Source organism: Burkholderia sp. D-99 (assembly GCF_011605345.1).
In the GTDB taxonomy this organism is placed as follows: Bacteria; Pseudomonadota; Gammaproteobacteria; order Burkholderiales; family Burkholderiaceae; genus Burkholderia.
In genome coordinates this window covers 1-112,730 of record NZ_JAAOXM010000012.1, presented here as the reverse complement: position 1 = coordinate 112,730, position 112,730 = coordinate 1, and the positions used below count along the sequence as shown (strand labels likewise).

The window sequence follows — 112,730 nt, the reverse complement described above, 5'->3', positions numbered from 1 at the left end:
ATCGCGGCAACTTCCAGGCGCGCATCTTCGAGCAGGTGCTGCGGCGCGAGCGGATTCCCTATGTGCTGTCGGGCGGCCAGTCGTTCTTCGACAAGGCCGAGATCAAGGACCTGTGCGCCTACCTGCGGCTGATCGCGAACGCCGACGACGATCCCGCGTTCATCCGCGCGGTCACGACGCCGCGTCGCGGGATCGGCAACACGACGCTCGAGGCGCTCGGCTCGTTCGCGGGCCAGGCGAAGGTGTCGCTGTTCGAGGCCGTGTACATGGGCGGGATCGAGGCGCGGCTGTCCGCGCGGCAGGTTGAGCCGCTCAGGATGTTCTGCGACTTCATCCAGCGCCTGACCGACCGCGCGGACAAGGAACCCGCGACCGTCGTGCTCGACGACATGATGGAAGCGATCCACTACGAGGCGTACCTGTACGACGCGTTCGACGAGCGCCAGGCGCAGTCGAAGTGGCAGAACGTGCTCGAATTCCTCGAATGGCTGAAGCGCAAGGGCACGAAGCCCGAGACGGCGGCTGTCGATGGTGAGGCCGAGGGCTTCCACAACGCGGACGGGCTCGCCGATACCGGCAAGAACCTGCTCGGCCTGATCCAGACCGTCGCGCTGATGTCGATGCTCGAGGGCAAGGACGAGGATCCGGACGCCGTGCGGCTGTCGACCGTCCATGCGTCGAAGGGGCTCGAGTATCCGCATGTGTTCCTGGTCGGCGTTGAGGAGGGCATCATGCCGCACCGCGGCGGCAGCGAGGACGACGGCCCGATCGACAACGAGCGGATCGAGGAGGAGCGCCGGCTGATGTACGTCGCGATCACGCGCGCGCAGCGCAGCCTGCACCTGAACTGGTGCAAGAAGCGCAAGCGGGCGCGCGAGACGGTCGTATGCGAGCCGTCGCGCTTCATCCCGGAGATGGGGCTCGACGACGCGCCGCCGCCCACGCCGGAAGAGGCGCCGATGTCGCCGAAAGACCGGCTCGCGAGCCTGAAGGCGCTGCTGCAGAAGTGAGGCGGTGGCGCCGTCGGGCGCGCGGTGTTCCGACGGTCCGACGATCAGGTGGTAAGGCGGTAAGGCGGCCGGGCAAAAACAAACCCCCGCGGTGCGCGTGCGCCGCGGGGGTTTTTTCTGGTCGGCGGAAGTATTACTTCGCCGAGTTGACCATGTAGTCGACGGCGGCCTTCACGTCGGCGTCCGACGCGCTCGATCCGCCCTTCGGCGGCATTGCGCCCTTGCCGTGCAGCGCGTAGTTGTAGACCGTGTCCATCGAGTCCTTCAGGCGCGGCGCCCAGTCTTCCTTGCTGCCGAACTTCGGCGCGCCGAGCACGCCTGCTCCGTGGCAGGCCACGCAGGTCGACGAGTACAGCGCCTTGCCGGCCGTTGCCGCATCGGCGCTGGCCGGGGCGGCTGCGGGTGCTTCGCCGGCCTTCGGGATCGCGGCGATCGCGGCCTGTGCGGCGGCGATCTGCGCGCTCGCGGCGTCGGCCGGGCCCGATGCGCCTGCCGCGCCGCTGGCGGGCTGCGCTGCATTGGCGGCCGGTGCTGCCGGTTCGGGGAAGTTCGCGCCGTCGTTGTTCGCCATGTAGACGATCGCGCGGGCGATTTCATAGTCGCTGACGTCGTCGGGGTTCGTGCCGCCGCGCGGCGGCATCGCGCCCTTGCCGGCCAGGGCCGTCTTCAGCAGCGTGTCGAAGCCTTGCGAAATGCGCGGCGCCCAGTCGTCCTTGTTGCCGAACTTCGGCGCGCCGGCGGCGCCCGTGCCGTGGCAGGTTACGCACACGGCCTTGTAGACTTCCTCGCCGGTCTTGTACGTGCGGGGCGCGTTGGCGTCCTTCACTTCGACCTGCGCGAGCGGGGCGACACGCGCGGCGACCTGCTCGTCGGATAGTGCATCCGTACCGGCGCCGGCGCGGAATGCATGGTTCGCATAATTGGCGAACAGGACGATCAGGATGATCGGAATCGCGAACGACGCGATGATGACGGCAATCAGCTGCCCGGGAGTTTTGACGGGAGATTCGTGGGGTGCTTCGCTCATGCTTGCCTCGTCTCCGTGAATAGGAATTGTGAGCGCGGTGCAACGGCAAAATGGCAGTCCAATGAAGCCCGGTCGATTATAGACGGAACGTTTACATCACGGCGAGCGGCGCGATGGCGCGTGTTTACCCGCACGCAGCGCGGTGCGGCGGCGATTCTGTGGGCAAGGTGGACGCGTCATGGGAAACCGGGTATCCTTGCCGTCTTGCCAATTGTGGGCGGCCTGTATATTGGGGTCGCTTCACTGTCACACGCGCCCGTAGCTCAATGGATAGAGTACTGCCCTCCGAAGGCAGGGGTTGCTGGTTCGATCCCAGCCGGGCGCGCCAAAACATGCCTGTTCAGGCTTTCGGCGATTCCGCCGCACCACTCGCATCACCCTTTCCCCGCTTGCAGTAATATTCCGGCCGGCTATCAGCGTGGCGGTTTCCGATCGCGTGCACATCCGACCCGGCGAAACCATGCGCCTGTGCGGTTCGACGCGCTCGAAGCCCGCTTGAAACGCCGATTGAACCTGTCGACCGAAACGAGGAACAGCCGCACCGAAGCGGGAGCGGCGATCACCGCATGAGCAAATCCCTCCCTGTTCAGTTCATCAACGGCCCGGACGGCACGCCGGCCTTCGCCGTGATTCCGTACGCCGACTATGTCGCGCAGCAGTCCGGCACACGCGACCCGATTCCGCACGCGCTCGTGACGCGCGCCGTGTTCGACGGAAGCTCGCCAGCGCGCGCGTGGCGCGAGTATCTCGGCCTGACGCGGGCCGAGGTCGCGCGGCGGATCGGCATCAGCCGATCCGACTATGCGAAACAGGAAAAGCGCGAGAAGCTGCGCAAGTCGATGCGCAAGAAAGTCGCGGCCGCGCTCGACATCACGCTTGCGCAGCTCGATTTCTGACCCGCGATGCAGCACGGCGAGCGGCCCGGGATGCAGCCGGCCGGCCGCCGTCACGCCGCGTCGCCGTTGTGCGAGAATCCCCCGCAACGACAACTCCAAGCGTCGATCGCGGCGGCCGTCCGCGCATCGCGCCGACTCCCGATGGCTGCCATCCCGTCTACCTCGACCGCAGTCGATGCCCGCGCGCTCACCGAGGCGCAGCAGGCGCTGCTCGCGCGTTTGCATACGTATTCCCCTGACGACCCGAACGCGCCGCTGCCGTACAGCCGGCGCCTTGCCGAAGCCGAAGGCTGGTCGCATGCGCACGCGCTGGCGGTGATCGACGAATACAAGCGCTTCGCGTTTCTCGCGCAGGCGGCCGGACACCCGGTCACGCCGCCGGTCGCGGTCGATGCCGCGTGGCATTTCCACCTGCAATACACGCTCGAATACTGGGACGTCTTCTGCGCCGGCGTGCTGCGCGCGCGGCTGCATCACATGCCCGGCACGGGCGTGCCGGACGAGGCCGCCGTGTACGCACAGCGTTACCGCGACACGCTGGACAGCTATCGCCGGCTGTTCGGCTGCGAGCCGCCCGAGTCGATCTGGCCGCGACCGCCCGGCTTGCGCGGCGCATCCGGATCGCCGCGGCCGGAACCGTCGGCCGTGAACGCGGCGGGACGCGCGGATGCGCCGGCCGCTCCATCGGCAGGCAGGCGTTGGCGCGACCGGCTGCCGAAACTCGCATGGCCGGCTGCCGCCGCGAGCGTCGCCGCGACCTGTGCATCGGCGCAGGACTTCAACGTGCTGAACTACGCGGGGCCGCAGTTTCTCGCGTTCTATGTGCCGGTATGCGTGGTCGCGTTGTTGCTGATCATGGTGCTTCAGGCGATCGAATTCCGCCGCCGCCGCTGGGGTGGGCGCACGCGCAAGGCGTCGGCCGACCTGAGCACCGACGAAGTCGCCTATCTCACCGGCGGCGAAGCACGGGTCGCCCAAGTCGTGACGATGTCGCTCGCGCAGGCGGGCGCGGTCGACCTGTGGACCGTTCCCGGGCAGGGTGGCTACGTGCAGATCGCCGACGTAGACCGCGCGGGTCGCCATGACGACCACTGCGCGTGGCTCAAGGAGCAGCCGTCCGGCACCGTGCGCTACGACGTGTTTCGCGAGCGGCTCGCGGGGTATGCGCAGGAGGTCGTCGACGGGATGCGCGCGCAAGGCTGGCTGTGGGCGCCCGGCGAGATGCGTGCGTCGCGCCTGGCTGCGCGCGCGATCGTGCTGCTCGTGCTGGGCACGGGTGCCGCGAAACTCGCGGTCGGCCTGAGCCGCGGGCGGCCCGTGCTGCTGCTCGCCGTGTGCATGGCGGTGTTCGCGGTCGCGTACCGGCTCGTCGCGCGGCGGCTGACCGGCTTCGGGCGGGGCGGGGCGACGGCTGCCGGGCGGGCCGCGCTGCTCGCGCGCCGGATCTCGCACGATCCGCGGGCCGCGCGAAATTCGCGACCGCCGCAACTGCTGCAACCCGATACGCACGCAACGCAGCAGGCGCAGGATCGCGAACGCGACGATCCGGACCCACTGTTGTGGACTGCCGCGCTGTTCGGCGCGGGTGCGCTGGCCGGCACCGCATGGTCGATGTATTCGCAAACCGTGCAGGCCGCGTCGCGGATGTCGTCGCTCGCCGCTGTGAAAGCGGGCAGTGGCAATTCGTTCGACGCATCGGACAGCAGTTGCTCGTCGTCGAGTTGCAGTTCGTCGAGTTCGTGCAGTTCCAGCTCGTGCAGTTCGAGCAGTTGCGGCGGGTGTTCGTCGAGTAACTGAGCGCGGGGCGCGGCGCCCGGGAATGAGGGGCGCGCGTCGTTGGTGAAGGCTGCGGCAACACATCGCCACGGCGGCCGGCTTCCGTGCGGAACGGGCCGGCCGGGTCGACGCGACGATTCTGCCGACGCCCGGGCATCACGAAGGAAAATCGGACGCCAACGCTCGAGCGCCGAATGATTCGCGCACCCGCCAGCGGCCCTGACGGCAATGCCAAAGCGCCGCGCGGCGCATCCAGGCAGCGAACGCGGCACCGCACCAGGGCCCCATCGCCGGAACAGAAGCCAGAACGCCGTTCTTCTCCGTGATCGGCTGCCGTCGCTGGCTTTCTATACTGCATCGTCCATGCTCGTGGCCGAAATGCCGCGACGTTTTCCACCGCCGTATCGAGCGGCCCGGCATCGAGCCGCCGCACCGGCACACTTGCGACTGCGAATGAACGTTACGACCTCCGACGATTGTATTGGCGTGCTGCCTGACCATCCGTGGGCGAAGCATTTCATCGTGCTCGGCTACCGGGATGGCGCCTTTTCGGCGATTCCGAACAATTTTTTCCGCAACTGGGTCGATGAAGAGGCGCCGATGGGTACGTTTCAGATCGGCCGGTGCTCGTCGATCGGTGTAGGCTCGATCGCAAAGTACGATCGGGACGTTCAGAAACTCGTGATCGGCAAGCACGTGGCTGGCGGAATGCGTCTGCGATTCCTGTTGAATGGCCAGCACGAGACCCGGACCATTTCCATGAGCCTGTTCGCCATCTACGGTAACGGCCTCACCAATGCGCCGATGCCGCAATACGAGGACACCGTGATCCACAACGATGTCTGGATCGGCGACGAAGCGCTGTTTCTCGGCGGCAGCCAGATCGAGAGTGGATGCGTGATCGGCGCGCGGGCCGTCGTCCCGCCCAATTTCCGCACCGAGGCGTACGGCATCTATGCCGGTTCGCCGGCCCGCCTGGTGCGCTTCCGTTTCACGGAGAAAGTGCGCGAACGGCTGCTGCAGCTCGCGTGGTGGGACATGCCGCTCGACTGGATCAAGCAGCACAACGACGCATTCATGGTCGATCTCACCGCCGACGAAGGGCGTGCGCTCGACACGCTCGCGGCGCTCCAGGAAGCCAAGGACCGTGCGGTCAGTCAGTCCGGCCAGCCGGCCGCCGCAGCGACGTCCGTCTGACCGTCCGTTGGCGCTGCGCGCCGTCCAGCGCCGTATGACATGACACCTGCTTTCGACGAATCCGTACCGGTTCAACACGCCGCGACCCTGTGCCAGAACGGGCGGTTCGCCGATGCACTGTCGCTCGTCGCGCCGCTGCTCGACCGGCCGGCACCGGCCATCGTTGCGCTGCACATCGCGGCCGTCTGCGCGCTCGGCCTGAACCGGCCGGCCGACGCGGAAGCATGGTGGCGGCGCGCGATCGATGCGATGCCGACGTTCGAGGCGCCGTACGACGGCCTCGGCGCGCTGCTTGTATCGCAAGGTCGCCTGCCCGACGCCGAGGCGCTCCTGCGCCGGCAGCTCACGTCCGTCACGCCGTTGCGGGCATCGCACCATCACCGGTTCGGCAAGGTGCTCGAAGCGCTCGGCCGGCTCGACGAAGCCGAACAGGCGCTCGGGCAAGCGCTGCTGCTCGAGCCGCAGTCGGCCGACGTGCTGACCGATCTCGGCAACCTGCTGCGTGTCCTCGGCCGGCAGGCCGAAGCGGAACTCGCGTACCGGCTCGCGATTGCCGTGCGCGCCGACTACGTGCTCGCGCACGCCAATCTCGGCGCGATCCTCGTCGACATGCAACGGCTGCCGGAAGCGGAAACGGCCAGCCGCCAGGCGCTCGCGCTGTGCCCGGATCACCCGGAGGCGCACTACAACCTCGGCGTCGCGTTGCAGAATCTCGATCGACTGCCGGAAGCGGAAGCCGCCTATCGCGACGCGATCCGTTGCCGCCCGGGTTTGCCGCAGCCGCACAACAATCTCGGCTGCGTCCTGCGCGCGCAAGGCCGCCACGACGAAGCGATGACGGTTTTCGCCGATGCGTTGACGCTCGCGCCGGACATGGCCGAAGTGCACTACAACCTCGGCACCACGTTCGCGCATGCCGGCCGCTACGACGACGCCGAACGCGCGTACCGCCGAGCGCTCGAATTGCGCGCGGACTATGGCGATGCGCGTTTCGGCCTGGCCACGCTGCTGCTGGGCCTGGGCCGGTTCGACGAAGGCTGGCGGCGCTACGAGTCGCGCTACGAGCAATCGGCATTCGTGCACCGCCGGACCCGCGAGGTGCTGCCGTGTGCGCAATGGCAAGGCGAGCCGCTCACCGGCAAGACGCTACTCGTCTGGCAGGAAGACGGCCTCGGCGACATGCTGCAGTTCAGCCGCTATTTCGCGGCGTTTCGTGCGCGGCACGCGGCGCGCGTGGTGTTCGCGTGCCAGCCCGCGCTGCATCGGCTGATGGAGACAGTCGACGGCGTCGACGCGGTGCTCGATCACGAGACGACGTCGGCGCAGGCGGCGCAGTTCGATTACTGGACGAGCCTGCTGAGCGCGCCGATGCACGCGGGCACGACGCTTGACACGATTCCTCCGCCGGTGCGGCTCGTGCCCGATCCGGCCCGCGTCGCGCGCTGGCGTGCGCGCCTCGACGCGCTACCGGCCGGCCCACGCGTCGGCCTCGTGTGGAAGGGCAACCCGAAGCATCACAACGATGCGCACCGCTCGCTGCCGTCGCTCGCGTTGCTGACGCCGCTGTGGAGCGTGCCAGGCGTGCAGTTTGTGAGCTTGCAGAAAGGGCAGGGCGAGGACGAGGCGCGCCAGCCGCCGGGCGGCCTGCCGTTGCTGCACCTGGGTTCGGAGATCGACGATTTCGCGGATACGGCCGCGATCGTCGCGCAACTCGATCTCGTGGTGTGTGTCGACACCTCCACCGCGCACCTGGCTGCCTCGCTCGGCAAGCCTTGCTGGGTGCTGCTGCCGAATCAGGACGTGGACTGGCGCTGGATGCACGACCGCGACGATTCGCCGTGGTATCCGGGCACGGTACGGTTGTTTCGCCGAGGGCGCGACCACACCTGGATCCAGATGGCCGAGCGCTTGCGCGAGGCGTTTGCCGCGCATTTCGCGGCGGGTCGCGTGACGGCGGACGAACCGGCGCGTACTGTCTGACGTGACGGCGCGCGCCGCGCGGGTGCGGCGACACGGCATACTGCGGGGAACGCGGCAAGGCCGCCCCTGCTTTCAGATCAATCGAGGCCCTGGTGGAAAACATCGTCATCGTCGGCTCGTCCGGTCACGCCAAGGTCGTGATCGACATCGTCGAACAGGCCGGCCAGTACCGGATCGCCGGGCTGATCGATTCGTTCCGGCCCCGCGGCGAGGAGACGCTCGGCTACGCGGTGCTGGGCGCCGAACGCGATTTGCCGGATCTGGTCGATGCGCACGGAATTGCCGGGCTGCTGGTCGCCATCGGCGACAACCACGCGCGCGAGAACGTGACGGCCGCGCTCGCGGCGCTCGTGCCGGGCCTGCCGTGTGTGTCGGCGGTGCATCCGGCAGCACGCATCGGCAAGGCGTCGACGATCGGCGCGGGCACGGTCGTGATGGCCGGCGCGGTGATCAATCCGTGCTGCACGATCGGCAGCGGGTGCATCGTCAACACGAATGCGTCGCTCGATCACGACGGCGCGATGGAGGATTTCTCGAGCCTCGCCCCAGGCGTCGTCACGGGCGGCAACTGCCGGATCGGCCACGGCGCGGCGATCGGCCTCGGCTCCATGCTGCGGCACCGGATCGCGGTGGGCGAGCACGGCGTCGTCGGGGCGGGCTCGGTCGTATTGCACGACGTCGAGCCGTACACGGTCGCGTACGGCAATCCGGCCCGCCGGGTCCGCGCGCGCACGGCTGGCGAGCGTTACCTGTAGGCGCCGCGCGTCAGCGCGCGATCAGCTCGACGATACGGCGGACCATGTCGTCGGTGAGCGACGGGTAGATCGGCAGGCACAGCACCTTGCGCGAAGCCTCGGTGGCGACGGGCAAGTTGTCGCGGTTGGCGGACGGCAGCCCGCGATACATCGGGAATTCCGAAATCAGCGGATGGAAGTAGCGGCGCGCGTACACGTCGTAGTCGCGCAGCTTGTGGTACAGCGCATCGCGGTCGAGCGGATAGTCTTCGTCGACGAGGATCGCGAAATACGCGTGGTTCGCGACGGTCTGGTCGCCGTGCGGCACGCAGCGGATGCCGCGCACGTCGGCGAGCAGCGTGCGGTACAGCGTATCGATTTCGCGGCGGCGCGCGAGTGCGCCGTCGATGTGCTGCAGCTGGAGCATCCCGAAGGCGGCGTTGATCTCGCTCATCTTGCCGTTGATGCCGGGCGCGACGACCGTGACTTCGTCGACGAAACCGAAGTTCTTCAGGTGGTCGATCCGCTGCTTGGTCTTCGCGTCGGGGCAGATGATCGCGCCGCCTTCGAAGGTGTTGAACACCTTCGTCGCGTGGAAGCTCAGCACCGACAGGTCGCCGTGGGTGAGCACGCTGCCGGAGGCGTTCTGCACGCCGAACGCATGCGCGGCGTCATAGATCACGCGCAGGTTGTAGTTGTCGGCAATCTTCTGGATGGCTTCGACGTCGCACGGATTGCCGTAGCAGTGGACGGGCATGATCGCGGTGGTCTGCGGCGTGATCGCCGCCTCGATGCGCGCGGGGTCCAGGTTGAGCGTGCCGGGCGTGACGTCGACGAACACCGGCTTGATGCCGTTCCACAGCAGCGAATGCGCGGTGGCGACGAACGAATACGGCGTCGTGATCACCTCGCCGTTGATGCGCAGCGCCTGCAGCGCGGTGACGAGCGCGAGGGTGCCGTTCGCGAACAGCGACAGGTACGGCACGCCGAGATACTCGCACAGCGCGCGCTCGAATTGCTGGTGGAACGGGCCGCCGTTGGTCAGCGTGCGGCTTTCCCAGATCTTCTCGAGGTACGGCAGGAATTCGTCGAGCGGCGGCAGGTGCGGCTGCGTGACGTAGATGCGTTCGTGCGGCAGTTGCGCGACGGACGACGCGGGCAGGCTGGCGGTCATGATGGTCTCTCTCGATCTTGACGTGAGGTTCAGGCCTTGGCCGCGGCCTGTACGGTCGCCGTGTCGTCGAACAGCGGCGTGTCGAATGCGGTGACGGGCTCGTTTGCGCACCAGCGGGTCCACATCGTGCGCAGCGCCGACGACAGCCCGGCCGCGACGACAGCCGGCCGGAACGCGGCGGATTCCCCGCAGCGCGCGCGAAGGTCCGTGCGCAGTGCCTGCAGTGCCGCGGTGTCGCGGCTGAGTGCCACGGCCTTCGCGACGAAATCGTCCTCGTCCGTCGCGATGTACGCGTCGAGCCCGACGTGCTGCAGCCAGCCCGCGCTGCCGCGCCCGGCCAGCGTCGCGCCGGGGATCGTCACGGTCGGCACGCCCATCCACAGCGCATTCAGCGTCGTCGTCGAACCGGTGTACGGGAACGCGTCGAGACACAGGTCGACGCCGTGATGCTGCTGCATGTAGACCGGGATGTTCGAGCGCCGGTGGAACGACAGGCGGCCGGTATCGATGCCGGAGGCGGCGAACCATTCGGTCAGCGTTTGCTGATCGCCGTCGCTGCCGATCGCGCCGAGCGCCATGCGCGCGGTCGGGTCCGCGTGCAGCACGCGCGCCCAGACCTCGATCACGTGCCGGCTCAGCTTGTTCAGGCGGTTGAAGCTGCCGTAGGTCGTATAGCCGTTGTGCAGTGCCGGCAGCACGTTGACGGGCGGGCAGTTCGGCGGCGGCATGAACGGTGCGATCGCGGGCAGCCGCACCATTTTCTCGACGAACTGGTCTTCGAATGCGCCGGGCGGTGCGACGAAGCGGTCCGTCAGGTAGTAGTCGATCGTGGTGATGCCGGTCGTGGCCGGGTAGCCGATCCACGACGCCTGCACCGGCGCCGCGCGCTGCGCGAACGCGACGAGACGGTTGCGGCCGGTGTGGCCCGACAGGTCGATCGCGATGTCGATCCCGTCGTTGCGCACGCGCTCGAGGAACGCATCGTCGCTCATGCCGGCCACGTTGCGCCAGCTGGCCCCGTGGGCCTTGAAGCGTTCCGAAGTCGCGTCCTCGTCGACGTGATTGTGATAGAAGTGCATCGCGATGCCGGGGTCGGTCGCGAGCTGCTCGATCACCGGCAATGCATAGGATGCGACTGCGTGGCCGAACAGGTCGCCCGACACGAAACCGACGCGCAGCTTGCGTGCCGGGTTGCGCGGGTTCGCGAATACGGCCGCCGTGCGCTTGCGCTTGCGGCTGTCGTAGCGCTGGCCGAACTTGCGGTGTTCGGCGACGAGCGTCTGCGGATCGAAGTCGCTGCTGTGGGCGATGCAGAACAGCATGCTGCTGTGGGTCACGCTGTCGTTCGGGTCGATTTCGATCGAGCGTCGCAGCCACCCGAGCGCTTCCTGAGTCGCACCCAGTTCGAGGAGCACGAACCCGAGCGTGCCGCATGGCGCGGCGACGCCGGGCGCGAGCTCGACCGCGCGTCGGCAGGCCGCGATCGCTTCATCCGTGCGGCGCAGCGCCAACAGCACGAGACCGCGGATCCGCATCGCCTCCGGGTGATCGGGCTGAAGCTCGAGCAGGCGCGTGCATTGCTCGTCGGCTTCCGCGAGACGATTCATCACCCGCAGCGTATCGGCGAGCAGGATGCGCACGAGCACTTCATTCGGCCGCAGCGCGACCGTGCGCAGCCCGGCATCGATCAGCTCCGCGAAGCGGCCGCCCTTGTGCAGCGAGGCGGACAGCGCGCGCCAGCAGGCGCCGTCGTCCGGGTACTCGGCGACGAGTCGCTGCGCATGCGCCGTGGCTTCCGCATACTTGCCTTTGGCGTACAGGGCCGCGTGCCGCTGCAGCAGGCTGTGGCTGGCACGACGGACGGGCTTGCCAGTGTCGTCGCTCGCGGCTGCGTCGGCGACGGTTTCCGCGATGATCGTCGCAGCGGTCCCCCCCGGGGCAGCGGCGGCCACCGCTGCGGTCCCGAGTACCGTGTCGGGCATGGCCAGTTGCGAAATCAGCCCGTCGAGCGCGGGGCCGCGCACGCCTCGCTGCTGCGCGATCTCGACCGCGATCCACGCGGCGGCCGACTGGTCGCTGCGATACAGCGCATGGATGTAGCTGACCCAGAAATGGCCGTTGGTCGGTTCCGCGCCGAGCGCGGCTTCGAAATGCGGGACCGCGTCGGCCGGCCGGCCCGTATCGACCAGCAGGACCGCGAGGTTGTAGTGCGCATCCCCGTGCGTGGGCACCGCGTCGAGGATCGCTTCGTACAGCGCCCGCGCGTCGTCGAAAGCGCCGGCGCGCTGGCGCTCGAGCGCGTTGTCCAGGACGAGCGCGATGTCCTGCGCAAGCTGCTGTTCGGGCGTAAGCGGGGCGGAGGCGGGCAGTTCGAACGAGAGCATGATGAAATCTGCGGAAGGTCGGTCGATACCATTATGGGTAGCGTGCCGCCGCGCCGATGCCGCGAGATGACGGGAAAAGCCGGGTTAGTTTGGCCGATTGAACGGTCGGCCGAAGCAGGGGCGGCGCGGTGGGTGGCGCCCCAAAAAAAACGCCCGCACGAGGCGGGCGGAGGCGAACGAGCACGCCCTCACATCAGCGTGTAGTTCTTGTTGTCAGGTTGGTGCGCCGGCGGTGGCGCGGCGCCAGGCGCGCGTCAGCGGCTCGCGACGCTCTGGTACTGGCCGACGGCCTGCACGCGGCTCATCGCCGCCCGGTATTCGTCGGTCAGCTCCTGCTGCGCGCGTTGCGCGTCGGCAAAGATGCGTTCGTTGCTGGCCTGCATCCGGCGGATCGCGGCGATGCCGGCCGGCGGTTGATCGGCCGCGAGCGACGCGACGAGCGGATCGCGCACGTCGACGAGGCGCGTCGCCTCGATCCAGTCGGCCATCGCGGCTGCATGTTCGATCGCGTCGGTGAGTGCGTCGAGTTGGGCGATCAGTTCGGTCTGTTCCATCGTGGCTCTCCGGTCCGGCGGGCGGTCAGCTCTTGTTGCTCGACAGCGCGCCGGCACTGTTCGTGCCGCCGAACAGCTGCGTCAGGTACTGCGAGTTGCTGTTCATCGTCGCCATCAGCGTATTGAGCGCGGTGAACTGCGCCTGGTACTGGCTCGTCAGCTGTGCCGTGTAGTTCGACAGGTTCGTCTGCTGCGTGGAGACACTGGTCAGGTCGTTGTTGAGCGCCGTCGTGCGAGTGGCGATCATCCCGCCCGTCTGCGTGTAGTTCGTGATGTCGGTCGTCAGCTGCTGGCCGATCCCGTTCGTCGAGTTGAACAGTGATGCGACACCCGTCGGGTTGCTCTGCAGCGCGGTGTTGAGCGCCGAGTTGTCGACCTGCAGCGTGCCGTCGGCCTGCAGCGTGACGCCGATCGACGCGAGGTTGACCGTCGAGCCGTTGCTGCTGACGCCGCTCGCGACGACCGACGCGAGCGCGTTGCGGATCGTGTTCAGCGTCGAGTCGCCGAGCAGCGGGCCTTGCGACGACGCGCCGGACGAGAAGCTCGACAGCGTGTTCATCGTCGTGACGAGCGTGTTGTAGAGCGTCACGAAGTTGTTGATCGTGGACGCCTGCGATTGCGTGTTGGTGGCGATCGTCAGCGTCTGCGTCGATCCGGCGGCGGCCGAGGTCAGGTTCACCGTGACGCCGGTGATCGCGCTCGTCACGGTGTTGCTTGCGCTCGTCGCGGCGATGCCGTTGATCGTGAACGTGGCATCCTGCGCGGCCGTGCTCTGCTTCCAGGCGGCGCTGCTGTTCGCGGACGTGAAGCTCGACTGGCCGCCCGTCGTGCTGGCCGTCGACGTGACGCCGAGGCTGGACAGGCCGTTGTCGCCGGTCACGTTGCTGACCGCGACGCTGATCGTGTTCGCCGCGCCGGTCGGCGTCGAGCTGAGCACGAGGTGGGCGCCGTCGCTGCCGTTGACGACCGATGCGACGATGCCCGGGTTGCCGGTCGCGGTGTTGATCGCGGCGGCGATGCCCGACAGCGTGTTGTTCGTGCCACCCACGTTGACCGAGAACGACTGGCTGCCGAGCGACAGCGTCATCGTGCCGGTGCCGAGCGCCGTCGACGCACCGAACGCGGCCGACGACAGCGACTGCGACGTCGCGATCTGCGTGGTGTTGATCGAATAGCTGCCGGGGACGGCGCCCGCGCCAGCGGTCGCGGTAATGCCGGTACCGCTCATGGTCGCGCTGAAGGTGTTCTGCAGCGAGCCGTTCGACAGCGTCGTGACGCCGGCCTGGAGCGCACTCAGCGCCGCCGAAAGGGCGCCGTACGCGGAAATCTGGGTGTTGTCGCTGGTCTGCTGCGCGGTGAGTGCGGCGGCCTGACCGGCGGTCTTTGCATTGACGAGTGCCGTCACGAGCGAGTTGACGTCCATCGACGAGTTGCCGGTCGACCCGCTGATGATCGATTGGGCAGCCTGCTGCAGCTGGCTGTTGGCCGAGCTGTTGGCGGCGGTGACGGCGGAATTGATCGTCGACATCGTAATGCTCCGTGCGGCGGATGATGCGTGAAATTCTGGCTGAAGACCTGGCGGCGGGGCAAGGCCCCGCGCGCCAAGTAACTGCGGCCGGGCCGCGCGTCAAGCGGGGCCCGGCCGTGGGTTGCTACTCGATTACTGCAGGAGCTTCAGGACCTGCTGCGGCAGCGAGTTTGCCTGTGCGAGCACCGAGATGCCAGCTTGCTGCAGCACCTGGTTCTTCGACATGTTCGCCGTTTCCTGCGCGAAGTTCGCGTCGGTGATCTGCGACTGTGCCGACGACAGGTCGGTCGATTCAGCCTGCTGCGACGTTGCAATTGCCGTGAAGCGGTTTTGCGCCGCGCCCAGCTGTGCCTGCAGGTTGTTCACCGTTTGCAGCGCGTTCTCGATCGACACCATCGCGACGTTTGCACCGCTGACCGAGCTGATGTCGAGATTCGACACGGTCGCCGGCTTGTTGACGGCGTCGATCTGCGCGACGGCGTTCGTGATCGCGGTGAGCGATGCTGCCGACATGCTGGAGCTGGTTGCGCCCGAGCTGATCGAGATCTGCGTAACGGTCGCGCCGTTGGTTGCGGTGGCGGTCGACGTCGAGAAGATCGCCGCTGCCGTTGCACCCGTGATCGCCGTGCCGTTCTGGTCGGTGAACGTGAAGCCGCCCTTGCCGTCCGACGACACGTTGACTGCCGTGATTGCCGCGCCCGACGACGTGTACTTGCCGGTGGAGTCGAGGCTCAGGCCCGTGACCGAACCGACCGATGCGCCAGCCTGAACGAGGCCGCCGCCGATCTGCGCAGCCGACATGCTTTGGCTCAGGTCCAGCGTGATCGTCTGGCCGACGTTAGCGCCAACCTGGAACGACATGATGCCAGCGTTGCCGTTCAGGATGTTCGTGCCGTTGTACGTCGTTTGCGACGCGATACGGTTCACTTCCTGGATCTGTTGCGCAACTTCCTGTTGCAGTGCTGCCTGGTCGGGTGCGGACATCGTGCCCGTCGACGCCTGGACGGCCAGCTGGCGGATACGTTGCAGGCTGTTCGTCAGCGACGACAGTGCGCTCGATGCCGTTTGAATCATCGACACGCCGTCGTTCGCGTTCGACACGCCCTGGTTCAGACCGTTGATCTGGGTCTGCATCCGGGTCGAGATCGCGAGGCCTGCTGCATCGTCTGCCGCGCTGTTGATGCGCTTGCCCGACGACAGGCGGGTGATTGCCTGCGACAGGGCGTTTTGCGAGCCGTTGAGGTTCTGCTGTGCAACCAGCGAGTTGATGTTGCTGTTAATTCCGAGCATGGAAAATCTCCTGTTTAAGCCGAAAGCCCTGGAAAGCCGTTTTTGGCGTCGGCGGAAGCACTCGTTCATTGCTGGCCGCCTCAGAGCAGGATTTCGGCGCACCAAAACAAAACTTGAGGGGTGCGTTGAGATTCGGCCCGATTTTTTATCCTTCTTTGTCATTTCGGACGGGCTCGGCGTGATGTCGAATGGGTGGGGCCAGAGAGCGGCCTCGCCACGCAGTCGTTCGCCTGTGCACACGCGACCGACAAAAGGGTGGTTTTGTCTGTGATTCCCTGCTATGATGGCGGGCTGAATTGAGATTTCTGTCACGCCTCTGCCGTTTTCGGCATGTCTGCTGGCAGTCAAACGCGGCGCTGCACGCGGCTTGTGAAGCGTACCCGCGGTGCTTTCCGCCTCTCTTTTCCGGCCTCCGAGGCCGTATTTCCGCTCGTTTCGCCTGTTTGTGGGGACGCTCGGATGGCCGGTGCGTGGCGCTTGGCCGCTACGTTTTTGACCGTTTAAGCAATTTAGGAACGACATGACGACGATTCTTCTGAAAGAAAACGAGCCGTTCGAAGTGGCGATTCGCCGCTTTCGCCGTGCTATCGAAAAAAATGGCCTGATCGCTGAGCTGCGCGAACGCCAGTCCTACGAAAAGCCGACCGCAGTCCGCAAGCGCAAGAAGGCAGCAGCCGTCAAGCGCCTGCACAAGCGCCTGCGCAGCCAGATGCTGCCGAAGAAGCTCCACTAAGAGCGTCTTACGGTTCGCCGCGAAACGGCGGAGCGTGCTTCGAAAGAAGCCGCTCCGCCGTTTTGCTTTTGTGGTCCGGGAAAATCCCGAGGCCGTTGCGGTGCGGCCACGCCGGCCGACGGCGGGCGGCTTGCAGCCGCCGGCGCGGCGTTCAGAAGTCGATCTTCGCGCTCAGGCTCATCGTGCGCGGGTCGCCTGGCTTCACGTAGTCCGCGTACTGGTATTCCCAGTAACGGCGGTTCAGTACGTTGTCGATCGATGCGCGCAGCGTCACGTCGTGGCGGCCGATCCGCGTCAGGTAACGCGCCCCCGCATTGACGACGAGAAAGCCCGGGGCGTCGAGGCCGCCGGCCGCGCGCAGCGGCGTCGCGCCGGTGAATTTCGCATCGACGCCGAGCGTCAGCCCCGGCACGCCGGGCACCGCATAGCCGATGTCGCCGGCGAGCACGAAACGTGGCGCGCCCGCGACACGGTTGCCGTTGTTGCCGATCCCGTTCGCATACCACGCGTCGAGCAGCATTGCGTCGACGCCCGCGTTCCAGCGCGCGCCGAATTTCGCGCGCGCACCGAACTCGATCCCCTGAATGATCGATTCGCCATCCTGTACGTAGACGTTCGCCGCGTTCGCATATTCGGCGCTGCGCTCGATGCGGAACAGCGCGGCCGTCGCGCTCCAGCGCGCGTGCTCGCTCTTGATCCCCAGTTCGTACTGCTTGCTGCGCAGCGGCTTGAGCACCTGGCCGGCGTTCGCGTAGACGTCGTTCACGCGGCTGCCGGGCTCGAGCGATTCGGCGTAGCTCGCGTACGCGGTGGTCGCCGGCGCGAGCTTGAACATCACCGCGAACGTCGGCGTCACTACGCCGTTCTGGCGATAGCCGGGATCCTCGGCGCCGCTGGCCTGGAACGAGCGCTGCTCGTAGTTCATGTAGCGCACGCCGGCGAGCACCGACCAGCGCTCGGTGAGCTGCACGGTGTCGCTCGCGAACAGCGATTTCTGCGCGATCTCGCTCGTGCGGTACTGGATGAAGCCGTGCGGGCTGTCGTAGCGGTACGGGTTCGGCGCATAGAGGTTGCCGGTGCCGAGCGGCACGAACACGCTGTTCGCCGAATAGTCGTTCGCCTGCTTCTGCCACGACGCGCCGATCACGATCTGGTGGCTGAGCGCTCCCGTGCGCACCTTGCCCTCGACCATCGCGCGCCACTGGCTGAAGCGGTGATCCTCCATGCCGACGTAGCGGCTGTCGGTGTAGTTGCCTGCCTGATCCTGCAGGTACAGCGTGCTTTCGTTGCGGCGGCGCGTCGCCTTGCTGTAGCTGTAGGCGACGTCGAGCTGCCAGTCGGGCGCGAGCTGGTATTGCAGCCCGGCCGTATATAGCTGCAGGTTCGTGTTCAGGTACTGGTCCTTGCCGCCGAGGTTCGTCGTGCCGCCACTGATCGTCGCGGGCAGCGCGCCGCCTGGATAGCTGCCGGTGAAGATCGATGGCGTCTGGCCCGTCGTGCGGCGATCCTGGTACAGCGCGCCGAAATTCACCGACAGGTCGCGCGTCAGGTTCGCCTGCAGTGCGAGCGATACGCTGTCGCGGCGGATGTTGCCGTCGTTGTAGGTCTTGCCTTCCTCGTGCGTCGCGTTCAGCCGCGCGCCGAACATGCCGTTCGGGCCGAAGCGCTGGCCGAGATCGACGTGCTCGGTCCACACATTGGTGCTCCGGTAGCCGACGTCGGCGCTGCGCACGGGCTCGGTGCCAGGCTGCTTCGTCACGTAGTTGACGACACCGCCGGGTGTCACGAAGCCGTACAGGAAACCGCCGAGCCCCTTCAGCAATTCGACGCGATCGAGCTGTTCGTACGGCATCGTGATCCCGTACGTGACGAACGGCAGCCCGTCGATCTTGTAGCCGTTCTGCCAGTCGAGCTGCATGCCGCGCACGGTCATGTAGCTGGCCCACGCGCTGTACGCGCCGCTGTTGTCGGACACCGATGCGTCGTTCGCGAACACGTCGCCGAGCTTGTATGGCTGGCGCGCCTCCAGTTCTTCCGACGTGACGATCGTCGTCGAGAACGGCGTGTCGAGCTGGCGGCGCGTGCCGAGCGCGCCGGTGGAGATCGTGTCGGTCAGGTGCTGAGGCGAATCGTGTGCGGCCGTGACGTTGACGGCCGGCAGCTCCGTGGCGCCGCCAGGAGAATCGTCCGCGTGCGCGAGCGACGCGGCAACGCAGGCGAGGGCGGCGGCCACGCGACGTGGACGGAAGGGAGGGTGGGCGAGGCTGGCGGTCATGGCGGGTAAGTAAAAATGCAAGTAAGAATCATTCGCATTGCGATAAAATGTCGCGCATCGTATCAAAACCCGTCGAACCCGCAACAATTCCATGCCGTGTGAAAGGGCATCCGGCCTCGCCAGCGGCGGCCGGCTTGCTCGTACGCGGCGCCCGACCTCAAATGACCTGCATCCCGTTGAACCGGGGCCGCTCTTGCCGGCTCGCTTTCCCTTTGCCGGGTGCGCGATGAATGCGTTCCTGCGACCGTTTCTCGTCCGCCTGCATCGCTGGTTCGGCCTCGCGATCGCGCTGTTCCTGTTCGTCGCGGGCCTCACCGGCGCGCTGATTGCATGGGATCACGAGCTCGACGCGGCACTGAACCCGGGCTTCTACACCGCACGCAGCGATGCGGCGCCGCTTGATCCGCTCGCGCTCGCGGCGCGCATCGAGGCTGCCGACCCGCGCGTGCAGGTGACCTATCTGCCGCTCGCGATCGAACCGGGGCACACGCTGCAGGCGGGCGTGATGCCGCGCACCGATCCGGCAACCGGCCAGCCGTACGCGCTCGACTTCAGCCAGATTGCCGTCGATCCCGCAACCGGCGCGGTGCAGGGCCGCCGCGAATGGGGCGCGCTGTCGCTCGCGCGGCTCGACCTGATGCCGTTCATCTACCGGCTGCACTACTCGCTGTTCCTGCCCGAGTACGGTGGGATCAACTTCGGGTTCTGGGTGATGGGCGTCGTCGGCATCGTGTGGGCGATCGACAGCCTGATCGCGCTCGTGCTCGCATTTCCGAACCTGAAAAGCTGGCGCAAGTCGTTCGCGTTCCGCGTGCGGCGCGGCGGCTATCCGCTGGTGTTCGACCTGCACCGCTCGGGCGGCGTGTGGGTGTGGGGGCTGCTGCTGGTCGTCGCGATCACGTCGATCTCGATGAATCTCGCCGTGCCCGTCGTGCGGCCGCTGGTAGCGCTGGTGTCGCCGCTCGCCGAGACGCCGTACACGAATCCCGAACACTTCCCGCCTGCGCCGCCGGGCAGCAAGATGCTGCCGCGCGAGCGGATCGTCGAGATCGCGCGAACGGCCGGGCGCGACGCGGGGATCGCCGCGCCGCCCGGCGCGCTGCTGTTCGCGCCTGCAATGAATGCCTATGCGGTCGGGTTCTTCACGCCCGGCAACGATCACGGCGACGTCGGGCTCGGCAACGCATGGCTCTACTGGGACGCCGTGACCGGCAAGCCCGTCGCCGCCCAGGTGCCGGGCCGCGGCTCGGCCGGCGACCTGTTCATGCAGGCGCAGTTTCCGCTGCACTCGGGGCGGATTGCCGGCGTCGCGGGCCGCGCTGCGGTGAGCGTGCTCGGTATCGTCATCGCGATGCTGAGCGTGACGGGCATCTGCATCTGGGTGAAGAAGCGCAGCGCGCGCATGCGGGCCTCACGCAGCGCGCGGGCGGTTGCGCCGGTGTCGTCGCGCGCCGCCAGGTGAGCGGTTGCGCGTCGCGTATCGTTTCGTGAGCGGCGAGCGGCGAGCGGCGAGCGGCGAGCGGTGAGCGGTGAGCGGCGAGCGGGCAACGGGCAACGGGCACCGAGCACCGAGCACCGAGCACCGAGCGGCGGTCAGCGTAACCGGCGCAGGGCCGCGGCGAACGATGGGCGGGCGGCGGATGCCCGCGCCGTCAGCCCGCCTTGCGCCGGCGTGCCGGCTGTTTGCCGCCGAGCGCCGCGCATTGCGCGTGGCACGGGCAGCCGACCTCGTGATCGTTGACCATGCCGGTGGCCTGCATCAGCGCATAGCAGATCGTCGAGCCGACGAACTTGCAGCCGTACGCCTTCAGCGCCTTGCTGAGCGCGTCGGACTGTTCGGTCGACGCGGGCGCGTCGCGATACGATTCCCAAGCGTTCTGGACCGGCGTGCCGCCGACGAACGACCACAGGAACGCGGCGAGCGACCCGTGCTCGTCGCGGATGCGCTGAACGGCGCGCGCATTGGTGACCGCCGATTCGACCTTGGCGCGATTGCGCACGATGCCGGGATTCTCCAGCAACTTCTCGATGCGCTTCGGCGTGAAGCGCGCGACGGCATCGACGTCGAAATCCGCAAAGGCGTCGCGATAGCCCGCGCGCTTGTTCAGGATCGTCGACCACGACAGCCCGGCCTGCGCCCCTTCCAGGATCAGCATTTCGAACAGGTGGCGATCGTCGTGCGACGGCACGCCCCACTCGGTATCGTGATAGTGAGCATCCGCTTCAGTCTTCACCCAGTTGCACCGCTGCGACATCGTCTGCCTCGTTTTCAGCGTCGATTCGATCGCGTCAGCATAGCGGAAGCCCTTTCCACGGAACAGCAGGCCGAACGGCAGATGGGCGTGCGGCGCCGATCCGGTTAAGCTTGGCGCCTGTTCGAATCAGCGGGATGAAGGCATGGCGGCATTACTTTTTGCGATCGGCATCGACGGTGGCGGCACGGGCACACGCGCGGTGCTGGCCGACCGGCACGGGCGCGAGCTCGCGCAGGGGCGCGGCGGCCCGTCGGGGCTCGGGCTCGGCATCGAGCGCGCGTGGGCATCGATCGGCGCGGCCTGCGCGGACGCGTTCAACCAGGCAGGTCTTGCATTCGACTGGCCGCAGTGCGCGCTCGGCTGCGGGCTCGCTGGCGTCAACAATGCGGCGTGGCTCGCCGCGTTCCGCGCGCAGGCCCCGCTCGGCGCGCTCGCGGTCGAGAGCGACGCCTATACGACCGTCGTCGGCGCGCACGGCGGCGCGCCGGGGCTCATCGTCGCGCTCGGCACCGGCAGCATCGCGGCGGCGCTCGATGCGGCCGGCGCCTGCCGGATCGCGGGCGGCTTCGGCTTTCCGTCCGGCGACGAGGCGAGCGGTGCATGGCTCGGCGTGCGCGCGCTCGCGTATGCACAGCAGGCGCTCGACGGTCGCGTACCGCGCGATGCGTTCGCCAACGCGTTGCTCGCGGAGACGGGCGCACAGGATCGCGACGCGCTCGTCCAGTGGTCGTGCGATGCGAACCAGACGATCTATGCGCGACTTGCGCCGATCGTGTTCGCGCACCGTTCGCATCCGGTCGCGGGCGCGCTGATTGCGCAGGCGGGCGACGAGATCGGCAAGATGATCGACGCGCTCGATCCGCAGCAGGCGCTGCCGGTCGCGCTGTGCGGCGGATTGGCGGACGCCCTTGCTCCGGCCGTGCCGGCGTGCCATGCCGCCCGGCTGCGCGCGCCGCTCGACGATTCGGCGCACGGCGCGCTGCGGCTCGCGCTGCAGGCGCTGCGCGCGGCGGAAGGCAACTGAAGGCAACTGAAGGCAGCTGAAGGCGCTTGAGGGTGTTTGAGGGTGCTTGAAGGCGCTTGAGGGTGGTCGAAGGCGCAGCGAAACCGGGCCGACGGCGGCGATCGACCGGGAACCGTCCGGCGGGCAATCGGGCACGACGTTAAAATGGCCGTTCCACAGAGCCCTGAGCGCCCTTCTTCCGCCCCATGTACAAAGTCATCGCCACCGATCTCGACGGTACCTTGCTGAACAGCGACCACCAGCTCGACCCGTACACGATCGACACCGTCCGCCGGCTCGACCGCGACGGCCTGCAGTTCGTGATCGCCACCGGGCGCCATTACGCGGACGTCGCCGGCATTCGCGACGTGCTCGGCATCCGGCCGTATCTGATCACGTCGAACGGCGCACGCGTGCATGCACCGGACGACACGACGATCCACGCGCAGGACATCGATCCGGCAATCGTCCGCGGCCTCGTGCAGCCGGACATCGTCGGCGCGCACGGCCGCGTGATCGTCAACCTGTTCACCGACCAGGGCTGGCTGATCGACCGCGATGCGCCGCACCTGCTCGAATTCCACCAGGATTCGGGCTTCCGTTACGACGTGATCGACATGGCCGCGCACGACGGCACGGATATCGCGAAGGTGCTGTACATCGGCGATCCGGCCGATCTGGCGGTCGTCGCCGAGCAGATGCGCGTACGTTTCGGCGATGCACTGTACGTCACGTACTCGTTGCCCGACTGCCTCGAAGTGATGACCGCGAACGTGTCGAAGGGCCGCGCGCTGCGCTCGGTGCTCGCGCGGCTCGGCGTCGACACCGGCCACTGCATCGCGTTCGGCGACAACATGAACGATATCGACCTGCTCGAAACCGCCGGCCACGCGTTCATGATGAACAACGCGAACCCCGATCTGGTCGCGCGGTTGCCGCACATCCCGCGGATCGGCAACAACTTCGACGCGGGCGTCGCCCGCCACCTGCGCACGCTGTTCTCGCTCGAAGGCAGCGCCGCCGCATCCTGAGCGTCCAGCCCGGACGGAAATGAAAAACGGGCGCCAGTGGCGCCCGTCGAAATTGCCTGCCTCGATCTTCTTGGACAGCGTGAGGCTCGCTGCTCTGCTCGCTTGACCCCGTAGTGATTTATTCGCTTGTGCGAGCGGATGCCGGCAGCAGGTCGACGGCGTTGTCACGCCCCGCGACCAGCGGGTAGATGATCCCGGCGAGTACCGCGCCGATGATCGGCGCCACCCAGAACAGCCAGAGCTGACCGATCGCTTCGCCGCCCACGAACAGGGCGGGGCCGGTCGAGCGGGCCGGATTCACCGACGTGTTGGTGACCGGAATCGAGACCAGGTGAATCAGCGTCAGGCAAAGGCCGATCGCGATCGGCGCAAAGCCGGCCGGTGCGCGCTTGTCGGTGGCGCCCAGGATCACGAACAGGAAGAAACCCGTCATCACGACTTCGCAAATGAACGCCGCGCCGAGTGCGTAATGGCCGGGCGAGCGCTCGCCGAAACCGTTCGTCGCGAAGCCGCTGCCGACGACGTCGAAGCCAGGCTTGCCGGTCGCGATCAGGTACAGCACGAATGCGCCGAGCGTCGCGCCGACAACCTGCGCGACGATGTACGGCACGAGATCGCGGGCGGGGAAGCGGCCGGCGACCGTCAGGCCGACGCTCACCGCGGGGTTCAGGTGGCAGCCCGAAATGTGGCCAATTGCGAATGCCATCGTCAGCACAGTCAGGCCGAAGGCAAGTGCGACGCCGGCAAAGCCGATGCCGAGGCCCGGAAAGGCGGCAGCCAGCACGGCGCTTCCGCACCCGCCGAGCACCAGCCAGAACGTGCCGAATGCCTCTGCAGCGAGACGCTGAGAAAGATTCATGTAAGGACCTCGTTCAAGTTCAAGTGGAATGGAGACGACCGGACGACACGACGGATTTAAACCGTCACCGGGATTTGGTCTGGATTATAGGAAATGAATCGGGTGGGGGAGGGTCAACGATTGTTAAATTTGAATGGCTGACGAATGCCTTTTATTAGAATAAGTCCGCATTCTCGATATAGCCGAATCGGTTAAAGATGACAGCATTAATTTCGAAGGGCAGGGCGGCAGTGCGGATGGCGTAACGGATGTTGGTGTCCCGGCCGGATTCGCCGGGGCCGCATCATCAAAAGGGGAGTCGAAAAATGTCTCAATACGCGAAACTCAAGGCGCAGATCGCAGATCTGCAGGCCCAGGCGGATGATGTGCGCCGCCAGGAAGTGGCGGCGGTGATCGCCGAAGTCCAGCAAAAGATTGCCGAATATGGACTGACTGCCCAGGATCTGGGCTTCGCGGAGCGAGCGAAGCGCGGGCGCCCGCCGAAGAAGGCGCCGCTGCCGCCGAAATACCGCGACCCGAAGTCGGGCGCGACGTGGAGCGGGCGTGGCAAGCCGCCGAATTGGATCGTCGGTAAAAACCGCGATCGTTTCCAGATCGAATGACCGAAAACCCAAACAAAAGAGCCGCATCTCGATGCGGCTCTTTTGTTTGGTGCGCCGATTTCGGCGCGGATTTGATTACGGAATATTTCCTCGCGGATTTCCGTGTCAGGCGCCGGCGACCCGGCGCAATGCCGGTTGCCGGGTTCCGGTGCAAAGCGATTCGTAAGTTTCGACATAACGCTGCGCCATTGCCTTCGAGCTGAAGCGCGTGTCGAAACGTTCGCGGATGGCGGTGCGCGACAGGCTGTCGATCCGGTGCAGCGCGCCGACCGCACCCTGCACGTCCTCGACGATGAAGCCCGTTACGCCGTCCTCGATCACTTCCGGCACCGAGCCCCGGTTGAATGCGACGACCGGCGTGCCGCAGGCCATCGCCTCGATCATCACGAGGCCGAACGGCTCCGGCCAGTCGATCGGGAACAGCAGCGCTTTCGCGCCGGACAGGAACGCGGGCTTCTGCGCCTCGTTGATCTCGCCGATGAACTCGACGTGCGCCTCGCCGAGCAGCGGCTCGATCACTTCCTTGAAATAGTCGGCGTCGGCCTTGTCGACCTTCGCGGCGATCTTCAGCGGCAGCCCGCTTTGCGCGGCGATCCGGATGGCGGTGTCGACGCGCTTTTCCGGGCAGATCCGGCCGAGGAACGCGAGGTATTCGGGCTTCACGCCCGGCTGCGGCGTGAGCAGCGTGTCGGGCAGCCCGTGGTACACGGTGCCGGCCCACGCGGCCTGCGGCAGCGGCTTGCGCTGGTTGTTCGAGATCGACACGACCGGCGCGTCGGGGAACGCGTCGAACACCGGCTGCAGTTCCGGCAGGTCGAGGCGGCCGTGCAACGTCGTCACGTACGGCGTATCGAGGCGCGACATCAGCGAGAACGGCAGGTAGTCGAGGTGGAAGTGCAGCACGTCGAATTCGTGCGCGACCCGGGCGACCTGCTCGAGGAGCCGCATATGGGGTGCCATCGAATCGCGGATCGACGGATCGAGCCGCAGCGCGCGCGGCCACGCCGCCTCGAGACGCGCCGACGTGACGGAGTCGCCGCTGGCGAACAGCGTCACGTCGTGGCCGAGTTCGACGAGCGCCTCGGTGAGGTAGGACACGACACGCTCGGTGCCGCCGTAGAGTTTCGGCGGAACGGCTTCGTAAAGCGGCGCGATCTGGGCAATTCGCATGGGTGTTCTCCTGTTTGATCCGGGGGCACGGTGGTGCCGATGCGGATCCCGTGCAAGGTTGCGGAACTCGCCGACGTACGCGGTTGGCGGTACGTGGCCGTGCCCTGGGCGGGGTGCGCGGGGCGCCGGACGGCAAGCTGCGGGGCGGGCCGGCACGGCTCGCGCCGCCGCCCATTGCAGTCCATTATCGATATCGCCATGAGGGGTTCGAGTGTTTTTTCAAACACTTAAGGCTTGTTACACGATGAAATACGCGAATACCCCGAGAAAAAGGGCATGGAAACAGGAATGGTGATAGACGCAACTATTGTTGCGTCATTGTGAAAAAGCACTATAATTTTTACCGATCCGATTGTCGGCAGCCTTGCCGGCGAGCTTTTTGCCAGTGTGCAATGGCGATTGGCTTCATTGCAGCGGATCCGCGCTGTACTCCCCGCTTTCCCGCTCTCCCTTTCAATTCGCCTTGTCGGAAAAATTCCTACACGGTTTACAGATAAATCCTGCGCGGCATACGCCACTTCGCTGATACCGGCATAAATGCCGTTTGGCCAAAATTCGCCCTGTAAGACTATAAACGAGCCGACTGAGCGCCAAGAGCGCCCTGAGCGAGCAAACGTTTTCATAACACGAATGGCCAAAGCAAAGCTCTTTAACGGGGGAATCATGAGCGCTACCAGCGAAATGCTCAGTGAGATCAAAGAGGTCAACCTGTCGTACCTCCTCCTCGCGCAACGCCTGCTGCGGGAAGACAAGGCGATGGGCATGTTCCGCATGGGAATTTCCCAGGAACTGGCCGATGTGCTGGGGAACCTCACGCTCGCACAGACCGTGAAACTCGCCGCGTCGAACCAGATGCTGTGCCGCTTCCGCTTCGATGATCACGCGCTGCTGTCGTCGCTTGCCGACAAGGGCCGCAGCGACGTCGTCGCGCACGCCCACTCGGCCATCCTGATGGCCGGGCAGCAAGTCGAAGGCGTCCGCTAATCCATCATCCGCCTTGCGTTGAGTCCCGGCGTACCGCGCCGGTGGGCAGCGTATTGGCCATCCATCCGAATAACGTCAAGCGGACGGTTATCACCATGGCAAGCAAAAGCGTCGTGATCGAGGTGAAGGAAATCACCCTCGCCATCGAACTGATCGAACTGGGCGCCCGGCTGCAGTTGCTGGAAGCGGAGACGAGCCTGTCGCGGGACCGTCTGATCAAGCTGTACAAGGAACTGAAGGGCGTGTCGCCGCCGAAGGGGATGCTGCCGTTCTCGACCGACTGGTTCATGACGTGGCAGCCGAACATCCACTCGTCGCTGTTCTACAACATCTACCGGTTCATGCAGGACCACGGCCGTTGCGAGCCGATCCAGTCGATCGTGAAGGCGTACCGGCTCTACCAGGAGCACGTGAACCTGTCCGGCGACGAGGCCGCGCTGAGCCTCACGCGCGCGTGGACGCTCGTGCGCTTCTTCGATTCGGGGATGCTGCAGATGACCCCGTGCACGCGCTGCGGCGGCCATTTCGTCGCGCATGCGCATGATCCGCATCAAGGTTTCGTCTGCGGCCTCTGCCAGCCGCCGTCGCGTGCGGGCAAGACTCGCAAGGCCGCCGCTGCGCGCGCCGAACTGGCCGCCGCCGCGGCCTGAGCGCCGGGCCGGGCTGGGCGGGGCGCGGGCGTCCGCGCCGGGCGGCGCGAATCGTCGATGAATTGCTGGTAAACACCGTCGGGCCGCCGCCGGGCGGCCGCGAAAGTTTTCCTGCCGACTGCCGTAAACCTGTTTAACGGCGGTCTCCCCGCCGGTCATTCGTGAGGGACAGGCAGTGCTGATTATCGTGGGAACTCTCGTGACGCTGTTGTCCGTCTTCGGCGGTTATGCGCTGGCAGGCGGGCATCTGGGCGCCTTGATCCAGCCCGTCGAGATCCTGATGATCGTGGGCGCCGGCGTCGGTGCGTTCATCCTCGGCAACGGCGGCAAGACCATCAAGGCCACGCTGCGCGTGCTGCCGACGCTCTTCAAGGGCTCGAAATACACGAAGGATGTCTACATGGAGCTGATGGCGCTTCTTTACGTGCTGCTCGCGAAGGCACGCAAGGAAGGCACGCTCACGCTCGAGGCCGACATCGACGATCCGGAAAAGAGCCCGATCTTCACGCAATACCCGAAGATCCTCGCCGATCACCACATCGTCGAATTCCTGACCGACTACCTGCGCCTGATGGTGGGCGGCAACATGAACGCGTTCGAGATCGAGAGCCTGATGGACGAGGAGATCGAGACGCACCACGCGGAAGGCGAAGGCCCCGCGCACGCATTGATGCGCGTCGGCGACGCGATGCCGGCGTTCGGCATCGTCGCGGCCGTGATGGGCGTCGTGCACACGATGGCGTCCGCCGACAAGCCGCCCGCGGTGCTCGGCGCGATGATCGCGCAGGCGCTGGTCGGCACGTTCCTCGGGATCCTGCTGTCGTACGGGCTGATCGGGCCGCTCGCGAGCCTCGCGGAGCAGCGCGTCGCCGAGTCGACCAAGATGTTCCAGTGCATCAAGGTGACGATCCTCGCGACGCTGAACGGCTATGCGCCGGCGATTGCGGTCGAGTTCGGCCGCAAGGTGCTGTTCTCGACCGAGCGTCCGTCGTTTTCGGAGCTCGAAGAGCACGTGCGCCGCGTGAAGGCGAAGTGACGCGGAGCGCCCGATGAGCAAGAGCAAGGATCGCGCAATCGTCGTCAAGCGGGTGGCCCCGGCGAAGAAGGGCCACCACGGCGGCGCATGGAAACTCGCGTACGCGGACTTCATGACCGCGATGATGGCGTTCTTCCTGCTGATGTGGCTGCTGAGCTCGGTCACGCCGGTGCAGCTGAAGGGGATCGCCGAATACTTCAACACGCCGCTGAAGGCCGCGCTGTTCGGCAGCGGCGACCGCAGCTCGCAGGATTCCAGCATCATCAACGGCGGCGGCCGCGACCTGTCGAGCGTCGACGCCGGCACGCTGCGCCGCACCGACGGCACGACGCAGCTCGCCGAACGCCTCGCGAAAATGGGCGACGAGAATTCCCGGTCGCAGGCGCAGGGCGCGCAGGACCGGCTCGAGCAGGCGCGCCTGCACGACCTGCAGATCAAGCTGATGGCCGCGATCGAGGCCAACCCGACGCTGCGCCAGTTCAAGCAGCAGATCCGCATCGATTCCACGCTGATGGGGCTGCGCATCGAGATCGTCGATACGCAGAAGCGGCCGATGTTCGCGATGTCGAGCGACAACGTCGAGCCGTACATGCGCGACATCCTGCGCGAGATCGGCAAGACGCTGAACGACGTGCCGAACCGGATCATCGTCCAGGGCCACACCGACGCCGTGCCGTACGCGGGCGGCGAGGGCGGCTACAGCAACTGGGAACTGTCGGCCGACCGCGCGAACGCGTCGCGCCGCGAGCTGATCTCCGGCGGCATGGACGAGGCGAAAGTGCTGCGCGTGCTCGGCCTCGCGTCGACGCAGAACCTGAACAAGGCCGACCCGCTCGATCCGGAAAACCGCCGGATCAGCGTGATCGTGCTGAACCGCAAATCCGAAGAGGCGCTGATGCGCGACGATGCGACGACCACGACGCTGTCGGCCGATGCGGCCGGCTCGCAGCAGCTCGCGCAGCAGCTGGCCGGCCCGGCGCCGGCCGCGCGTCCGGCGCTCGCGGCGTCCGCCGTCGCCGTGCCGAAACCCTGACGTTTACAAGATTCCGAGACAGACATGATCCGAACCATTCTCGCCATCGACGACTCCGCGACCATGCGTGCGCTGCTCCAGGCAACGCTGGTGCAGGCCGGCTACGACGTGACGGTGGCGCCGGACGGCGAGGCCGGCTTCGACCTGGCGGCCACCGTGCCGTACGACCTGGTGCTGACCGACCAGAACATGCCGCGCAAGAGCGGGCTCGAAGTGATCGCCGCGCTGCGCAAGCTGACCGCCTATACCGAAACGCCGATCCTCGTGCTGACGACGGAAGGCAGCGACGCGTTCAAGGACGCCGCGCGCGACGCGGGTGCGACCGGCTGGATCGAGAAGCCGATCGACCCCGCCGTGCTGGTCGACCTGGTCGCGACGCTGTCCGAGCCGGCCGCCTCCTGACATTCACGCGACGCATTCAACCCGGGACCGGGCATGACTCTCGACATCACTCAGTTCTACCAGACATTTTTCGACGAAGCGGACGAGCTGCTCGCGCAGATGGAGCAGTTGCTGCTGAACCTCGACGTCGGCTCGCCCGACCCCGAGGATCTGGCCGCGATCTTCCGCGCCGCGCATTCGATCAAGGGCGGCGCCGCGACGTTCGGCTTTTCCGCGCTGACCGATACGACGCACATCCTCGAATCGCTGCTCGACCGCGCGCGCAACCATGAGCTGACGCTGACCAAGGAAATGGTCGACGCGTTCCTCGAGACCAAGGACGTGTTGTCCGACCAGCTCGTCGACTACCGCGCCAGCGCCGAACCGGACGCGGCAGCCGCCGCGACGATCTGCGCGAAGCTCGAACGGCTGAAGGCCGAGAGCGGCGCGGGTGCGCCGGCAGCGGCTGCGCCTGCGGCGCCGGTCGCGGCAGCCGCCGCTCCGGCCGCGGAACCGGCCGCCGGCGACGATCGTGCGCCCGACCACGTGATCGAGCAGGCCGTCGCGGCTGCGCATCCGGCGGGCGATGCCGGCGCGGACGAAGGCGGCCCGCACCTGAAGATCACGCTCGTGGGCGTCGACGCGAAGGACCAGGAACTGCTGACCGAAGAACTCGGCAACCTCGGCCGGATCGTGGGCCGCGAGCAAGCGGGCGCGGACCTGACGCTGTGGGTCGAATCGGACGTGCCGTCCGACGACATCGTCGCCGTGTGCTGCTTCGTGATCGACGAAAGCCAGATCCGCGTCGCGCACGGCACGGCGCCGGCCGCCCCGGCTGCCGCGCAGGAAGCCGCGGCACCGGCTGCAGAACCGGCCGCCGCCGCGCAACCGGCGCGCGTCGAGGTATTCGCGCCGCAGGCTGCGGCACCGCAACCGGCCGCACCGGCATCGACACCGACGCCCGCACCCGCCGAGCCGGCCGTCGCGCAAGCGCAGCAGCCGCCCCAGCCAGCGCACGCCGACCACGCACCGCAGGCCGCCGCGCATCATGACGACAAGCGTGCGCGCCCGGCCGCCGCGGCCGCATCGGGCGCCGAAGGCAGCTCGATCCGCGTGGGCGTCGAGAAGGTCGATCAGCTGATCAACCTGGTCGGCGAACTCGTGATCACGCAGGCGATGCTCGCGGAAACGGCGAGCGCGTTCGATCCGGCGCTGCACGACCGCCTGTTCAACGGGATGGCGCAGCTCGAGCGCAACGCGCGCGACCTGCAGGAAGCGGTGATGTCGATCCGCATGATGCCGATGGACTACGTGTTCAGCCGCTTCCCGCGGCTCGTGCGCGACCTCGCCGGCAAGCTCGGCAAACAGGTCGAGCTCGTCACGTTCGGCCAGGCGACCGAGCTCGACAAGAGCCTGATCGAACGGATCATCGATCCGCTCACCCACCTCGTGCGCAACAGCCTCGACCACGGGATCGAGACCGTCGACAAGCGCGTCGCCGCCGGCAAGGACGCGGTCGGCCAGCTCGTGCTGTCGGCCGCGCATCACGGCGGCAACATCGTGATCGAGGTGAGCGACGACGGCGCGGGCCTGAACCGCGAACGCATTCTCGCGAAGGCCGCGAAACAGGGCATGCAGGTGTCCGACAACATCAGCGACGACGAAGTCTGGCAGCTGATCTTCGCGCCGGGCTTCTCGACCGCCGAGACGGTGACCGACGTGTCGGGCCGCGGTGTCGGGATGGACGTCGTGAAGCGCAACATCCAGTCGATGGGCGGCCACGTCGAGATCTCGTCGCAGGCCGGCCGCGGCACGACCACGCGGATCGTGCTGCCGCTCACGCTCGCGATCCTCGACGGGATGTCGGTGAAGGTCGGCAACGAGATCTTTATCCTGCCGCTGAACTTCGTGATGGAGTCGCTGCAGCCGTCGAACGACGATATCTACACGGTCGGCAACGGCGAGCGCGTGGTGCGCGTGCGCGGCGAATACCTGCCGCTCGTCGCGCTGCACGAGGTGTTCTCGGTCGACGACGCGCGCACCGACCCGACGCAGGGGATCGTCACGATCATGGAAACCGAGGGGCGCCGCTTCGCGATGCTGATCGACGAACTGGTCGGCCAGCAGCAGGTGGTCGTGAAGAACCTCGAAACCAATTACCGCAAGGTCCACGGCATCTCGGCAGCGACCATCCTCGGCGACGGCAGCGTCGCGCTGATCGTCGACGTCGCGGCGCTGAACCGTGAAACCCGTGCGACGCACGGCGCCCGTGCCGGCGCCGAGCTCGCGATGTTCTGATGACTCTCGCCATTCAACTGATTGGGGGCAAACGTGTCTGCTGAAGTCCAAATGATCAATCCGGCCGCGGCGAACGCGGCAACGAGCCGCCGCGACGCGGCGCAGGGCGACGCGACGGGCCAGGAATTCCTCGTGTTCACGCTCGGCGACGAGGAATACGGGATCGACATCCTGAAGGTGCAGGAAATCCGCGGCTACGACAGCGTCACGCGCATCGCGAACGCGCCGGAGTTCATCAAGGGCGTGATCAACCTGCGCGGGATCATCGTGCCGATCGTCGACATGCGGATCAAGTTCCATCTCGGCCGCGTCGAGTACGACCACCAGACGGTCGTGATCATCCTGAACGTCGCGCATCGCGTGGTCGGGATGGTGGTCGACGGCGTGTCGGACGTGCTGACGCTGCAGACCGACCAGATCATGCCGGCGCCGGAATTCGGCGCGACGCTGACGACCGAGTACCTGACGGGCCTCGGCACGGTCGACGGCCGGATGCTGATCCTGATGGACATCGAGAAGCTGATGTCGAGCCGTGAAATGGCGCTGATCGAGTCGCTCGGCGGGTAAGTGCGCCGCGTGCGCAGGAATTTCGGGAGAATCTGCAATGTTGCATAACTGGTCGATCCGCACGACCCTCACGGCGGTCGGACTCATCCTCGTGGCGCTGGCCGCAGCCGTCGGCGGGCTCGGCCTGTACGCGCTGAATCACGCGAGCCGCTCGCTCGACGAGATCGCGCACGTCGACCTGCCGGCGATCCATACGCTCGACGACACGTCGTCGTACCTGCTGCGCGCGCGCGTGTCGCTCGACCGCTTCCGTTCGCTGACGGAAGCCGGCAACACGGCCGACGCGGCAAAGGTGCTCGACCGCGCGCAGGAGCTGTACGCGAAGTCGAACCAGAACTGGCAGGCGTTCCAGTCGACGCCGAAGCTCGGCGTCGAGCAGGCGCTCGTCGACGACCTGACCGCGCGCTACACGACGATCGTGAAGGAAGGCGTCGAGCCCGAGTTCGCGGCCGCGCGCGCGGGCGACATGGCCGCGTACCACGCGATCGCCGATACCAAGATCAGCCCGATGTTCGTCGCGTACGACCAGGCCGCGTCGGCCGTGGTCGCGTCGCTGCAGAAGCGCGCGGAAGATCGCCAGGCCACGACGCAATCGCAGATCTCGCTGATGATCGGGCTGATCGCGGCCGGCATCGCGATCGCATTCGTCGTCGTGATCGCGATCCGCTTCGTGCTGCGCGGGCTGATCGTGCAGCCGCTCGAGGACGCGATCGCGCACTTCGAGCGCATCGCCGGCGGCGACCTCACGCAGCCGGTGAACGTGTTCAGCACGAACGAAATCGGCCGCCTGTTCGGCGGCATCAAGCGGATGCAGGACGCCGTCACGACGATGGTGCAGGCCGTGCATCGCGGCACCGAATCGATCGACGTCGGCGCGCGCGAGATCGCGACCGGCAACATCGACCTGTCGCAGCGTACCGAGGAGCAGGCCGCGTCGCTGCAGGAAACCGCGTCGAGCATGGAGCAGCTGACGGGCACTGTGCGGCAGAACGCGGAGAACGCGCGGCAGGCCAGCCAGCTCGCGGTGAACGCGTCGGACATCGCGACGCAGGGCGGCGACGTGGTCGGCCAGGTCGTGTCGACGATGCATGACATCGCGGCGAGCTCGGGCAAGGTCGTCGACATCATCGGCACGATCGAAGGCATCGCGTTCCAGACCAACATCCTTGCGCTGAACGCGGCGGTCGAAGCCGCGCGCGCAGGCGAACAGGGCCGCGGCTTCGCGGTGGTCGCGGGCGAGGTGCGCTCGCTCGCGCAGCGCAGCGCGAGCGCCGCGAAGGAAATCAAGCAGCTGATCGGCGATTCGTCCGAAAAGGTCGAGAGCGGGTCGGCGCTCGTCGCACGCGCGGGCTCGACGATGGACGAGATCGTGCAGGCCGTGCGCCGCGTGACCGACATCATGGGCGAGATCAGCGCCGCGTCGGACGAACAATCGACCGGCATCGAGCAGGTCAACCGCGCGGTCGGCCAGATGGATTCGGTCACGCAGCAGAACGCGGCGCTCGTCGAGCAGGCGGCCGCCGCGGCTGCGTCGCTCGAGGAGCAGACGCGCCAGATGAAGACGGTCGTGTCGGCCTGGCGCGTGTCGGGCGGCATCGTGCTCGCGCCGTCGCGCGGGGTTGCGCGGCCGGTCGCGCATGAATCGGCGGCCGTGCCGGCGCTGACGTCGGAGCCGCGTTTCGACGCGTCGCCGGTCGCCGCGCTGCCGGCCCCGCAGGCCGCTGCCCAACCGGCACGGCGCGCGGCGCCGGCGCCGCGTGCCGCGGCTGCAGCCGTGTCGGGCGCGGGTCACGAACCGAAGCGCGCGGCCAATGCCGGTGCGCAAGCGCACAAGGACGCGCCGGCTTCCCGCGGCACCGCCGCGGGCGGCTACGGGCCGCGTCTCGCGAAAACCGCCGCACCGGCCGACAAGCCGGCCGCGAAGCCCGCACTCGTGCGCCCGGCGCTGAACGGCGAGAAGCCGGCGCCGGCCACGGCCGGCACGTCCGATGACGACTGGGAGACCTTCTAAACCATGCCGCACGCGCGCGCGCCGTTTCGACCCGATGCACCGGATGCCTCGCCTCGCGCGGGCGAGCCGGGGCGCGACTTCGCGTTCACGGGCGCGGATTTCGCACGCATTCGCGCGCTGATCCATCAACGCGCGGGGATCTCGCTGTCCGAGCACAAGCGCGACATGGCGTACAGCCGTCTCGCGCGCCGCTTGCGGGCGCGTGGCCTCGACACGTTTCGCGACTACCTCGACCTGCTCGAGCAGGAAGACGATCCGCTCGAGTGGGAAGCGTTCACCAATGCGCTGACGACGAACCTGACCGCGTTCTTCCGCGAGTCGCACCATTTCCCGATCCTGTCGGATTTCGTGAAGGGGCGCCCGGCGCCGGTATCGGTCTGGTGTTCGGCGGCGTCGACCGGCGAGGAGCCTTACTCGATCGCGATCACGCTGATCGAGGCGCTCGGCGAATCGGCCGCGCGCGGCGCGTCGATCCTCGCGACCGACCTCGACACGCAGGTGCTCGCGAAGGCGGAGGCCGGCATCTACACGTATGACCAGGTCAAGCACCTGGCACCGGAGCGGCTGAAGCGCTTCTTCCTGAAGGGCACGGGTGCGCAGGCCGGCCGCGTGAAGGTGCGCCCCGAGCTGCGCGCGATGATCCGCTTCGAGCAGCTGAACCTGACCGATGCGGATTACGGGATCGCGAAGCCGTTCGACGCGATCTTCTGCCGCAACGTGATGATCTATTTCGACAAGCCGACGCAGGGGCAGGTGCTGTCGCGCTTCGAGCCGCTCGTGAAGCCGGGCGGGCTGCTGTTCGCCGGCCATTCGGAGAACTTCACGTACGTCACGCAGGCGTTCCGGCTGCGCGGGCAGACGGTGTACGAACTGACCCGCGACGCCGCACAGGGCACGCGGCCGCGTGGCGCGCAGGCGCCTGCGGCGGCCGCGATGCCGTCGCCGGTGCGTGCGCGGGCTGCGGGCGCTGCGCCCGCCATTGGAGAGCGCGGATGAGCGCACTGCCGATCGCGACCAATCGCTACTTCGACAACCACTTCGGCCTTCCCGGCGTGAAGCTGCTGCCGAACGAGTTCTACACGACGTCCGAGGACATGGTGCTGATGACCGTGCTCGGCTCGTGCGTCGCCGCGTGCATTCACGATCCGTACGCGGGCATTGGCGGGATGAACCACTTCATGCTGCCCGACGACGGCGCCGATGCGGGCGCAGCCGCGTCCGACTCGATGCGCTACGGCGCGTACGCGATGGAAGTGCTGATCAACGAGCTGATCAAGGCCGGCGGGCGCCGCGAGCGCTTCGAGGCGAAGGTGTTCGGCGGCGCGGCCGTGCTGGCCGGGATGACGACGATCAACATCGGCGATCGCAACGCCGATTTCGTGCGCCGCTATCTGGCGCTCGAACGCATTCGCATTACCGCGGAAGACTTGCAGGACGTTCATCCGCGCAAGGTCGCGTTCATGCCGCGCACGGGCCGCGCGATGGTGAAGAAGCTGCGGCTGCAGGTGCCGGGCGTGACCGAGCGCGAAGCCGCGCTCGCGCGCGAGGCCGACCGCCTGCGCGCAGCTCGTCCGCGCCCGCACGTCGAGCTGTTCGCGGCGAAACGGCCGGCCGCGCCGCAGCCGGCACGCCCGCGCATCGAGCTGTTCGGCGCGCGCGGCGCGACGCCGGGCGGCGCCGGTGGCGTACGGGCAGCGAACCCGCAGGCCGGCAGCCCGTATGCGGCGAACCTATCAAGAAAGCAGGAGGCATGACCGCAGTGCAGAAGATCAAAGTATTGTGCGTCGACGATTCGGCGCTGATCCGCAGCCTGATGACCGAGATCATCAACAGCCAGCCCGACATGACGGTGTGCGCGACCGCGCCCGATCCGCTCGTCGCGCGCGAGCTCATCAAGCAGCACAACCCCGACGTGCTCACGCTCGACGTCGAAATGCCGCGTATGGACGGGCTCGACTTCCTCGAGAAGCTGATGCGCCTGCGACCGATGCCGGTCGTGATGGTGTCGTCGCTGACCGAGCGCGGCTCGGAAATCACGCTGCGCGCGCTCGAACTCGGTGCGGTCGACTTCGTCACCAAGCCGCGCGTCGGGATTCGCGACGGGATGCTCGACTACGCGGAAAAGCTCGCCGACAAGATCCGCGCGGCGTCGCGTGCACGCGTGCGCCAGGCGCCGCAGCCGCAGGCCGTCGCACGCGCGGCGGACAGCCAGCCGGCCGCGCCGATGCTCAACAACCCGCTCGTCAGTACCGAGAAGCTGATCATCATCGGCGCATCGACGGGCGGCACCGAGGCGATCCGCGAAGTGCTGACGCCGCTGCCGCCGGATGCGCCGGCCGTGCTGATCGCGCAGCACATGCCGCCGGGCTTCACGAAATCGTTCGCGCAACGGCTGAACGGCCTGTGCCGGATCGCGGTGAAGGAAGCCGAGCACGGCGAGCGCGTGCTGCCGGGCCACGCCTATATCGCGCCGGGCCATGCGCACCTGTTGCTTGCGAGAAGCGGAGCGAACTATATTGCGCAACTGTCGGACGAGCCGCCGGTCAACCGGCACCGTCCGTCGGTCGACGTGCTGTTCCGCTCGGCGGCGACGCACGCGGGCAAGAACGCGATCGGGGTGATCCTGACCGGGATGGGCCGCGACGGCGCGGCCGGCCTGCTGGAAATGAAACGCGCGGGCGCCCACACGTTCGCGCAGGATGAAGCAAGCTGCATCGTGTTCGGGATGCCGCGCGAGGCGATCGCGCTCGGCGGCGCGGACGAGATCGTGCCGCTCGCCGAGATGAGCCGCCGCGTGATGGCGCGCCTGGCGACGATGGGCGACCGCGTGCAGCGCGTTTGAATGGAATGTCACGGGGCGCGTGCCACGATACGCGTCCCGACGGAAACGAATCTGGAAAGGAACGACGATGGACAAGAGCATGAAAATCCTGGTGGTGGACGATTTCCCGACGATGCGCCGGATCGTCCGCAACCTGCTCAAGGAACTGGGCTACTCGAACGTCGACGAGGCCGAGGACGGCCTGGCCGGCCTCGCACGTCTGCGCGGCGGCGGCTACGACTTCGTGATCTCGGACTGGAACATGCCGAACCTCGACGGCCTCGCGATGCTGAAGGAAATCCGCGCGGATGCGACGCTCACGCACCTGCCGGTGCTGATGGTCACGGCCGAGTCGAAGAAGGAGAACATCATCGCGGCGGCGCAGGCCGGTGCGAGCGGCTATGTCGTGAAACCGTTCACGGCGGCGACGCTCGACGAGAAGCTGAACAAGATCATCGACAAGATGGCGAAGGCCGGGAGCTGACGTGAACGAGCCGATCCATGCGGCGCTCGCCGGCGCGGGGTTCAGCGCCGACAGCCATCCAGAAGGCGCTGATTTCGCGAGCGACCGCATCCTCGCGCGCATCGGCCATGTCACGCGCACGCTGCGCGATTCGATGCGCGAGCTCGGGCTCGACAAGCATGTCGAGCAGGCGGCCGAAGCCGTGCCCGATGCGCGCGACCGGCTGCGCTACGTCGCGACGATGACCGAGCAGGCCGCCGTGCGCGTGCTGAACGCGATCGAGCTCGCGAAGCCGATGCAGGAGCGCATGCAGAACGAGGCCGAGGCGCTCGATGCGCGCTGGGCAAAATGGTATGCGGCGCCGATCGAGCACACGGAAGTGCGCGAGCTGATGGACGACACGCGCACGTTCCTGCGCACGCTGCCCGAATCGACGTCGGCGACCAGCGCACAACTGCTCGAGATCATGCTCGCGCAGGATTTCCAGGACCTGACCGGGCAGGTGATCAAGAAGATCATGGACATGGTCTACCTGATCGAGCAGCAGCTCCTCACGGTGCTCGTCGAGAACATCGCGCCCGAGCGGCGCGAGCAGTTCGCGGCCACCGCGGCCGCGCTCGCCGCCGAGCAGATGAGCTCGACCGGCAGCCCCGTGTCGCTGCTGAACGGCCCGCAGATCGCGCCGGAAGGCAAATCCGACGTGGTCCAGGATCAGGGGCAGGTCGACGACCTGCTCGCCAGCCTGGGCTTCTGACCCTGCCGCATGCATCGGCGCGCCCCCGTTTCGCGGGGCTGCGCGGTGCATGCGTCGCGCCGTTTCCACAACGTTTACCCGTGCCCGCCGCCTACGCGCGGCCGGGTCGGGCTGCGGCGAATTGACACGTCGACACAGGCAGCAGGCATACTACGCGTCAGCAGCAACGAAGCGCCATTCATACGACTCATATGTTGGCAGGCGGCGCGGGCACGATGGCCGCACACCCTGCCACGAAGCCAGTCCCGTGGGAGGGAATGTGAAGCTGAAACGCTTGGGCTGGGCCGTCGCGCACGCGACGGCTGCAACGGGTGTGCTGTGGGCCGTCCACGCGCACGCCGAACTGGGCGGTGCGCCGATGTCGCCGCCGGCGGACGATCAGGCCGCAACCGTGCGCGCATTGCAGCGCGCGATGCGTTCGGCCGACGGCGTGCAGGCGAGTACCGCCGCCTATACCGTCCGCGAAATCACGCTCGGATCGGGCACCGTCATCCACGAATACACGTCGGCTGCAGGCAGCGTGTTCGGCCTCGCATGGCGCGGGCCGACGATGCCGGATCTCGCGTCGCTGCTCGGCAGCTATTTCCCGCAGTACACCGCAGGCGTTCAGGCGGCCCACCAGGCGCGCGGCTGGCGCGCGCCGGTATCCGTCGACACGAGCGCCCTCGTGATCCGGACGGGCGGCCACATGGGCGCCTTCTCGGGCCAGGCGTGGCTGCCGAGCGCACTGCCCGCCGGCCTGACCGGCAACGACATCCAGTGACAGCGGGAGAGCGATCTTGAGCATTCATCGTACATTCAAGCGCTGGCTCGGCGTGCTGGGCCTCGCGGCCGCGACGGCCGTGCTCGTGACGGCATGCGGCGGCGGCGACGGCGGCGGCGGCAACAACGCCGGTAACGGCAATGGTTCGGGTGGATCGGGCGGCGGTGGCGGTAACAGCGGGAACACGGCCACCATCACGGTCGGCACCGGCGTCGCGAACGTGATCAACATCCCGACCGTCAGCGTGCAGGTCTGCGCGCCGGGCACGTCGAACTGCCAGGTGGTCAACAACGTGCTCGTCGATACCGCGTCCTACGGGCTGCGGCTCGTCGGCAGCGCCGTGTCGGGCGTGCTCGGCAGCCTGCCGCAGGTGACGAGCGGCGGCGCGCCCGTCGCCGAGTGCGGCAAGTTCGTATCGAGCTACACGTGGGGCTCGGTGCGCACGGTCGACCTGTCGATCGGCTCCGAGCAGGCGAGTTCGCTGCCCGTGCAGATCATCGGCGACCTCGGCACGACGAACGTGCCGAGTTCGTGCACGAACGGCGGTGCATCGGCCAACTCGGCGAGCGCGCTCGGCGCGAACGGGATTCTCGGCATCGGGCCGGCGCCGGTCGACTGCGGCACGACCTGCGCGACGTCGACCTCGACGAGCAACAACTACTACGCGTGCCCGAACGGCAACAACGCGAACTGCACGGTCGCGCTCGTGCCGGTGGCGCAGCAGGTGGCCAACCCGGTTCATCATTTCGCCGACAGCAGCGGCGTGAGCGTGACGATGCAGAGCATCTCGAGCAACGGGCAGGCGAGCGCAACCGGGACGCTGACGTTCGGCCTGCCCGACCTGACCGGGAAGACCGTGATGACGTCGACCACGACGGGCGACGTCAACGCGACGTTCCTCGGGAGCAACGTGACCGCGTTCTTCGATACGGGTTCGAACGCGTATTTCTTCAACGATTCGTCGAAGAACGGAACGCAGTGCACGCGGAACACGCAGTTCTACTGCCCGCCGGCCACGGTCAATTACACGGCGACACTGACCGGCCAGAACGGTGCGTCCGGCACCGTGCCGATCACGTTCATGAACGCCGATTCGCTGTTCTCGAACTCGTCGACGTTCGCGTTCAACGACATCGCGGGCCCGTTCGGCTCGTCCGCATGGCTCGACCTCGGCATGCCGCAGTTCTACGGCCGGACGATCTACTTCGGGATGGACAAGACTGCGAGCGGCGGCGCAGCGCCGTTCGTCGCGTTCTGACGCTGCACGGCCGTACGCTGAACCGAGAGGGGGCGAGAGATCGCCCCCTTTTTTATTGGACGGCCGCGTGTGGCACGACCGGGCGGACCGGAGCGCCGCCGCGCGCGGGCACAGCGCCTACGATGTAATACCGGTACCCGTGCCGGCACGACATCGAGGAGGCAGCGCCATGAATCCGCGCATCCAACGCATCACGCCTTTCCTGTGGTTCGACCGCGACGCCGAGGCGGCCGCCAACTTCTACGTGTCGGTGTTCGACGATGCCCGCATCGTGCACGTCGCGCGCTACGGCAAGGCCGGCGCACACGCATCCGGCAGCGCGGAGGGCGCGGTGATGACGGTCGCGTTCGAACTCGACGGGCAGGCGTTTCTGGCGCTGAACGGCGGCCCCGTGTTCCAGATCACGCCGGCCGTGTCGTTCGTCGTCAACTGCCGGGACCAGGACGAAATCGACCGCTACTGGTCGCGCCTGTCCGAAGGCGGCGACGAACGCGCGCAGCAATGCGGCTGGTTGCGCGACCGCTTCGGCGTGTCGTGGCAGGTCGTGCCCGTGCAGATGTCCACGCTGATGACGGGCGATCCGGCGCGCGCCGAGCGCGTGATGGCGCAGGTGATGACGATGAAGAAGCTCGATCTCGCCGCGCTGCAGCGGGCGGCGGCGGGCTAGGCACGTTCGCCGGCCCGTTATTGGCAGCGAACAAGGCTACGGGCCGGCAGGGGGGCGTGAAGGCCCGTGATCGGCGCGTACGGGCGCTAGAACGGCGGATGGCCGTCGCGCATCAGGCGCGTATGGTCGAGGAAGAGGTGGCCGGGCCCGTACGTGGTGCTTTCGATCCGGACGGCGTCGGCCGGCGCGACCAGGTGCCCGGCGGCATCGGCCGACACCGATTCGATCTCGACGACCGGCACGCACCAGGCCGCGCGGGCGCGTTCCGACGGTTCGCCGCGCGCGTCGACGCAGCGGAAAATGAAGCGCGCGGGGAGATCCTGCGCGCGCAGGGTTTGCGTCGACCCGTTCCACACGTGGTGCAGCGCGATCGTGCCGGGGTGCGCCGCGTCAGGCGCTTGCGCGCCGGGCGGCAGGGCCGGCGTGCCCGCGCAGCCGGCTGCGAGTGCGCAGGCGAGCGACAGTGACGGAACGAACGGATGACGGAGCATGGTGCGGTTCACCGGATTCGGGAATGGCGAAGGGTAGCGCGCTTTGCACGCCTGCGTAATGACGGCCGGTTAATCGAGTGCGGCACACGTGCGCCGATTATCGATCGCACCCGATTTCATTCGGGTGTAATCAAGTGCTGGATTATCTCAGGCTGTAGATTCTGTCAGGTCTTCAAGATTATTTAAATGACGCGGCATGCAAGCCTGCGGCCCGCGTTACGCTGCTGCAGCCATTCCCGTGCCGTACGGGCGGGCGATGCGGCCGGGTGCGCGCACCACCCGGCATGTGAAAAATTGATGGAGCCCGTCGAAATTCAAACATATAATTCCGGCGTTGTTTCCGGGGTCGTCAATATAAAACAGGAGGGTAATAAGATGAATTTTTCAGAAGCCGTTCGTGCCGTACTCAATAAATACGCGACATTCGAAGGCCGTGCGCGCCGTGCCGAATACTGGTATTTCGCGCTGCTGACCTGTGCGCTGTCGATCGTCGCGCAGGTCATCGGCGCGGCGGGCCGCGACGCGGGCCTGATCACGCTGCTGCTGCTCGTCGTGCTCGGCCTGATTTCGCTGGCGCTGATCATTCCGAGCATCGCGGTCAGCGTGCGCCGGCTGCACGATACGGGCCGTTCGGGCTGGTTCCTGCTGATCGCGCTGATTCCGATCGTCGGCGGCATCCTGCTGCTCGTGTGGATGTGCTCGCGCGGCACCGAAGGCCCGAACCGCTTCGGCGCGGACCCGATCGTGGCGGCCTGACCGGCGCCTGCCCCGACGCGCGACGCCGTCGCGTCGGGGCCTGATTCTTCGACGCACCCGCTACGCCGTTTCACCGCTTCATCATTTTCACGCTTCACGCCGTCGCCGCTCCGTCCGGGGCCGACACCCGACACCCGCCATCGCACCGGCCGGCACGTTTTTTCCGCCGCGTCGCACACCGTTCCGTCCCCCCGTCCGGCGCCGTCCGGCCCCGTTTGCACCGGCTCGCCCGATTCCCTGAAATACCCCCCTTTCCCGGCTTTGCTCGACCGATCGGCGTTTGACGCCACCATGAATAATCGGTGTCACTGGAAAGCGGCATTCCGCCGTACCCGACTGGAGGCCCCGTGGCAGACGAGAGCGATCTCGACAAGACCGAAGCCGCCACTCCCAGGCGCCGCGAGAAGGCGCGCGAGGAGGGGCAGGTCGCGCGTTCGCGCGAACTGGCTTCGTTCGCGCTGCTCGCGGCCGGGTTCTACGGCGCGTGGCTGCTTGCGGGCCCGTCGGGCGGGCATCTGCAGGCGATGCTGCGCGGCGCGTTCACGTTCGATCGCGCGACCGCGTTCGACACGAACCGGATGCTGTCGGCGGCCGGCAGTGCGAGCCTCGAAGGCTTCGCCGCGCTGCTGCCGCTCCTCGCGCTCACCGGCGTCGCCGCGCTGCTCGCGCCGATGGCGCTCGGCGGCTGGCTGATCTCGCAGAAGACGTTCGAGCTGAAGTTCGACCGCCTGAACCCGATCTCGGGCCTCGGCCGGATCTTCTCGATCCAGGGGCCGATCCAGCTCGGGATGTCGCTCGCGAAGACGCTGGTCGTCGGCGGAATCGGCGGCGTCGCGATCTGGCGCAGCAAGGATGAGTTGCTCGGCCTCGCGACGCAGCCGCTCGGCGTGGCACTGCCCGATGCGCTGCACCTCGTCGCCGTGTGCTGCGGCACGACGGTCGCCGGCATGCTGGTGGTCGCCGCGCTCGATGTGCCTTACCAAATCTGGCAGTACAACAAGAAGTTGCGCATGACGAAGGAAGAAGTGAAGCGCGAGCATCGCGAGAACGAAGGCGATCCGCACGTGAAGGGGCGGATCCGCCAGCAGCAGCGCGCGATCGCGCGCCGCCGGATGATGGCTGCCGTGCCGAAGGCCGACGTGGTCGTGACGAACCCGACGCACTTCGCCGTCGCGCTGCAATACACGGACGGCGAGATGCGCGCGCCGAAGGTCGTCGCGAAGGGCGTGAACCTCGTCGCCGCACGTATCCGCGAACTCGCGGCGGAACACAACGTGCCGCTGCTCGAAGCGCCGCCGCTCGCACGTGCGCTGTATCACAACGTCGAACTCGAACGCGAGATTCCCGGCTCGCTGTACTCGGCCGTCGCCGAGGTGCTCGCGTGGGTCTACCAGCTCAAGCGCTTCCGTTCGGAAGGCGGTGCGTTCCCGGCGATGCCGGTCGATCTGGCGGTGCCGGCCGACCTCGACAAGGGCGCGTCGGTCTCCGCCGACGACGAACGCGAGGAAGCCGACGACACGCTCGGTAACGGAGGGGCGGCATGAGCACCCCGACCGGCCTGTTCGCGAAGCGCCAGAATCCGTTCGCGGGCACCAACCTGCGCGCGCTCGCGGGCCCGATCCTCATCTGCATGATCCTGGGGATGATGATCCTGCCGCTGCCTCCGCTGCTGCTGGATCTGCTGTTCACGTTCAACATCGCGCTGTCGGTGATGGTGCTGCTCGTCAGCATGTACACGATGAAGCCGCTCGACTTCGCGGCGTTCCCGAGCGTGCTGCTGTTCTCGACGCTCCTGCGCCTGTCGCTGAACGTCGCATCGACGCGCGTCGTGCTGCTCGAGGGCCACACCGGGCCGGACGCGGCCGGGCAGGTGATCGAGGCGTTCGGCCACTTCCTCGTCGGCGGCAACTTCGCGGTCGGCATCGTCGTGTTCGTGATCCTGATGATCATCAACTTCATGGTGATCACGAAGGGCGCGGGGCGGATCGCGGAAGTGTCCGCGCGCTTCACGCTCGACGCGATGCCCGGCAAGCAGATGGCGATCGACGCCGACCTGAACGCGGGCCTCATCAACGAAGAGCAGGCGCGCAAGCGCCGCCTGGCCGTCTCGCAGGAAGCCGAGTTCTACGGGTCGATGGACGGCGCGTCGAAGTTCGTGCGCGGCGACGCGATCGCCGGCCTGATCATCATGGCGATCAACGTGATCGGCGGGCTGATCGTCGGGATGGTCCAGCACGACATGAGCTTCGCGGCGGCCGGCACGAACTACACGCTGCTGACGATCGGCGACGGCCTCGTCGCGCAGATCCCGTCGCTCGTGATCTCGACCGCGGCCGGCGTGATCGTGTCGCGCGTCGCGACCGACGAGGACATCGGCACGCAGATCACCGGCCAGCTGTTCACGAACCCGCGCGTGCTGACGATCACCGGCGTGATCATCGTGATCATGGGGCTGATCCCCGGCATGCCGCACTTCGCGTTCCTCGGGCTCGGCGGCGGCGCGATCTGGCTGGCCCGCACGCAGACCAAGCGCGCGGCGGCCCGCAAGGCGGCCGGCGACGTGACCGACATCGCGCCGCCCGCCGTGCTGCCGTCCGACAGCCACGAGGCGACCTGGGACGACGTGCAGCTGATCGACCCGCTCGGCCTCGAAGTCGGCTACCGCCTGATTCCGCTCGTCGACAAGAACAGCGACGGCGAACTGCTCAAGCGCATCAAGAGCATCCGCAAGAAATTCGCGCAGGAAATCGGCTTCCTGCCGCCCGTGATCCATATCCGCGACAACCTCGAACTGCGGCCGAACGCCTACCGGATCGCGCTGAAGGGCGTCGAGATCGGCGTCGGCGAAGTGTTCCCGGGCCAGTGGCTCGCGATCAACCCCGGCCAGGTGACGGCCGCGCTGCCGGGCGCCGTCACGCAGGATCCCGCGTTCGGGCTGCCGGCCGTGTGGATCGACGTCGCGCTGCGCGAACAGGCGCAGGTGTACGGCTACACGGTGGTCGACGCGAGCACGGTCGTCGCGACGCACCTGAACCATCTGGTCGTCCAGCACGCGGCCGAGCTGCTCGGCCGCCAGGAAGTGCAGGCGCTCGTCGAGCGCACCGGCAAGGATGCGCCGTCGCTCGTCGAGGACCTCGTGCCGAAGACGATCTCGCTGACGACGCTGCAGAAGGTGCTGCAGAACCTGCTCGAGGAAGGCGTGCCGATCCGCGACATGCGCACGATCCTCGAGGCCGTGTCCGAACACGCGGGCCGCGGCGACGCGTTCGAGATCACGGCCGCGGTGCGGCTCGCGCTCGGCCGCGCGATCACGCAGCAGTGGTATCCGGGCGCGGGCGAGATGCAGGTGATGGGCCTCGACTCGAATCTCGAGCGCGTGCTGTCGCAGGCGCTCGCCACCGGCGCGAACCCGGGCCTCGAGCCCGGCCTCGCACACAACCTTCTGACCGGCACGCAGCAAGCGATGCTGCGTCAACAGAATCTCGGGCTGCCGCCCGTGCTGCTCGTGCAGCACGCGCTGCGCGCGATGCTCGCGCGTTTCCTGCGCCGCAGCCTGCCGCAATTGAAAGTGCTGTCGTACGCCGAAGTGCCGGACACACGCACGATCAAAGTCGTTAACGTCATCGGGGGTTCCGCTTGAACATTCGCAAATTCACCGGCGCAACGAGCCGCGACGCACTTCGTCTCGTGCGCGAGGCGCTCGGCGCCGACGCGGTCGTGCTGTCGAACCGCACGCTCGATGACGGCAGCGTGGAAATCGTCGCACTCGCCGATTCGGACCTGGCCGCCGTGACGCCGCCGGCCGCGGCGCGCGCGCGCATTGCCGCACCGCGCGCGCTGGAATCCGTACCGGCCGCCGCGGTGCCCGGTATCGTGTCGCGCCCGGGCCCGGTGCTCGCCCGCCCGGCCGTCAATCCGTATGCCGCAGGCGAAGGCGGGTTGCCGGACGTGTTCTCGTCGGTGTTCGGCGCCAGCGCCGAAGCGGACGACACGGCGGCGCAAGGTTCGACGATCGATGCGGACGCGCCGGCCGGCATTCCGGCGGCAGCGCCGTCGGCCGCCGCGCACGCCACCGGTACGCCGGCCGCCGGTACGCCGGCCGCCGGAGTGCCGGCCACGGCTTCCGAACCCGCACCGTGGCTGGTCGAGCACGCGAAGCGCCTGACACAGCAGCGCGATGCGCTGATGGCGCGCACGCAGGCGCCGCCCGCCGCGCCGCAGGCGAGCGCGCCGGCTCCGCAGGCCGCCGCGAGCGCGACGCCGCCCGACTGGGCGCGCGACATCGTGCGCGACGCCGAACGCCGGATGCCGGCCGCCGCCCCCCGCGTGCCCGACACGAGCGCGGCGCATGCGGCGAAGGCGGCCGAGCGCACGCGCCTGTCCGCCGACGCCGCTGCCGCGGTGGCCGATGCGGTGAAGTCGCGCATCGAGCGGATCGTCAACGATACGGTGATGCAGGAGCTCGGCGAGCTGCGCGGGATGATGGAAGAGCAGTTCGACAGCCTGATGTGGCACGACCGCCAGCGTCGCAGCGCCGTGCATGGCGCGCTGACGAAGCACCTGTTCGCGGCCGGTTTCTCCGCGCAGCTCGTGCGGATGCTGGTCGACAACATGCCGTCCGGCGACGGCGCGCAGACCTTCGAACAGGCCGCCGAATGGGCGCAGTCGGTGCTCGCGGCGAACCTGCCGGTGCTCGACAGCGAGGACGCGCTGATGGAGCGCGGCGGCGTGTTCGCGCTGATGGGGCCGACGGGCGTCGGCAAGACGACCACCACCGCGAAGCTGGCCGCGCGCTGCGTGATGCGCTTCGGCGCGAGCAAGGTCGCGCTGCTGACCACCGACAGCTACCGGATCGGCGGCCACGAGCAGCTGCGCATCTTCGGCAAGATCCTCGGCGTGCCCGTGCACGCGGTGAAGGATGCCGGCGACCTCGCGCTCGCGCTGTCCGAACTGCGCAACAAGCACATCGTGCTGATCGACACGATCGGCATGAGCCAGCGCGACCGCGCGGTGTCCGACCAGATCGCGATGCTGCACGGCGCGAACGCGCCGGTGCAGCGCCTGCTGCTGCTCAACGCGACGAGCCACGGCGACACGCTCAACGAAGTCGTGCAGGCGTACCGCAGCGCGGGCGAGCATCCGGACCTGGCCGGCTGCATCCTCACGAAGCTCGACGAGGCGACCCACCTCGGCGGCGTGCTCGACACGGTGATCCGCTACAAGCTGCCGATCCATTACGTGTCGACCGGCCAGAAGGTGCCGGAGAACCTGTACGTCGCCTCGACCAAATTCCTGCTGAAGAGCGCGTTCTGTGTACCGCGCGACGGCTCGCCCTTCGTGCCGCAAGACGAGGACATGCCGACGCTGCTTTCCGCACTGACCGCACGTTCCACCGCCGAGCTGCACGAGGTGCGATTTGGATAAACGGATCATCGACCAGGCCGAAGGGCTGCGGCGCCTGCTGGCCGGGCGCGCGTCGCGCATCGTCGCGGTGGCGGGCGGGCCGGCGGGTGTCGGCTGCACGTCCACCGTCGTGAACCTGGCGGCGGCGCTCGCGTCGCTCGGCAAGGATGTGCTCGTCGTCGACGAGCGCGCCGACGTGCATTCGGCCAGCGCGACGCTCGCGGGTGCGTGGCTGCGCGACGGCGAGCGCACGCGGGTCGCGGCCGGCTTCGGCCTGTGCGGCGCCGCGCGGCTCGCGCGCGCCGGCTACACCGACGCGCAGCTGAGCGATTTCATCGACGGGCCGGCCGACATCGTCCTCGTCGACGCGCAGCTCGGCGCCGACGGTTCGTTTTCGGCGCTCGCACGTGAAGCGCACGACGTGCTGGTCGTGACGCGGGTCGCCGCGCAGGCGATCACCGAAGCGTACGCGTGCATGAAGCGGCTGCATTTCGCGCATGCGTTCGCGCAGTTCCGCGTGCTGACCAATCACGTCGGCAGCCACGCGGACGCGAAGGTCGCGTTCGACAACCTCGCGGGCGTCGCGAGCCGCTACCTGACGGTGTCGATCGCCGACGCGGGGTGCGTGAGCGCCGATCCGCTCGTCGAGCATGCGCGCGAGCTGATGCGCGCGGCGGTCGACGCGTTCCCGTCGTCGGCCGCCGCGCGCGACTACCGGCAGATTGCCGCCGACCTGCTGTACTGGCCGATGCGCCCGCGAACGGGCGCGGGCCGCGCCGTGCACGCGGGCGGCAAGCCGTCGTATGAGGCGGGCGCGGCACACGCCGCGTGAGTGCCACCGGAAGGAGGGGGCCATGATGTACAACGCTCAAGGAAAGATGTCCCAGGCTGACGTGCTCGCGCAATATGCGCCGCTCGTGCGCCGCCTCGGGCTGCAGCTCGTCGCGAAGATGCCGGCGAGCGTCGACCTCGACGACCTGATCCAGGCCGGCATGATCGGCCTGATGGACGCGGCCGGCCGCTACAAGGAAGACCAGGGCGCGCAGTTCGAGACCTACGCGACGCAGCGCATTCGCGGCGCGATGCTCGACGAGCTGCGCAGCAACGACTGGCTGCCGCGCAGCCTGCGCAAGACGTCGCGCGAGGTCGAGCACGCGGTGCACCAGGTCGAGCAGCATCTCGGCCGCTCGGCGAGCGAGACCGAGATCGCGGAGCACCTGAAGATGCCGCTCGACGAATACCAGGGGATGTTGCAGGACCTGCACGGCAGCCAGCTGATCTACTACGAGGATTTCGACCGCGCGGCCGACGACGAGCCGTTCCTCGACCGCTATCGCGTCGATCACGCCGATCCGCTGTCGGCGCTGCTCGACGAGCACCTGCGCGAAGCGCTCGTCGAGGCGATCGAGCGGCTGCCGGAGCGCGAGAAGCTGCTGATGTCGCTGTACTACGAACGGGGTCTGAATCTGCGCGAGATCGGCGCGGTGCTCGAAGTGAGCGAGTCGCGCGTATGCCAGTTGCACAGCCAGGCCGTCGCGCGCCTGCGCGCACGGCTGCGCGAACAGGCGTGGGTCGGCGCGGAATCCTGACCCTTTCCTGACGGCCACGCGCGCCGACGCCGCGCGCCTGGCATCGGTGTGCGCATTTTGCGCGCCGATTTGCTACAATCCTTCCCGTTTTCCGAGGAGCGTTGCGACGGGCCAGTCTGGGCCCGCCAGGCTCGGAAGGCTTCACCAAGCAGCCGTGCGGCGCGCGTTTAGCGTGTTGTCGCGCCGGCCCCGCTTCCTGAACGGCGCTCACGTCACCAATCTAGAAACTTTTTAGAAAGGAGGGCGTGATGAACGCCATTATCGATTCCAAAGCTTCCAACGATTTCGTCGTCGCCGACATGGCGCTGGCCGGCTGGGGCCGCAAGGAACTGAACATTGCCGAGACCGAAATGCCGGGCCTCGTGCAGATCCGCGACGAATACAAGGCACAGCAGCCGCTGAAGGGCGCGCGCATCGCCGGTTCGCTGCACATGACGATCCAGACGGGCGTGCTGATCGAGACGCTGAAGGCGCTCGGCGCGGACGTCCGCTGGGCGTCGTGCAACATCTTCTCGACCCAGGACCACGCGGCTGCCGCGATCGTCGAAGCCGGCACGCCGGTGTTCGCGTTCAAGGGCGAATCGCTCGACGAATACTGGGAGTTCTCGCACCGCATCTTCGAATGGCCGAACGGCGAATTCGCGAACATGATCCTGGACGACGGCGGCGACGCAACGCTGCTGCTGATCCTCGGCTCGAAGGCCGAGAAGGACCGTTCGGTGATCGCGAAGCCGACCAACGAGGAAGAAGTCGCGCTGTACAAGTCGATCGCGGCGCACCTCGACATCGACCCGACCTGGTACTCGAAGCGCCTCGCGCACATCAAGGGCGTGACCGAAGAAACCACGACCGGCGTGCACCGCCTGTACCAGATGGAAAAGGACGGCCGCCTGCCGTTCCCGGCGTTCAACGTGAACGATTCGGTCACGAAGTCGAAGTTCGACAACCTGTACGGCTGCCGTGAATCGCTGGTCGACGGCATCAAGCGCGCGACCGACGTGATGATCGCGGGCAAGGTCGCGGTCGTTGCGGGCTACGGCGATGTGGGCAAGGGCTGCGCGCAATCGCTGCGCGGCCTGGGCGCGACCGTGTGGGTCACCGAAATCGATCCGATCTGCGCACTGCAGGCGGCGATGGAAGGCTACCGCGTCGTGACGATGGAATACGCGGCCGACAAGGCGGACATCTTCGTGACGGCCACCGGCAACTTCCACGTGATCGGCCATGACCACATGAAGGCGATGCGCCACAACGCGATCGTCTGCAACATCGGCCACTTCGACTCGGAAATCGACGTCGCGTCGACCCGCCAGTACCAGTGGGAAAACATCAAGCCGCAGGTCGACCACATCATCTTCCCGGACGGCAAGCGCGTGATCCTGCTGGCGGAAGGCCGCCTGGTGAACCTCGGCTGCGCGACCGGCCACCCGTCGTTCGTGATGTCGAACTCGTTCGCGAACCAGACGCTCGCGCAGATCGAGCTGTTCGTGCGCGGCAACGAGTACGAGAACAAGGTGTACGTGCTGCCGAAGCATCTCGATGAAAAGGTCGCGCGCCTGCACCTCGCGCGCATCGGCGCGAACCTGTCCGTGCTGTCGGACGAGCAGGCTTCGTACATCGGCGTGCAGAAGGACGGCCCGTTCAAGCCGAACCACTACCGCTACTGATCCGATGCGCCGCCGCCGCGGTGCCGTGCTCGCGTCGCCGACGCGCACACGGTACGGCGGCACGGCGCGGATCGCCGGCTGCCGCGGCGCGCCTTCGGGCACCCGCGGCGGCCGGCGGCGGCCACTGATCGTACCGATCGACAACCGAACCGGAGCACTCCATGAGCGTCATTCTCACCTGGGTCATCAATGCGCTCGCGCTGCTGATCATCACGTACCTCGTGCCGTCGATCCACATCAAGAGCTTCGGCACGGCGCTGATCATCGCGGTCGTGCTCGGCCTGATCAACACGGTGATCCGCCCGGTGCTGATCCTGCTGACGCTGCCCGTCACGATCGTCACGCTCGGGGTGTTCATCCTCGTCGTGAACGCGTTGTGCTTCTGGTTCGCGTCGTCGCTGCTGAAGGGCTTCGAGGTGTCGGGGTTCTGGTCCGCGTTCTTCGGTTCGATCCTGTACAGCATCGTGTCGTGGCTGCTGTCCGCACTGATCTTCGGTCAGCGCGACATCGGCTGAGGCCTGAGCCTGTTCCCACCGAATCATGAAACCGATCGAACTCTCGTTTGAATTCTTCCCGCCGAAGACGGCGGAAGGCGTCGAGAAGCTGCGTGCCACGCGTGCGCAACTGATGCCGCTGAAGCCGAAATTCGTCTCCGTGACGTTCGGCGCCGGCGGCTCGACGCAGCAGGGCACGCTCGATACCGTGCTCGACATGCAGAAGGACGGCCTCGAGGCCGCGCCGCACCTGTCGTGCATCGGCTCGTCGCGCGACAGCCTGCGCGCGATCCTCGACCAGTACCGCTCGTACGGCATTCGCCATATCGTCGCGCTGCGCGGCGACCTGCCGTCCGGGATGGGCGCGGTCGGCGAGCTGCGCTATGCGTCCGAGCTCGTGAGCTTCATCCGCGCCGAGCATGGCGACTGGTTCCACATCGAGGTCGCAGGCTACCCGGAGTACCACCCGCAGTCGCGCTCGCCGAAGGCCGATCTCGAGAATTTCGCGCGCAAGGTGAAAGCCGGCGCGAATTCCGCGATCACGCAGTACTTCTTCAACGCCGACGCGTATTTCCGTTTCGTCGACGATGCGCGCAAGCTGGGTGTGGACGTGCCGATCGTGCCGGGCATCATGCCGATCACGAACTTCTCGCAGCTGATGCGCTTCTCCGAGATGTGCGGCGCCGAAGTGCCGCGCTGGGTGGCGCGCCGGCTCGAGAGCTTCGGCGACGATCGCGAGTCGATCCGCGCGTTCGGCGCGGACGTCGTCACGGGCCTGTGCCAGCGTCTGGTCGACGCGGGCGTGCCCGGGCTGCACTTCTATACGCTGAACACGGCGGCCGCGACGCGGACGATCTGTGAACGGCTCGACGTGTAAGCGCGTCACGCGATTGCATGTGTAAAAGCCCCGCCGGTTTTGCCGGCGGGGCTTTTTTTCGATGCCTGCGGAGCGGGGCCGCGTGCGTCAGCGCTGCGCCTGCATCAGCGGCGGGCGGCGGTCGAACCATGGCCGCGCCTGTTCGAGCTGGCGGGCGAGCCTGAGCAGCAGCCCGTCGTCGGTGTGACGCGCGGCGAACTGCACGCCGATCGGCAGCCCGCGCGCGTTCCAGTAGAGCGGCACCGACATCGCCGGCTGGCCGGTCAGGTTGAACAGCTCGGTGCAGCCGGCCCACGTGAACGCCTTTTCCGACGACTTCGCCAGCATTTCCTTCAGCAGCGGCTTGATCGGCAGCGCGGCGAGCACTTTCATCTGCGCCGATTCGAACGGCGTCGGCTGCAATTCGCCGATCTTCACCGGCGGCCCCGCGAGCGATGCGCACAGGATCGCGTCGTAGCGCGACACGAGACCGGCCACCTGCACGGTGAGCTGGCGCTGCCATTCGAGCACGTCCGGCAGGCGCGTGCGTGCGAGGCGCCGGCCGACCACGGCCATCGCCCACGTCGCGGCTTCGAATTCGCCGCGCTTGGGCGTGCGACCGGTCAGCGCGCGTGCGCCGAGCACCATTTCCTCGGCGATCGTCGCCCACAGCGTGAGGAAGGTTTCGGCCGCGCGCGCGTAGTTGATGTGCAGCGTCGCCGGCTCGACATGGTGGCCGAGCGATTCGAGCAGCGCGGCAGCGTCGTCGAGCGCCGCGCGCGTGTCGTCGGCGAGGGCCGGTGCGAGCATCGGGTCGAGCACGAGGCCGATCCGCAGCGGGCCGGGCGGCGTGTCGAGCTCGCCGAGGAATGTGCCGGGCGCACCGGCCGGCAAGGTCTGGCCGGTCGTCACGTCGAGCAGCAGCGCGCTGTCGCGCACGCTGCGCGTGACCGCATGCTGGACGACCAGCTCGCCGTTCGACGGCAGGTCGACGAGTACCGGGTTGCGGCTCGGCTTCAGGCCGAACAGCCCACAGCACGACGCCGGAATGCGGATCGAGCCGCCGCCGTCGGACGCATGCGCGAGCGGCACGATGCCGGCCGCGACGGCCGCGGCCGCGCCGCCGCTCGAGCCGCCGGGCGTGTGGTCGAGATTCCACGGATTGCGGCACGCGCCGAACAGTTCGGGTTCCGTGTACGGCATCTGGCCGATTTCCGACGTGTTGGTCTTGCCGAACACGTTGAGACCGGCCGCGCGGCTTCGCGCGATCACCGGCGAATCGTCGTCGGGCACGAAATACCGGTAGTGCCGGCTGCCCATCGACAGTGGCAGCCCGGCGACGGCCGCACCGAGATCCTTGACGAGATACGGCACGCCGGCGAACGGCGCGTCGGTGCCGCCGTCGGGTGTGGCGGCCGCACGCTGGCGTGCGGCTTCGTAGTCCTGCAGCACGATCGCGTTGATCGCGCTGTTGACCGCTTCGGCCTGGCCGATCGCGGCGTCGAGCAGTTCGCGCGGGCTCACCTTGCGTTCGCGCACCAGTGCGGCGAGGCCGATCGCGTCGTGCGCGAGATAGTCCGAGTGCATCGCAGTCACCCCCGTTGTGACTCGTGGCGATGTCAGGAGCATAACGCGGGCCCGGCGAGAGGGGCCCGCGGCCGGCCGTTTTTAGAGGTGCTCGGCGAGGAAGGTCAGCGTGCGGCCGTGCGCGAGCGCCGATGCGCGCTGGTTGTACGACGCGCGGTCCGTGCAGTTGAAGCCGTGCTCGGCGCCCGGATACACGTGAAACGACGCATCGCCGTGGCCGGCGAATGCGGCCTTCACCTGGTCGACGGCCGTGAGCGGGATCCCGTGGTCGTTTTCCGCGTAGTGGAACAGGATCGGCTGCGTGACCTGGCCGGCGAGGTCGAGCGCGTTCTGGATGCCGCCGCCGTAGTACGCCACTGCCGCGTCGATCTTGCCGGTCGCGGCCGCGCGGTACGCGAGCTGGCCGCCGAAGCAGTAGCCGATCGCGGCGATCTTGCCGGCCACTTCGGGGCGTGCGCGCAATGCATCGGCTGCCGCGCCGATGTCCGCGACCGCGAGACCCACGTCGGTCTTTTTCATCAGCTCGATGCCCTTGTCGCGATCCGCGCCTTCATAGGTCAGCTCGACGCGCGGCTGCGTGCGCCAGAACACGTCCGGCGCGAGCGCGACGAAGCCGTCGGACGCGTACTGGTCGGCGACCGCGCGGATGTGCGAGTTCACGCCGAAGATCTCCTGGATGATGATGACGGCGGGGCCTGTGCCGCGCTTGGGCAGCGCGAGATAGCCGCCGAAGCTGTCGTTACCGGTCGGGATGTCGATCCATTGGGCAGTCACGTTCTGAACTCCTGGCGAACGGGGTGCGCGATGCGCGCCCCGGGGTGAAAGAGGGCGGCCTAGGGCCTGTTCCCGCTAATAACGGACTTGCGAACGTGCCTTTCCGCCCGCAGGGCAAGGAGAGAGGAGGCGCAATAGCCGTAGCTATTGCAACGACGAACGACGCGGCAATGCGGGCGGAAAGGCACATTCCCCTGTTTGGGAAAATTCATTCGTGGGGCTGGCCCCCAGAAGGGCCGATCGCGGCGTCATGCTCCTTGCGAATACGTCGAGTATTCGCTTCGTCGCATTCCTTGCGCTCGGCCCTTCTGGGGGCCAGCGCAAGCCCGTTATTAGCGGGAACAGGCCCTAGTGTGCCACCGATCGTGTGTCGTTGCAGGGCACGCGCCCGCTTCTCGCGCAGCGATCGTTTCGATCTCGATTATTCATTTTTCGGCGCCGTGCCGCTTCGATAGAGTCGATGTGCCAGCCTTTACAAAGCGCTTTCGCGCATCGTCATCGAAGGATTCGCCATGTCTGCCCGCCTGTTTTCCACCCCCTTTTCCGAACGCTTCGGCCTGCGCCTGCCGCTCGTGCAAGCGCCGATGGTCGGCGCGACCACGACCGCGATGGTCGCTGCCGCATCGAATGCCGGCGCGCTCGGCAGTCTCGGCGCCGCCGCGTTCGCGCCCGAGCGCCTCGCGACCGAAGTCGAAGCCATCCGCGCGGCGACCGACCGCCCGTTCGCGATCAACCTGTTCGTGCTGCCGGACGCGGCACCCGACGCGGCGACCGTCGCGCGCGCGCTGGCCGCGATCGACCCGCTGAATGCGGCGCTCGGATTGCCGCCGGGCACCGCGCCCGCGCGCTACGCGCCTGATTTCCGTGCGCAACTCGATGCGCTCGTGGCGCTGCGCGTGCCCGTTGCAAGCTTCACGTTCGGCGTGCTCGATGCGGCCGACGTCGCGCGCCTGAAGGCCGCCGGCACCTACGTGATCGGCACGGCGACGCACGTGGCCGAGGGGCTCGCCTGGCAGGCGGCCGGCGCCGATGCGCTGTCCGCGCAGGGCGCCGAGGCGGGCGGCCACCGCGGCACGTTCATCGGTTCCGCCGATGACGCACTGATCGGCACGTTTGCGCTCGTACCGCAACTGGTCGACGCGACGGGCCTGCCCGTGCTCGCCGCGGGCGGCATCATGGACGGCCGCGGGATCGCGGCCGCGCTTGCGCTCGGCGCACAGGGCGCGCAGCTCGGCACGGCGTTCCTCACCTGCACGGAAAGCGCGATTGCGGCGGACTGGAAGGCGCGCCTGCTCGCGAGCACCGACACGTCGACGCAGGTCACGCGCGCGATTACCGGCCGCCACGCGCGCGGGCTGCGCAATACGCTGATGGCCCGGCTCGGCGAACGCGTGGCCGACGCCGCGCCGTACCCGGTGCAGAACGCGCTGACGCAGCCGCTGCGCCAGGCCGCCGCGCGCGCGAACGACGGCGACTACCTGTCGCTGTGGGCCGGGCAGGGCGCGCCGCTCGCGCGGCGGCGCGGCGATGCGCTGACGACGTCGCAGCTCGTTGCCGCGCTCGATGCCGAATGGCATGCGGCGGCTGCCTGAATCGTTCATATCGGACGACGAAACGCGCGTTGTCACGCGCGTTTCATTCAACGATCCCGGGCACAAAATACCGAATCGAAATGCCCCGGGAAGGCTTTAAAACGACCTTTCAGCAAGTCGCCAGGAATTAGCGGAAACCCTTATCCAGTGGGGCTTGCGGCGATATTCGAGTAACGATTCCAAAGTGCGCATATCAGTAGTGATACCACTACCCCAAAAAAGTCCCACAAATTAATTTGATCACCTACACTTGCGCGCAAGTACGGGCAGGCGGCTGCTAAAAGCGGTTGTTTTCGCGTGCTTGAGGCCAAGTGCATGAACGATGCAACCGGCGAATCGTCCAGTGATTGCAAACACAAGGATGGCAGCGGGGCACCGGGCGATGGCGTTTATTGGGACCGAAACTGGAGACTTACATGAATATCAAAATGCAGAAGCTGTTGCCGATCACCGCTGCGGCGATGCTGTGCGTTGCAGCTGCAAGCAACGCGGCCGCCGATCAAGTCGTCAAGATCGGCCACGTCGCGCCCTTGACGGGCGGCATCGCACACCTGGGCAAGGACAACGAAAACGGTGCGCGTCTCGCAGTCGAGGAGATCAACGCCAAGGGTCTCACGGTCGGCGGCCAGAAAATCACGCTGCAACTCGATCCGCAGGATGACGCGGCCGACCCGCGGCAGGCCACGCAGGTTGCGCAGAAGCTCGTCGACGACAAGGTCGTCGCGGTGGTCGGCCACCTGAACTCGGGCACGTCGATCCCGGCCTCGAAGATCTACAGCGATGCGGGCATCGTGCAGATCTCGCCGTCGGCGACCAACCCGGCCTACACGCAGCAAGGCTTCAAGACCACGTACCGAGTGGTGGCCACCGATGCGCAGCAGGGCCCGGCACTCGCGAACTACGCGCACTCGAAGGGCATCAAGAGCGTGGCCGTGGTCGACGATTCGACCGCCTACGGCCAGGGTCTCGCGAACGAGTTCGAGAAGAAGGCCAAGGCGCTCGGCCTGAAGGTGGTGTCGCATGACGCGACGAACGACAAGGCGGTCGACTTCCGCGCGATTCTGACCAAGATCAAGGGCGAGAATCCGGACGCGATCATGTACGGCGGCATGGACGCCACTGGCGGCCCGTTCGCGAAACAGGCGAAGCAGCTCGGCCTGCGCGCGAAGATCTTCGCGGGCGACGGCGTGTGCACGGAAAAGCTGGCCGACCTGGCCGGCGACGCGACCGACAACGTGGTGTGCTCGGAAGCCGGTGCTTCGCTCGAGAAGATGGCGGGCGGCGCAGCGTTCAAGGCGAAGTACGAGAAGCGCTTCGGCCAGCCGATCCAGATCTACGCACCGTTCACGTATGACGCCGTGTACATCATCGCCGATGCGATGAAGCGCGCGAACTCGACGGATCCGGCGAAGATCCTCGCGGCGATGCCGTCGACGAACTACTCGGGCGTGATCGGTACGACGACCTTCGACTCGAAGGGCGACCTGCAGCACGGCGTGATCTCGCTGTACAACTACAAGAACGGCAAGAAGTCGCTGCTCGACGAAGTGAAGATGTAACGCAACAAGCGGTCAACAGAAGGGGTGAAAGCGCGCATGCGGCAACGCATGCGCGCTTTCTTTTGGGCCGGCGCCTGACGCGCCGTCAGATCTTCAGCCGCGCGAGTACCTTCGGCGCAACGGCCGCGACGAGCGCCGCGCACAGCGCGACCACGGACAGGCCGATCGTCAGGTTCGCGGCCTGCGCGACCGCGCCGATCACGACCGGACCGAACAACATGCCGAAATACGCGAGCCCCGCCACATGCGCGAGCCCTTCGGCCGCGTGGATGCCTTTCACGCGCGCGGCGGCCGCGAACAGCACCGGCATCATGTTCGCGAGGCCGAGGCCCATCAGCGTGAAGCCGGTCAGCACCGCGGCCGGATACGGCAGCAGCAGCGCGCCGATCATCCCTGCACAGGCGAGCGACGCACTCGCGAACACGAGCTGCGGCGCGCCGAAGCGGGCACGCACGGCGTCGCCCGCGAAGCGCGCGACGGCCATCCCGCCCGAGAACGCGGCATAGGCGGCGCTCGCGAGCGCGGGGCTCGCCACGACGACGTCGCGCATGTAGACCGTCGCCCAGTCGTACATCGCGCCTTCGGCGATCAGCGCGACGAGCGCGATGCCGCCGAGCATCCACAGGGCGGGCGAGCGCCAGCGGTTGCCGCCGCCGTGCGCGTGTTCGTGGTGCGGCACATGCGGCAGCACGGCCGGGCTTGCGATCATGAGCACCGTCGCGCTCGTCGCCGCCGCGAGCGCGAGATGCACGGCCGGCGCCATGCCGGCCGACAGCAGCGCGCCGCCGGCGGCCGCGCCTGCCATCCCGCCGATGCTGAACATGCCGTGCAGCGACGACATGATCGGTCTGCCGATGGCGATCTCGACCGCGCTGGCCTCGGCGTTCATCGCGACATCGAGCGTCGCCATCGAGAAGCCGAACAGCGCGAGCACGGCGAGCAGCATCGCGTAGTCGGGCACGACGAGGATCAGTGCCGCACAGGCCGACATCACGAGCCCGCCCGCCAGGCACGCGGTGCGCGAGCCGACGCGCGCGATCCAGCGCGCGATGGTCAGCATCGCGGCGATCGAGCCGACGGCGACCGCGAACAGCGCGATCGACAGCAGCCCGGGGCTCAGCGCGAACTTGTCGCGCACGGTCGGCACATGCACGCCCCACGATGCGAACATCATGCCGGCGACGAAGAACAGCGCCATCGACGCCGCGCGCGCGCGCTGGCGGGCCGGCAGTGACAGCACGCGATGCGCGTCGGGCGGCGCGGCGAACGGGGACGACGATTCGGGGGAGGAGGATTCGGACACGGAAAGGCTCGTCAAAAGAAATGCGCGGACGCACGCGGCGCCCGTCGGACCTGTCCGATTCTATCGAACCGCTTACGATCCTGCCGGGCGATGGCCGTTTGGCCGATGATCCGGCGATTGTGCGACCCGGTGCCCCGGGTTCGGCCGCATTGGCCGTTCGACCGATGCGCGGCGCACCGCGCCCGCGGGTAACATCGAAGCGCATGGCGTGCCCGGCGCGCCGCCCTTCGACCGCAGGAGTCCTCTTGAACATCGATCCCGCTCTCGCCCTGCATCTGCTGCACCGCTGCGCGCTCGGTACGCTCGCCACCCATGCACGCGATCCGCAGGGCTTCCCGTATCCGACGGTCGTCCCGTTTGCACCCGATGCAAGCCATCGTCCCGTGATCCTCGTGAGCGGCCTCGCGGAGCACACGCGCAATCTGGCCGCCGATCCGCGCGCGGGCTTCCTCGTCGTCGACGCGCCCGGCGGCGACGTGCTGAACGCCGAGCGCGCGACGCTGCTCGGCCGGTTCGCGCCGCTCGGCGACGATCCGCACATCACCGCGCGCTACCGGCGCTACGAGCCGGACGCCGCGCGCTATCTCGCGCTCGGCGATTTCACGTTCTGGGCGCTCGACGTCGAGCGGCTGCGCTATATCGGCGGTTTCGGGCGCATGGGCTGGGTCGACGGCACGCATCTCGATGCGCTGCCGCCGCTCGCCTTCGATGAGGAACAAGCGTTGTGGGACGCCTACGATGGCGGCGCTGCGCGCCGCGACGGGCTCGAATTGCTCGGTGTCGATCGCCACGGCGCCGACTGGCGATATGACGGCCGTCGCGTGCGCACGCCGTTTGATACGCCATTGACCGATGCGCGCGCAATGCAAGAACGCCTGATTGCGTGCGCGCGGGATGTGACGTGACGTCGCGGTGCCGGCTTGTCCGCGGTTTGTCCGTTTAGCGTGCCGCGCTGTCCGATTTTCGTGAAGTTGTCGTCCGATGAAAGCTTCTATTTTTGAGAATGCAGGGTAATTGCGTATGTTGATAGACCTAATAGGAAATGGCTAATGTCCTAATCTCTGTGTAGGAACGTAAAAATTTGAGAAAAGGCCGCAGCCGGTCAAAATGACACGAGTGAATTTCAATTGATCTCGGGATTTTCATGAATCTCGCTTCTATCAAATCTTTTTTGTGCTAATCTCTGCCTTCGAAAATCCGAGGCACATATATTTCATGAATGGTGAGCTGGCTACAGACTGGCGCCATTGGTCAGATAGAAAGGGAAACTATGTCTTCTTACAAGGACCTGCTGGCCCAGCGGGAGAAGCTGGAGAAGCAAATCGAAGAAGCGAAGTCGCGTGAATACGCTGAAGTGCTGAATGACGTGAAGCAGAAAATTGCCGACTACGGCTTTTCGCTCGCCGAACTCGGTCTCAGCCGCGCGAAGGCAGGTAAGGTTGGCCGTCCGCGCGCAGGCGTTGCCGCGAAATATCGCGATCCGGAAACGGGCGCGACGTGGTCGGGCCGCGGCAAGCCGCCGCGCTGGATCGCGGGCAAGAACCGCGAACAGTTTGCGATTTAAACGTTTGTTTAAGTCGCCTGCTCTTCAAAAGAGCCGCGTGTCCGTTAAGGAGCGCGGCTTTTTTGTTTTCAGCGGTCGCCACGCGCATGGCGCCGTCATGAAAATGTAATAAAAGGGTGTGAATCGAAATACGACCTGTTCGCATAAGCGATTGATTTAAATAAGAAATTTGTGGGTATTGGCAGGGTTCACGGGGCGCTCTTGATAGAATCGGGTATCACACACCGATATCCCATATTTCATGTCCACGTTTTCCGGCGACGCGCAGAGCGCAGATAAGCACGCGGTTGCACGCAAGAGCACGTTCGTCAGTATTGTGCTGAATGTCGTGCTCGCGACATTTCAGATCGCCGTCGGCGTGATTGCGCATTCGCAAGCATTGATTGCTGACGGGGTGCATTCGATTTCCGATTTGATCTCGGATTTTGTCGTGCTGGTTGCGAATCGGCATAGCGGCGCATCGCCTGACGCCGACCACAATTACGGACACAGCCGCTACGAAACCGTCGCATCGCTGTTTCTCGGCGCGATCCTGATTGCAGTCGGCGTCGGTATGCTCTGGCGGGCCGGCGACCGTCTCGTTAATCTCGAAAACATCCCGGCGGTACATTTTTCCGCGCTGATCGTCGCGCTGACGGTGCTCGTGTCGAAAGAGGCGCTGTTTCGCTACATGCTGCGCGAAGCGCGGCGCGTCCGCTCGGCGATGCTCGTCGCGAACGCATGGCATGCGCGTTCGGATGCCGCTTCGTCGCTCGTCGTCGCGATCGGCATCGTCGGCAGCCTGGCCGGCGTGCGGCTGCTCGATCCGATCGCGGCGGCGATCGTCGGTTTCATGGTTGCGCGCATGGGCTGGACGTTCGGTTATGACGCGTTGCAGGACCTCTCCGACCGCGCGCTCGATACGACCGATACGGCCGAGATCCGCGCGCTGCTCGCGGCAACGCCCGGCGTGCGCGACGTGCACGACCTGCGCACGCGCAAGATGGGTGATGCGGCGCTCGTCGACGCACACATCCTCGTCGATCCGAAAATCTCCGTCTCCGAAGGGCACTACATCGCGGAGACCGCGCGTGCACGCGTACTGACCGACCCGCGCGTGCTCGATGCGCTGATCCACGTCGACCCCGAGAACGACGCGGCGCGCCGTCCGGCGCTCGCGCTGCCGCCGCGCGGCGAGATCGCGGCGCGGCTCGAGGCCGCGCTCGCGCAGCGCGGGCTGCGTGCGGCGGCGATCAACCTGCATTACCTGAGTACGGGGCTCGAGATCGACGTGACGCTTGCGTGCGATCCGCACGATACCGATGCGACGCTGGCCGGCCGGCTCGACGCCGACGCACTGAAGCGCGAGTTCGGCGCGCGCCGGATCGGCTTCACGCGCACGATGCCCGCGCAGGCGTGAGCCGGCGGCGGCGGGCCGTGCGTGCGTGGCTGCGCGTCGTTACAGCGGCAGTTGCGTGTCGAACTTGATCTCGCGCAGCACGACACTCGTGCGCACTTGCGACACGGCGGGGATCTTGAAGATGCGTTCGTGCAGGAACACGTCGTAGGCCTTGATGTCCGGCGCGACGATCTTGAGGATGTAGTCGGCTTCGCCGGTCGTGCTGTAGCACTCGGTGACTTCCGGGCAGGTCGCGATCTCGCGCTCGAACTGCTCGACGCCGCCTTCGTTGTGGCGGGTCAGGTGCACGTGCGCGAGCGCGCAGACGTGCAGGCCGAGCTTCTCGCGATCGAGCAGCGCCGTGTAGCGCTGGATCACGCCCGACTGTTCCATGTCCTTGATGCGGCGCCAGCACGGCGTGCTCGACAGGCCGACCTGGTCGGAGATTTCCTGAACGGAACGGCGCGCGTCGAGCTGCAACAGGCGAAGGATTTTTTGCGAAAAGGAATCGAGCGTCACCTGCGCCTCCATGCGGCAGCAACAACATGCTGAATGTTAGAGGGCCGGGAAAGGAAAGGCAATCTGGCGTCGCGTTGCTGAGCGAGATTCGCTAATTTGCGCGCGGATCCGTGGGGTTTTGTCCCGCCCCCGCGTTCTCCGACCGATCGGTGTCCGCCACGGCGAGGCCCGCGAGCGCGGCCTGCTGGCGGCGCAGGTCGGCCAGCATGTTGCAGAACAGTGCGCCTTGCTCGATCGCGTCGTCGAGCGCGACGTGCGTGTGCGGATGGTCGTCGAACCAGTGCTTCGGAAAGCGCGGCTTGATCGCCTTGCGGTACGGCAGGCCCGTCATCGCGAACGCGAGCGTCTTGATGTCGAGCGCGGACCACGAGAACGGGCAGCGCCCGGCGAAGCGCATCATGTACCAGAACATGAACGTGAAGTCGAAGCCGGCCGGCATCGCGACGAACACCGGCTTGCCGGGCAGCGCCTCGACCCAGTCGACGTACGCGAGCAGTGCCGCCTCGGGCGCCTGCAGGTCGCGCCGGCACGCGGCCCACGCTTCGGGTTCGGTCTTCCACCACGCTTCCTGCACCGGGTGCGCTTGCGCGCCGGGCAGCGTTTCGAGGTTGGCCGAGAACGTCGCGATCAGCTGCTTGTCTTCGGTATAGGCGGCCGACGCGAAGCTCAGCATCGAGTGCGGGCCGGGAATCGGGCCGTCGGCCTCGACGTCGGTGCTGACGTAGATTTCCGGGATGGCGGTCTGGTTCATCCGAATACCTTGTCGGACACGAACGGGTTCGTGCGGCGCTCGTCGCCGAACGTCGACACCGGGCCGTGGCCCGGCACGAACGTCACGTCGTCGCCGAGCGGCCACAGCTTCTCCTTGATCGACCGGACGAGATCCGCGTGATTGCCGCGCGGAAAATCGGTACGGCCGATCGAGCCGGCGAACAGCACGTCACCGACGATCGCGACGCGATGCGCGCGGCTGAAGAACACGACGTGGCCGGGCGTGTGGCCCGGGCAGTGATAGACCTCGAGGGTCTCGTCGCCGAACTGCACGGTGTCGCCGTCGTTCAGCCAGTGGTCCGGCTCGAAGGTTTCGGCGGCCGGAAAGCCGAAGCGCTCGCTCTGCATCGGCAGCTTCTCGATCCAGAAGCGCTCTTCTTCCTGCGGCCCCTCGATCGGCACGCCGTAGTGCGTCGCAAGCGTCTTCGCGCCCGCGCAGTGATCGATGTGCCCGTGCGTGAGCAGCACCTTCTCGACCTGCACGTTCTGCCGCGCGACTTCCTGTTCGATCCGGTCGAGATCGCCGCCCGGATCGACGACGGCGGCGCGGCCCGTCTTCTCGCAGACGAGCAGCGAGCAGTTCTGCTGGAACGGCGTGACCGGAATGAGCGTGACTTTCATGGAGGCACCGGCGGCTAAAAGGAGCGATTGTACCGGTCGCGCGTGCCGCTTGCCGGCCGCGCGACGCGCATCGCGGCGGACGCGTCCGGGCATTCCCGGAGCATGTCGATTGTTACAGCCATAGTGAGAATCAATGGTCCGCCGGGGGTGCTTTTCGGGACAGCGTTTTGATTTATGTATAATGCGCCCCATTGAGCGTGAGTTTCACGCCATTCGCTGGTGTTTCGGCCCCGTTAAAAAAGCGGCGTCGGAAGCACCGTCAAGCATCAGCCGCCGGGGAGTCCGGCGGTGTATCCAGCACCGAGCATTCGGTGCTCACGTCTTGTCCGGCCGGGTGCTGCGCGCCCGCCTGCGGCCTTGCTGCCGCGCCGCCGGATGAGGCCTGTGCCGCCGTTCCCGTGCGTTGGTCGTTTCGACGCGCGCGAACGTGAAAGCCATGTTCGATTGGCGGCATGTGGGGTCTGGTCAGGCTGTTGGGGACAGGTTGCGCCAGACGTGAAAGCTAATCAGGACGGTTGCGGCATAGACGAAAGCCGCGCCCATGCTAGCCGCCTGCTCGCATCCGAGCGGGGCGTGCACGCATTTGCCGTCCGGGCCGCGTGTCTGCGCTGTGAAGCAGCGTGATGTAGGAGCGGCCCGAACCAGAAGGCGACACGTCGATGAACGTACGATTTCCGAGTCGATTCGGGACCATTGCATTATTTTTTGCGTTGACGGGCTGTGCGGTGCCACCCAGCCAGACCACCGGAAGCGCGAACCAGAAGAACGCGGTCGACAAGACGGCCGCTGCCGCGAAGGCGGACAACGACAAGCAACTGAATTTCGATTCCGCACTGGCGTCGATGCCGGCTGCCGACGCCAAGGACGCGAAGAAGTCGTCGCTGGCGGACGCCGAGCCGATCGACGGCAAGGATGTGTCCGACTTCCGTCAGACGGGCCGCGCATCGTGGTACGGGCGGGATTTCCACGGCCGCCGCACCGCGAACGGCGAACGCTTCAACATGAACGCGCTCACCGCCGCGCATCGCACGCTGCCGCTGTCGTCGTACATCAAGGTGACGAATGCGTCGAGCGGCAAGTGGGTCGTCGTGAAGGTCAACGACCGCGGGCCGTTCAAGCGCGGCCGGGTGCTCGACCTGTCGTATGCCGCGGCCAAGATGATCGGCCTCGTGCACGCCGGCACGGGCCGCGTGAAGATCGAAGGGCTGTCGCCGCAGGAAGCGCGCGAGGCACGCGACGAAATGTACGCGTCGATCTCGACGAAATAACGCGGCGGATCGACCGCTCATGCAAAAGGGCTGCCCTCGGGCAGCCCTTTGTCTTTCCTGCATGGCGCGATGCCGGCGCCGGCTTCCCGGCACCGGCCGGCTCGCGTGTCAGCTTTCTTCCTTCAGCGCAAGCGCACGCGCATAAAGCGTGTTGCGCGACGCGCCCGTCAGCGCGGCCGCGAGCTTGGCCGCGCTCTTCACCGGCACCTCTTCCAGCAGCAGCCTGAGCAGCGCGTCGTGCGCGGTGTCGTCGGCTTCGCCGCTCGTCGCCGGCGCGCCCTCGACGACCAGCACGAATTCGCCGCGCAAGCGGTTCGCATCGCCGGCGAGCCAGGTCTGTCCTTCGGCCAGGGTGCCCTGGAACAACTGCTCGTGTAGCTTGGTGAGCTCGCGCGCAATCAGCAGCCGGCGCGCGGGGCCGAACGCATCGGCGAGCGCGGTGACGGTTTCGGCGATCCGGTGCGGTGCCTCGTAGAACACCAGCGCATACGGGTGCGATACGAGCGCCTGCAGCGCGGTCGCGCGCTGCTTGGTCTTTGGCGGCAGGAACCCCGCGAACGTGAACGCACCGGCCCAGTCGCCGGCCACGCTCAGCGCGGTCACGGCCGCGCTCGCGCCCGGCAGCGGGATCACCGCGAAGCCGGCGGCGCGCACCGCGTCGACGAGCCGCGCGCCGGGGTCCGAGATGCCGGGCGTGCCGGCGTCCGATACGTAGGCCACGCGTTCGCCGCCGCGCAGCAGTTCGATCACGCGCTGCGCGGCTTCGCGTTCGTTGTGCTCGTGCACGGCGACTAGCGGCTTCGAAATCCCGTAGCGGGCGAGCAGCTGGCCCGTGTTGCGGGTGTCTTCGGCCGCGATGCGGTCGGCGAGGCCGAGCACGTGCAGCGCGCGCAGCGTGATGTCGGCGGTGTTGCCGATCGGCGTGGCGACCACGTAGAGCGCGGCGTCCGGGTAGTGCTGGTTTTGCGCGAGTTCGAGGAGGGCAGTCATGGCAGGCAATGCGCGCAATCGCGGCGCAAGCGGAACAAGGACGGCATTGTGCCACGCGGCGCCGGCCCGGCCGGGCGACGGGCGCGGTTTGCTGCGCGCGGGCGACAACTTTTCCGGCGCGGCGCGATCCAAGCCGGTCGGCGCGGCGTTCGAACTGCGTGCACGGCAGTTCCTCGAACGCCGCGGCCTCGTGTTCGTCGCGGCGAACGTGACGATGCGCGGCGGCGAGCTCGATCTCGTGATGCGCGAGCCCGACGGCATGCTCGTGTTCGTCGAGGTGCGCGCGCGGCGCAGCGTCCGGCATGGCGGCGCGGCCGCGAGCGTCGGCTGGCGCAAGCGGCGGCGCCTGGTGGCGGCCGCGCTCCAGTTCTGGGCGCGGCACGGCGCCGGTGCCGCGTGCCGCTTCGACGTCGTCGCGTTCGAGGCCGGGCGGCTCGCATGGCTGCGCGACGCATTTCGTGCCGACGATGCGTAGCGGCGAGCTGTGACGAGATGTAAAGAGTTCTTGCCGGACCCCCGGGGAGCGTGCCGGAGTACGGTAAACTCGCCGCACCCACGATGTCGCGCGCTGCGTGCCACGCGCCCAGTTCACCAGGAATCGATGTCAGTCGAACGTATTCAGCAACATTTCCACGACAGCGCCGCGCTTCACGCCGAAGCGGCCGACGCACTGTCGCTGCCGATCGCAGCCGCGGTCGATGCGATGTTCGCCGCGCTGGCGAACGGCAACAAGATCGTCGCCTGCGGTGACGGCCCGTCGGCTGCCGCCGCGCACTATCTCGCCGTGTCGCTCGTCGGCGGCTTCGAGCGCGAGCGTCCGGGCCTGCCCGCGATCGCGCTGGCCACCGACGCGTCGCAGGGCGGCCTCGCGGGGGCGGTGTCCGCCGAGCAACTGTTCGCCCAGCAGGTGCGCGTGCTCGGCCAGACCGGCGACATCCTGCTGGTGCTCGATCCGGGCGGCGCGTCGCCGCGTGTGCTGGCGGCGATCGACGAAGCGCACGAGCGCGAGATGACCGTCGTTGCGCTGACGGGCGGCGACGGCCACGCGGTCGCGGCCGCGCTGTCCGATACCGATATTCCGATCAGCGTGCCCGCCGTTCGCGCGGCGCGCATCCATGAAGTCCATCTGCTGACTATCCACTGCCTGTGCGACGGCATCGACGCGATGCTGCTGGGTGAGGATTGAACGAAGGAGAGCCGTCGATGAATCAAAGCCGCGTCAAACAGACGCTCGTCAGAACCACGCTGCTCGCTGCGCTGACGGCGGGCCTCGCCGTGTCGCTGCAGGGTTGTGTGCTCGGGATCGTGGGCGCAGCGGCCGGTGGCGGCGCGCTGGTCGCGACCGACCGCCGTACGCTTGGCGCGCAGACGGAGGATCGCGAGATCCAGGTCAAGTCGCTCACGCAGATCAACAACGGGCTGCCCGACCAGTCGCACGTGAACGTGACGGTGTTCAACCGCCGCGTGCTGCTGACGGGCGAAGTCCCGAACGATGCATCGAAGCAGCGCGCCGAGGAAATCGTGCGCGCCATCAACAACGTGAACGGCATCGTCAACGAGCTGTCGGTCGAGCCGGCGTCGTCGCTGTCGTCGCGCGCGAACGACTCGTACCTCGAAGGGCGCGTGAAGTCCGAGCTGATCGCGACGAAGGGCATCTCGGCGAACTACTACAAGGTCGTCAGCGAGCGCGGCAACCTTTACCTGATGGGGCTCGTGACGGTCGACGAGGGCAATCGCGGCGCGGAAGCCGCCAGCCAGGTGCCCGGCGTCGAGAAGGTCGTGAAGGTGTTCCAGTACGTGAAGCCGCAGGACGCGCAGGCGCTGCAGGCGGCGTCGCCCGCGAGCGGCGCGTCCGGCGCGCAGGCCGCCGCGCCGGCGGATGCCGCGACGGTGGGCGCCGTGCCCGACACGTCGGTGCAGTCCACGCCGCTGCAGTCGCCGGCACCGATCTCGAATTCGTCCAGCGTGCACCCGGGCAACCCGAAGGCGCCGTCCCAATGAAGAGCATGCAGATGAAGCAGTTGAAACAGTGGATGGTGCAGGGCGCCGCGGCCGCGGCGCTCGTGGCGGGCACGCTGGGTGCCGCGCACGCAGATGTCGGCGACGGCCTGAAGGTGGCGCGCGGCAACGCATGCATGGGCTGCCACGCGGTCGACCGCAAGCTCGTCGGCCCGTCGTTCAAGGATATCGCCGCCCGCTACAAGGCCGATCCGCAGGCCGTGGCCAAGCTGTCGAAGAAGGTGAAGGAGGGCGGCGCCGGCGTCTGGGGCGCGATTCCGATGCCCGCGCATCCGCGCATGAGCGACGCCGACGTGCGTTCGGTGGTCGAATGGGTGCTGGCTGGCGCGCCGTCAAAGTAACGCTTCGGGGGTGACCCAACCCCTATTGCCAAGCGCAGAAATGCGTGTGTATGATGGTTGACTGTTGGGGCGGTAGCTCAGCTGGGAGAGCGTCGCGTTCGCAATGCGAAGGTCGGGAGTTCGATCCTCCTCCGCTCCACCAACGGAATTCGAAAGGCTCGATCGCAAGATCGGGCCTTTTTGTTTTTGGGTTCCGCGGCGATCGTGGGCGGCACCGTCGGGTGCGCTGCTTTCGACGTGACGCGCAAGCTCGCCGCGCCTAGGTCGCCAACTCGTAAATGAACCTGAACGTCGGCACCGACAGCACGGCGAACCCCACCGTGACGGCCGCGAGAATCGCGGTTCTCTTGCGCAGCAGCGCGAAGATGACGAGCGACAGCGCGTAGCACGCGCAGGTCAGCAGGATGATCCACCAGAACGTCGCATACCCCGTGCCGCCTTCGAAGCTCGATGCATTGTTTGCCATCCGGGTCGCGACATAGCCGGCGACTGTCATGCTCGCGGGCAGGCACAGCACCGAATACAGGACGAAGAGGACGACCTGTCGCGGTGTTGGGTCGGGAGACGACATGATGGGCGCTTCTTCTTGAGTGGACGGAAGTGCCGAACCGCTCGCCGCGCGCGCAGGTTCAGGCAGCCGGCAGGATGCGGGCGTTTCCGGTGTTTGGCAACCGGGATTCCACCGCAAGCCGCACGCATCGGGGGCGACGCGAGCGGCGTGTCGCCGTCACTCGGGCTCGTCGTGGCTGCCCGATCCGGCCGACGCGTGCCTGACCGCTCGATAGTGCCGCCGTGCCTTTGCCACGTTGCCGCAAGTCGCCATGTCGCACCACTTGCGGCGTCCCGTCTTCGAGCTGTCGATGAACAGCCATGCGCAATTCGAACCCGCACACATCCGCAGCCGTCCGTCGGGTAACGCCTCGAGCAGCTTCACGGCATCGAGCGCGAGCCGGTGGGCCGGCAGATGCAGGTCCGCCGGATCGGCCGGGCCGCCGAATTCGATCCGTGCGGTTGTCGCGATCAGCCGGCGGCCGCTCATCGCGCGCTTCCATGCGCGCTCCAGCGTCTCGAGATCCGCCGCAGCCACCGGCGCGCCGTGCGAGAGCGCACCGGCGATGCCGAACAGGGCTTCGCGCAGGCGCTTCGCGTCGCGCAGCGCCTGCTCGGCCACGGCCGGCGCTTCGGCCGCGTGGGCCGCGAGCCGGGCCAGGTCGGGGGCGGGAAAGAGCGCCGATCGCGTCAACCACGCGAGATAGGCGTTGTAATCCGGCAGCCAGTCGCGGGGCGCCTGGTCGCGGCCCGTCACCGTATTGATGAAGTCGAGGACGGGGTGGCCGCCGATGAAATCGCGGGCCTCGAACGCATGCGCTTCCATAACCGGTGAAATGTTGGACATGGGTTAAATTGATGCTAACCTTTGATCGTTATTTGAAAGGTTAGTATATTCGGCAACGGATGCTTGCGCGAGGAGAACGCATGGCGACGCAGACCGCATCACCCGGCTTGCAGGCCGGACCTTCGCAAACCGGCGGCGCCCGGCCGGTCGAATTCATCGTCGCGCCCAGCAGCCTCGGCCTTCGGCCGAACGCGGCCGGTCTCGAACCCGAGACCTGGCGCGCCCCGGACGTGCTGCTGGCGACCGGTCTTGCCGAGCACGTCAGGGCGGGTGTGACGCGGCTCGCGCATCCCGCCTATGCATTCGCGCCGCAGTCCGGAACCCGCATCGGCAACGGCACGGCGATCCGCGATTTCTCGCTCGAGCTGGCCGGGCGCGTCGCCGACGCGCGCCGGCGGCAGGCGTTTCCGATCGTGCTCGGCGGCGATTGCAGCGTCCTGCTCGGGTGCCTGCTGGGAAACCGTCGCGCGGGCGGCAACGGGCTCGTGCATGTCGACGGCCACAGCGATTTCTTCCATCCCGGCAACTACGACACGGCGAAGCGGCTCGGTTCCGTGGCGGGAATGGATCTCGCGCTGTCGACGGGGCGAGGGGAGCCGCTGCTGACTGACTGGCCGGACCTGGACGGCCCGCTCGTCGACGATCTCGACGCCTGTCAGGTGGGAGAACGCGAATCAGAATCCGGCGACTTCGAGACCACTTACGGCGACATTGCCCGCACGGCGATCACACGCATCACGATCGGGCAGTTGCTGGCGCGGGGGCCCGCGGCCGTCGCGGCCGAACTGGTCGGTTGGCTGGGTGCGCGCGCGCTTGGGCAGGCATGGCTGCACGTGGATCTCGACGTACTCGATCAGTCGCAACTGCCGGCCGTGGATTCGCCCGGTTCACCGGGGCTGGATTTCGACGGGCTCGATGCGCTGCTCGGCCCGCTTGTCGCATCGGGCCGTGTGGCGGGGATCGACTTCACCATCTACGACCCCGGGCTCGATCCGGGTCTCGCCTATGCGGATCGCATCGCGCGCAGTATCGGGCGATGCGCCGCCGCCCCGCCGGCTCGGCGTGGATGAAGCCGTGGCCGGGCGGGGCAGGGCCCTCGCGCGGCTGCGTCCGGGCGTGATGACGAACCGGCGACGCCGTCGCCCGTTCCCGTCACCCCCGCCCGAAACTCGGCCGCTTCGGATCGTAAGTCCACCCCGGCACGAGATACCGCATCGCGACCGCATCGTCGCGCGCCGTACCGCCGACCTCCTTGTACAACGCATTTGCGGCCTCGACCTGCGCCATGTCGAGCTCGATCCCGAGCCCCGGCCGCTCCGGCACGGCCACCTTGCCGCCGATGATCTCGAGCGGCTCGCGCGTGAGCCGCGCGTCGCCTTCCTGCCAGATCCAGTGCGTGTCGATCGCGGTGATCGTGCCGGGCGCGGCGGCCGCCGCGTGCGTGAACATCGCGAGCGACACGTCGAAGTGGTTGTTCGAGTGCGAGCCCCATGTGAGCCCCCAGTCGCGGCACAACTGCGCGAGCCGCACCGAGCCCTGCATCGTCCAGAAATGCGGGTCGGCCAGCGGAATGTCGACCGCCTGCAGCCGCACCGCGTGATCCATCTGCCGCCAGTCGGTCGCGATCATGTTGGTTGCGGTCGGGATCCCCGTCGCGCGGCGGAATTCGGCCATCACCTCGCGGCCCGAATAGCCGCCTTCCGGCCCGCACGGATCTTCCGCATACGCGAGCAGGTGGCCTTGCCCGCGGCACAGCGCGACCGCCTCGTCGAGCGACCACGCGCCGTTCGGGTCGAGCGTCGTTCGCGAATCGGGGAAGCGCGCCTTGATCGCGGCGATCGCTTCCATCTCGTCGGCGCCGGCCATCACGCCGCCCTTCAGCTTGAAATCGGCGAAGCCGTAGCGCTCGACGGCGGCTTCCGCCTGCCTTGCGATCGCGGCCGGCGTGAGTGCTTCCTCGTTGCGCAGCCGGAACCACGGGGAGCGCGCCTGCGCCTCGTCGCGATACGGCAGGTCGGTGCGGCCGCGATCACCGATATAGAACAGATAGGCGAGCATCGGCACCGCGTCGCGCTGCTGGCCTTCGCCGAGCAGCGCGGCGACGGGCACGTCGAGATGCTGCCCGAGCAAGTCGAGCAGCGCCGCCTCGATCGCGGTGATCACGTTGTCGAGCCGCAGGTTGATCTCGTGCGGCTGGCGCAGCACCGCCGCCTCGCCGGCCGATGTCGCCTCGTGCCGGATCGTGCGGCCCGCACCCGCGCCCGCGCCGGACAGCGCCGCGCGTACCGCGTTGAGGGTGGCCTGATAGCGCCCGATCGACTGGCCGACCACGAGGTCCGTCATGCGCTCGAGTGCGTGGCGGATGCCTTCGCCGCCCGGTACTTCGCCGACGCCCGTATGCCCGCTGCTGTCGTCGAGGATCACGAGGTTGCGGGTGAAGTACGGCGCATGCGCGCCGCACAGGTTGAGCAGCATGCTGTCGCGGCCGGCGACGGGAATCACCTGCATGCGCGTGACGTGCGGGGTGCCGGCACGGCGGGATTCGGACATCGGTTCGCTCCTGGTTCCGGTGGTGCACGGGCCGCCGGCTGCGCCGGCGCGGCCCGCGCCGTTCAATGAAGCTCGACGCGACGGATTTCGCCGACGACGAACAGGTAGCAGATCACCGCGACGAGCGCGTGCGCGACGACATAGACGAGCGCGCCGTTGAACGAGCCGCTGCGGTCGACGATGTAGCCGATCGCGATCGGCGTCGTGATGCTGGAGAGGTTGCCGCAGGTGTTGAGCAGCGCGCCGCTCAGCCCCGCGATCTGGCGTGGCGCGGTGTCGGCGTTGACGGCCCAGCCGAGCGCGCCGAGCCCCTTGCCGAAGAACGACAGCGCCATGAACAGCACGACGAGCACGTGCGAATCGGTGTAGTTGCAGACGATCATCGACATCGACAGCAGCATGCCGAACACGATCGGCACCTTGCGCGCGACCGACAGCGAGCGGCCCTGCTTGAGCAGCGCGTCGGACACGATGCCGCCGAGAATCCCGCCGAGGAACCCGCACACGGCCGGGATCGACGCGACGAGCCCCGCGTTGAGGATCGACATCCCGCGCGCCTGCACGAGATAGACGGGAAACCACGTGATGAAGAAATAGGTGAGCGCGTTGATGCAGTACTGCGCGACGTACACGCCGATCAGCATCCGGTTTCTCAGCAGTGCCTTGACATGGCGCATCGACGGGCCGCCGTCGCGTCCGCCCGTCGCCTGGTCGATGTTGACGAGCGCGCCGCCTTCGGCGAGATAGTCGAGTTCCGCGCGGTTGATGCTCGGGTGGTCCTTCGGGTCGTACATCGTGCGGTTCCACACCAGGACGAACGCGAAGCCGAGCACGCCCATCACCGCGAACACCGACTGCCAGCCGAACGCGTGCACGAGCCAGCCCATCAGCGGCGCGAACACGACGGTCGCCGCGTACTGCGCGGCATTGAAGATCGCCGACGCGGTGCCGCGCTCGGCGGCCGGGAACCACGCGGACACGATCCGGCTGTTGGCCGGGAACGACGGCGCCTCGGCCGCGCCGACCAGGAAACGCAGCCCGAACAGCAGTGCGAACGCGGCCGCGCCGCCGAAGAAGCCAATCGTCCCCTGCAGCAGCGTGAACAGCGACCAGAAGAAGATGCTGAACGCATAGACCACGCGCGATCCGTAGCGGTCGAGCAGCCAGCCGCCCGGCAGTTGCGCGACCACGTACGACCAGCCGAACGCGGAAAAGATGAAGCCGATCTGCACGTGGCTCAGGTGCAGCGCGCGGGCGAGGCTCGGGCCCGCGATCGCGATCGCGGCGCGATCCGCGTAGTTGATCGTCGTGACCGCGAACAGGACGGCCAGCACCAGCCAGCGCACGCGAGTGCGCCGGGCCGTTGCCGACGCGGACGCCGGCAGCGCGTGAAGCGGATTCATGACTGTCTCCTCCGAAGGGCGGAAGGTGCCGTCGTGCGGCAGGCGCGTCGGGTGCGCGCGCTATTCGTGTGGGTGCTGCCGGCCGGAGGCCGGACGCCGATGCCGGTGGGCAGGGCGTCCGGATCATTCTGTCATGGCGAAATTTGCGCTTTCATGCCAATTACTGACTTGATCGATTCAGCATTTGAATCGATCGGCCGCGACGCGCGGGTCGCGGCAAGCTTCGCTCACGCGCGCGCGTCGTCCGGGTCAATGCCGTGGTGGGCCGCGACGTGTGCCGCAAGAAACTCGACGGTGGCGCGTACGCCGGGCAACTGGCCGCGCCGATGCGGCATCAGCAGCGTCGTCGTGACGGTGCCGGCCCGCCAGCCGGGCAGCACCCGCTCGAGCGCGCCCGACGCGAGCGCGGCGCCGGCGATCCAGTCGGGCAGGCACGCGATGCCGAGGCCGGCCGTCGCGGCTTGCAGCAACAACGTTGATTCGTCGGCCTGCAGCCGGATGCGTGGCGCCACGTCGATGGCGTCGTCGCCACGCTGCAGCCGCCACGGCTGCTGGCCCGGGTGGAGGCCGTCGTGCCGTGCGAGATCGGCGGGTTCGTCCGGGATGCCGGCACGCGCGAGATAGGCCGGCGACGCCACGGCGATGATCGGCGACGTCGCGAGCGGCCGCTGCACGAGCGCGGAATCGGGCAGCGGCGCGAAATGGCTGCGCACCGCGATATCGAAGCCTTCCTGCGCGATGTCGACGAGACGGTCGCTCGCATGAACCTGCAGCAGCAGCTTCGGATGCGCGACGGCCAGCGCCAGCAGGCAGGGCGCGAGGATGTGTTGCGCAACCGGCACCGAGCTCGTGATCCGCACGACGCCGGCCGGTTCGGCGGCCTGCCGCAGTACCGCGTCGCGCGCGCTGTCGGCCTCGATCACGGCCGCGCGTGCATGCTCGAAGAATTCGGTGCCGACCGGCGTCAGCCGGAAGCTGCGCGACGTGCGATGCACGAGCCGCGCGCCGAGCGTGCGCTCGAGCTCGGCCACGCGTTTGCTGACCGTCGATTTCGGCAGGCCGAGCCGGCGCGCGGCCGCCGACATGCTGCCCGCATCGACCGCCTGCACGAACAGATAGAGATCGTTCAGGTTCACTTTCAGCGTCCACATGAAGAAACGACGGGTTTCAATTTTAGCGGCTACTGCGCCATCGTTCGCCATGGGAGCATGACTGCTCGTTCAACTTCTGCGGAACCTCCCGATGTCCCCGATCCTTCTCTACGGCATTCCCGCCGGCTGCTCGTTCGGCTCGATCGTCGCGCTTGAATGGGCTGGCCGCCCGTACCGGCTGTCGCGCATCGCGATGCCGAGCGTCGCGACGAGCGACGCGTATCTCGCGCTGAACCCGGTCGCCGAAACGCCGGCATTCGTGACCGCGAACGGCGAGGTGCTGACCGAAAGCCTCGCGATCCTCGGTCACGTCGGCGCGCAAGTGCTCGACAGCGGCCTCGCGTTTCGCCAGGGCAGCGCGGATTTTGACCGGCTGAACCGGATGCTCGCGTGGCTGAACACGACGTTCTTCAACGCGTTCGGCGCGCTCTGGTACGTGTACGAACACGACACCGAGGGCGCGGAGAAAGCGGCGCTGCAGGCTTATGGCCGCGGCAAGGTGCTGAAGGCGCACCGGCAGCTCGAGGCGCTGCTCGAGCGCGACGATGGCCCGTGGCTGCTGGGTGCGCGGCGCACGCTGGCCGACGCGTACTTCTCCGGGATCGCGCGCTGGGCCGACTATCACGCGGTATTCGAGCGCGGCGCGTTCCCGCGCATCGCCGCACTGCGTGCACGGCTTGCCGACGATGCGGGCGTGCAGTTCGCGCACGCGATCGAGGAAAACCTGCCGCTGCCGGCGTCGCTGGCGTTCGAAGGGCATGTGTCGCTCGACGACGTGCTGGCAAGCGCACGCGGCATCGCGGCTCCGGCCCGGGCGGCCTGACCGGCAACGCGGTTGCCCGAAGGGGAATCCGTGCGGGATGTTTTTTTACCCGGATAATATTGACATCCAATTAATACCCGGATAAAAATAGCGTCATTCTGATTCCTGCCTCCGGGTGACCACGATGACAACCTCCACGCTTCTCCCTTCATACACGGCCTTCGACGGCCACCGGCGGCTTGCGTCGGGCCCGCTCGCGACGGTCGCACTCGCGGTCCGGCAGGCAGCCGGCGACGCAATGCCCGGCACGATCCTGATCTTCGATGACGCGACGGGCCGCTCGGTCGACCTCGACCTGCGCGGCACCGAGGACGACATCCGCGCGCGCTATGCGCCGCCGTCAGGCGACGCGTCCGGGGCTGCCGGCGAGCCCGCAGGCGCCGGCGAACAGCGCGGCCGCGGCCGGCCGAAGCTCGGCGTCGTGTCGCGCGAGGTCACGCTGTTGCCGCGTCACTGGGAATGGCTCGGCGCGCAGCCGGGCGGCGCGTCGGTTGCGCTGCGCAAGCTCGTCGAGGACGCGCGGCGCACACATGCGGCGGCCGACCGGCACCGCGACGCGCAAACCCGCGCCTACCACTTCATGTCGGCGATGGCGGGCAATCTGCCCGGTTTCGAGGAAGCCGCACGGGCGCTGTATGCGAATGATCCGGCGCGGCTGGCCGAGCTGGCCGCCGGCTGGCCGGACGACGTGCGCGACCATGCGCTCGCCCTGGCGTGCGGCGACCTGCCGCCGTCCGCCGAAGACTGTTGACGGAGCACCGACGCAATGACCGTATTCGACCTGAACCGAGGCGCGATCGCGCCGGTCGCCGACGAAGTCGATCTCGTCGACCTGCGCGTGACGGGCGTCATCCCGCGCGAACTCTGCGGCACGTTGCTGCGCAACGGCCCGAATCCGCCGGGCGGCCGCTTCGAAGGCAACGACATGCTGTCGTGGTGGCCGGAAGCCGCGATGCTGCACGCGCTCGCGTTCGACGACGGCCGCGCGACCGGCTACCGGAACCGCTGGGCGCGCACGCAGCGCTGGGCCGCCGTGTATGCACCCGAGCAGGCGCGGCATCTGCCCGACACCAATCCGAACGTGAACGTGCTGCAGCATGCGGGCGAATTGCTCGCGCTGGCCGAGGGCGGCGCGCCGCTCGCGATCACGGCCGAACTCGATTCGCTCGGCGTGCCGGCGCGACATGCGGGCTTCGACGGCGGCATGACCGCGCACCCGAAGGTCGATCCGGTGACCGGCGAGCTGATGACGTTCCGCGCGGACTGGCGCGCGCCGTGGCTGCGCTACGGCGTGATCGACGCGCACGGCGTGCAGCGTGTCGACGTCGAGATCGACCTGAACGCGCCGTCGATGATGCACGACCTCGCGATTACCGAAACCCGTAGCCTGCTGCTCGACCTGAACGTCGGCTACGACTTCTCGCTGCTGAAGCAGGGCCACCGGATGCCGCTGCGCTGGCACGACGACCGGCCCGCGCGCATCGGCGTGATCCCGCGCCACGGCGGCGCGGTGCGCTGGTTCGGCATCGAGCCGTGCTTCATCCAGCACGTCGTGAACGCGTACGACTGCGACGAATCGTGCATCGTGCTCGATGCGGTGCGTTATCCGTGGTTCCTGCGGCTCGACGCGCGCACGGGCCGCTTCGCCGACAACCCGGTCGGCGAGCTGTGGCGCTACGTGATCGATACGGCGAACGGTCTGATCGACGAAGGGCCGCTCGCCGACGGCGGCATCGAGATGCCGCGCATCAACGAAAGCCGCACGGGGCGCGGCTACCGCTACCTGTATGCGGTCGAGCAGCCGAACCATGCGGAAATGCGCGGCGTGATGCGCTTCGACCACGCGAGCGGCACGACGACGCGCTACGCGGTGCCGCCCGGCGACCAGAACAGCGAGCCGGTGTTCGTGCCGCGCCCGGGCGGTGTCGACGAGGACGACGGCTGGCTGCTGGTGATGGTCTACCGCGCGGCGACGGACACGAGCGACGTCGTGATCCTCGATGCGCGCGCGATCGACGCGGGGCCGGTCGCGACCGTGCACCTGCCGCGCCGCGTGCCGGCCGGGTTCCACGGCGCGTGGGTGCCGCGCGAGCGTTGAGCGGCGGCGCGCGTCACTGCGCGCGCAGCGCGTCGACGATCTTCAGCCGCGCGGCGCGCATCGCCGGCAGGAACCCGCCGACGAGCCCCATCACGAGCGAGAACAGCAGCGTCTTCACGACGATCGCGGGCGTCAGCACGAAGCGGAACGACAGGTCCGCGAAGGTCTGGAAGTTGGTCGTCGAGAACGACGCGAACTGCATCAGCGACGCGCACGCGAGCCCCGCGACGCCGCCGACGAAGCCGAGCAGCAGCGCTTCCAGCAGGAACGCGGCGAGCACGTTCGTGCGCTTGAAGCCGAGCGCGCGCAGCGTGCCGATCTCGGCCACGCGATTCGCGACCGACGCGTACATCGTGATCATCGCGCCGATCATCGCGGCGATCGAGAAGATCGTCGACAGCGTGATGCCGAGGATGTTGATGAACTTCGACAGCGCCTTCGACTGGTCGCCATAGAAGGTCTGCTCGCGTTTCGCCTCGTCGGTCAGCCGCGGGTCGACGTCGATGTCGGCCTTGAAGCGCGCGAAGCCGTCGGCGCTCGGGATGCGCAGCACCATCGACGAATAGCTGGTGCGCCGGAACGACTGCATCAGCTGGTCGACGTCGCCCCAGATCTCCGAATCGAAACCGCTGCCGCCCGCGTCGAAGATGCCGACGATGGTCCAGTCGCGCTGCGCGAAATGCAGGCTGTCGCCGAGCTGCGTGCCGCTGAAGCCTTTCGCGATTGCGCTGCCGACGATGATTTCCGACGAGCCGGGCGTGAACATCCGGCCGGCCGTGAGCGTCACGTGCGGGCGCAGCGCGAGCCCGGCCGGCGACACGCCGCGGATCACGACGTTCGACGGCTTGCCGGTCGACGTCTTCACGAGCGAGATCAGCACGACCGCTTCCTTCGACACGAGTGGCCGGCCGTCGGGGCCGAGCGCGACGGCCGGGTGCATCTCGAGCGCATTGGCCTGCTGATGGTCGATCGAACTCTGGATCTCGGTTTCGGCGCCCTTGCGGATCACCACCGCGTTGTCGGGTTCGCCGGTCGAAACGAGCGTCTTCGTGAGCCCGGCGTCGAGCATCTGCACCGTCGCGAACACGAAGATCACGAGCGCCATCCCGCCGGCGGTCAGCGCGGTGGTGAGCCGCCGGGTCCACAGGTTGCGCGCGATGTAGTTGAGCGGGATCGCCATGCGCTTATCCGATCGCCCGCAGGCCTTCGACGACACGCACGCGCGCCGCCTGCCACGCCGGCACGATCGCGGCCGCGAAGCCGACCGCGACCGAGCACGCGGCCTGCAGCCCGACCGTCTCGGTCGACACCTTGAACACCGGGAAGATGCCGCCTGCCGCCTGCTTGAACAGGCTCGCGGCGGGCGGGGTCGCGAGGATCCCGAGCCCGCCGCCGGCCACCGCGATCACGACCGATTCGCCGAACACGATCAGCGCGAGGAACCCGGGGCCGAAGCCGAGCGCCTTCAGCGTCGCGTATTCGGCGGTGCGTTCGCGCGCGCTCATCGCCATCGCGTTGGCCATCACGGCCATGATGATCAGGATCACCACGTATGACACGACGCGGATCGCCGCGATGATCTGGTTCGACATCGCGACGAAACCGAGCTGGAACGCCTGCTCGGTTTCGGTCAGCGTCTCGGCGAGCGAGTTCTTGAACACCGCGTCGACGTTGCGCGCGATCGACGCGCCGTCGTCCGGGTTCGCGACGCCGAGCACGAACAGGCCGACCTGGTCGGCCTGCTTCGGCGTGCGCTGGCGCACCGTCTCGTTCAGGTAGTCCCAGTGGAACACCAGCTGGCGCGTGATCGTCGACTCGTCGCGGCCGTCGAGAATGCCGCGCACGACGAAATCCCAGGTGCCCGGGTAGATCGTGCCCTTCAGCGGAATCACGTCGCCGACCTTGAAGCCGAACTGATCCGCGAGCTGGCGCCCGACCAGGCAGCCGCGGCGGTCGCGGTTGTAGTCGGCGCGCTGCTGCTCGGGCACGATGAATTCCGGATACAGGTCGAGATAGTTGTCCGATACGGCGAAGCTCGCGAAGAAATTCTTCGGGTCGCGGTAGATGCCGCCGAACCAGTTCGAGCGGACCAGGGCCGTCACGCCTTCGACGCCGCGGATCCGGTTCTCGTAGCTCACGGGCAGCGGAAACACCAGCGAGATCGCGTTGCGCGTGACGAGCCGCCCGCTGGACGCGGCGGCCGCGCCCGCGTACCACGCGTCGACCACCGTATGCAGCAGCCCGAACGCGAGCACCGCGATGGTCAGCCCGAGCACGGTCAGCAGCGTGCGCAGCCGGTGCCGCAGCGCATTGCGCGCGATCAGCTTCAGCACGTACATCGCGCGCGCTCCCGCAGCCGGTCAGCCGGCGTGCCCATCGATCAGCTCCCCTTTTTCCAGATGCACGAGCGAGCGCGCGGCGCCGGCCGCGTGCGCGTCGTGGGTCACCATGATGATCGTCTTGCCGAGCTCGGCGTTCATCCGTTGCAGCATCGCGAGCACGTCGGTGGCCGACGCGCGATCGAGGTCGCCGGTCGGCTCGTCGGCGACGATCAGCACGGGGTCGGTGATCAGCGCGCGCGCGATCGCGACGCGCTGCTGCTGGCCGCCCGACAGCTCGGACGGGTAGTGGCTCGTGCGGTCGCCGAGGTTCACCATGTCGAGCACGAGCTCGACGCGCTCGCGCCGCTCGCGGCGCGACAGGTGCGTGAGCATCAGCGGCAGCTCGACGTTCTCGAACGCCGTGAGCACCGGCATCAGGTTGTAGAACTGGAAGATGAAGCCGACGTTCGCCGCGCGCCATTCGGCCAGTTGCGCCTCCGCGAGCAGCGAGATGTCGAGCCCGCCCACGCGCAGCTCGCCGCTGTCGGGCCGGTCGATGCCGGCCACGAGGTTCAGCAGCGTGCTCTTGCCGGAGCCGGACGGCCCCATCAGCGCGACGAAGTCGCCTTCGCCGATGTCGAGCGTGATGTCGGTCAGCACGGGCACGATCTGGTTGCCGCGCCGGTACGACTTCGCGACGTGGCTGAGCTCGACGAGGGGCGGCGGGGCGTCGTTCACGCGTGCGCTACTTCTTCGCGACGGTCACTTTCGCGCCGTCCTTCAGCTTCGTGCCCGGCGCGAGCACGACCGTGTCGCCGGGCTTCGCGCCGCGGATCGCGACGAGTTCGCCGATCCGCATGCCGGCGGTCACGGCCGTCGCGTGCACGACGTCGTCCTTCACGACGAACACGACCGGCCGGCCGTCGCGCTTGACGACCGCGCTCGCCTGCACGGCCGTCACGGGCTGCCGGTCCTGCGCCGATACCGGCTTCGACAGGAACGCGATCTTCGCGCTCATGTCGGGCAGCACGCGGTCGTCGCGGTCGACGAAGCGCACCTTCACGAGCACGGTGGCCTTCGAGCGGTCGACGGTCGGCACGATGCGCGACACGCGGCCCGCGAAGCGCGTGTCGGGCAGCGCGTCGAGCTGGATCTCGCACGGTTGCTCGGCGCGGATCTTCGCGATGTTCGATTCGGCGACGTCGGCCTCGACCTCGAGCGTGTCCATGTCGGCGATCGTCACGACCGCCCCCTTGCTGTCCGACGCGGACGAGAACGGCGTGATGTTGTCGCCGACGTTCGCGTGCTTCGCGAGCACGATGCCGTCGAACGGCGCGCGGATCACCGTCTGGTCGACCGCCACCTGCGCGGCCTGCGCGTTGGCCTCGGCGGACGCGATCGCGGCCTGGTCGCTCGCGACCGACGCGCGCGCCTTGTTCAGGCGGGCCGTGTCGGTGTCGAGCTGCGCGGCCGGCACGGCGCCGCGCGGCGCGAGTGCCGAGGTGCGGCGCAACGCGATCTCGGCGTCCTTCAGTTCGGCCTGTTCGACGCCGAGGTTCGCGCGGCTGACCTTCACCTGGGCGAGCGCCTGCGCCCGCGATGCCTCGACGTCGCGGCTTTCGAGTCGCGCGATGATTTCGTCCTTCTTCACGCGCGTGCCTTCCAGCACGCCGAGCCATTCGACGCGCCCCTGGCCCTTCGATGCGACCGCGGCCTTGCGCTGCGGCACGACGTAGCCGGTCGCATTGAGCTGCGTGTCGTTCTGGTACGGGTAGGCGGACGTGACGGTGGTGGTGTCGACGGCCGGCCGGCCGGTCAGCGTGAGGCCGGCGGCGATCGCGACGATGACGATCGCGGCGGCGACCGCATAGCGGAGCCACCGGCGCCGGCGGGGCGCCGGTGCGAGCGGACGCCGGTCGATCTTCAGTTTGTCCAGATTGTGATCGGGCAATTTGAGCGCCTCGAGACGGCGGCGGTCTGGCGACCGGCCGCGATCCGGTTTCCCCGGGAAAGGGACGGATGGACGCCAGTATAAGCGTCGCCCCGATGGCGCGCGAGCGGGTTTGCCGCGCCGCCACGGCGGCTGCCGGACCGCTCGCCGGGACCGGGACACACGCTCGCCCCCGGGGAAACCCGAGGGACGCAAGCAACGTGTCAACTTGCCGCGAACACGATGCGTTATGGAACCAGTGCGTCAGGTTTTGTCTCGACGGAACGGCGAAAGCCGGCCTCGCGGCCTGGGGCTCCGATGCGAATGCCTCGCATCTTTACTTACCGGTACGTTTGATTTTTTCTCCGCTAAAGGAAGAACAATGAAGAAGACGCTCGCTTCGATCATCGCCGCAGCATTCGCACTCGCATCGGTTTCGGCATTCGCACAGGAAGCCGCGTCGTCGCCGGCAGGCGCGATGGCTCCCGCTGCCGCACCGATGAAGAAGGATCACAGCAAGCCGAAGCACCAGCTGAAGCAACACGGTTCGGCCAAGGGCAAGGCGAAGGCCGCCGCCGCATCGGCAGCCGGCACGAACGACGCAGGCGCAGCAAACTAAGCGCTTCGCCCGGGGCCGGCATCGCCGGCCGCCAGTCGAGAAACCCCGCATGTTTCGGCATGCGGGGTTTTGTTTTTCAGGCGCCGGAAACGCCCGCCGGCGGCGGCGCGCGCATCGCGTCGACTACCGTGCGCATGCGCCGCCAGTGCGAGCCTTCCCAGAACACGCGCCGGCAGATGTCGCACGCGGCGAAGCGCCGGTGCCGCTGCCGGACGCCGGCCGGCACGCGCGGTGCGGCAGCGGCCGCGTCGAGCGGATGCAGCGGGGCGTTGCAGCGCAGGCACAGCCGGAACGGGCGCATGTGCGGCGCGAGATCGAGCCGCTCGAACAGTTCGCGCAGCTGGTCGGCCGGCTGCAGCGCATGCAGGTAGCAGCCGCGCTCGACCGCGCGCCGCTTGAGCAGCTCGCGGTCGCGGGTCAGCACGATCCGGCCCTCTCGCGCGGCGAGCGCCACGAGCTCGTCGTCGCGGTAGTGGTTGTCGTAGCAGGTGTCGAAGCCCGCGAGGCGCAGCAGTTGCGCGAGGCCGCCGAGATGTGCGTCGGCGACGAAGCGCCATTGCGCCGGTGGCGGCGCGGCGGCCCTGCAGGCCGCCGGCTGCGCGCGCTCCGGAAAGGCTTCGACCCGGTCGCCGTCGTCGAGCGGCCGGTCGAGCGCGGCCGGCACGTCGTTCACGCACAGCCGGCCGATTTCGGTATGCGGGACGCCAAGCGCCTCGATCGCGTGCTTCACCGTCGCATCGCGCGCGCATGCGTGCCCGAACGCGCGGTCGCGCTGCGCGCGCGGGAGAAACGCGTTCAGTTCGTCGTGGAAGCGGAAGGTCGCGGTCGCCATGCGCGCAGTATGGCACCGCGCATGGCCGGCCGCGTGCCCTGCAGACGCCACGCATCTGTGTTTAACTCCCCGCTTCACGGAGCGAAGGAGCGGGAAATGGATCTCGGATTTATCGGGCTGGGTGAGATGGGGCAGGCAATCGCGACGAACCTGCTGAAGGCCGGGCACACGGTGCGGGTCTGGAACCGGTCGCGCGAGCGCGCCGAGCCGCTCGCCGCGCTCGGCGCGCAGATCGTCGACACGCCGGCCGACGCGTTTAGCGGCGACGCGGTGTTCTCGATGCTGGCCGACGACGCCGCCGCGCGCGCGATCTTCGACGATGCGCTGCTCGCGCAGGCGCCGCGCGGCCTGATCCACGTCAACATGGCGACGGTGTCGGTCGCGCTGGCCGAATCGCTCGCGCACGCGCATGCGTCGCGCGGCATCCATTACGTCGCCGCGCCGGTGATGGGGCGGCCCGATGTCGCGGCCGCCGCGCGCCTGACGATCATGGCGGGCGGCCCGGCGGAGGCGATCGACCGCGTGCAGCCGCTGTTCGACGCGATCGGCCAGAAGACCTGGCGGTTCGGTTCGCTGCCGCAGCACGCGAACGTCGCGAAGATCGCCGCGAACTTCACGCTCGCGTCGGCGATCGAGACGCTCGGCGAGGCGTCCGCGCTGCTGGGCGCGCACGGCGTCGCGATGCGCGACTTCCTCGACGTGATCACCGGCAGCGTGTTTCCGGGGCCTGTCTACGAGGGCTACGGCTCGATGATCGCCGAGCGGCGCTACGAGCCCGCGCGCTTCAAGGCGCGCCTCGGGCTGAAGGACGTTCGCCTGGCGCTGGAAGCCGGCGACGCCGTGTCGGTGCCGCTGCCGGTGGCGAGCGTCGTGCGCGACAACCTGCTCGACGCGCTCGCGCACGGCGGCGGCGACCAGGATTTCGCGGTGCTCGGCGAAGTCGCGCTGCGCCGCGCGGGCCGCTGAGCCGCCGCGCGACAGAAGTCCGGCGCACCGGCATAATCGACGTTTCGTTTTCCCTTACATCCAGGCAGAGGCGGGCATGAACTTGCATACGTGGTGGCTTTTCGTGGCGACGGTGTTCGTCGTGTCGGCGATTCCGGGCCCGAACATGCTGCTGGTGATGACGCACGGCGCGCGGCACGGGCTGCGGCGTTCGGCGTGGACGATGGCCGGCTGTCTCACCGCGCTGGTGCTGATGCTGTCGGTGTCGGCGGCGGGCCTCGGTGCCGTGCTCGAGGCGTGGCCTGCGATGTTCAACACGTTGCGCTTCGCGGGCGCCGCTTACCTGATCTACCTCGGTGTGAAAGCGTGGCGCGCGCGCGTCGACGACGAGCAGTCTGCCGCCGACGTCGAAACCGTGTCGCGCCAGGCCGCGCCGGCATCGCGCGGGACGCTGTTCCGCAACGGTTTCCTGGTCGCGGGCAGCAACCCGAAAGCGATCCTGTTCGCGGCCGCGCTGCTGCCGCAGTTCATCAACGCGGCCGAGCCGACGCTGCCGCAATTCGGCGTGCTCGTCGTCACGTTCGCGGTGATCGAGGTGAGCTGGTATCTCGTCTATGCGTCGTTCGGCACGCGCATCGGCGCGACGCTGAAGAGCCAGAGCGTTGCGAAGATCTTCAACCGGCTGACGGGCGGGCTGTTCGTCGGCTTCGGTGCGATGATGGCGCTGGTCCGTCACTGATTTCGAATCGACGCCGGTGCGCCGAACGCCCCGTCCCTCGCAAGAGGGCGGGGCGTTCGGCTTTTCGGGCGTGCTTCACGCACGCGGGCGAGTGAGTGCCGCTGCGCGGGCCCCGCGTCCGGCCGAGAGCCCGAAAGCGGCGGCCGCGCCCGCGAACGCGAAGCCGACGCCGCACACCGCGCTCCACCCGCCCCAGGCCCACGCACTGCCCGCGAGCACCGCGCCGAGCGCACCGCCGATGAAGAACAGCCCGACGAACAGCCCGTTCAGGCGGCCGCGAGCGGCCGGGTTCAGCAGGTTGATCTCGCGGCGGCCGATCGTCTGGTCGACGATGACGCCCGCGTCGAGCAGCGCCGCGCCGCCGGCCAGCAGCGCGAGCGCGAGGCCACGATGCGCGTGCGCGTCGAAGCCGAACCAGCCGGCGCCCGCGATCCCGAGCACGACGAGCGCCACGAGCATCGTGCCGTGCGCGATCCGCTGCGCGGCCGGCCCGTGGCCGCGGTCGCCCGCGCGGCCCGCGAGCGGCGTGACGATCGCGCCGCTGGCACCGGCGAACGCGAACAGCGCGATCCCGTGCAGGTCGAGGCCGAACGGCGGCTGCGCGAGCCGCAGCCCGACCGCGGTCCAGAATGCGCTGAACGCGGCCATCGCGAGCGCGGCCGACAGCGCATGCCGGCGCAGCACCGGCTCGTCGGCCAGCAGGCGCCCCATCGACGCGAGCAGCGTGCGGTAGCCGGCCGTGATCGACGGCGTGCGCGACGGCAGGCGCAGGGCCAGCACGACGGCGATCGCGGCATTCGCAAGCGCCGCCAGTCCATAGAAGCCGCGCCAGCCGGCCGTGCCTGCGATCAGGCTCGCGAGCGGGCGCGACAGCAGGATGCCGAGCATCAGCCCGCTCATCACGTTGCCGACCGCACGGCCGCGCTGCGCGTCGGGTGCCATCGACGCGGCCATCGGCACGAGCATCTGGATCACGCTCGACGCGGCGCCGGCCGCGAGTGTCGCCAGCAGGAACACGGTGCCCGACCGCGTGAACGCGGGCAGCGCGAGCGCCGCCGCGCATGCGGCCAGCGTCGCGACGATCAGGCGGCGGTTCTCGAGCAGGTCGACGAGCGGCACGAGCAGCACCAGCCCGGCCGCGTAGCCGAGCTGCGGCAGCATCGCGACGAGGCCGGCAAGGCCGGGCGGCAGGTGCAGGTCGGCGCTGATCGGGCCCGTCAGCGGTTGCGCGGCGAACAGGTCCATCACGATCACGCCGACCGTCGCGGCGAAGAACAGCGTCATGCCCGCGCTCAGCGCGGGCGGCGTTCCGGCGGGCGTGCTGACGGGCGGGCGAACGGCGGCGGGGCAAGGGTTGGCGGGGCAGTTCATCGGAGGCCTGGCGAGTGGGTCGAAGGAGTACCCATCGTAGGTGCCCGATGTTTATGCGACAATTGAAATATCTCTAACATGATTATGCGAGTTTGTTTTGAATACGCGTGATCTCCAGGCGTTCGTCGCGGTGGTCGACAGCGGGTCGATGGTCGCCGCGGCCGCGAAGCTCCACCTGACGCAGCCGGGCCTGACGCGGCGCGTGCAGAACCTCGAAACGCTGCTCGGCATGCCGCTGCTCGAACGGCAAAGCAAGCCGCTGAAGCCGACCGCCGCCGGGCGCGACGTCTACGCGCTCGCGCGCAACGTGCTGGGCGCGGTCGACGAGCTGATGGCGGCGGGCGCGCCGGACAGCGAGCCGTCCGGCGAGCTGCGCATCGGCGTGCCGCCGTTCCTGTCCGAGCTGGCGCTCGAGCAGCCGATCGACCGGCTGCGCGACGCGTTTCCGCGCCTCACGCTGCGGGTGACGGCCGGCTGGTCGCCGGCGCTGATGCAGGGCATTGAGCGCGGCACGCTCGACGTCGCGGCCGTGATGGTGCCGGCAAGTTCGGTATTGCCCGACGCGTTCACGTCGACGTTGCTCGGCACGCAGCCGACGGTGCTGGTCGCGGCACGCGACTTTCCGCTGCCGGACGGCCCGTTGTCGATCGACACGCTGTCGCGTTTTCCGTGGGTGCTGAGCCAGGACGGTTGCGGGATGCGTTCGGCGCTGAGCCGCGCGCTCGGCGCGGCCGGGCTGCCGTTCGACGTCGCGGTCGAGGCATTCGGCTCGGAGCTGCAGCTGTCGCTCGTCGCGCGCGGCGCGGGCATCGGGATCGCGCCGCCGAACGCGGTGGCGCGCAGCGCGCATCGCGATGCGCTGAGGGTGGTGGAAACGGCGGGGCTGGAGACGCGGATCAACGTATGGATCGTGCACGGCGCGCTGCCGGGCCGCCTGGCGCGGCCCGTCGCGCTGCTGCGCGACGCGCTGGCCGAGGTGCTGGACGGGGAAATCAGGAAGGGGTCAGAAGCCAGTGAAGCGATTTAGAGCCGGCATTCGAGGGAAAATCCTTATTTTCTCTACGGAAATGTTGCATTGCGGAAATCGATTCGCTAGAATTGCACCTGTCTCCTCCATGTCTCCTCTGATATGGATTCAGCCCGCCTCTTAGGCGGGCTTTTTTTTGCCTGCGATTTTGCCGCGACATGCCGTTCGTCGTCCGTCGCTGCGCTCAGAACTTGTACGTCATCCCGACGTAGCTGATGATCGGGTCGGCCTTCAGGTCCGATTTCGACTCCGAGAGCACCGAGCCGTCGGCTGCCTTGATCGTCACCGTCGACGTCGTCTTCAGCGGGATGTACGTCACCGACGCGACCAGCCCGAAATGCTCCGTCATGTTGTACTGCAGGCCCGCGTTGAACACCGGCTGCCATGACGACGACGCCTTCGCTTCCACCGATGTCGTACCCGGCTTGCCCGCGCCCGCCGCGAGGATCGCGCCGAGGTTGTCCTGCGTCTGCTTGATGAAGTTCGTGTTGAGCTGCAGGTCGCTGAACCAGTTGTACGACACGCCGAGGCCGAGGAACGGCCGGAACTTCGCGGTGGCCTGCCCGAAGTAGTACTGCAGGATCACCGCGGGGCTCCACTGTCGCACGCTCTTCACGATCGGGTTGACCGACCCGAGCCCGATGTTCTGCGTGCCGAGCGCGCCGGCAGGTCCTGGCGGCTTGATCGTGCCCTGGCCCGACACCTTGAACACCGGCGGCACGCCGGCCACCGACGTGACCGCGATGTGGTCGGTCAGGAAGTGGCTGACCGTCAGGCCGACGGTGTCGGCGCCGCTCGTACGCAGCCCGGTGCCCGGCGACGTGAACGACGGCGGCAGCCGCAGCGGCGTGTTGATCGGCGTCGGTGCGACGTTGGTCGTCATCGGCGTGCTGCTCTGCTGCGGCATCACGTGGAACCAGCCCAGCGTGACGACGTTGCTGCCGGCGCTCTGCGCGTGCGCCGCGAGCGGCGCCAGCACGGCGGCGCCGGCCGCCGCGCACAGAAGGGTTCTCTTCATCACGGTTTCCCCCTCCGCTTACTGGACGAACGCGCCGATCGTGAAATACGGCACCGATCCAGCGTTGTCGAGGAAACCGAACACGCCACCCGTGAAGATGAACTTGCCGGTCGGCGTCGTGCTGCTTGCGCCCGTGTGGATCGTCGTGACCGTGCCCGGCACCTTCTGCGTGTAGTCGAGATCGAGCGCGGTCGCGAGCGAGGCCTGCGACGCGTTGAACGGATCGAGCAGCGTCGCCTGGTTGTTCGTCAGCGCCGTGGTGCGGTAGTCGAACTGGCTGTCGACGCCGATGTACTCGCCGTTCTGCGAGCCGACCGTGATCGTCGTCTGCGGGGCGAGGATCGAGATGCTCGATTCGTCGTCGGCGGTGAGGCCCGGCACACCGTTGCTGTCGGGCGTCGGGTTCGGGTTCGCCACCCCCGTGCGCACGAGGATCGGCACGAGCTGGTTGCGCAGCTTGCCGACGATCATGAAGCCCTTGCCCTGCGGCGTCGTCGACAGCGTCGGTTTCAGCTGGCTCGCGTAGTTGTTCGACTGGAACGCGCCGCTGCCGTCCGCCGACAGCACGAAGTTCGTGCCTTGCTGCGTGCACGCGCCGCCGGCGAACTGGCCGGTCGAGTCGCACTTGGTCCAGGTGCCGTCGGCGTTGATCGTCACCTTCGCGTCGATCGATGCCGGCGCGAAGTTCTGCGACGGCACTTCACCGAAGCCCACGTGGCTGTATGTGCCCGCAACCTTCGTGATGTCGGTTTCGATCGACGAGAAGCCGATGAACGGGTAGTACGGGAATTTCGTGTCGGGCACCGCGGCCTGGCCGAGCACGCCGTTGAACTGGATCTCCTTGCCGGGAATCGTGCCGCCCGCGACGCCCATGCCGACGAAGATGCGCGCCGGGCGCGACGGATCGAGGCTCGCGCCGTTCAGGCGGAATGCGCACTGGTTCAGCTTGTTGGTCGGCAGCAGCGTTTCCTGCGTGAGCGTGCCGCTGTCGACGGTGCCCGCGCGGGTCGGGACGACTGTGCCGGTCGTTTGCGGAACCGGTGATTCGACATAGGTGACCTGCCAGGTCATCTTGGTCGTGTCGAGCTGGACCTTGGCGAGTTCGCCGCTGCCCGCGCCACCCGTAAACACGGTGGTGTAGTCGAGCGAGGCAGGACAGAGCCGGTCTTCGACGAGCGGGGGCGGATTGTCGTCGCCGCCGCCGCAGGCAGAAAGAAGGGGGGCGGCAAGGGCCGCCGCCAGAATGAGGTTGCGCTTCATGTTGCTCCTCCAGATTTGTCTTGTGCGGCGGCCAGCTCCCTGTCGGCCGCTTCTGTTGCTTGTGCTCGTCCTGCCTGCGCCGTGCCGCGCGCTCGTGCGTCACGCGACGGCGGCCAGCCCGCCGTCGCGTCCTCGTCCGCTATTTGCTGATCTGCGCGCCCACGCCGAAGTACGGTGTCGACGAAGTCGTCGAGTTCGCCGACGTCGACGTGACGCCGCCGTCCACCGTGCCCTGGATCAGCGCCGCGTACAGCCCGCCCGTCGCGATCACCACGCCCGATGCGGACGGGTAGGTCGCACCGCTCGGCGGTGTCGTCGTCGCGTTCAGCAGGCCCGGCGTCGCCTGGCCGTAGTCGAGCGTGAAGCCGTCTTCCTCGGCTTGCGTGCTCGGATTGATGAACGACGCGTTGCTGCCGCGGATCAGGGCCGCCGTGTACTTGAAGTTCGAGTCCGCGCCCGCGTAGCCGCCGTCGATTGCGCCCGACGAGATTGCCGTTGCCGCGCCGAGCACCGCGATGCCCGATTCGTCGTCGACCTGCGCGTCGGTGTGCAGCGGCGCCGTGCCGAGGTTCACGTTGCCCGTACGCACGATCACCGGCACCGTCGCGCCGTTGAGCTGGCCGATCACCATGTGCGCGGTCGCCGACTTGCCGGTCGCGCCGACGATCGGCAACTGCGTTTGCGGCAGCGTCTGCGGGGCCTTCGTGCTGTCGAAGTAGCCGCCGTTCGCGGTGTTCACGGCCCACGGGTTGCCGGTCGTCTGGCAGCCGCCCGTGCTCGTCGACGTGCACGCGCCGTTCCCGTCGAACGTCTCGCTCGAATTCGTGCCCTTCGTCGCATAGTTGCCCGACGGCACGAGGTGGTAGATCAGCGCGTTGTACGTGCCCGGCAGCTTCGAGATGTCGGTCGTCGTGTTCGCGAAGCCGAGGAACGGATAGAAATCGAAGTGGCGGTTCGGCACCTGGCCGACGTTTTGCACGAGGCCCGGGATGATCGTCAGGCCGTCGTACTGGATCGTCGCACCGGGAATGCCGCCACCCGCGACGCCCATGCCGACCAGCAGCATCGGCGGGTTCGCCTGGTTGAAGTCGGCGGCCGTCGAGTACGTGGCGCCGCTCGGCGCCTTGCCCGTGCCCGGCGTCAGGACGAATGCGCAGCGCGTCTGCTCGGCGGTCGGCAGCGTGCCGGTCGGCGGGTGCATGACCGCACCGGTGATCGTCGTGCCGGCGCGGCTCGGCGTGACCGTGCCGGTTGCGAGCGGAATCGGCGATTCGAGCCACTTGAGCGTGTAGGTCATCGCCACGGCGTCGATGTTGACGCTGACGATCTCGCCGCTACCGGCGCCGCCGAGGTACGTGCTCTTCACGATGTCCGCGTTGGCCGGGCACAGCGCGGCGTTGACGGGCTGCGAAGGCGGCGGCCCTTGCGTGCCGCAGCTCGATCCGGAACATTGGGGCGCATTGATCGGCGCGGGTGCGCCGCCGTCCCCCCCACCACATGCAACCAGGAAAGGGGCAATGGCAAAGGCCGTTGCCACCCCCTTCGATAAGGTGTGCGACATGCCGCTGTCTCCAATCGTTTAATTGTGCGAGCTAATGTCGCCGCCTTGATTTTTGCTGTCAATTGATGAACCCGTCTAAAAAAGGCGATTGAAACGGGTATCGCGTTTTGAATCCTTGTCTGACACGGCATTCAGTAAGAATTTAAACGCGCGACAGGCTGCCTGAAGCTGCCGGAGTGGGGGATGTGCGACGCCGGACAGGCCGGCGAAGAGCCTTCCCGCGTATAACGGCAGCGTTTAAAGTGGCCGGTATCCGGTTTATCCCTATTCGGGATTGACTGGATAAAGAGAGGGTGAAATTAATTCACTGGTAATCGCGCAATCGAAAGCTTGTAAATATTTGTAAATGCGCGATCCGGAATTTTTTATATATTGCCTGATACGGGTAAATAAAAAGCCGGCCAGTGGCCGGCTTTGCATTGCATGCGATGCTGAATCAGCGTTTGAGACCCGCGTCCTCGGCCGCGCCGATGCTCAGGTTCATGCACTGGATCGCGGCGCCCGATGCGCCCTTGCCGAGGTTGTCGAGGCGCGCCACCGTGACGAAGCGCTCTTCGTTGCCGAACACGAACAGGTCGACCCGGTTCGTGTCGTTGTTCGCCTGCACGTCGAAGAAGCCGCCGTCGAGGTTCGCGTCCGCATCGAACGGCGCGACGCGCACGAATGCTTCGTCCGCGTAGTACTCGGCGAACACGCGTTGCACGTCCTGCGGCGTCGCGCGCTTCGCGAGCTGCTCGGGCGTGAAGTAGGTCGTCACCGCGAGACCCTTCAGGAACGGGCCGACGATCGGCGTGAAGATCGGCGGGCTCGCGAGGCCCGTGTGCGCGGCCATTTCCGGCAGGTGCTTGTGCGTGAGGCCGAGCGCGTACGGGCGCGGGCTCGCGAGCTTGCCGCCCGGCGCCGCGTTTTCGTAGTCGGCGATCATTGATTTGCCGCCGCCGCTGTAGCCGGTGATCGAGTAGCTGTGCGCGGCGAACGTCGGTGCGACGATGCCCGCATCGACGAGCGGACGCATCGCGAGCACGAAGGCCGATGCATGGCAGCCCGGCACCGCGATGCGCTTCGACGTGCGAATCTTCTCGCGCTGCGCGCGGGTCAGTTCCGGCAGGCCGTAGGCCCAGTCGGCGCTGGTGCGGAACGCGGTGCTCGCGTCGATCAGCGTCGTGTTCGGGTTCTCGACGAGCGAGGCCGATTCGCGCGACGCGACATCCGGCAGGCACAGGAACGTGACATCCGACGCGTTGATCAGGCGGCGGCGCTCTTCGACATCCTTGCGCTTCGCTTCATCGATCCGCAGGATCTCGATGTCGCTGCGTGCCGACAGGTATTCGAAGATCTTGAGGCCGGTCGTGCCTTCCTGGCCGTCGACAAAAACTTTGGTGCTCATTTCGCTCTCACTGAATGAAACGGGGGCCCGCGCCCTGAAGCCGCCATTTTAAGACGTCATCCGGCGGGCCTGCATCGCGCGGGGCGAAAAAAGACGGCCGGTGGGCCGTCTTGTGTCCCTTTGGCGCCCGCCGGCGCGTGCTCAGCCGCGGCCGGCGACCCAGCGGGCAGTCGCCTCGGCAACCCGCCGGCCGAATGCCTTCCCGGTTTCGAGGTCGCCCGGCAGCGGGCCTTCGTCGGGCGTCGCATCCGCCGGCGACTGCGCGAGCAGGCCCGTCGAGCCGCCCAGGTAGTTGATGTCGTTGCGCGTGGCCGACTTCGAGTTGGCCGGCATCAGGCTCGTGCCGACCCACACCATCCCATGCTGCATCGACAGCGTGACGAAATATTGAATCGTCGAGAACTTGTCGCCGTTCATGGTCGCGGAGTTCGTGAAGCCCGCGGCGATCTTGTCTTTCCATTTCTGCGTGAACCACGCTTTCGACGTTGCATCGGCGAATTGCTTGAACTGCGCCGACGGGCCGCCCATGTAGGTCGGCGCGCCGAAGACGATCGCGTCGGCTGCGTCGAGCGCGGCCCAGCCCGCGTCGTCGACGTCGCCGACGGCCAGCAGGCGCACGGTCGCGCCGGCGTCCTGTGCGCCCGCGTGAACGGCCTCGGCCAGTTTCTGCGTATGGCCGTAGCCGCTGTGATAGACGATGACGATGTTCGACATGGGGCGTTCTCCGGGAAGGAACGGGAACGGCGGACCGCAGGCACGCCGCGTCACGCGTCGCCGGCTGGCGGCGCGACGGATGCGCGGCGTGGCGCCGCGACCGGTGACGACGAGTCTAGCAAGCCGAAATGACGGGAATACGCGGGGGCGCGGCGTACGCCATTTCGCGGCGGCAGGCAATTGCGGCACGGCGGCGCGCGATGCCCGGCGCCCCGCACCGGTTATTGACCGTAGTTGACCGTGAATTGCGCGGTGCCGATCGCCATCGTGCCGATCTCGTGCTCGAACATCGGCGCGGGGCGGCCCTGTGCGACGCGCAGGTCGTCGCCTTTCAGCGCGTAGACGGTGATCACGTAGCGGTGCGGCTTGCCGGGCGGTGGGCAGGGGCCGCCGTAGCCGTCGATCCCGAAGTCGTTGCGCGCTTCGCTCGCGCCGATGCGCCGCAGGAAGCCGGACGCGCTCGCGTCGGCAGGCAGGCTCGTGACCGTCGCGGGAATGCCCGCCACGGCCCAGTGCCACCAGCCGTGCCCCGGTGCGTCGGGATCGAAGATCGTGACCGCGTAGCCGCGCGTGCCGGGCGGCGGGTTGTGCCAGGTGAGCTGCGGCGAGTGGTTACCGCCCTTGCAGTCGCCGCGGTCGAACACGTTCGCGGCGCGGACGCGCCCGCCCGGCGTCAGGTCGTCGCTCGTTACGGTGAACGCGCCGTCCGCATGCGCGGGCAGGGCCGTGAGGGCGGCGGCATAAAGGAGGGCGAGGAGGACGAGGAGGGCGGCGAGGAACGGCGACGGGCGACCCGATGGCACAGGCGGAGTGATCCGGCGATCCACACGCATATGGCGCTTCTCCCGTCACGAGGGCCGGACTGATGCGCCCGGCGTTGTTGGCGTAGTGCGTTGCCTGCGCAGCTGATGGCAGCGATGGATCAAGTCTAGCATTAGGGTTCGATGAGCGACGCACGCCGCGACCGGTGGTCGCGATCGTTTCCTGCGCGAATCGACGGACGAAAAAAAGCCGCCCGCGATGAAGCGGGCGGCTTGTTCAGCCTGGACGCCGGCCAGCAGGCCGGCGCGGCGTCAGTCCTTCGGGGACGTCGCGCCGCCGTGCGCAGCCGACCACTCGGCCGGTGCGTGCAGGAATTTCTCGACTTCGTCGAGCGTCTTCGTCTCGAAGTAGCCCGATGCCTTCGCGACGCGCAGCACGTCCCACCACGTGGCGAGCGCGTGCAGATCGACGTCGATGTCCTTCAGGACCGACACGCTTTCCTTGAAGATGTCGTAGTGGAACAGCACGAAGCAGTGGTTCACCGTCGCGCCCGCGGTGCGCAGCGCGTTGACGAAGTTGATCTTGCTGCGGCTGTCGGTCGTCAGGTCTTCCACGAGCAGCACGCGCGAGCCTTCTTCCAGATGGCCTTCGATCTGCGCGTTGCGGCCGAAACCCTTCGGCTTCTTGCGCACGTACTGCATCGGCACCATCATCCGGTCCGCGATCCATGCCGCGAACGGGATGCCGGCCGTTTCGCCGCCCGCCACCGCGTCGATCTGCTCGAAGCCGATGTCGCGCGTGATCGTCGTTTCAGCCATTTCCATCAGCGCGCGGCGCACGCGCGGATACGAAATCAGCTTGCGGCAATCGATATAGACGGGGCTTGCCCAGCCGGACGTGAAGATGAACGGTTTTTCTGCATTGAAGTGCACTGCCTGCACTTCGAGCAGGATTTTGGCGGTCGTATCCGAGATCGACTGACGATCGTAGCCTGTCATGGGCATTCCTTGGGTGATGAGCGAAGAGCGGGCGCGGGCCCGGTGGCGCAGCACGGGAACCCGGCCGGAGACCGGGGGGCAATCGGGAGACCGATCGCATCGCTGCGCGCGTAGCCCGCGATTTTACCCGATTCAGGGTGGTTTTCGGCGGAATTCGCGCAGGTTCGCCGTGCGGCTCACCACCGGCGAAACAAGCGGGGCCGGACCGCTCGCGTGCTGATGCAGAGGATGCGGCGCTGCACCAACGGAGGTCATTTAGGGGGTGTACACTAGGCGACCCTTAGAAATCGTTCAGTACTTTGTACTTTTCTCTTGCCACCCGCCAAGGTTCGATGGCGTGCCGATCCGGCGCGTCGCGTGCCGTCTCGCAGTCGACTACCCCCTCGATTCAGGCAGACGCGGCCCAAGGTGCTGTGTACTGAACCGTCAATATTTCGCATGTCTCTCGCAGGTCAATCATGGACGAACAACTGAAGCAGGCCGCTCTCGCTTATCACCAGAACCCGAAACCCGGCAAGATTTCGGTCACCCCCACCAAGCCGCTGTCGAACCAGCTCGACCTGTCGCTCGCGTATTCGCCGGGCGTCGCCGCCGCGTGCGAGGCGATCCACGCCGATCCGCTCGACGCGCAGAAGTACACGTCGCGCGGCAACCTGGTCGGGGTCATCACGAACGGTACGGCCGTGCTCGGCCTGGGCAACATCGGCCCGCTCGCCGCGAAGCCGGTGATGGAAGGCAAGGGTTGCCTCTTCAAGAAATTCGCGGGCATCGACGTGTTCGACATCGAACTGTCGGAGTCCGACCCCGACAAGCTCGTCGAGGCGATCGCGATGCTCGAGCCGACGCTCGGCGGCATCAACCTCGAGGACATCAAGGCGCCGGAGTGCTTCTACATCGAGCAGAAGCTGCGCGAGCGCATGAAGATCCCCGTCTTCCACGATGACCAGCACGGCACCGCGATCATCGCGTCGGCTGCAATCCTGAACGGCCTGAAGGTCGTCGGCAAGAAGCTGTCCGAAGTGAAGCTCGTGTGCTCGGGCGCGGGTGCCGCGGCCATCGCGTGCCTGGATCTGCTGGTGAACCTCGGCCTGACGAAGTCGAACATCCTCGTCGCCGATTCGAAGGGCGTGATCTACGAAGGGCGCGGCAATCTCGATCCGTCGAAGCAGCGCTATGCGGCGACCACCGACGCACGCACGCTCGCCGACGCGATCGTCGGTGCGGACGTGTTCCTCGGCTGCTCGAGCGCGGGCGTGCTGAAGCAGGACATGGTCAAGACGATGGGCGACCGCCCGCTGATCCTGGCGCTCGCGAACCCGGAACCGGAAATCCGCCCGGAAGACGCGAAGGCCGTGCGCCCGGACGCGATCGTCGCGACCGGCCGTTCGGACTACCCGAACCAGGTCAACAACGTGCTGTGCTTCCCGTTCATCTTCCGCGGCGCGCTCGATGTCGGCGCGACGACGATCACGGAAGAAATGAAGCTCGCGTGCGTGCGCGCGATCGCCGAGCTGGCGGAAGAAACCGACCAGAGCGAAGAAGTCGCGAAGGCGTATGAAGGCCACTCGCTCGAATTCGGGCCGGACTACCTGATTCCGAAGCCGTTCGATCCGCGCCTGATCATCAAGATCGCGCCGGCCGTCGCGCAAGCCGCGATGGATTCGGGCGTCGCCACGCGTCCGATCCAGGACATGGACGCCTACCGCGAGCAACTCGGCGCGACCGTCTACCGCACCGGCATGGTGATGCGCCCGGTGTTCGCGACCGCGAAGCAGAAGCAGGCGCGCATCGTGTTCGCCGAGGGCGAGGACGAGCGCGTGCTGCGCGCCGCGCAGTTCGTGCTGCAGGAAAAGATCGCGAAGCCGATCATCGTCGGCCGTCCGTCGGTCGTCGACATGCGTCTCGCGAAGATCGGCTCGAAGCTGAAGGCCGGCACCGATTTCGAAATCGTCGATCCGGAAGACGATGCGCGCTACCACCGCTACTGGCAGGCGTATCAGGAGATTGGCGCGCGCGACGGCGTGACGCCGGAAGTCGCGAAGGCCGCGATGCGCAAGTTCAACACGCTGATCGGCGCGATGCTCGTGCACCTGGGTGACGCGGACGGGATGATCTGCGGGATGATCGACACGTTCCACAGCCACCTGAAGTTCATCGAGCAGGTGCTGGGCCGCGCGAAGGGCGCCGAGCACTTCGCCGCGATGAACCTGCTGATGCTGCCGGGCCGCAACCTGTTCGTGTGCGACACGTACGTGAACGAGCTGCCGAGCGCCGAACAGCTCGCCGACATGACGATTCAGGCCGCGGCCGAGATCGAGCGCTTCGGCATCGCGCCGAAGGCCGCACTGCTGTCGAACTCGAACTTCGGCAGCGCGCCGTCTGCTTCGTCGCGCCGGATGGCCGAGGCTCGCAAGCTGATCGTCGAACGTGCGCCGAACCTCGAAGTCGACGGCGAAATGCACGGCGACGCGGCGCTGTCGGAAATGATCCGCAAGCAAGCCTTCCCCGGCACGACGCTGTCGGGCGAAGCGAACCTGCTGATCATGCCGAACGTCGAAGCGGCGAACATCGCGTACAACCTGCTGAAGATGGTCGGCGGCGAAGGCGTGACGGTCGGCCCGTTCCTGCTCGGCGCGGCGAAGCCGGTCCACATCCTGACGCCGGCTGCGACCGTGCGCCGGATCATCAACATGACGGCCGTTGCCGCCGCGAACGTGAACACGAAGTAAGTCCACGCCCGCGTGTGCCGCGCTTCAGGCGCGGCGCAATGAAAAACGCCACGGAACCTGCGTTCCGTGGCGTTTTTTTATTGCCGTGAGGTGAGCCGTCGGCAGCGTGTGGCGGGCGTTCGAACCGCAAATGCCCGCCGCGTACCGTTACGCGACCTGCTGGTGCGACTGGCCGCCTGCCGGCGCCCGCCACTTCGCGAGCAGCGTGTTCCACTTCTGGCGTACCGCGCGCAGGTTGTTCTCCTTCACGTGGCCGTAGCCGCGAATGCCGTCCGGCAGCGCCGCCAGCTCGAGGGCGAGCGGACGGTTGGCCGCGTTCAGCTTGGCCATCACCTCGTCGATCAGCGCTTCGTACTCGCCGATCAGCGCGCGCTCGGAGCGGCGTTCCTCGGTGCGGCCGAACGGGTCGAGCCCCGTGCCGCGCAGGAACTTCGCCTTCGCGAGCCAGCGGAACGCCGTCATCATCCACGGGCCGTACGCCTTCTTCACGAGATGGCCGTGTGCATCCGTCTTCGCGAACAGCGGCGGCGCGAGGTGGAATTTCAGCTTCCAGTCGCCTTCAAACTGCGCGGTCAGGCGCGCGAGGAACGCCGGATCGGACTGCAGCCGCGCGACCTCGTATTCGTCCTTGTACGCCATCAGCTTGAACAGGTTGCGTGCGACTGCTTCAGTCAGCTGCTCCTGCATCGTGTCGCCGTCTGCGAGTGCACGCTCGGCCGCGCGCACCTTGTCGACGAACGCCGCATAGCGCGCTGCATACGCGGCGTTCTGGTACGCGGTGAGGAATTCCACGCGCTTCGCGATCAGTGCGTCGACCGCCTTCTTCGTGTGCAGTGCGATCACCGTGGCGCCTTGCACGGGGCGCGCGTCGCCGGCCGCGGCCTGCTTCACGCTCGCCAGGTCGTACGCGGCGCGGCGACCCCAGTCGAATGCCGCACGGTTCTTCTCGACCGATACCGCATTCAGCTCGATCGCGCGGACGAGCGACGCGAGCGTGAGCGGCAGCCAGCCTTTTTGCCACGCGTAGCCGAGCACGAACGGGTTCGTGTAGATCGCGTCACCGAGCAGCGCGACCGCGAAGCGGTTCGCGTCGATGAAATCGACGGCTTCACCCGCCGCCGCGCGGATGTCGTTCTCGGCGGACAGGCCCGGGAACGCCCAGTTCGGGTTCTTGATGAACTCGGCGGTCGGCGTCTGCGCGCTGTTGACGACCACGCGTGTCGTGTCGTGCCGCATCCGCGACGTGCACTCGTCGCCGGCCGTGACGATCGCGTCGCAGCCGATCACGAGATCGGCTTCGCCCATCGCGATCCGCGTCGCATGGATGTCGGTCGGTGCGTGCGAGATCTGCACGTGGCTCATCACGGCGCCGCCCTTCTGTGCGAGGCCGGTGACGTCGAGCACGGTCACGCCCTTGTTTTCCAGGTGCGCGGCCATCCCGAGCAGCGCGCCGATCGTGACGACGCCCGTGCCGCCCACGCCCGTGACGAGCACACCGTATGCGCGGTCGATGTCCGGCAGCGTCGGTTCAGGGATCGGCGGCAGCGCGTTGCCGTCGACCGACACGGCCTTCGGCTTCTTCAACTGGCCGCCCTCGACCGTGACGAAGCTTGGGCAGAAGCCCTTCACGCACGAGAAGTCCTTGTTGCAGCTCGACTGGTTGATCTGGCGCTTCGTGCCGAATTCGGTTTCCAGCGGCTCGACCGACAGGCAGTTCGACTGCACCGAGCAGTCGCCGCAGCCTTCGCACACCGCATCGTTGATCACGACGCGCTTGGCCGGATCCGGATACGTGCCGCGCTTGCGGCGGCGGCGCTTCTCGGTCGCGCAGGTCTGGTCGTAGATCAGGATCGTCGTGCCTTCGATCTCGCGCAGCTCGCGCTGCACGTCGTCGAGCTGGTCGCGGTGATGGATCGGCACGCCCGGCGCGAGCAGCGCCTTCTGGCTGTCGTACTTCTCCGGCTCGTCGGTGACGATCACGATCTTCTTCGCGCCTTCGGACGCGAGCTGGTGCGTGATCTGCGGCACCGTCAGCACGCCGTCGACCGGCTGGCCGCCCGTCATCGCCACCGCATCGTTGTAGAGGATCTTGTAGGTGATGTTCGCTTTCGACGAGATCGCCGCCCGCACGGCCAGCAGGCCCGAGTGGAAGTAGGTGCCGTCGCCGAGGTTCGCGAACACGTGCTTCTCGTCCGTGAACGGCGCCTGGCCGATCCACGGCACGCCTTCACCGCCCATCTGGCTGAAGGTGCTCGTGCTGCGGTCCATCCACACGGTCATGTAGTGGCAACCGATGCCGGCGATCGCGCGCGAGCCTTCCGGCACGTTGGTCGACGTGTTGTGCGGGCAGCCCGAGCAGAACCACGGCTTGCGCTCGGTCTGCACGTGCGGCTTCGCGAGCGCCATTTCCTTCGCGTTGATCACGGCGAGCCGCGCGGCGATGCGCGCGCGCACGTCGGACGGCAGCTCGAACTTCTCGAGGCGCGTCGCGATCGCCTTTGCGATGATCGCGGGCGACAGCTCGTAGTGCGCGGGCAGCAGCCAGTTGCCCATCGGCACCGACCATTCGCCGCCGGCGCCGTCCTTCTCGTCGAACTTGCCGAACACGCGCGGCCGCTGGCCGTCGGGCCAGTTGTACAGCTCTTCCTTGATCGCGTATTCGAGGATCTGGCGCTTTTCCTCGACGACGAGGATTTCGTCGAGGCCGCGCGCGAATGCCTGTGCGCCCTGCGCTTCGAGCGGCCACACGCAGCCGACCTTGTAGAGCCGGATGCCGATCCGCGAGCAGGTTTCGTCATCGAGGCCGAGGTCGGTCAGCGCCTGGCGTACGTCGAGGTACGCCTTGCCGCCGGTCATGATCCCGAAGCGCGCGCTCGGCGAATCGATCTCGATCCGGTCGAGCTTGTTCGCGCGCACATAGGCGAGCGCCGCGTACCACTTGTAGTCGAGCAGCCGCGCTTCCTGCACGAGCGGCGGGTCGGGCCAGCGGATGTTCAGGCCGCCTTCCGGCACGATGAAGTCGGTCGGCAGCACGATCTCGGTGCGATGCGGGTCGATGTCGACCGACGCCGACGATTCGACGACGTCCGTCACGCACTTGAGCGCGACCCACAGGCCCGAGTAGCGGCTCATCGCCCAGCCGTGCAGGCCGAAATCGAGATATTCCTGCACGTTGGACGGGAACAGCACCGGCAGACCGCAGGCCTTGAAGATGTGTTCGGACTGGTGCGCGAGCGTCGACGATTTCGCCGCGTGGTCGTCGCCGGCGAGCACCAGCACGCCGCCGTGCTGCGACGAGCCGGCCGAGTTCGCGTGCTTGAAGACGTCGCCGGTGCGGTCCACGCCCGGGCCTTTGCCGTACCACATGCCGAACACGCCGTCGTGCTTCGCGCCGGGGTACAGGTTCACCTGCTGCGAGCCCCACACGGCGGTGGCGGCGAGATCTTCGTTGAGGCCGGGCTGGAAGACGATCTGGTGGGCCGCCAGGTGCTGCTTGGCCTTCCAGAGCGAGAGGTCGAGGCCGCCGAGCGGCGAACCGCGATAGCCGGAGATGAAGCCGGCCGTATTGAGACCGGCGGCGCGATCGCGTTCCTGCTGGAGCATCGGCAGGCGCACGAGGGCCTGGATGCCGCTCATGTACGCGCGACCGCGTTCCAGTGTGTATTTGTCATCAAGCGTGACGGACTTCAGCGCGGCTTCTAGGGACGCGCGTTGGCCTGCGTCTAGCGGGGCATTCATTAACTGTCTCCTCCACCCAGTTTGGGATCACCAAAACTCGACTGCTTCGGGCGTCTTGTGGACGCGTCGGCAGTGGCCGGCATATTGGCCGGTTTTAAGCGATGGTAGCACTGGGGCAAACCCGCCGCCCATCGGTTGGAATGCGGGGAGATTGCCGCGGAGCATCATGAAAAAAGGGCGGAATCATGCGTTACATCATGTAAAAGCATGTAAGGCAGGGTTCATCTGCGGGCAAATGCCGTTAATCTTGTCGGCCTACCGGAGGTGCCCGGTCGCGTTGGCTGGTTGCGACGCAATCGGGGAGGCGCCGGCAGTTTTACAGGAGGTGCAATGAACACACGTCATATCCAGAGTTTCCTGATCGTGTCCGCCGCGTTTTTCTCGATGACCGGCCCGGTGCACGCGCGAGGCGCGAGCGCACTGGCGGCAGCCGGCGCGCAGATGCAACAGATCGCGCCGGCCCAGGACGCCGTCGCGCAGCCGTCGGCCGAGCGTGCCGTCGCGTCAAAGGCGAACGCGCGTTGATCCGGTCGCGCGGCCAGCAGGCCGCGCCGGAATGCAAAAAGGGCGGGAATCCTCGGATTCCCGCCCTTTTTTTGTGCCGCCGGATCGGGCGGGGTGCCGGGTTGCCCCGGCAGCCGCCTGCCGGATGCGTCAGGCCTTGTCCTGCACGACGCCGCGCCGGATCTGGTCGAGTTCGATCGATTCGAACAGCGCCTTGAAGTTGCCTTCGCCGAAGCCCTGGTTGCCCTTGCGCTGGATGATCTCGAAGAAGATCGGCCCGATCTGGTTCTCGGTGAAGATCTGCAGCAGCAGGTCGTCGCGCGCGCCGTCGATCAGGATCTTGCGCTTCTTCAGTTCGTCCAGCGATTCGCCGTGGTCCGGCACGCGGCGGTCGACCAGTTCGTAATACGTGTCGATCGTGTCGAGCAGCTTCACTTCCTTGCTGCGCAGGCCGTCGACCGCCTGGTAGATGTCGCTCGCGCCGAGCGCGATGTGCTGGATGCCTTCGCCGTGGTACGCGTCGAGGTATTCCTGGATCTGGCCGGCCGTATCCGAGCCTTCCTCGTTGATCGGGATGCGGATCTTGCCGCACGGCGACGTCATCGCCTTCGACTTCACACCCGTCACCTTGCCTTCGATGTCGAAGTAGCGCACTTCGCGGAAGTTGAACAGGCGCTCGTAGAACTCGGCCCATTCCTGCATGCGGCCGCGATGCACGTTGTGCGTCAGGTGGTCGATGTAGGTGAGGCCGTGGCCGACCGGGTTCGGGTTCGCGCCGGCGATCGGCTCGAAGTCGACGTCGTAGATGCTGATGTCGCCGATTGCGCCCGGCTGCGCGCCGTTCTTGCCGCGCCAGCGGTCGACGAAGTAGATCAGCGAATCGCCGATGCCCTTGATCGCCGGGATGTTCAGCTCCATCGGGCCCGTCTTGTTGTCGAAGCCCCATGCGCCCAGTTCCAGCGCGTGCTTGTACGCCTTCGCGGCATCCTCCACGCGGAACGCGATCGCGCAGATCGACGGGCCGTGTAGGCGCGCGAAGCGTTGTGCGAATGAATCGGGTTCGGCGTTGATGATGAAGTTGATGTCGCCCTGGCGGTACACCGTCACGTCCTTGTGGCGGTGGCGCGCGATCGCGGTGAAACCCATCCGTTCGAACAGTTGTCCGAGCGCTTTCGGGTCCGGTGCCGTGTATTCGATGAATTCGAAGCCGTCGGTGCCGACGGGATTGTCCCAGTTCGGGATCTGCATGGCGTGTCTCCTGTGGGGGCGATCGGCCGGGGCGGCATACGCATGTCCGGCCTGGTTCGATGTCGAACGTGGCACACGCGGCGGCGTGCGCGACGAATCGGTACGTGCGACAGAGTGTAGCGGGCAGCCGCGAGCGTAAACTTGCGAACTTGATTGCCCGAATCTACGATGGCGCAATTTCCAGTCTCGAAATAATCAATGGAGGGCAGAAGATGGCGCAAGCCGAATTGGATGCCATCGACCGGCGGATTCTCGCGATTCTTCAGGAGAACGGGCGCCTGTCGAACCAGGAGATCGCCGAGCGTGTGAGCCTGTCGCCGAGCCCGTGCCTGCGGCGGATCCGGCGGCTCGAGGAGATCGGCGTGATCACCGGCTATGTCGCGCTGCTGAATCCGCAGAAGCTCGGGCTCGATCTGCTCGCGTACGTGAGCGTGCGGCTCGAGAAGCGCGGCGGCCTGGCGCCGGTGCGGGTCGACGAAACGTCGGCGCGTGCGGGCGCGACCCATGCGGAGCTGTTTCGCGCGGCCGTGCAGGCCTGGCCGGAAGTGGTCGCGTGCCACGCGATGACGGGGGACATGGATTACCTGCTGCGCGTGCAGGTCGAGGACATGGCGCATTTCTCCCGCTTCGTGCAGGAGCATTTGCTGCACCACCCGTCGGTGATCGACGTGAAGACGAGCTTTTCGCTCGAATGCTTCAAGGAGACGACGGCGTTGCCGATTCGTTCGGTGCGCTAGTGCGCGAGACAGGAGAGGGGGAAGCCGGACGCGCCTCGAGGGCGGGCCCGGCTGGCCGACGTTACGCCGTGAGGGCGGCGGGCATCAGCGATTCGATGAACTTCGTGGTGCGGCGCGCCTGGCGCTTCATCGCGTAGTCGAACACGGCGGCCTGCTCCTGCAGCATCTCGGCGATGATCGTCGAGTGGTCGGCCGGCGGCAGCGACAGGTACGCATCGGCTTCGCCGTACGCGTACTCGATCCGCATCCCGGACTTCTTCGCGATGTGCATCATCGTCGCGTTACGCGACAGGCAATGCATGTACAGCATCGTCACGCGCGTGTTGCGGCTGCGGATCGCCGCGCGCTCGAACAGCTTCGAGCCGACGCCGCGGCCGCGTGCGCTTTCGAGCACCGACACGCCGAATTCGGCCGTGCGCTTGTCGCCTTCGGCCGGCAGGTAGGCCAGGTGGCCGACGCCGATCAGTTCGAGGTCGTGGTCGAACACGCCGAACACGGTGTCGCGACCGAAGTCGATCGTGCGGACATAGTTCTCGATCACGTGGTCGGGCACCATCTGGCCGAAGCGCAGCAGGCGGTCCTCTTCGTCGAGCGAGAGAAAGTGGGTGAGCATTTGCTCACGGTCTTTGGAAGCCAGTTCCCTGACGAGAACCGGCGCAGTACCGACCGTGCCGACGACTTCGGCAGGGCCGTTGAATTGCGTGTTCATCGTGGGTTCCTCAGTGTGTGGCCGCACAAGCGGGTTGTGCAATGCAACAGCATTTTACCCGACCGTCAGCCCCCGGATTGGGGAAAACCCGTATTTAACGATGTTTAAGCTGGAGGATGAATTCTAAATCTGCTTAGTTAAATGCGTATCTATTTGATTTTTAACGGATTTAAAATTCATAATATGAAATGCGCGGCGGGCGGTCGCAGTGTGCCCGTCGCGCAACGCTTGCTGCTGCGCATCAATCAGGCGGCCGTCGACAGCCCGCGTTCGATCAGGTCGATCACCTGCTCGGCGAAGTCGCGGTAGCCGAGGCGGCCGCCGGGCTTCAGCCAGGTGAACGTCCAGTTGATCATCCCGAACACCATCATCGTCACGGAGGTCTGGTTTTCCTTCGAGATGCGATCCGGGTACGCACGTGCGAGCTGTCGCGTGAACGCTGCGACGATGTCGCGCTGGCGGTCGAGCACGATTTCGCGCTGCGCGTCCTCGAGATACTTCACGTCGTTGAGCAGCGCGACGTGGCGGCTGTGCGATGTCTCGTATTCGGCGAGGAACGCGCGTACGAGCTCGGCGAACGCGTCGCGTTCGCTGAGGCCACGCCGCTGGCTCGCGCCTTCGACCTCGGCAATGATCAGCATCAGCCGTTTCGTGTAGCGGTCGAGCAGGTCGAACAGGATCGCTTCCTTGCTCTCGTAATAGTGATAGAGGCGTGCCTTCGACGTGCCGCTCGCGGTCGCGAGATCGGACATCGACGTGCTCGGGTAGCTCGTCTGCGCGAATTTGTCGGCGGCCAGATCGAGGATCTGCTCGCGCTGGGATTCGTGGTCGGGCGCTCGGGTACGGGCCATGGTCGAATGCGGAAGATTAGCGGTGCGTGGTGGCCGCACGGGCCGCGCGCACCTGCGTGGAGGAGAGGGCGTCAGGCGTGTCGTCCTGCAGCTCGAGCCGGCCGGCCGCCGCGAGTTCGCGGCAGCGCCACCAGGCGATCGAGTCGCTGACGAACAGCCCGCCGCGGTCGGCGTCGGCCATGATGCTGCCGACGAGGCGCCGCGCGGGCAGCCAGTCGGTTTCCGCGCGCGCGACGATCAGCGCGTCGAGATCCCCATAGTGGCCGCTCTTGATCGTGTTGCTGACCCAGTAGCGTAGCTCGGCGTTCAGGTGCTTCGCCTCCTGCCATTCGAGCGCGAGGCGGCCGATGCGCAGCACCGAGATCGGCGCGGCCACCGGGCGCTTGCGCGCCAGTTCGGCGGGCGAGAACATGCCGGTCGCGCATGCCTGGTCGGTGCGCGACAGCGACGCGCGCTGCGCCGGGTCGAGGTCGGCGGCCGACAGCCGCACTTCGTTCAGGCGTTGCGGGACGTTGCGCAGGTGATAGGCGACGCGCCGCAGCAGCAGCTTGTCGCCGACGCTCGGCGCATGCCAGACGACCACCTGGCCCGACTCCATCGCGAGCTGGTCGAGGCGCGCGAACTCGCCTTCGATCTCTGCGTTCCAGTCGGGAATCTGGTCGCCGAGCACGCGCTGCCAGAAGGCGGCGCGCGTGTCGGGCGTCTCGTCGGCGCCCTTGAGCGGCCCGACACCGAGATCGTCGAGCAATCCGACGACGTGCTCGTCGCGCCCGGCTTGCGCGAGTGCCTCGCGCAGCGACGCGGCAGCGGTGCCGCCCTGAATCACATGAATGGTACTCATCGGCCTGTCGTCAACAAAAGAAAACCGCCGGCCGGGCGGACGTTGCGATGTCCAGCCGGCCGGCGGCCCCTAGTGTAAGCGAGATGTGTGACGGCGAGAAACCGCCCGGTGCCGCGACGCGACGTCGCTCAACGCTCGTCGTAGCTCACGACGACCTTGTCGCTGATCGGGTGGCACTGGCACGTGAGCACGAAGCCGTCCTTCACTTCATGCTCCTCGAGCGTGTAGTTCTTCTCCATCCGCACTTCGCCCTCGAGCACCTTCGCGCGGCACGTGCAGCACACGCCGCCCTTGCACGCATACGGAAGCGCGAGGCCGGCGCGCAGGCCGACGTCGAGCAGGCTTACGCCTTGGTACGGCAGGCGCAGCTTGCGCTTCTTGCCGTCGAGCACGATTTCGAGTTCGGCAGCCGGCGTCTGGTCGGTGATTTCGACGACCGGCGCACCGGCCTGCGGCAGCGGCGTGCCGAAGCGCTCGACATGCAACTTCGCCTGCGGCACGCCGGCGGCCTTCAGCGCGGCTTCGGCCGCATCCATCATCGGCGCGGGGCCACAGATGAACGCCTCGTCGATCGCATCGGCCGGTGTCAGCGTGCCGAGGAATTCCGCACATTTCGCCTGGTCGAGCACGCCGTTGAACAGCTCGACGTCTTGCAGGTCGTCCGACAGCACGTGATACAGGACGAAGCGGTTCATGTAGCGGTTCTTCAGGTCCTCGAGCTCCTCCGCGAACATGATCGCGTCGACGCTGCGGTTGCCGTAGATCAGCGTGAACGTGCTGCGCGGCTCGAGTTCGAGCGTCGTCTTCACGATCGCAAGCACGGGCGTGATCCCCGAGCCGCCGGAAAACGCGACGTACTGCTTGCCGTGGTCGGCATTCAGGTGCGTGAAGAAGCGGCCGTCCGGCGTCATCACGTCGATCGTATGGCCCGGCTTCAGCGAATCGAACGCGAAGTTCGAGAAGCGGCCGCCGCGTACGCGCTTGATGCCGATGCGCAGTTCGCCGTCACGGTCGTAGTCCGTCGTGCCGACGCAGATCGAGTACGAGCGGCGCGTTTCCTCGCCGTCGATGTGGGTCTTCAGCGTGACGAACTGGCCCTGCGTGAAGCGGTACGCGTCGCGCAGCTCGGGCGGTACGTCGAAGGAGACGGTCACGGCGTCGGCGGTCTCGGGCCGCACGTCGCGGATACGCAGCGGATGAAATTGCGGGGTCGCCATATCGATTAATAAGGTTTGAAGTAGTCGAAGGGTTCGCGGCAGTCGACGCAGCGATACAGCGCCTTGCAGGCCGTGGACGCGAATTGCGCGAGACGCTCGGTACGGGCCGAGCCGCAGCGCGGGCACGCGGGCGCCGCGACGGGCCGCGGCACGAAACGCACGACGTTTTCACGCGGCGCGGCGGTGCCGCACTGGCCGACCGGCGGCGCGATGCCGTACGCGCGCAGCTTGTCGCGCGCTTCCTGCGTGATCCAGTCGGTCGTCCACGCGGGTGCGAGCACCGTCTCGATCCGGTGCGGCGGCAGGTCGGCGGCCTGCAGCGCGGCGGCGATGTCCTCGGCGATCTGCGACATGGCCGGGCAGCCCGAGTAGGTCGGCGTGATCACGACCTCGAGCTGGCCGTCGTCCGCGCGGCGGACGTCGCGCAGGATGCCGAGCTCGCGGATCGACACGACCGGGATCTCCGGATCGGGCACGGCTTCGAGCACGTCCCATGCGCGGGCGAGCAGCGGATCGTCGCGGTGCGCGGCGGGCACGGCGTTGGTGGGGGCGATGGTCTGGACGGACATCGTCGGGCTCCGTGGCGTCGGGGTTACCAGGTCGCGCCGGGGTGCTGGCGTGCGAGGCTTTGCAGTTCCGCGAGCAGGTAGCCCATGTGTTCCGAGTGCTCGCCCTGCTTGCCGGTCGTCACATGCTGCACCGGTGCCGGCAGCGTGAGCGTCGCCTCCGCGAGCGCGTCGTCCACGTCCGCGCGCCACGCCGCTTCGAGTGTGGCCGGTGCGGGGGCGATGCCTTCGGCGGCGACTGCGTCGTCGATCGCATCGGCGGCGAAGAATTCGCGCGTATACGGCGTCAGGTAGTCGAGCGCGTCCTGTGCGCGACGGTGCGATTCGTCGGTGCCGTCGCCGAGGCGAACGAGCCACTCGCGTGCGTGCTGCACGTGATAGCGGGTTTCCTTCACCGATTTCGCGGCGATCGCGGCGAGCTGCGTGTCGGCCGACGTTTCCAGTGCGGACCACACCTGAAGCATCAGCGCCGAGTACAGGAAGTTGCGCACGATCGTCACCGCGTAGTCCTTGTCGGCGTGCGCGGTACCGGCGACCGGGCCGTAGTGCGGCAGCTCGGCGAGCGTGAAGTTCGCGAACTCGCGCTCGGTGCGGAAGTACGCGTAGTCGTCCTCGGTCTTGGTGGCGCCGGTGAGCTGGCGCTCGAGTTCGGCTGCATGCGTATACAGCATGCGCGCCTGGCCGATGAGGTCGAGGCTCATGTTGGTGAGCGCGATGTCTTCCTCGAGGATCGGGCCGTGGCCGCACCATTCGGCGTTGCGCTGACCGAGGATCAGCGTGTTGTCCGCGAGGCGCAGCACGTAGGAGAGGTGTTCGGGCGTGATCGTCATGGCGCGGGCGTTACATGTGGTTGACTTCGTCGGGCAGCGTGTAGAACGTCGGGTGACGGTAGATCTTGTCGCCCGCCGGTTCGAACAGCTCGGCCTTCTCGTTCGGATCCGACGCGGTGATCGCCGACGACGGCACCACCCAGATGCTCACACCTTCCTGGCGGCGCGTGTACACGTCGCGTGCCATGCGCAGCGCCATCGTCGCGTCGGCGGCGTGCAGGCTGCCGCAATGCTTGTGGTCGAGGCCCTGCTTGCTGCGCACGAACACTTCCCAGATCGGCCATTCCTTGTTCATCACTTTCTCCTGATTCCTGAATTCGAGTGTTGCCGCTCAGGCGGCGTGCTGTTCGGCGCGGGCTTGGCGCTTCGCTTCGTGCGCGAGCGCGGCTTCGCGCACCCACGCGCCGTCGTCGTGTGCTTTCACGCGGGTTGCGAGGCGTTCCTTGTTGCACGGGCCGTCGCCGTTCACCACGCGCCAGAATTCGTCCCAGTCGATCGTGCCGTAGTCGTGATGGCCGCGCGCCTCGTTCCACTTCAGGTCGGGGTCGGGCAGCGTTACGCCGAGCACCTTCGCCTGGTCGACCGTCGCGTCGACGAATTTCTGGCGCAGGTCGTCGTTCGAGATCCGCTTGATGCCCCATTTCGCGGACTGGCTGCTGTGGACTGAATCGGCGTCGCTCGGGCCGAACATCATCAGTACCGGCCACCACCAGCGGTCCACGGCCTGCTGGACCATCGCGCGCTGCGCGTCGGTGCCCTTCATCATCGACAGCAGTGCATCGAAACCCTGGCGCTGGTGGAACGACTCTTCCTTGCACACGCGGATCATTGCGCGCGCGTACGGGCCGTACGTGCAGCGGCACAGCGGGATCTGGTTCATGATCGCGGCGCCGTCGACGAGCCAGCCGATCACGCCGACGTCGGCCCAGGTCGGCGTCGGGTAGTTGAAGATGCTCGAGTATTTCGCCTTGCCGGCGTGCAGCGCGTCGATCAGCGATTCGCGCGATACGCCGAGCGTTTCGGCCGCGCTATATAGATAGAGGCCGTGGCCGGCTTCGTCCTGGACCTTTGCGAGCAGGATCGCCTTGCGCTTCAGGCTCGGCGCGCGCGAGATCCAGTTGCCTTCGGGCAGCATGCCGACGACTTCCGAGTGCGCGTGCTGCGAGATCTGGCGAACCAGCGTCTTGCGATAGGCGTCGGGCATCCAGTCCTGCGGCTCGATCTTGCCGTCAGCGGCCATGACCGCATCGAACCGCGCCTGCTCGGGCGACTCGGCTGTGGCGTCGAGCGGCGCGACGTTGCCGGGGATGTCGAGGGATTGCGTGTACATGGCGGGGCTCTCGTCCGGTTGAATGTGTGCGAAGTATAAACCAACCGACCGGTCGGTTAATAAATTTCTTGCGGATTTGCGGCGAGACCCGGGTAAACGAGGGAAGTCGGGGCGCGATCGTGCGGCGTGATGGCTGTCCGGCACGCGGGGCCCACGTCTTCTGCGGCACAATGCCCGCTTTCCGACGAGGATCTTGCCGATGTCATTCCGAAGCAGTATCGCCGCGGCCGTGCTGGGTGCGGCCGTTTTTGTATCGCCGCTCGCGGCGTCGGCTTCGGCCGCGCCTGCCGGATGGGTTGCCGCGTGGGCGACCGCGTTGCAGCCGATCCCCGATCTTGCCGCACCGCCGCCGCTCTATCGCGCGCCCGACGTCGCCGGGCGGGCGGTGCGCCAGATCGTCTATCCGACGGTGTCGGGGCGTGCCGCACGGATCCGTGTCAGCAACGCATACGGACGTTCCCCGCTGGTCGTCGAGGCGGCGAGCCTCGCGCGCGCCGGCGAAGGCGCGGCGCTCTCCGGCGGTGCGGCGGTGCCGATCCGGTTCGGCGGCAAGGCGTCGGTGACGCTTGCGCCGGGCCAGGAACTCGAAAGCGATCCGGTAGCGATCGAGGTTGCGGCCGGGCGGCCGTATGCGATCAGCCTCCAGATGGGGCCGAACCAGCGGATGACGGTCTGGCACCGCGTGTCGAACCAGTTCAACTATGTGTCTGTCCCGGGCGACCACGTGAGTGATCCGGGTGCTGCCGCGTTCCGCACCCGCTTTACCCAGTTTGCATGGGTGACCGAGCTCGCGGTCGAGACTGGTTCCACGCGCGCCAGCGTAGCCGCGATAGGCGATTCGATTACCGACGGGCTGCGCTCGAGCATGAACCGGAACCGCCGCTGGCCGGACGCACTGGCGCGTCGGCTGACCACCTCCGGCGTGGAATCGATTGGCGTCGCGAATCTTGGTATCAGCGGGAACCGGCTGCTCAGCGATTCGGCGTGCTACGGCACGTCGCTGGCGTCGCGGTTCGAGCGCGATGCGCTGTCGCGCTCGGGCGTAAAGGCGGCGATCGTGCTGATCGGGATCAACGACATCAACTTTGCGGCGATGCCGCCGCGCGCGGGCCTCGATTGCGACAGCCCGCATACACAGGTCACTGCCGCGTCGCTGATCGACGGCTACCGCCGGCTGATTGCCGCGGCGCACCTTCAGGGTGTGAAGGTCTTCGGCGCGACGCTCACACCGGCCGGGCTGCCGGCGGGGCGTGAGGCGATCCGGCTCGAGGTGAACCGGTGGATCCGGAGTGGTAGCGGGTTCGACGGTGTGGTCGACTTCGATGCGGTGCTGCGCGATCCGGCACGCCCGAGTGTGCTGCAGCGTCGCTACGACAGCGGCGACGGCATTCATCCGAGCGACGCGGGGTACACGGCGATGGCCGACGCGGTGTCGATCGAGCAACTGCAGGCTGCAGTGGGCGGCAAGTGATGCGCCTCCATGGCCTCTATATATAGAGGAAAGTGTGGCCGGCGACCTGGAAGTCAGCGGCGTCGCCTGGCCCGTCGAGCCCGAAGCCCCCGTGCGCGTGAGCGCACGGGGGTTTTTTCAAAATATTTTCACAAAGGGGCTTGCGTAGATGGGGGCGGGTGCTTAGAATCACGCCTCTTTCGCGCTAACGGAAACGCGGCGCGGGAGAAAGAAGGGAAGCGGTGCTGTTGAAGTCTGGAGCGCGCAACTGGCCTGGAAGTTGAACCCCGCAGTCGCAACGATGGTGTAAAAAAGTTGTTGACGAGCTGCGAAACACGGTTCATAATCTCGCTTCTCTGCTGCTGAAAT

At 67.5% G+C, this 112,730-nt stretch carries 105 protein-coding genes, 2 tRNA genes and 1 riboswitch (1 of these 108 running past the window's edge); of the genes, 60 read left to right on the top strand and 47 right to left on the bottom strand.

Annotated features, from left to right (window positions below; genetic code table 11):
• On the top strand, window positions 1-1,010 hold the 3' end of the coding sequence (locus HAV18_RS31395) for a UvrD-helicase domain-containing protein (RefSeq protein ID WP_166963824.1). The gene continues 1,078 nt to the left of window position 1, outside the view; 1,010 of the gene's 2,088 nt are visible here — the last part of the coding sequence; its start codon lies beyond the left edge, outside the window; it ends in the stop codon at window positions 1,008-1,010.
• A gap of 133 nt (window positions 1,011-1,143) precedes the next feature.
• Here HAV18_RS31395 and HAV18_RS31390 read toward each other — a convergent pair whose 3' ends face one another.
• Complete coding sequence (locus HAV18_RS31390; RefSeq protein WP_166963822.1) at window positions 1,144-2,037, bottom strand: cytochrome c5 family protein; 894 nt, start codon at window positions 2,035-2,037, stop codon at window positions 1,144-1,146.
• A 252-nt stretch (window positions 2,038-2,289) separates the two neighbouring features.
• On the opposite strand from HAV18_RS31390, the gene HAV18_RS31385 reads away from it, so the two are divergent.
• From HAV18_RS31385 to HAV18_RS31360, 6 genes are all read left to right on the top strand, one after another.
• Window positions 2,290-2,365: transfer RNA gene (locus tag HAV18_RS31385), tRNA-Arg, on the top strand.
• A gap of 238 nt (window positions 2,366-2,603) precedes the next feature.
• The gene (locus tag HAV18_RS31380; RefSeq protein WP_166963821.1) at window positions 2,604-2,933 is read left to right on the top strand and encodes a helix-turn-helix domain-containing protein; all 330 of its coding nucleotides are present in this window, start codon (window positions 2,604-2,606) and stop codon (window positions 2,931-2,933) included.
• Window positions 2,934-3,074: 141 nt separating this feature from the next.
• On the top strand, window positions 3,075-4,730 hold the full coding sequence (locus HAV18_RS31375; protein WP_166963819.1) for a TIGR04222 domain-containing membrane protein: 1,656 nt from the start codon (window positions 3,075-3,077) through the stop codon (window positions 4,728-4,730).
• Between the two features lie 432 nt (window positions 4,731-5,162).
• Complete coding sequence (locus tag HAV18_RS31370) at window positions 5,163-5,906, top strand: acetyltransferase (RefSeq protein WP_166964043.1); 744 nt, start codon at window positions 5,163-5,165, stop codon at window positions 5,904-5,906.
• A gap of 39 nt (window positions 5,907-5,945) precedes the next feature.
• The gene (locus HAV18_RS31365) at window positions 5,946-7,886 is read left to right on the top strand and encodes a tetratricopeptide repeat protein (protein WP_166963818.1); all 1,941 of its coding nucleotides are present in this window, start codon (window positions 5,946-5,948) and stop codon (window positions 7,884-7,886) included.
• A gap of 92 nt (window positions 7,887-7,978) precedes the next feature.
• Entirely contained in the window at window positions 7,979-8,641 is a 663-nt protein-coding gene (locus HAV18_RS31360) for an acetyltransferase (protein ID WP_166963817.1), read from the top strand.
• Window positions 8,642-8,651: 10 nt separating this feature from the next.
• Here the strand turns inward: HAV18_RS31360 and vioA are convergent, their stop codons facing one another.
• From vioA to HAV18_RS31335, 5 genes are all read right to left on the bottom strand, one after another.
• Complete coding sequence (vioA, locus tag HAV18_RS31355; protein WP_166963815.1) at window positions 8,652-9,794, bottom strand: dTDP-4-amino-4,6-dideoxy-D-glucose aminotransferase VioA; 1,143 nt, start codon at window positions 9,792-9,794, stop codon at window positions 8,652-8,654.
• Window positions 9,795-9,823: 29 nt separating this feature from the next.
• On the bottom strand, window positions 9,824-12,178 hold the full coding sequence (locus HAV18_RS31350) for a tetratricopeptide repeat protein (RefSeq protein ID WP_166963814.1): 2,355 nt from the start codon (window positions 12,176-12,178) through the stop codon (window positions 9,824-9,826).
• A 254-nt stretch (window positions 12,179-12,432) separates the two neighbouring features.
• The gene (locus HAV18_RS31345; protein WP_166963812.1) at window positions 12,433-12,732 is read right to left on the bottom strand and encodes a flagellar protein FliT; all 300 of its coding nucleotides are present in this window, start codon (window positions 12,730-12,732) and stop codon (window positions 12,433-12,435) included.
• Window positions 12,733-12,757: 25 nt separating this feature from the next.
• Complete coding sequence (gene fliD / locus HAV18_RS31340; RefSeq protein ID WP_166963809.1) at window positions 12,758-14,260, bottom strand: flagellar filament capping protein FliD; 1,503 nt, start codon at window positions 14,258-14,260, stop codon at window positions 12,758-12,760.
• 132 nt (window positions 14,261-14,392) lie between these two features.
• Entirely contained in the window at window positions 14,393-15,550 is a 1,158-nt protein-coding gene (locus HAV18_RS31335) for a flagellin (RefSeq protein WP_166963808.1), read from the bottom strand.
• 520 nt (window positions 15,551-16,070) lie between these two features.
• Here HAV18_RS31335 and rpsU point away from each other — a divergent pair.
• A complete protein-coding gene (rpsU, locus tag HAV18_RS31330) occupies window positions 16,071-16,283 on the top strand; it encodes a 30S ribosomal protein S21 (protein WP_006401410.1) in 213 nt (70 codons plus the stop codon).
• 151 nt (window positions 16,284-16,434) lie between these two features.
• On the opposite strand, the gene HAV18_RS31325 is transcribed toward rpsU, so the two are convergent.
• A complete protein-coding gene (locus HAV18_RS31325; RefSeq protein WP_166963807.1) occupies window positions 16,435-18,558 on the bottom strand; it encodes a TonB-dependent siderophore receptor in 2,124 nt (707 codons plus the stop codon).
• Window positions 18,559-18,784: 226 nt separating this feature from the next.
• Here HAV18_RS31325 and HAV18_RS31320 point away from each other — a divergent pair, with 226 nt between their 5' ends.
• Window positions 18,785-20,020 carry a PepSY domain-containing protein gene (locus HAV18_RS31320; protein ID WP_166963805.1) on the top strand — a complete coding sequence of 412 codons (1,236 nt, stop codon included), beginning with the start codon at window positions 18,785-18,787 and terminating at the stop codon, window positions 20,018-20,020.
• A gap of 190 nt (window positions 20,021-20,210) precedes the next feature.
• Here the strand turns inward: HAV18_RS31320 and HAV18_RS31315 are convergent, their stop codons facing one another.
• The gene (locus tag HAV18_RS31315; RefSeq protein ID WP_166963803.1) at window positions 20,211-20,813 is read right to left on the bottom strand and encodes a DNA-3-methyladenine glycosylase I; all 603 of its coding nucleotides are present in this window, start codon (window positions 20,811-20,813) and stop codon (window positions 20,211-20,213) included.
• 142 nt (window positions 20,814-20,955) lie between these two features.
• Here HAV18_RS31315 and HAV18_RS31310 point away from each other — a divergent pair, with 142 nt between their 5' ends.
• Together HAV18_RS31310 and HAV18_RS31305 are read left to right on the top strand one after the other, a co-directional pair.
• The gene (locus HAV18_RS31310) at window positions 20,956-21,837 is read left to right on the top strand and encodes a BadF/BadG/BcrA/BcrD ATPase family protein (protein ID WP_166963801.1); all 882 of its coding nucleotides are present in this window, start codon (window positions 20,956-20,958) and stop codon (window positions 21,835-21,837) included.
• A 185-nt stretch (window positions 21,838-22,022) separates the two neighbouring features.
• Window positions 22,023-22,847 (top strand): Cof-type HAD-IIB family hydrolase, encoded by an 825-nt coding sequence (locus HAV18_RS31305; protein WP_166963799.1) that lies wholly within the window; start codon window positions 22,023-22,025, stop codon window positions 22,845-22,847.
• A 118-nt stretch (window positions 22,848-22,965) separates the two neighbouring features.
• Here the strand turns inward: HAV18_RS31305 and aqpZ are convergent, their stop codons facing one another.
• On the bottom strand, window positions 22,966-23,706 hold the full coding sequence (gene aqpZ, locus HAV18_RS31300; RefSeq protein WP_166963797.1) for an aquaporin Z: 741 nt from the start codon (window positions 23,704-23,706) through the stop codon (window positions 22,966-22,968).
• Window positions 23,707-24,011: 305 nt separating this feature from the next.
• On the opposite strand from aqpZ, the gene HAV18_RS31295 reads away from it, so the two are divergent.
• On the top strand, window positions 24,012-24,308 hold the full coding sequence (locus HAV18_RS31295; RefSeq protein WP_166963795.1) for an H-NS histone family protein: 297 nt from the start codon (window positions 24,012-24,014) through the stop codon (window positions 24,306-24,308).
• A 105-nt stretch (window positions 24,309-24,413) separates the two neighbouring features.
• Here HAV18_RS31295 and HAV18_RS31290 read toward each other — a convergent pair whose 3' ends face one another.
• Complete coding sequence (locus HAV18_RS31290; RefSeq protein WP_166963793.1) at window positions 24,414-25,478, bottom strand: glycosyltransferase family 4 protein; 1,065 nt, start codon at window positions 25,476-25,478, stop codon at window positions 24,414-24,416.
• 663 nt (window positions 25,479-26,141) lie between these two features.
• On the opposite strand from HAV18_RS31290, the gene flhD reads away from it, so the two are divergent.
• The 16 genes from flhD to HAV18_RS31210 all read left to right on the top strand — a co-directional run bounded on the left by flhD (window position 26,142) and on the right by HAV18_RS31210 (window position 41,164).
• Window positions 26,142-26,462: a flagellar transcriptional regulator FlhD gene (gene flhD, locus HAV18_RS31285; RefSeq protein WP_027788649.1), complete on the top strand. Its 321-nt coding sequence runs from the start codon at window positions 26,142-26,144 to the stop codon at window positions 26,460-26,462.
• A 95-nt stretch (window positions 26,463-26,557) separates the two neighbouring features.
• On the top strand, window positions 26,558-27,112 hold the full coding sequence (gene flhC, locus HAV18_RS31280; protein ID WP_011350591.1) for a flagellar transcriptional regulator FlhC: 555 nt from the start codon (window positions 26,558-26,560) through the stop codon (window positions 27,110-27,112).
• A 175-nt stretch (window positions 27,113-27,287) separates the two neighbouring features.
• Window positions 27,288-28,148, top strand: coding sequence for a flagellar motor stator protein MotA (motA, locus tag HAV18_RS31275; RefSeq protein WP_011350592.1), 861 nt, complete (start codon window positions 27,288-27,290; stop codon window positions 28,146-28,148).
• Window positions 28,149-28,161: 13 nt separating this feature from the next.
• Window positions 28,162-29,181, top strand: coding sequence for a flagellar motor protein MotB (gene motB, locus HAV18_RS31270; RefSeq protein ID WP_166963788.1), 1,020 nt, complete (start codon window positions 28,162-28,164; stop codon window positions 29,179-29,181).
• Window positions 29,182-29,205: 24 nt separating this feature from the next.
• On the top strand, window positions 29,206-29,583 hold the full coding sequence (locus tag HAV18_RS31265) for a response regulator (RefSeq protein WP_166963786.1): 378 nt from the start codon (window positions 29,206-29,208) through the stop codon (window positions 29,581-29,583).
• Window positions 29,584-29,616: 33 nt separating this feature from the next.
• A complete protein-coding gene (gene cheA, locus HAV18_RS31260) occupies window positions 29,617-31,860 on the top strand; it encodes a chemotaxis protein CheA (protein WP_166963784.1) in 2,244 nt (747 codons plus the stop codon).
• A gap of 51 nt (window positions 31,861-31,911) precedes the next feature.
• A complete protein-coding gene (cheW, locus tag HAV18_RS31255) occupies window positions 31,912-32,427 on the top strand; it encodes a chemotaxis protein CheW (protein ID WP_166963782.1) in 516 nt (171 codons plus the stop codon).
• A 37-nt stretch (window positions 32,428-32,464) separates the two neighbouring features.
• Complete coding sequence (locus HAV18_RS31250; protein WP_166963780.1) at window positions 32,465-34,438, top strand: methyl-accepting chemotaxis protein; 1,974 nt, start codon at window positions 32,465-32,467, stop codon at window positions 34,436-34,438.
• Window positions 34,439-34,441: 3 nt separating this feature from the next.
• On the top strand, window positions 34,442-35,434 hold the full coding sequence (locus tag HAV18_RS31245; protein WP_166963778.1) for a CheR family methyltransferase: 993 nt from the start codon (window positions 34,442-34,444) through the stop codon (window positions 35,432-35,434).
• A complete protein-coding gene (gene cheD / locus HAV18_RS31240; protein WP_166963776.1) occupies window positions 35,431-36,192 on the top strand; it encodes a chemoreceptor glutamine deamidase CheD in 762 nt (253 codons plus the stop codon). Before HAV18_RS31245 ends, cheD begins: the two co-directional genes overlap by 4 nt.
• Window positions 36,189-37,280, top strand: coding sequence for a chemotaxis response regulator protein-glutamate methylesterase (locus HAV18_RS31235; protein ID WP_166963774.1), 1,092 nt, complete (start codon window positions 36,189-36,191; stop codon window positions 37,278-37,280). The genes cheD and HAV18_RS31235 overlap by 4 nt, the downstream gene beginning before the upstream one ends.
• Window positions 37,281-37,347: 67 nt before the next feature.
• Window positions 37,348-37,743 (top strand): chemotaxis response regulator CheY, encoded by a 396-nt coding sequence (cheY, locus tag HAV18_RS31230; protein WP_006485893.1) that lies wholly within the window; start codon window positions 37,348-37,350, stop codon window positions 37,741-37,743.
• Between the two features lies 1 nt (window position 37,744).
• Window positions 37,745-38,476 carry a protein phosphatase CheZ gene (cheZ, locus tag HAV18_RS31225; RefSeq protein ID WP_166963772.1) on the top strand — a complete coding sequence of 244 codons (732 nt, stop codon included), beginning with the start codon at window positions 37,745-37,747 and terminating at the stop codon, window positions 38,474-38,476.
• A gap of 259 nt (window positions 38,477-38,735) precedes the next feature.
• Window positions 38,736-39,239, top strand: a complete 504-nt coding sequence (locus HAV18_RS31220; RefSeq protein ID WP_166963770.1) for a DUF2844 domain-containing protein — start codon at window positions 38,736-38,738, stop codon at window positions 39,237-39,239.
• Between the two features lie 16 nt (window positions 39,240-39,255).
• Window positions 39,256-40,497, top strand: a complete 1,242-nt coding sequence (locus tag HAV18_RS31215) for a DUF3443 family protein (RefSeq protein ID WP_166963768.1) — start codon at window positions 39,256-39,258, stop codon at window positions 40,495-40,497.
• A 169-nt stretch (window positions 40,498-40,666) separates the two neighbouring features.
• Entirely contained in the window at window positions 40,667-41,164 is a 498-nt protein-coding gene (locus tag HAV18_RS31210; RefSeq protein ID WP_166963766.1) for a VOC family protein, read from the top strand.
• Window positions 41,165-41,250: 86 nt separating this feature from the next.
• On the opposite strand, the gene HAV18_RS31205 is transcribed toward HAV18_RS31210, so the two are convergent.
• The gene (locus tag HAV18_RS31205; RefSeq protein WP_166963764.1) at window positions 41,251-41,655 is read right to left on the bottom strand and encodes a hypothetical protein; all 405 of its coding nucleotides are present in this window, start codon (window positions 41,653-41,655) and stop codon (window positions 41,251-41,253) included.
• 375 nt (window positions 41,656-42,030) lie between these two features.
• Between HAV18_RS31205 and HAV18_RS31200 the strand changes: the two genes are divergently transcribed.
• The 9 genes from HAV18_RS31200 to metF all read left to right on the top strand — a co-directional run bounded on the left by HAV18_RS31200 (window position 42,031) and on the right by metF (window position 52,441).
• Window positions 42,031-42,411 carry a DUF805 domain-containing protein gene (locus HAV18_RS31200; RefSeq protein WP_166963762.1) on the top strand — a complete coding sequence of 127 codons (381 nt, stop codon included), beginning with the start codon at window positions 42,031-42,033 and terminating at the stop codon, window positions 42,409-42,411.
• A gap of 347 nt (window positions 42,412-42,758) precedes the next feature.
• Window positions 42,759-43,955: a flagellar biosynthesis protein FlhB gene (gene flhB / locus HAV18_RS31195; protein ID WP_166963760.1), complete on the top strand. Its 1,197-nt coding sequence runs from the start codon at window positions 42,759-42,761 to the stop codon at window positions 43,953-43,955.
• Complete coding sequence (gene flhA / locus HAV18_RS31190) at window positions 43,952-46,051, top strand: flagellar biosynthesis protein FlhA (protein ID WP_166963758.1); 2,100 nt, start codon at window positions 43,952-43,954, stop codon at window positions 46,049-46,051. The genes flhB and flhA overlap by 4 nt, the downstream gene beginning before the upstream one ends.
• Window positions 46,048-47,835 carry a flagellar biosynthesis protein FlhF gene (gene flhF / locus HAV18_RS31185; RefSeq protein ID WP_166963756.1) on the top strand — a complete coding sequence of 596 codons (1,788 nt, stop codon included), beginning with the start codon at window positions 46,048-46,050 and terminating at the stop codon, window positions 47,833-47,835. Before flhA ends, flhF begins: the two co-directional genes overlap by 4 nt.
• On the top strand, window positions 47,828-48,646 hold the full coding sequence (locus HAV18_RS31180; protein WP_166963754.1) for a MinD/ParA family protein: 819 nt from the start codon (window positions 47,828-47,830) through the stop codon (window positions 48,644-48,646). Before flhF ends, HAV18_RS31180 begins: the two co-directional genes overlap by 8 nt.
• A gap of 22 nt (window positions 48,647-48,668) precedes the next feature.
• Window positions 48,669-49,403, top strand: a complete 735-nt coding sequence (locus tag HAV18_RS31175) for an RNA polymerase sigma factor FliA (RefSeq protein WP_034188070.1) — start codon at window positions 48,669-48,671, stop codon at window positions 49,401-49,403.
• 87 nt (window positions 49,404-49,490) lie between these two features.
• Window positions 49,491-49,619: riboswitch (S-adenosyl-L-homocysteine riboswitch) on the top strand.
• Between the two features lie 32 nt (window positions 49,620-49,651).
• Complete coding sequence (ahcY, locus tag HAV18_RS31170; protein WP_166963752.1) at window positions 49,652-51,070, top strand: adenosylhomocysteinase; 1,419 nt, start codon at window positions 49,652-49,654, stop codon at window positions 51,068-51,070.
• A gap of 161 nt (window positions 51,071-51,231) precedes the next feature.
• Window positions 51,232-51,585 (top strand): phage holin family protein, encoded by a 354-nt coding sequence (locus HAV18_RS31165; RefSeq protein ID WP_006477367.1) that lies wholly within the window; start codon window positions 51,232-51,234, stop codon window positions 51,583-51,585.
• 25 nt (window positions 51,586-51,610) lie between these two features.
• Window positions 51,611-52,441 carry a methylenetetrahydrofolate reductase [NAD(P)H] gene (gene metF, locus HAV18_RS31160; RefSeq protein WP_021164275.1) on the top strand — a complete coding sequence of 277 codons (831 nt, stop codon included), beginning with the start codon at window positions 51,611-51,613 and terminating at the stop codon, window positions 52,439-52,441.
• Between the two features lie 87 nt (window positions 52,442-52,528).
• On the opposite strand, the gene HAV18_RS31155 is transcribed toward metF, so the two are convergent.
• Together HAV18_RS31155 and HAV18_RS31150 are read right to left on the bottom strand one after the other, a co-directional pair.
• A complete protein-coding gene (locus HAV18_RS31155) occupies window positions 52,529-54,007 on the bottom strand; it encodes an amidase (protein ID WP_166964041.1) in 1,479 nt (492 codons plus the stop codon).
• Window positions 54,008-54,088: 81 nt separating this feature from the next.
• Window positions 54,089-54,781 carry a dienelactone hydrolase family protein gene (locus HAV18_RS31150; RefSeq protein WP_166963750.1) on the bottom strand — a complete coding sequence of 231 codons (693 nt, stop codon included), beginning with the start codon at window positions 54,779-54,781 and terminating at the stop codon, window positions 54,089-54,091.
• A gap of 512 nt (window positions 54,782-55,293) precedes the next feature.
• Between HAV18_RS31150 and HAV18_RS31145 the strand changes: the two genes are divergently transcribed.
• Window positions 55,294-56,373, top strand: a complete 1,080-nt coding sequence (locus HAV18_RS31145; protein WP_166963748.1) for a nitronate monooxygenase family protein — start codon at window positions 55,294-55,296, stop codon at window positions 56,371-56,373.
• A gap of 416 nt (window positions 56,374-56,789) precedes the next feature.
• The gene (locus HAV18_RS31140; protein WP_166963746.1) at window positions 56,790-57,932 is read left to right on the top strand and encodes a branched-chain amino acid ABC transporter substrate-binding protein; all 1,143 of its coding nucleotides are present in this window, start codon (window positions 56,790-56,792) and stop codon (window positions 57,930-57,932) included.
• Between the two features lie 85 nt (window positions 57,933-58,017).
• Here the strand turns inward: HAV18_RS31140 and HAV18_RS31135 are convergent, their stop codons facing one another.
• Window positions 58,018-59,235 carry an MFS transporter gene (locus tag HAV18_RS31135; RefSeq protein ID WP_166963744.1) on the bottom strand — a complete coding sequence of 406 codons (1,218 nt, stop codon included), beginning with the start codon at window positions 59,233-59,235 and terminating at the stop codon, window positions 58,018-58,020.
• A gap of 245 nt (window positions 59,236-59,480) precedes the next feature.
• Between HAV18_RS31135 and HAV18_RS31130 the strand changes: the two genes are divergently transcribed.
• From HAV18_RS31130 to HAV18_RS31120, 3 genes are all read left to right on the top strand, one after another.
• A complete protein-coding gene (locus HAV18_RS31130) occupies window positions 59,481-60,140 on the top strand; it encodes a HugZ family protein (RefSeq protein ID WP_166963742.1) in 660 nt (219 codons plus the stop codon).
• A gap of 365 nt (window positions 60,141-60,505) precedes the next feature.
• Window positions 60,506-60,799 (top strand): H-NS family nucleoid-associated regulatory protein, encoded by a 294-nt coding sequence (locus HAV18_RS31125; RefSeq protein WP_006491875.1) that lies wholly within the window; start codon window positions 60,506-60,508, stop codon window positions 60,797-60,799.
• A 241-nt stretch (window positions 60,800-61,040) separates the two neighbouring features.
• Complete coding sequence (locus HAV18_RS31120) at window positions 61,041-62,198, top strand: cation diffusion facilitator family transporter (protein ID WP_166963740.1); 1,158 nt, start codon at window positions 61,041-61,043, stop codon at window positions 62,196-62,198.
• A 39-nt stretch (window positions 62,199-62,237) separates the two neighbouring features.
• Here the strand turns inward: HAV18_RS31120 and HAV18_RS31115 are convergent, their stop codons facing one another.
• The 3 genes from HAV18_RS31115 to HAV18_RS31105 all read right to left on the bottom strand — a co-directional run bounded on the left by HAV18_RS31115 (window position 62,238) and on the right by HAV18_RS31105 (window position 64,088).
• Window positions 62,238-62,708, bottom strand: a complete 471-nt coding sequence (locus HAV18_RS31115; protein ID WP_006477376.1) for an Lrp/AsnC family transcriptional regulator — start codon at window positions 62,706-62,708, stop codon at window positions 62,238-62,240.
• Window positions 62,709-62,787: 79 nt separating this feature from the next.
• Window positions 62,788-63,447, bottom strand: coding sequence for an exonuclease (locus HAV18_RS31110; protein ID WP_166963738.1), 660 nt, complete (start codon window positions 63,445-63,447; stop codon window positions 62,788-62,790).
• Entirely contained in the window at window positions 63,444-64,088 is a 645-nt protein-coding gene (locus tag HAV18_RS31105) for an MBL fold metallo-hydrolase (protein WP_048248141.1), read from the bottom strand. The genes HAV18_RS31110 and HAV18_RS31105 overlap by 4 nt, the downstream gene beginning before the upstream one ends.
• A 659-nt stretch (window positions 64,089-64,747) precedes the next feature.
• Here HAV18_RS31105 and HAV18_RS31100 point away from each other — a divergent pair.
• Window positions 64,748-65,356 carry a septal ring lytic transglycosylase RlpA family protein gene (locus tag HAV18_RS31100; RefSeq protein ID WP_166963736.1) on the top strand — a complete coding sequence of 203 codons (609 nt, stop codon included), beginning with the start codon at window positions 64,748-64,750 and terminating at the stop codon, window positions 65,354-65,356.
• 108 nt (window positions 65,357-65,464) lie between these two features.
• On the opposite strand, the gene rsmI is transcribed toward HAV18_RS31100, so the two are convergent.
• On the bottom strand, window positions 65,465-66,346 hold the full coding sequence (gene rsmI / locus HAV18_RS31095; protein WP_166963734.1) for a 16S rRNA (cytidine(1402)-2'-O)-methyltransferase: 882 nt from the start codon (window positions 66,344-66,346) through the stop codon (window positions 65,465-65,467).
• Window positions 66,347-66,392: 46 nt separating this feature from the next.
• On the opposite strand from rsmI, the gene HAV18_RS31090 reads away from it, so the two are divergent.
• From HAV18_RS31090 to HAV18_RS31070, 5 genes are all read left to right on the top strand, one after another.
• On the top strand, window positions 66,393-66,821 hold the full coding sequence (locus tag HAV18_RS31090; protein ID WP_208102197.1) for a YraN family protein: 429 nt from the start codon (window positions 66,393-66,395) through the stop codon (window positions 66,819-66,821).
• Window positions 66,822-66,947: 126 nt separating this feature from the next.
• Window positions 66,948-67,532, top strand: coding sequence for an SIS domain-containing protein (locus HAV18_RS31085; RefSeq protein WP_059528243.1), 585 nt, complete (start codon window positions 66,948-66,950; stop codon window positions 67,530-67,532).
• 17 nt (window positions 67,533-67,549) lie between these two features.
• On the top strand, window positions 67,550-68,347 hold the full coding sequence (locus HAV18_RS31080; RefSeq protein ID WP_166963730.1) for a BON domain-containing protein: 798 nt from the start codon (window positions 67,550-67,552) through the stop codon (window positions 68,345-68,347).
• Window positions 68,344-68,706, top strand: coding sequence for a c-type cytochrome (locus HAV18_RS31075; RefSeq protein ID WP_166963728.1), 363 nt, complete (start codon window positions 68,344-68,346; stop codon window positions 68,704-68,706). The genes HAV18_RS31080 and HAV18_RS31075 overlap by 4 nt, the downstream gene beginning before the upstream one ends.
• 66 nt (window positions 68,707-68,772) lie before the next feature.
• Window positions 68,773-68,848, top strand: a tRNA-Ala gene (locus tag HAV18_RS31070).
• Between the two features lie 117 nt (window positions 68,849-68,965).
• Here the strand turns inward: HAV18_RS31070 and HAV18_RS31065 are convergent.
• Window positions 68,966-69,277: a hypothetical protein gene (locus HAV18_RS31065; protein WP_166963726.1), complete on the bottom strand. Its 312-nt coding sequence runs from the start codon at window positions 69,275-69,277 to the stop codon at window positions 68,966-68,968.
• Between the two features lie 156 nt (window positions 69,278-69,433).
• Window positions 69,434-70,102, bottom strand: a complete 669-nt coding sequence (locus HAV18_RS31060) for an ABATE domain-containing protein (RefSeq protein ID WP_243771798.1) — start codon at window positions 70,100-70,102, stop codon at window positions 69,434-69,436.
• A gap of 80 nt (window positions 70,103-70,182) precedes the next feature.
• On the opposite strand from HAV18_RS31060, the gene HAV18_RS31055 reads away from it, so the two are divergent.
• On the top strand, window positions 70,183-71,172 hold the full coding sequence (locus tag HAV18_RS31055) for an arginase family protein (RefSeq protein ID WP_166963724.1): 990 nt from the start codon (window positions 70,183-70,185) through the stop codon (window positions 71,170-71,172).
• An 82-nt stretch (window positions 71,173-71,254) separates the two neighbouring features.
• Here HAV18_RS31055 and HAV18_RS31050 read toward each other — a convergent pair whose 3' ends face one another.
• From HAV18_RS31050 to HAV18_RS31040, 3 genes are all read right to left on the bottom strand, one after another.
• Window positions 71,255-72,652 carry an enolase C-terminal domain-like protein gene (locus HAV18_RS31050; protein ID WP_166963722.1) on the bottom strand — a complete coding sequence of 466 codons (1,398 nt, stop codon included), beginning with the start codon at window positions 72,650-72,652 and terminating at the stop codon, window positions 71,255-71,257.
• Between the two features lie 62 nt (window positions 72,653-72,714).
• A complete protein-coding gene (locus HAV18_RS31045; protein ID WP_166963720.1) occupies window positions 72,715-74,055 on the bottom strand; it encodes an MFS transporter in 1,341 nt (446 codons plus the stop codon).
• Window positions 74,056-74,282: 227 nt separating this feature from the next.
• Window positions 74,283-75,257 carry a LysR family transcriptional regulator gene (locus HAV18_RS31040; protein WP_166963718.1) on the bottom strand — a complete coding sequence of 325 codons (975 nt, stop codon included), beginning with the start codon at window positions 75,255-75,257 and terminating at the stop codon, window positions 74,283-74,285.
• 40 nt (window positions 75,258-75,297) lie between these two features.
• Here HAV18_RS31040 and HAV18_RS31035 point away from each other — a divergent pair, with 40 nt between their 5' ends.
• The 3 genes from HAV18_RS31035 to HAV18_RS31025 all read left to right on the top strand — a co-directional run bounded on the left by HAV18_RS31035 (window position 75,298) and on the right by HAV18_RS31025 (window position 78,127).
• Window positions 75,298-76,029, top strand: coding sequence for a glutathione S-transferase family protein (locus tag HAV18_RS31035; RefSeq protein ID WP_166963716.1), 732 nt, complete (start codon window positions 75,298-75,300; stop codon window positions 76,027-76,029).
• Between the two features lie 124 nt (window positions 76,030-76,153).
• Window positions 76,154-76,780: a DUF2239 family protein gene (locus HAV18_RS31030; protein ID WP_166963714.1), complete on the top strand. Its 627-nt coding sequence runs from the start codon at window positions 76,154-76,156 to the stop codon at window positions 76,778-76,780.
• A gap of 15 nt (window positions 76,781-76,795) precedes the next feature.
• Complete coding sequence (locus tag HAV18_RS31025) at window positions 76,796-78,127, top strand: carotenoid oxygenase family protein (protein WP_166963712.1); 1,332 nt, start codon at window positions 76,796-76,798, stop codon at window positions 78,125-78,127.
• Between the two features lie 13 nt (window positions 78,128-78,140).
• On the opposite strand, the gene HAV18_RS31020 is transcribed toward HAV18_RS31025, so the two are convergent.
• Genes HAV18_RS31020 through HAV18_RS31005 form a run of 4 tightly spaced genes read right to left on the bottom strand, consistent with a single transcriptional unit; the run spans window position 78,141 to window position 82,399 of the window.
• On the bottom strand, window positions 78,141-79,307 hold the full coding sequence (locus HAV18_RS31020; protein ID WP_166963710.1) for an ABC transporter permease: 1,167 nt from the start codon (window positions 79,305-79,307) through the stop codon (window positions 78,141-78,143).
• Between the two features lie 4 nt (window positions 79,308-79,311).
• Window positions 79,312-80,466, bottom strand: a complete 1,155-nt coding sequence (locus tag HAV18_RS31015; RefSeq protein ID WP_166963708.1) for an ABC transporter permease — start codon at window positions 80,464-80,466, stop codon at window positions 79,312-79,314.
• A 21-nt stretch (window positions 80,467-80,487) separates the two neighbouring features.
• Window positions 80,488-81,186: an ABC transporter ATP-binding protein gene (locus tag HAV18_RS31010; RefSeq protein ID WP_027788609.1), complete on the bottom strand. Its 699-nt coding sequence runs from the start codon at window positions 81,184-81,186 to the stop codon at window positions 80,488-80,490.
• A gap of 7 nt (window positions 81,187-81,193) precedes the next feature.
• Complete coding sequence (locus HAV18_RS31005; RefSeq protein WP_166963706.1) at window positions 81,194-82,399, bottom strand: efflux RND transporter periplasmic adaptor subunit; 1,206 nt, start codon at window positions 82,397-82,399, stop codon at window positions 81,194-81,196.
• 361 nt (window positions 82,400-82,760) lie between these two features.
• Here HAV18_RS31005 and HAV18_RS31000 point away from each other — a divergent pair, with 361 nt between their 5' ends.
• On the top strand, window positions 82,761-82,997 hold the full coding sequence (locus HAV18_RS31000) for a hypothetical protein (RefSeq protein WP_166963705.1): 237 nt from the start codon (window positions 82,761-82,763) through the stop codon (window positions 82,995-82,997).
• A 76-nt stretch (window positions 82,998-83,073) separates the two neighbouring features.
• On the opposite strand, the gene HAV18_RS30995 is transcribed toward HAV18_RS31000, so the two are convergent.
• Window positions 83,074-83,829: a Mut7-C RNAse domain-containing protein gene (locus tag HAV18_RS30995; protein ID WP_166963703.1), complete on the bottom strand. Its 756-nt coding sequence runs from the start codon at window positions 83,827-83,829 to the stop codon at window positions 83,074-83,076.
• A 9-nt stretch (window positions 83,830-83,838) separates the two neighbouring features.
• Here HAV18_RS30995 and HAV18_RS30990 point away from each other — a divergent pair, with 9 nt between their 5' ends.
• Together HAV18_RS30990 and HAV18_RS30985 are read left to right on the top strand one after the other, a co-directional pair.
• Window positions 83,839-84,795 (top strand): NAD(P)-dependent oxidoreductase, encoded by a 957-nt coding sequence (locus HAV18_RS30990; protein WP_347814789.1) that lies wholly within the window; start codon window positions 83,839-83,841, stop codon window positions 84,793-84,795.
• A 76-nt stretch (window positions 84,796-84,871) separates the two neighbouring features.
• Window positions 84,872-85,513: a LysE family translocator gene (locus tag HAV18_RS30985; protein WP_166963699.1), complete on the top strand. Its 642-nt coding sequence runs from the start codon at window positions 84,872-84,874 to the stop codon at window positions 85,511-85,513.
• 75 nt (window positions 85,514-85,588) lie between these two features.
• Here HAV18_RS30985 and HAV18_RS30980 read toward each other — a convergent pair whose 3' ends face one another.
• Window positions 85,589-86,884, bottom strand: a complete 1,296-nt coding sequence (locus HAV18_RS30980) for an MFS transporter (RefSeq protein ID WP_166963697.1) — start codon at window positions 86,882-86,884, stop codon at window positions 85,589-85,591.
• Between the two features lie 97 nt (window positions 86,885-86,981).
• On the opposite strand from HAV18_RS30980, the gene HAV18_RS30975 reads away from it, so the two are divergent.
• Entirely contained in the window at window positions 86,982-87,911 is a 930-nt protein-coding gene (locus tag HAV18_RS30975; RefSeq protein ID WP_166963695.1) for a LysR family transcriptional regulator, read from the top strand.
• A 184-nt stretch (window positions 87,912-88,095) separates the two neighbouring features.
• Here HAV18_RS30975 and HAV18_RS30970 read toward each other — a convergent pair whose 3' ends face one another.
• The 7 genes from HAV18_RS30970 to HAV18_RS30940 form a co-directional block, all read right to left on the bottom strand.
• Complete coding sequence (locus HAV18_RS30970; RefSeq protein ID WP_166963693.1) at window positions 88,096-88,929, bottom strand: OmpW family protein; 834 nt, start codon at window positions 88,927-88,929, stop codon at window positions 88,096-88,098.
• Window positions 88,930-88,947: 18 nt separating this feature from the next.
• Window positions 88,948-90,189, bottom strand: coding sequence for a DUF2957 domain-containing protein (locus tag HAV18_RS30965; protein ID WP_166963691.1), 1,242 nt, complete (start codon window positions 90,187-90,189; stop codon window positions 88,948-88,950).
• A 139-nt stretch (window positions 90,190-90,328) separates the two neighbouring features.
• On the bottom strand, window positions 90,329-91,750 hold the full coding sequence (locus HAV18_RS30960) for a DUF2957 domain-containing protein (protein WP_166963689.1): 1,422 nt from the start codon (window positions 91,748-91,750) through the stop codon (window positions 90,329-90,331).
• A 436-nt stretch (window positions 91,751-92,186) separates the two neighbouring features.
• A complete protein-coding gene (argC, locus tag HAV18_RS30955) occupies window positions 92,187-93,137 on the bottom strand; it encodes an N-acetyl-gamma-glutamyl-phosphate reductase (RefSeq protein ID WP_166963687.1) in 951 nt (316 codons plus the stop codon).
• A 141-nt stretch (window positions 93,138-93,278) separates the two neighbouring features.
• Window positions 93,279-93,851: a flavodoxin family protein gene (locus HAV18_RS30950; RefSeq protein WP_166963685.1), complete on the bottom strand. Its 573-nt coding sequence runs from the start codon at window positions 93,849-93,851 to the stop codon at window positions 93,279-93,281.
• A gap of 221 nt (window positions 93,852-94,072) precedes the next feature.
• Window positions 94,073-94,684: a YbhB/YbcL family Raf kinase inhibitor-like protein gene (locus tag HAV18_RS30945; RefSeq protein ID WP_166963683.1), complete on the bottom strand. Its 612-nt coding sequence runs from the start codon at window positions 94,682-94,684 to the stop codon at window positions 94,073-94,075.
• 240 nt (window positions 94,685-94,924) lie between these two features.
• Entirely contained in the window at window positions 94,925-95,611 is a 687-nt protein-coding gene (locus HAV18_RS30940; RefSeq protein ID WP_059232636.1) for an orotate phosphoribosyltransferase, read from the bottom strand.
• 458 nt (window positions 95,612-96,069) lie between these two features.
• On the opposite strand from HAV18_RS30940, the gene HAV18_RS30935 reads away from it, so the two are divergent.
• Window positions 96,070-98,340: an NADP-dependent malic enzyme gene (locus HAV18_RS30935; protein WP_166963680.1), complete on the top strand. Its 2,271-nt coding sequence runs from the start codon at window positions 96,070-96,072 to the stop codon at window positions 98,338-98,340.
• Window positions 98,341-98,487: 147 nt separating this feature from the next.
• Here HAV18_RS30935 and HAV18_RS30930 read toward each other — a convergent pair whose 3' ends face one another.
• On the bottom strand, window positions 98,488-102,078 hold the full coding sequence (locus HAV18_RS30930; RefSeq protein ID WP_166963678.1) for an indolepyruvate ferredoxin oxidoreductase family protein: 3,591 nt from the start codon (window positions 102,076-102,078) through the stop codon (window positions 98,488-98,490).
• A gap of 330 nt (window positions 102,079-102,408) precedes the next feature.
• Between HAV18_RS30930 and HAV18_RS30925 the strand changes: the two genes are divergently transcribed.
• Window positions 102,409-102,603 (top strand): hypothetical protein, encoded by a 195-nt coding sequence (locus tag HAV18_RS30925; RefSeq protein ID WP_027788593.1) that lies wholly within the window; start codon window positions 102,409-102,411, stop codon window positions 102,601-102,603.
• 129 nt (window positions 102,604-102,732) lie between these two features.
• Here the strand turns inward: HAV18_RS30925 and hppD are convergent, their stop codons facing one another.
• Window positions 102,733-103,830: a 4-hydroxyphenylpyruvate dioxygenase gene (gene hppD, locus HAV18_RS30920; protein ID WP_166963676.1), complete on the bottom strand. Its 1,098-nt coding sequence runs from the start codon at window positions 103,828-103,830 to the stop codon at window positions 102,733-102,735.
• A gap of 212 nt (window positions 103,831-104,042) precedes the next feature.
• Here hppD and HAV18_RS30915 point away from each other — a divergent pair, with 212 nt between their 5' ends.
• Window positions 104,043-104,567 (top strand): Lrp/AsnC family transcriptional regulator, encoded by a 525-nt coding sequence (locus HAV18_RS30915; RefSeq protein WP_166963674.1) that lies wholly within the window; start codon window positions 104,043-104,045, stop codon window positions 104,565-104,567.
• 61 nt (window positions 104,568-104,628) lie between these two features.
• Here the strand turns inward: HAV18_RS30915 and HAV18_RS30910 are convergent, their stop codons facing one another.
• From HAV18_RS30910 to paaA, 8 genes are all read right to left on the bottom strand, one after another.
• Window positions 104,629-105,276, bottom strand: coding sequence for a GNAT family N-acetyltransferase (locus tag HAV18_RS30910; protein ID WP_166963672.1), 648 nt, complete (start codon window positions 105,274-105,276; stop codon window positions 104,629-104,631).
• A gap of 245 nt (window positions 105,277-105,521) precedes the next feature.
• Window positions 105,522-106,127 (bottom strand): TetR/AcrR family transcriptional regulator, encoded by a 606-nt coding sequence (locus tag HAV18_RS30905; protein WP_011350658.1) that lies wholly within the window; start codon window positions 106,125-106,127, stop codon window positions 105,522-105,524.
• Window positions 106,128-106,143: 16 nt separating this feature from the next.
• A complete protein-coding gene (locus tag HAV18_RS30900) occupies window positions 106,144-106,968 on the bottom strand; it encodes a DUF1835 domain-containing protein (protein WP_166963670.1) in 825 nt (274 codons plus the stop codon).
• A 128-nt stretch (window positions 106,969-107,096) separates the two neighbouring features.
• A complete protein-coding gene (gene paaE, locus HAV18_RS30895) occupies window positions 107,097-108,185 on the bottom strand; it encodes a 1,2-phenylacetyl-CoA epoxidase subunit PaaE (RefSeq protein WP_166963668.1) in 1,089 nt (362 codons plus the stop codon).
• Window positions 108,186-108,190: 5 nt separating this feature from the next.
• Window positions 108,191-108,754 carry a 1,2-phenylacetyl-CoA epoxidase subunit PaaD gene (paaD, locus tag HAV18_RS30890; RefSeq protein ID WP_166963666.1) on the bottom strand — a complete coding sequence of 188 codons (564 nt, stop codon included), beginning with the start codon at window positions 108,752-108,754 and terminating at the stop codon, window positions 108,191-108,193.
• Window positions 108,755-108,777: 23 nt separating this feature from the next.
• Complete coding sequence (paaC, locus tag HAV18_RS30885) at window positions 108,778-109,581, bottom strand: 1,2-phenylacetyl-CoA epoxidase subunit PaaC (protein ID WP_166963664.1); 804 nt, start codon at window positions 109,579-109,581, stop codon at window positions 108,778-108,780.
• Window positions 109,582-109,591: 10 nt separating this feature from the next.
• The gene (gene paaB / locus HAV18_RS30880; protein WP_034188015.1) at window positions 109,592-109,876 is read right to left on the bottom strand and encodes a 1,2-phenylacetyl-CoA epoxidase subunit PaaB; all 285 of its coding nucleotides are present in this window, start codon (window positions 109,874-109,876) and stop codon (window positions 109,592-109,594) included.
• Between the two features lie 36 nt (window positions 109,877-109,912).
• Window positions 109,913-110,911 (bottom strand): 1,2-phenylacetyl-CoA epoxidase subunit PaaA, encoded by a 999-nt coding sequence (paaA, locus tag HAV18_RS30875; RefSeq protein ID WP_166963662.1) that lies wholly within the window; start codon window positions 110,909-110,911, stop codon window positions 109,913-109,915.
• A gap of 199 nt (window positions 110,912-111,110) precedes the next feature.
• On the opposite strand from paaA, the gene HAV18_RS30870 reads away from it, so the two are divergent.
• Window positions 111,111-112,382, top strand: a complete 1,272-nt coding sequence (locus tag HAV18_RS30870) for an SGNH/GDSL hydrolase family protein (RefSeq protein ID WP_166963660.1) — start codon at window positions 111,111-111,113, stop codon at window positions 112,380-112,382.
• Between the two features lie 168 nt (window positions 112,383-112,550).
• On the opposite strand, the gene HAV18_RS39730 is transcribed toward HAV18_RS30870, so the two are convergent.
• Window positions 112,551-112,730 (bottom strand): hypothetical protein (locus HAV18_RS39730; RefSeq protein WP_208102192.1); only part of this gene is annotated, 180 nt, incomplete at its 5' end.

Excerpts from the sequence above, each read along its gene's own strand:
- HAV18_RS31390 (WP_166963822.1), bottom strand. The coding sequence starts at position 2,037 with ATGAGCGAAGCACCCCACGAATCTCCCGTCAAAACTCCCGGGCAGCTG.
- HAV18_RS31380 (WP_166963821.1), top strand. The coding sequence starts at position 2,604 with ATGAGCAAATCCCTCCCTGTTCAGTTCATCAACGGCCCGGACGGCACG.
- HAV18_RS31375 (WP_166963819.1), top strand. The coding sequence starts at position 3,075 with ATGGCTGCCATCCCGTCTACCTCGACCGCAGTCGATGCCCGCGCGCTC.
- HAV18_RS31370 (WP_166964043.1), top strand. The coding sequence starts at position 5,163 with ATGAACGTTACGACCTCCGACGATTGTATTGGCGTGCTGCCTGACCAT.
- HAV18_RS31365 (WP_166963818.1), top strand. The coding sequence starts at position 5,946 with ATGACACCTGCTTTCGACGAATCCGTACCGGTTCAACACGCCGCGACC.
- vioA (WP_166963815.1), bottom strand. The coding sequence starts at position 9,794 with ATGACCGCCAGCCTGCCCGCGTCGTCCGTCGCGCAACTGCCGCACGAA.
- HAV18_RS31350 (WP_166963814.1), bottom strand. The coding sequence starts at position 12,178 with ATGCTCTCGTTCGAACTGCCCGCCTCCGCCCCGCTTACGCCCGAACAG.
- HAV18_RS31345 (WP_166963812.1), bottom strand. The coding sequence starts at position 12,732 with ATGGAACAGACCGAACTGATCGCCCAACTCGACGCACTCACCGACGCG.
- fliD (WP_166963809.1), bottom strand. The coding sequence starts at position 14,260 with ATGTCGACGATCAATTCCGCCGTCACCGCCGCCAACAGCTCGGCCAAC.
- HAV18_RS31335 (WP_166963808.1), bottom strand. The coding sequence starts at position 15,550 with ATGCTCGGAATTAACAGCAACATCAACTCGCTGGTTGCACAGCAGAAC.
- rpsU (WP_006401410.1), top strand. The coding sequence starts at position 16,071 with ATGACGACGATTCTTCTGAAAGAAAACGAGCCGTTCGAAGTGGCGATT.
- HAV18_RS31325 (WP_166963807.1), bottom strand. The coding sequence starts at position 18,558 with ATGACCGCCAGCCTCGCCCACCCTCCCTTCCGTCCACGTCGCGTGGCC.
- HAV18_RS31320 (WP_166963805.1), top strand. The coding sequence starts at position 18,785 with ATGAATGCGTTCCTGCGACCGTTTCTCGTCCGCCTGCATCGCTGGTTC.
- HAV18_RS31315 (WP_166963803.1), bottom strand. The coding sequence starts at position 20,813 with ATGTCGCAGCGGTGCAACTGGGTGAAGACTGAAGCGGATGCTCACTAT.
- HAV18_RS31310 (WP_166963801.1), top strand. The coding sequence starts at position 20,956 with ATGGCGGCATTACTTTTTGCGATCGGCATCGACGGTGGCGGCACGGGC.
- HAV18_RS31305 (WP_166963799.1), top strand. The coding sequence starts at position 22,023 with ATGTACAAAGTCATCGCCACCGATCTCGACGGTACCTTGCTGAACAGC.
- aqpZ (WP_166963797.1), bottom strand. The coding sequence starts at position 23,706 with ATGAATCTTTCTCAGCGTCTCGCTGCAGAGGCATTCGGCACGTTCTGG.
- HAV18_RS31295 (WP_166963795.1), top strand. The coding sequence starts at position 24,012 with ATGTCTCAATACGCGAAACTCAAGGCGCAGATCGCAGATCTGCAGGCC.
- HAV18_RS31290 (WP_166963793.1), bottom strand. The coding sequence starts at position 25,478 with ATGCGAATTGCCCAGATCGCGCCGCTTTACGAAGCCGTTCCGCCGAAA.
- flhD (WP_027788649.1), top strand. The coding sequence starts at position 26,142 with ATGAGCGCTACCAGCGAAATGCTCAGTGAGATCAAAGAGGTCAACCTG.
- flhC (WP_011350591.1), top strand. The coding sequence starts at position 26,558 with ATGGCAAGCAAAAGCGTCGTGATCGAGGTGAAGGAAATCACCCTCGCC.
- motB (WP_166963788.1), top strand. The coding sequence starts at position 28,162 with ATGAGCAAGAGCAAGGATCGCGCAATCGTCGTCAAGCGGGTGGCCCCG.
- HAV18_RS31265 (WP_166963786.1), top strand. The coding sequence starts at position 29,206 with ATGATCCGAACCATTCTCGCCATCGACGACTCCGCGACCATGCGTGCG.
- cheA (WP_166963784.1), top strand. The coding sequence starts at position 29,617 with ATGACTCTCGACATCACTCAGTTCTACCAGACATTTTTCGACGAAGCG.
- cheW (WP_166963782.1), top strand. The coding sequence starts at position 31,912 with ATGATCAATCCGGCCGCGGCGAACGCGGCAACGAGCCGCCGCGACGCG.
- HAV18_RS31250 (WP_166963780.1), top strand. The coding sequence starts at position 32,465 with ATGTTGCATAACTGGTCGATCCGCACGACCCTCACGGCGGTCGGACTC.
- HAV18_RS31245 (WP_166963778.1), top strand. The coding sequence starts at position 34,442 with ATGCCGCACGCGCGCGCGCCGTTTCGACCCGATGCACCGGATGCCTCG.
- cheD (WP_166963776.1), top strand. The coding sequence starts at position 35,431 with ATGAGCGCACTGCCGATCGCGACCAATCGCTACTTCGACAACCACTTC.
- HAV18_RS31235 (WP_166963774.1), top strand. The coding sequence starts at position 36,189 with ATGACCGCAGTGCAGAAGATCAAAGTATTGTGCGTCGACGATTCGGCG.
- cheY (WP_006485893.1), top strand. The coding sequence starts at position 37,348 with ATGGACAAGAGCATGAAAATCCTGGTGGTGGACGATTTCCCGACGATG.
- HAV18_RS31210 (WP_166963766.1), top strand. The coding sequence starts at position 40,667 with ATGAATCCGCGCATCCAACGCATCACGCCTTTCCTGTGGTTCGACCGC.
- HAV18_RS31205 (WP_166963764.1), bottom strand. The coding sequence starts at position 41,655 with ATGCTCCGTCATCCGTTCGTTCCGTCACTGTCGCTCGCCTGCGCACTC.
- HAV18_RS31200 (WP_166963762.1), top strand. The coding sequence starts at position 42,031 with ATGAATTTTTCAGAAGCCGTTCGTGCCGTACTCAATAAATACGCGACA.
- flhA (WP_166963758.1), top strand. The coding sequence starts at position 43,952 with ATGAGCACCCCGACCGGCCTGTTCGCGAAGCGCCAGAATCCGTTCGCG.
- HAV18_RS31175 (WP_034188070.1), top strand. The coding sequence starts at position 48,669 with ATGATGTACAACGCTCAAGGAAAGATGTCCCAGGCTGACGTGCTCGCG.
- ahcY (WP_166963752.1), top strand. The coding sequence starts at position 49,652 with ATGAACGCCATTATCGATTCCAAAGCTTCCAACGATTTCGTCGTCGCC.
- HAV18_RS31165 (WP_006477367.1), top strand. The coding sequence starts at position 51,232 with ATGAGCGTCATTCTCACCTGGGTCATCAATGCGCTCGCGCTGCTGATC.
- metF (WP_021164275.1), top strand. The coding sequence starts at position 51,611 with ATGAAACCGATCGAACTCTCGTTTGAATTCTTCCCGCCGAAGACGGCG.
- HAV18_RS31155 (WP_166964041.1), bottom strand. The coding sequence starts at position 54,007 with ATGCACTCGGACTATCTCGCGCACGACGCGATCGGCCTCGCCGCACTG.
- HAV18_RS31145 (WP_166963748.1), top strand. The coding sequence starts at position 55,294 with ATGTCTGCCCGCCTGTTTTCCACCCCCTTTTCCGAACGCTTCGGCCTG.
- HAV18_RS31140 (WP_166963746.1), top strand. The coding sequence starts at position 56,790 with ATGAATATCAAAATGCAGAAGCTGTTGCCGATCACCGCTGCGGCGATG.
- HAV18_RS31125 (WP_006491875.1), top strand. The coding sequence starts at position 60,506 with ATGTCTTCTTACAAGGACCTGCTGGCCCAGCGGGAGAAGCTGGAGAAG.
- HAV18_RS31120 (WP_166963740.1), top strand. The coding sequence starts at position 61,041 with ATGTCCACGTTTTCCGGCGACGCGCAGAGCGCAGATAAGCACGCGGTT.
- HAV18_RS31115 (WP_006477376.1), bottom strand. The coding sequence starts at position 62,708 with ATGGAGGCGCAGGTGACGCTCGATTCCTTTTCGCAAAAAATCCTTCGC.
- HAV18_RS31110 (WP_166963738.1), bottom strand. The coding sequence starts at position 63,447 with ATGAACCAGACCGCCATCCCGGAAATCTACGTCAGCACCGACGTCGAG.
- HAV18_RS31105 (WP_048248141.1), bottom strand. The coding sequence starts at position 64,088 with ATGAAAGTCACGCTCATTCCGGTCACGCCGTTCCAGCAGAACTGCTCG.
- HAV18_RS31100 (WP_166963736.1), top strand. The coding sequence starts at position 64,748 with ATGAACGTACGATTTCCGAGTCGATTCGGGACCATTGCATTATTTTTT.
- rsmI (WP_166963734.1), bottom strand. The coding sequence starts at position 66,346 with ATGACTGCCCTCCTCGAACTCGCGCAAAACCAGCACTACCCGGACGCC.
- HAV18_RS31085 (WP_059528243.1), top strand. The coding sequence starts at position 66,948 with ATGTCAGTCGAACGTATTCAGCAACATTTCCACGACAGCGCCGCGCTT.
- HAV18_RS31080 (WP_166963730.1), top strand. The coding sequence starts at position 67,550 with ATGAATCAAAGCCGCGTCAAACAGACGCTCGTCAGAACCACGCTGCTC.
- HAV18_RS31075 (WP_166963728.1), top strand. The coding sequence starts at position 68,344 with ATGAAGAGCATGCAGATGAAGCAGTTGAAACAGTGGATGGTGCAGGGC.
- HAV18_RS31065 (WP_166963726.1), bottom strand. The coding sequence starts at position 69,277 with ATGTCGTCTCCCGACCCAACACCGCGACAGGTCGTCCTCTTCGTCCTG.
- HAV18_RS31060 (WP_243771798.1), bottom strand. The coding sequence starts at position 70,102 with ATGTCCAACATTTCACCGGTTATGGAAGCGCATGCGTTCGAGGCCCGC.
- HAV18_RS31055 (WP_166963724.1), top strand. The coding sequence starts at position 70,183 with ATGGCGACGCAGACCGCATCACCCGGCTTGCAGGCCGGACCTTCGCAA.
- HAV18_RS31050 (WP_166963722.1), bottom strand. The coding sequence starts at position 72,652 with ATGTCCGAATCCCGCCGTGCCGGCACCCCGCACGTCACGCGCATGCAG.
- HAV18_RS31045 (WP_166963720.1), bottom strand. The coding sequence starts at position 74,055 with ATGAATCCGCTTCACGCGCTGCCGGCGTCCGCGTCGGCAACGGCCCGG.
- HAV18_RS31040 (WP_166963718.1), bottom strand. The coding sequence starts at position 75,257 with ATGGCGAACGATGGCGCAGTAGCCGCTAAAATTGAAACCCGTCGTTTC.
- HAV18_RS31035 (WP_166963716.1), top strand. The coding sequence starts at position 75,298 with ATGTCCCCGATCCTTCTCTACGGCATTCCCGCCGGCTGCTCGTTCGGC.
- HAV18_RS31030 (WP_166963714.1), top strand. The coding sequence starts at position 76,154 with ATGACAACCTCCACGCTTCTCCCTTCATACACGGCCTTCGACGGCCAC.
- HAV18_RS31025 (WP_166963712.1), top strand. The coding sequence starts at position 76,796 with ATGACCGTATTCGACCTGAACCGAGGCGCGATCGCGCCGGTCGCCGAC.
- HAV18_RS31020 (WP_166963710.1), bottom strand. The coding sequence starts at position 79,307 with ATGGCGATCCCGCTCAACTACATCGCGCGCAACCTGTGGACCCGGCGG.
- HAV18_RS31015 (WP_166963708.1), bottom strand. The coding sequence starts at position 80,466 with ATGTACGTGCTGAAGCTGATCGCGCGCAATGCGCTGCGGCACCGGCTG.
- HAV18_RS31000 (WP_166963705.1), top strand. The coding sequence starts at position 82,761 with ATGAAGAAGACGCTCGCTTCGATCATCGCCGCAGCATTCGCACTCGCA.
- HAV18_RS30995 (WP_166963703.1), bottom strand. The coding sequence starts at position 83,829 with ATGGCGACCGCGACCTTCCGCTTCCACGACGAACTGAACGCGTTTCTC.
- HAV18_RS30990 (WP_347814789.1), top strand. The coding sequence starts at position 83,839 with ATGGCACCGCGCATGGCCGGCCGCGTGCCCTGCAGACGCCACGCATCT.
- HAV18_RS30985 (WP_166963699.1), top strand. The coding sequence starts at position 84,872 with ATGAACTTGCATACGTGGTGGCTTTTCGTGGCGACGGTGTTCGTCGTG.
- HAV18_RS30980 (WP_166963697.1), bottom strand. The coding sequence starts at position 86,884 with ATGAACTGCCCCGCCAACCCTTGCCCCGCCGCCGTTCGCCCGCCCGTC.
- HAV18_RS30970 (WP_166963693.1), bottom strand. The coding sequence starts at position 88,929 with ATGAAGAGAACCCTTCTGTGCGCGGCGGCCGGCGCCGCCGTGCTGGCG.
- HAV18_RS30965 (WP_166963691.1), bottom strand. The coding sequence starts at position 90,189 with ATGAAGCGCAACCTCATTCTGGCGGCGGCCCTTGCCGCCCCCCTTCTT.
- HAV18_RS30960 (WP_166963689.1), bottom strand. The coding sequence starts at position 91,750 with ATGTCGCACACCTTATCGAAGGGGGTGGCAACGGCCTTTGCCATTGCC.
- argC (WP_166963687.1), bottom strand. The coding sequence starts at position 93,137 with ATGAGCACCAAAGTTTTTGTCGACGGCCAGGAAGGCACGACCGGCCTC.
- HAV18_RS30950 (WP_166963685.1), bottom strand. The coding sequence starts at position 93,851 with ATGTCGAACATCGTCATCGTCTATCACAGCGGCTACGGCCATACGCAG.
- HAV18_RS30945 (WP_166963683.1), bottom strand. The coding sequence starts at position 94,684 with ATGCGTGTGGATCGCCGGATCACTCCGCCTGTGCCATCGGGTCGCCCG.
- HAV18_RS30940 (WP_059232636.1), bottom strand. The coding sequence starts at position 95,611 with ATGACAGGCTACGATCGTCAGTCGATCTCGGATACGACCGCCAAAATC.
- HAV18_RS30935 (WP_166963680.1), top strand. The coding sequence starts at position 96,070 with ATGGACGAACAACTGAAGCAGGCCGCTCTCGCTTATCACCAGAACCCG.
- HAV18_RS30930 (WP_166963678.1), bottom strand. The coding sequence starts at position 102,078 with ATGAATGCCCCGCTAGACGCAGGCCAACGCGCGTCCCTAGAAGCCGCG.
- HAV18_RS30925 (WP_027788593.1), top strand. The coding sequence starts at position 102,409 with ATGAACACACGTCATATCCAGAGTTTCCTGATCGTGTCCGCCGCGTTT.
- hppD (WP_166963676.1), bottom strand. The coding sequence starts at position 103,830 with ATGCAGATCCCGAACTGGGACAATCCCGTCGGCACCGACGGCTTCGAA.
- HAV18_RS30915 (WP_166963674.1), top strand. The coding sequence starts at position 104,043 with ATGGCGCAAGCCGAATTGGATGCCATCGACCGGCGGATTCTCGCGATT.
- HAV18_RS30910 (WP_166963672.1), bottom strand. The coding sequence starts at position 105,276 with ATGAACACGCAATTCAACGGCCCTGCCGAAGTCGTCGGCACGGTCGGT.
- HAV18_RS30905 (WP_011350658.1), bottom strand. The coding sequence starts at position 106,127 with ATGGCCCGTACCCGAGCGCCCGACCACGAATCCCAGCGCGAGCAGATC.
- HAV18_RS30900 (WP_166963670.1), bottom strand. The coding sequence starts at position 106,968 with ATGAGTACCATTCATGTGATTCAGGGCGGCACCGCTGCCGCGTCGCTG.
- paaE (WP_166963668.1), bottom strand. The coding sequence starts at position 108,185 with ATGGCGACCCCGCAATTTCATCCGCTGCGTATCCGCGACGTGCGGCCC.
- paaD (WP_166963666.1), bottom strand. The coding sequence starts at position 108,754 with ATGTCCGTCCAGACCATCGCCCCCACCAACGCCGTGCCCGCCGCGCAC.
- paaC (WP_166963664.1), bottom strand. The coding sequence starts at position 109,581 with ATGACGATCACGCCCGAACACCTCTCCTACGTGCTGCGCCTCGCGGAC.
- paaB (WP_034188015.1), bottom strand. The coding sequence starts at position 109,876 with ATGAACAAGGAATGGCCGATCTGGGAAGTGTTCGTGCGCAGCAAGCAG.
- paaA (WP_166963662.1), bottom strand. The coding sequence starts at position 110,911 with ATGTACACGCAATCCCTCGACATCCCCGGCAACGTCGCGCCGCTCGAC.
- HAV18_RS30870 (WP_166963660.1), top strand. The coding sequence starts at position 111,111 with ATGTCATTCCGAAGCAGTATCGCCGCGGCCGTGCTGGGTGCGGCCGTT.